Below are 115,343 nucleotides of genomic sequence, written 5' to 3'. Positions count from 1 at the left end.
AGCGGCTGTTCGGGCCGGTCAGGATCTCGATGGCGCCGATCGTGACGTCCTGGGCACGCGCCGGAGCGATCCACGCAGAAGCAAGGCCGAGCGCCGACACGGCCAAAGTGGCTAGAATTCGCGTATTCATGGTAATTTCCCGATCGAAAATGCGTTGCCGCCGTCTTTATATGTCGCGACCGCGTCTTCCAACGGTTTTATTTCACGATACCATGAAAGCTGGGCGGACCGGTTCCCGGCGATTACTCCATCACCGGCGCGGAATCGAGCTTCAGGGTCACGTTGCAGACATCGCGCTCGTTCGGATTGGATTTCACGTCGAAGCCGAGGCCGCGGCACATCGCCAGCATGGTGGTGTTTTCCCGCAGCACTTCGCCGGAGACGTGGGTCAGCCCCTCCGACCGCGCATATTCGATGATCATCTGCATCAGCGACCAGCCGAGCCCGCGGCCCTTGAGGTCCGAGCGCAGCAGCACCGCATATTCGCCATTGGCATAGAGCGAGTCGGAATGAAGCCGCACCACGCCGACCAATTCATGGGTGACCGCATCGAAGGCGACGAAGGCCATCGCGCGGGCGTAATCGAGCTGCGTCAGCCGCGCGATGAATTCATGGGTGAAATGTTTCATCGGCGCAAAGAAGCGCAGCCGGCGGTCCTCGTCGGTGACATGCGCCAGAAATTCGTGGATGCCGGGCTCGTCTTCGGGCCGGATCGGGCGAATGAAGATGCGCCAGCCATCTTTCAGTTCGATGGTACGCTGCCATTGCGAGGGATAGGGCCGCACCGCGAAATTGGCCGGGCCCTTGCCGCTGAATTTTCGCGGTACCGCGCCGATCACCACGCGGGCATCGAGCGCCAGCACACCATGCTCATCGACCAGCAGCGGGTTGATATCGAGTTCGCGGATCTCCGGCAGGTCGGCGGCCATCTGCGCCAGCCGCACCAGCGCCAGCGGCACCGCATCGGGCTGCACGGGCGGCACGTCGCGATAGCCGTTGAGCAGCCGCGACACCCGCGTGCGGCCGACCAGATCGCGCGCCAGCGGCAGGTCGAGCGGCGGCAGCGCCAGCGCCTTGTCGTTGATGATCTCGACCGCGGTGCCGCCACGGCCGAACACCACCACGGTGCCGAAGATCGGATCGTCGGTGAAGCCGAGAATCAGTTCGCGGGCCTTGGGCCGCACCATCATCGGCTGCACGATGACGCCGGAGATCCGCGCCCCCGGATTCAGTTCGCGGGCGCGGGCGAGAATGTCAGTCGCCGCCAGACGCACCGCCTCGACGGTGGTCAGATTGAGCACCACGCCGCCGACATCGGATTTATGCACGATGTCGCGTGACATGATCTTCAGCACCACGGTCGCGCCATCGGCCAGGATCGTCGCGGCATGGCGTACCGCTTCCTCGACATCCCCGGCGATGAAGGTCGCGATCATCGGAATCTCGTAGGCCTGCAGCAATTCGCGCACTTCGACCGGATCGAGCCAGCGCCGGTCGTCGCGAAGCGCGCCGGCCACGATCGCGCGCGCCGCGTCGATATCGGGCACGAAGGATTCCGGCATCGCCGGCGGCACCTGCGCCAGCGCATCGACCAGTTCGCGGTGCTGCACCAGATGCATGAAGCCGCGCACGGCGTCGCCGCCGGTCGGATAGTTTGGAATGCCGGAAGCGCTCAGCATCGCCAGAATTTTCGGCGCGGCGCCGACCCACACCGCGAGCACCGGCTTGGCAAAACCGCGATGGGCATCGACATAGGTCTTGACCACCCGTGTGACGGCGCCCGCAATGTCCTCGGCCGAGGCGATGGCGGTCTCCACATTCATCACCAAAATGGCGTCGTTGCCGGGATCGGCGAGCAGGATTTCCAATGCCGCGACATAGCGCTCGGCATTGGCGTCGCCGACGATGTTGACGGGCCCGGCGCCAGACCAGCTATGCGGCAGCACCGCATCGAGCTTGGCGTGGGCCTCCGGCGATATCACGGCAGGCGTGCCGCCGAGCTGGTTGAGCCGGTCGATCGCCAGGATGCCGATGCCGTCGCCATTGGTCAGCACCGCGAGGCGCTTGCCGGCGGGCGAGCTGATGCGGCCGAGCGTCTCGGCGCAGTCGAACAATTCGCGCAGGTCCGACACCCGCAACACGCCGGCGCGACGAAAGGCCGCGTCATAGACCGCGTCGGAGCCTGCCAGCGCGCCGGTATGGGTGGCCGCATCCACCACGCCCGACAGCAGCCGCCCCGACTTGACGACCATCACCGGCTTGATGCGTGCAGCACCCCGCGCCGCCGACATGAACTTGCGGGCATCCTGGATGGATTCGATGTAGAGCAGGATGGCGCGGGTCTTGCCGTCGAGCGCGAAGTAATCGAGCAGGTCGGCGATGTCGACGTCGAGCTGGTCGCCGATCGACACGATGCCGGAAAAGCCGACCGAGCGCTGCGCCGCCCAGCCGACCATGCCGGCGGCGATCGCGCCCGATTGCGAGATCAGCGCCAGATTTCCCGGGCGCGGCATATGGGCGGCGAAACTGGCGTTGAGCTTGGCGTTTGGCATCATGACGCCGATGCTTTGCGGCCCGATCAGCCGCATACCATAGCGGCGCGCCACGGCTTCGACTTTCTCCGCCAGCGCGCCATCGCCCGCGCCCAGGCCCGCCGAGATCATCAGCGCACCGGCCACCCCGAGCTGGCCGGCCTCCTCGATAATTCCGGGAATCGCGGCCACCGGCGCGGTGATGACCAGCAGCTCTGGCACAAATGGCAGATCCGCTAGGCTGCGGACGGTGGCAACGCCGGCGATTTCGCGGTGGTGCGGATTGACGACGCCCAATTTGCCGGCGAATTTCGCCTCCAGGATATTCCGAAGCACCACCTGCCCGACCGATCCCGGCCGCGGACTGCCGCCGACCAGCGCAACCGAATGCGGCGCCAGCAGATTGGTCAGATGATAGGTCGACATCCTTCAAGCCTCAATCATGCGAAGTTTGGCCTCGAAGCACTGCGCGCGGCATTCGCGCACAGTGCTGCTCCATGCGCAATATGACCCGGCGGCGTCTATTGATCTGCCTCAATTGCGCGACTCAGTGGCATGCAACGCTGAGGCGTCGGGCACCGTCATATCAGCGTCACCGCCATCACGGAACGTATGCCGCTATGGCGTATCATAGAGCAACGGTGCGCGTGTTTGTCCGACGTGAAAGGCCCCCCATGCTCGATGCTTCTCCTCCTTTTGCCACCCTGAGCAATCCGGAACTCGACCTGATCGATCGCTACTGGCGCGCCGCCAATTATCTGTCGGTCGGACAAATCTATCTGCTCGACAACGCCTTGCTGCGCCAGCCGCTGACACGCGACCATGTCAAGCCGCGGCTGCTCGGCCACTGGGGCACCACGCCCGGACTTAATTTCATCTACGCGCATCTGAACCGCGCGATTCGGGCCGACGATCTCAGCATCCTTTATGTGTGCGGACCCGGGCATGGCGGGCCGGGTATGGTGGCGAACACCTATCTCGAGGGCAGCTACAGCGAGATCTATCCCGACATCAGCCGCGACGCCGCGGGCATCCAGAAGCTGTGCCGGCAGTTCTCGTTTCCCGGTGGCATTCCCAGCCACGCCGCGCCGGAGACGCCGGGCTCGATCAGCGAGGGCGGCGAGCTCGGCTATGCGCTGGTCCATGCCTATGGCGCGGCGTTCGATAATCCCGACCTGATCGTCGCCTGCGTGATCGGCGACGGCGAGGCCGAGACCGGCGCGCTGGCCGCGTCGTGGCATTCCAACAAGTTCCTCAATCCCGTGCACGACGGCGCGGTGCTGCCGATCCTGCATCTCAACGGCTACAAGATCGCCAATCCGACCGTGCTGGCGCGGATGTCCGACGACGAATTGCGCAAACTGTTCGAGGGCTACGGTCACGAGCCGCTGTTCGTCGAGGGCAGCGATCCGGCCATCATGCATCAATTGATGGCCGCGACGCTGGACATCGCCTTCGCGCTCATCCGCGACATCCACAAGGCCGCCCGCGACGGCGGCAACACCGCGCGGCCGAAGTGGCCGATGATTGTGTTGCGCAGCCCGAAAGGCTGGACCGGACCGAAGGAAGTCGACGGTCTCAAGGTCGAAGGATTCTGGCGCGCCCACCAGGTGCCGATCGGCAATCCGCGCGGCAATCCCGAACATCTTCGGCTGCTGGAAGAATGGATGCGCAGCTACCACCCCGAAGACCTGTTCGACGAGGCCGGCCGGCTCGTCCCGGAACTGCAGGCGCTGGCGCCGGAGGGCGTCCGCCGGATGGGTGCCAACCCGCATGCCAATGGCGGCGCGCTGAAGCGTGAACTGATCCTGCCGGATTATCGCACCTACGCCATCGACGTGCCGACGCCCGGAGGCGTGCTCGGCGAAGCCACCCGCGAGATGGGCAAGTTCCTGCGCGACGTCATCGTCCTGAACGCCGAACGGCGCAACTTCCGCATCATGGGCCCCGACGAGACCGCATCGAACCGGCTCGACGCCGTGTTCGAGGCGACCGAACGACAATGGATGGAGGGCATCGAGCCCTATGACGTGCATCTGGCGCAGGATGGCCGGGTGATGGAAGTGCTCAGCGAGCATCTGTGCCAGGGCTGGCTGGAGGGCTATCTGCTGACCGGCCGCCACGGCCTGTTCTCGTGCTATGAGGCCTTCGTCCACATCGTCGATTCGATGTTCAACCAGCACGCCAAATGGCTGAAAGTGTCGCGCGGCCTGGCGTGGCGGCGGCCGATCGCCTCGTTCAACTATCTCCTGACCTCGCATGTCTGGCGGCAGGACCATAATGGCTTCAGCCATCAGGACCCCGGCTTCGTCGATCTGGTCGCCAACAAGAAAGCCGATATCGTTCGCGTCTATTTCCCGCCGGACGCCAACACGCTGCTGTGGATCACCGACCACGTGCTGCGCACCTATGACCGCATCAACGTCATCGTCGCCGGCAAGCAGCCCTCCCCGCAATGGCTGACGATGGACCAGGCCGCGATCCATTGCGACGCCGGCATCGGCATCTGGCCGTGGGCGGGCACCGAACGCGCCGCCAATGAGCCCGACGTGGTGATGGCGTGCTGCGGCGACGTGCCGACGCTGGAAACGCTGGCCGCCGTGGACCTGCTGCGGCAGGTGATCCCGGACCTGAACATCCGCGTCATCAACGTCGTCGACCTGATGACGCTACAGCCGGACACCGAACATCCGCATGGCCTCGGCGACCGCGAGTTCGACGACATGTTCACCCGCGACAAGCCTGTGATCTTCGCGTTCCACGGCTACCCGCATCTGATCCACCGGCTGACCTACAGCCGCAACAACCATGCGTGCATGCATGTGCACGGCTTCGAGGAGGAGGGCACCACGACGACGCCGTTCGACATGGTGGTGCTGAACCGGCTCGATCGCTATCACCTCGCCATCGACGTCCTCGAACGCGTGCCCGGCCTCGGCGTTACTTCCGCCGCGGTCAAGCAGCAATTCCGCGACAAGCTGATCCAGCACACCCGCTATGTCCGCGCCCACGGCGAGGACATGCCGGAGATCCGTGACTGGGGCTGGCCCTACGGCACGGCCGCCGAAGCCGGAGACTGACGCGGCATGTCCGATGCCATCCTGGTCCTGAACGCCGGTTCGAGCACCATCAAGTTCGGGCTGTTCGAGATCGCACCGGACGGTCCGCGACTATTGTGCAAAGGCCTGCTCGACGAACACGACGCCACGCCGCAACTGACCATCAAGGCCAGCGACGGCGAGGTGCTGTTCGACAAGCAACAGCCCGACCGCGGAGACGAGACCGGGCTGCTCGACGACATCTTGCGCTGGGTCGACGGCTATCTGGCTTGCGACGAGTTGATCGCGATCGGCCATCGCGTCGTGCATGGCGGGCCGCACTTCGTTGCGCCGGTGCTGATCGATGAAGATGTGCTGTCGGCGCTACATGCCCTGACCCCGCTGGCGCCGCTGCACCAGCCGCGCAGCTTGCAACCGATCAAGCCGCTGCTGGCGCTGCGACCGGAGCTGCCGCAGATCGCCTGTTTCGACACCGCGTTTCACCACGACCTCGGCCCGCTGGTGCGCCGCTTCGCAATTCCCCGCAAATACGACGCGATGGGAATCCGCCGCTACGGCTTCCACGGCCTGTCCTATCAGTTCATCGCCCATCGCCTCGCCGAGATTTCGCCGAAGCTAGCGGCCAAGCGCACCGTGGTCGCGCATCTCGGCAGTGGCTCCAGCCTGTGCGCGATGCGGGATGGCCGCAGTATCGATACCACGATGGGCCTCACCGCACTCGACGGGCTGGTGATGGGCACGCGCGGCGGCGCGATCGATCCCGGCGTGCTTTTGTATCTGCAACGCCAGCAGGGCATGTCGGCGGCCGAATTGGAGCGGATGCTGTACAACGAGTCCGGCCTGCTCGGCGTGTCCGGCCTGTCCGCCGACATGCGCGTGCTGGTCGCGAGCCCCGAGCCGCATGCGATCGAGGCGGTCGATCTGTTCGTCGAGCGCGCCGCCAAGGAAATCGCGGCGATGGCCGTCAGCCTCGGCGGGCTAGAGTGTCTGGTATTCACCGGCGGCATCGGCGAGCACAGCCGGGAAATCCGCGAACGCATCTGCGCAAGGCTTGGCTGGTTCGGGATCGAAATGGATCGTGCAGCCAATGATGCCGGTGCTGACGTCATTTCCGTTTCGAATAGCAAGATCGAGGTGCGCATCATCCCGACCAGCGAAGAGACGACGATCGCGCGCGACTGCGTGGCGCTGTTGGCGAGCCAGCAGCAGGCCGTCTGATAGGAGCCACAACCCTTACCCCGCCGGTCTCATCGCCTGCATGCTTTTGCCCAGCGTTTCCGCAAACATCGCCGCCGCCACCGACAGGCCACGGCCGCGCAACTGGCACAGCACGAGATCGGCGGCGGGCACGTCGCGGCTATCGACCGGGCGGCCGACCAGGCCAAGGCCGAGATCGCCACCTTGCAATCGAACACCACCTTCGGATGCTGCCTTTGAAACGCTGCGACCTGCGAGGCCAGAAGGTCGAACGCCAGCGCCTGGCTGCAGGCAATCTGGATCGGCCCGCGCCGCAGCCCGCGCAGATCCCCGACCTGCGATTTCATCCGCTCGGCGTCGGCAATCTGGCTGCGGATAGCGTACGAACATCTCGCGTCACCGGCTGGGCGGTGCGCAGTGACAATTTCGCGGCCGGCGGCTAGCCTGATCCCATGAAACAGATTCAGCCTTCACCCGACACGATCCACTGGGGCTACTTCGACGCAGCCCTGAAGCCCCTCGCCACCGTCGAGCCCGGCGAAACCTTCACGCTTAACAGCGTCAGCGGCGGCGTCGCCGAAGCGCCACGCGACGGCAGCCCGTATCACGTGCGCCCCGAACTGCGCGCCATCCAGGCGGCCGTGAAGCCGGAGCTGGGACCGCATATCCTGACCGGCCCCGTCGCCATCCGTGGCGCAATGCCCGGCGACGCGCTGCGCGTCGAGATCGTCGATGTGCAACTGGCCGACGACTGGGGCTTCAACATCATCAAGCCCGGCATGGGCGCGCTGCCTGAGGACTTCCCCTACGAGCGGCTGATTCATCTCGGCATCGACCGCGCGGCCGGCACGATCGCCACGCCGTGGGGCATGGTGCTGAAGGCTACCCCGTTCTTCGGCGTGATGGGCGTGGCGCCCGCGCCAGAGGTCGGCCGCGTCAGCTCGGTGATGCCGAGTTCGTTCGGCGGCAATCTCGACAACAAGGAACTCGGCGCCGGCGCGGTGCTGTATCTGCCGGTCGCCGTCGAAGGCGGACTGTTCTCGGCCGGCGACGGCCACGGCGCGCAGGGCGACGGCGAGGTCTGCCTGACTGCCGTCGAGACCGGGCTGACCGGCACCTTCAAGATCGACCTGGTCAAGAATGCCAATCTCGACGCGCCATGGGCGGAAACGCCGACGCATGCGATCACCATGGCGTTCGACGAGGATCTGGACATCGCGATGCAGGTCGCCTTGCAGCGGATGATCCGGCTGATTGTTGCGCGCACCGGCATTACCGCGGACGACGCCTACCGACTTTGCAGCCTTGCTGTCGATTTGCGCGTGACGCAGGTCGTCAACCGCAGCAAGGGCATCCATGCGATGATTTCGCGGGAATTGCTCGATCGGGTTGGCTGAGCTTTGGACGGTCACTGTCGAATTAAGCAATCAGGGCATGTGCTATCAGCTCCCTCCCCCTTGCGGGGGAGGGTCGGGGAGGGGGGTAGCCGCGGGCCGCGTTGCTTGTGGCACCCCCACCCCCGACCCCTCCCTGCAAGGGGGAGGGGAGCACTGGCAGCAGCGCCAGATCACGAAGGACTAATCCCATGCCCCTCCGCCAGATCAATTCCATCGCCGTGTTCTGCGGCTCCAACTTCGGCGGCTCCGAGGCTTACGCCGAGGGCGCGCGGCAGCTCGGCACCGCGCTGGCGCGGGAAAACATCACGCTGGTCTATGGCGGCACCACCAAGGGGCTGATGGGCATTGTCGCGGATACCGTGCTGAGCCATGGCGGCAGCGTGCATGGCGTGATCACCGAGCGGCTGCATGCGCGCGGTCATTCCCACGCCGGCCTGACGCGCAGCGAGAGGGTCGTATCCTTACGCAACCGCAAGGAGCGGATGACCGAGCTGGCCGACGCCTTCATCGCGATGCCGGGCGGCATCGGCACGATGGAGGAGATGATGGAGGTCTGGACGATGAACCAGCTCTCCGAGATCGACAAGCCGGTCGGCCTGCTCGATATCGACGGCTTCTTCGCGCCGTTCCTGACATTCATCGACCATATGGTCGAAACCAGATTCCTGCCGCCGGCGCACCGCCATTCGATCTGCGTGGATCCGAACGCTGCGCCCCTGCTCGACAGACTGCGGTCCTTCGAGCGCACCGAGGTGCCGAAATGGCTCTGACCGGTGAGGCCGTTTCGGCACCGCTGCATGCACTTCTTGGCGGTTGAACGCCGCACTGCGAAGACCCAAGCTGGCGACCGACAAGCCCGTGCATATGCAGACCTGCGAGCATGCGCCGACTTCTGAAGTCCTTCGCCCTGGCGAGTTGTCTGATCCTTCCGCTGGCCGCGGCTGCTTCGGCCGCCGAGCCGGTGACGATCAGATTTACCCTGGACTGGAAACTGCAGGGCCTGCACGACTGGTACTACTGGGCCAAGGCCAAGGGCTATTTCGCCGCGGAGAACCTCGACGTCACCATCGACCAGGGCGAAGGCTCGGCGGTCACCGTGACGCGCATCATGTCCGGCGCCTATGACGACGGCTTCGGCGACATCAACGCCATCATCCAGAACGCCGCGACCAAGCCCGCCGACGCGCCGGTGATGGTCTACATGATCAACAACAAGGCGCCGTTCGCGCTGGTGGTGAAGGCCGATGGCCCGATCAAGACGCTGAAGGACCTCGAAGGCGCCAGGCTTGGTACCCCGGCCGGAGGTGCGGCGGTCAAGCTGCTGCCGCTGCTCGCCAAGACCAACAGCGTCGATTACAGCAAGATCAACATCACCCAGGTGACGCCGGCGCTGCAGGAGCAGATCCTGCTACAGGGCCAGGTCGATGCCTCCGCGGTTTTCTCGACGACCAGCTATCTCAATTTCGTGGCGATGAAGCTCGACCCGGACAAGGATTTCCGCTGGCTGTATTATTCGGACCTCGGCCTCGATCTCTATTCCAACGGCGTGATGGTGTCGCAGAAGCTGGCGAAGGAACATCCCGAGGCGGTGAACGGCCTGTTGCGCGCGATCAACCGCGCGCTGAAGAAGACCGTGCAGAACCCCGACGCCGCGACCGACGTGCTGGCCGAGGTCGAGCCGCTGATCAAGAAGGACCTCGAGAAGCGCCGCCTGCTCTATGTCTACAAGAACCTGATCGACACGCCGGAGGTGCGTGAGCTCGGCCTCGGCGATCTCAGCGACAAGAAGCTGACCTCGTCGATCTCAACCATCGCGACCTCGTTCGAACTGCCGAACAAGCCCGACGTCGGCAAGATATTCGACCGCTCGTTCCTGCCGGCCAGGGCCGACCGCGTGCCTCCGACCATCGCGCCGTAATGGACGCGACCCGCACCATCCACTGCGCGCATGTCATCGGCCCCCACGGGCCGCTGGCCGGCGCGCAGACGATCCATATCGCGGCGGGCAAGATCGCGTCGATCGATCCCTCGGCTCAGGCAACGGTCGAGAAGCTGCTGGCGATGCCGGCGCTGGTCAATGCACATGACCACGGCCGCGCCATCCGCACCTCTTCGATCGGGGCCGATGCCAAGCCGCTGGAATCCTGGATCCACTATCTGGCGCTGTTCCCGGCTGTCGATCCCTATCTTGCGGCCTGCATGAGTTTCGCCAATGGCGCGCTGGGCGGCGCCGGCACCATCATGAACCATTACACGCGGGCGCAGGGCTTCACCGACCTGCCGACCGAGGCCGCGGGAGTGGCGCGCGCCGCGCGCGATGTCGGCATTCGCGCCGGCTTTGCGGTGTCGATGAAGGACCGCAACCCGCTGGTCTACGGCCCGTCGGAGCCGATCCTTGCCGCCCTGCCCGCAGCCATGCGAGCAGAGATCGAGGCGCGCTTCATCCGCCCGCCGCTGGCGCCGCAGGACTATATCAGACTGGTCGATGACGTCGCCGCGGCGTCCGCCGGTCCCGGCTTCGACGTGCAATATGGTCCGAACGGCGTGCAGTGGTGCAGCGACGCGCTGTTGCGCGCGGTCGCGGAAGCCTCCGGGCGCAACGGGCGGCGCATCCACATGCATCTCCTGGAAACCAAGTACCAGCGGCAATGGGCCGACGCCAACTATCCCGGCGGGGTCGTCACCATGCTCGACGAGATCGGCCTGCTGTCACCGCGGCTGACGCTGGCGCATTGTGTCTGGGCAAGGCCCGACGAACTCGAACTGCTGGCGGAGCGCGGCGTCACCATTTCGGTCAACACCAGCTCGAACCTGCATCTGCATTCCGGCATCGCGCCGGCGCAAAAGATGCGGGCGGCCGGCTGCAACGTGGCGCTGGGGATCGACAGCAAGGCGCTGGATGATGATGACGATGCCTTGCGTGAATTGCGGCTGTCTTACCTGATGTATGCCGGCACCGGCTTCGAACATGCCAGCCGGCACCGGGCGCTGGACGGCGCCGTCGCCAATGGCCGCTTTGCGGTGACCAATATCCGCGACAGCGGCGCCCTCACCGCCGGTGCTGCGGCCGACATGCTGCTGCTCGACTGGGCTGCGCTCGACGATGACGCGCTGCTGACCGAGCCCGATCCAGTCGATCTCTTGTTCTCGCGCGGCACGGCACGCCACATCGCGGAACTGATTGTCGGCGGCCGCAACGTGGTCAAAAACCATTGCGTCACCGGCATCGACCTTCCCGCGGCACGCCGCGAAGTGCTGGGGCAGATGCGCGCCGGCCTCTCCGCCAACAGGCAGCTGGCGCCGGCGCTCGACGCGCTGAACCGCGCCATCGCGCAGCACCACCTCGCCGATCCGCCCTGCTGCTGATATTTCTTCACCTCTCCCCAGCGGGGAGAGGTCGGCGCGCAGCGCCGGGTGAGGGGCCGCGGCGCCATCGACAGGTCCGAGCCCCCCTCACCCGCCCGGCTTCGCCGGTCGACCTCTCCCAGCGGGGAGAGGTGGTCCAGTTTCAGCTTCAAGGGCGGGCGCCAGAGCCTGGGCTAATGCGCCAGCAGCATCGGAATGGTCACCTTCTTCAGCAGCGAGCGGGTGACGCCGCCGAAAATGAATTCCCGGGTCCGGGCATGGCTGTAGGCACCGAGCACGATCAGGTCCGACCCATCCTCCACAGCGAACGTGCGCAACACCTCGGCCACCGGTGCGCCGTTGGACTGCCGCTGTTCGACGCGAACGTTGACCCCGTGCCGGCTCAGGTAATGCGCCACATCGGCGCCAGGCTGTTCGCCGTGCGCGGCGTTCTTTTGAGGATCGATCACGACGACGGCGACCGACTTCGCATGGCTCAGCAGCGGCAGCGAATCGGTGATCGCACGCCTCGCCTCGCGGCTGGCGTTCCAGGCGAACAGGATGTTAGTGGCAACCTCATTGCTCTGCCAGCCATCGGGAACCACCAGAAACGGAACCCCCGTGGCCATCAGCATCGCATCGACCGAATCCATCGCCGGCATGTCGCCCGGCGAGGGATGGCCGGAGACCACCAGATCGGTATGCAGCGAGTGCAGTTGCACCACTTCCTTGGCATCGGCTTCCTTGATCAGCCGGAATTCGTGGCTCAGTTGCTCGCGCCCGGCCAGCGTTTCGAAACTCTTCAGTGCGGCAGCCGCAGCGTCCGTCTCCTGGACATTGTGCCGCTCGACCATTTCCCGAATCGCGGCCGGCCCCCTGACGAAGCCATCGGCCGAATTGCGGCTCCAGGCGGTGGCGGAAATGAACACGCCGATCAGATGCGCGTCGTGCTGCACGGCAAGCTTGATCGCATAGCGCGCCCGCGCCTCGCCCTCGGGCGTGGGATCGACGAAGACAACCAGGGACTTCAGTGCCATTGCATTTCTCTTTCGGCGCCAGCGCGCCCGCTCCGGCCTCGCCCGCCCTCACGGTCCGGAGAGCGAACCGCAAGTTTCATCCCGACTCTATACACAATGGCTCACCCAACAATGGCGCGGAAGTGACGCACCCCGGCGGCGCGAACGCGTGCCTGCCACGCGGACACCACACAACAGCCACCGCCGTGATTGAGGATAAATCCTCGCGCAACACGCGACTTGATCCAGGACAAGTTTTCACCGGACGCAACCTCACGACCTTCGACCGGTCGTCCGCATCGTTTCTCCGGCTGCTGATCGGGATAAATGACCAAGCCACCATCGAAAACCACAAGACCGGAAGTTGCTGCTCTGGATGACATCACCTGTTGTCCGCGCTGCAGGTCCGCGCTCTTCAGCCGCGAAAGAGAGCACCGCTGCTCGAATCCCGAGTGTAAATACGCCTCCGCGGGATTCCCGGTCGTCGACGGGCAGAAGGTGCTGATCGACTTCGACGCCAGCATCTTCGAACGAAGCCTGTACGACGGCGATAGCAACTCGGTACTGGACCGCGACGTGCAAGGCGAGTCGATAGGATCGCGATTGCACCGCTTCACATTCGGAGAAAACCCGGTCGCGGCGGAGAACTGCAAAAAATTCGTTGCGCTGGCCGACGAGCAATCCGCCCGGCCACGCATTCTGGTGGTCGGCGGCGCCAAGATCGGCTCGGGCGCCGATGCTCTCTACGCCAATCCGTCGCTCGACGTCGTCGGCACCGACGTATTTTCATCGCCCAATACCGTGCTGGTCGCCGATGCGCACAAGCTGCCCTTCGTCGATGGCTCATTCGACGGCGTCTGGATCCAGGCGGTGCTGGAACACGTGCTCGAGCCGGCCGAGGTCGTGTCGGAAATCCACCGCGTGCTGCGCGAGGACGGCCTGGTCTATGCCGAAACGCCGTTCATGCAGCAGGTTCACGAACGCGCCTACGATTTCACGAGGTTCACGCAGAGCGGCCATCGCTGGCTGTTCCGGAATTTCTCGGAGATCAGCGCGGGCCCGGTGACGGGCGGCGGCGTCTCGCTGCTGTGGTCGATCCGCTACCTGTTCCGCACGCTCGGCGTCGGCGACGGCGCATCGCGCATTGCCGCCCTGCCCTTTTTCTGGCTGCGGTTTCTCGACGGCTTCAGCACGGGCCGCGCCAAGGCGGACGCCGCCAGCGGCCTGTTCTTCCTCGGCCGGCGCTCCAACGAGGCTTTGTCGCCGGGCTCGATGCCGCACTACTACAACAGTCAGACCTAGTCTTCAGGGCCTGGGTCGCCCTGCCACGACGCAGATAACGGGCAATACCCTGCCCGCTATTTGCGCCGTTCGGCGTCAATTTGTCATTGCGCCGCCAGCCAATAACTGTACAAAATATCCACTAATTATGCCCCGCGGCCGTGGATATTCGCATGACCTTGCCAATCGACTACGAGACCTTCGACGCCGGCGACGTGACGCTGCAGTCCGGCCAGGTCTTTCCCAGCATGCGGCTGGCGTACAAGACCTATGGCCGCCTCAATGCCGCGAAAGACAATGTCATCGTCTATCCGACGTCGTTCAGCGCGCAGCATTTTGACACCGAGTGGCTGGTGTCGCCCGGCGGCGCGCTGGACCCCGAGCGCTATTTCATCGTGATCCCGAACCTGTTCGGCAACGGGCTGTCGTCGTCGCCGTCCAACTTGCCCCAGCAGCCGTTCCCGACCGTCAGCTATTACGACGCAGTGTCGGTGCAGCACCGGCTGTTGACCGAGCAGTTCGGCATCTCGACGATCGCGCTGGTCTATGGCTGGTCGATGGGCGGCATGCAGGCCTATCACTGGGCTGCCGCCTATCCCGAGATGGTGCAGCGCGCCGCCGTGGTCTGCGGCAGCGCGAAATGCTCGCCGTTCAACCACGTCTTCCTGGAAGGTGTGAAAGCGGCCCTGACGGCAGATCCCGCGTTCGTCGATGGCCGCTTCATCGCGCAGCCGGTCGCGGGCATGCGCGCGATGGGCCGGGTCTATGCCGGCTGGGCGATGTCGCACGGATTCTACCGCGACGAGTTGTGGCGCGAACTCGGCTTCGCCTCGCTGGAGGATTTTCTGGCGCGGTCATGGGACGGCGCCTTTGCGCGGCGCGATGCCAACGACCTGCTGGCGCAGATCGGGATCTGGCAGCGCGGCGACATCAGCCACCATGCCTCGTTCGGCGGCGATCTTCCCAAGGCACTGGCGGCGATCACCACGCGCATGCTGCTGATGCCGGGCCAGACCGACTGCTATTTCCAGGTTCAGGACAACGCGGCCGAGCTGCCGCAGCTCGTCAATGCCCGCTCAGCCGAGCTGAAGCCGATCCCGTCACTGTACGGCCACCGCGCCGGCAACCCGGCGCTGATCCCGGCCGACCGCGCCTTTATCAACACGACCATCGCAGCCTTTCTGAACGACTGATCTCGGGAGCTTCGCCATGACCATGCATGCCCACGACATCCCGCAGGGACGCACCCTCACCCCGGCGCAACTCAAGGAACTGTCGATGAAGTCGAACCTGCCGGGCGCGGTGCGATCGCTGTCGCATTTCGGCGCGATCGCGCTCGCCGGCACGCTGCTGTGGATGGTGCTGAACCACTACGGCGTTCTGTTCACCATTCCGCTGATCCTGATCCAGGGCTACCTCGTCGCCTTTCTGTTCATGCCGGTCCATGAAGCCGCGCACAAGACCGTGTTCCGGACGCGCTGGCTGAACAGCGTGCTCGGTCACGCGGCGTCGCTGACCATCATGTATCCGCTGGAATACTACACGCTGTTTCACTGGGACCACCACCGCTTCACTCAGGATCCGGAACGCGATCCCGAGCTGATGTTCGCGACGGTGCCGACCTCCGACACCCAGCTGGCGATCGCCTATTCCGGCATCGTCTATCTGTTCAAGCGCGTCCGCCTGATGTTCCGCCACGCGCTCACAGGCCAGGTGGTGGTGCCGTGGATTCCCGAGAACAGGCGCGCGCTGGTGCTGCGCGAGGCGCGTCTCTATGCGCTGGTCTATGTGGTGCTGCTGGCCGGCTCGACCGCGCTGTCCTCGACGGTACTGCTGTGGGTCTGGCTGTTGCCGCTGGTGGTCGGCCAGTGGTTCCTGCGGCCTTATCTGTTCGCCGAACACACCGGCTGCGACCACACCAGAAGCGCCTTCGAGAACACGCGGACGACCTATACCGGGCGGCTGATGAAGTGGTTCACCTGGAACATGCCGTTCCATGTCGAGCACCATGCCTATCCCTCCGTCCCGTTCCATGCGCTGCCGAAGCTCAACGCGATCGTCGATAACCGCATCGAACATCGCGGCCGCGGCTATCTCGCGGTGACGCGCGAGACGCTGGCGTGGTTTCGCCGCGCCCGGCAGCCGGCGTCGTAACGGCAGCGATGATGCCGACGGTGGATGGCAAGCCCGCGCGTCGCGGCCGGCCTCGCTCGGCCGAGACCGAACACGTCATCCTCGAGAGCGCCTATCGCATCATGGCGTCGCAGGGCCTGGCCGCAGCCAGCATCGACGCCATCGCCCGCGATTGCGGCGTCTCGAAAATGACGATCTACAAATGGTGGCCGTCGCGCGAGGCGCTGCTGATCGATGCCTTTTTGCGGCAGGCCGCGTCGATGCTGCCGTTGCCCGAGACCGGCGATCCCCTCGCGCGGATGCGGAAACATGCAGCTGCTTACGTCAAGGCGCTGAACGGCGACTTCGGCAAGGTTCAGCTCGCGGTGATCGCCGAATGCATCGCCGGCACCGGCTCGGCGAAGATCTTTTCGGAACGGTATCTGGCGATCCGTCGCGACGTTGCGATCCAGATCATCAAAGCCGGGCAGCGGGATGACAGCATTGTGGCATCCGAATCCGCGGGCGACCTCTACGACCGGATCTACGGCACGCTGTTCTATCAATACGTGTTCGGATTCCGGGCGCTGACGAAGGGCTACGCCGAGCAGCTGGTGATGACGGTGCTAGCAAGGAAATAGCTTCTATCGTCCACCCGCCACGATCACGCGCGCGCCGGCGTCCGTGAGGCGCTGGCGCTGCTCGTCCGAAGCGCCGGCATCCGTCACCAGCGTCCATCGCGGCGGCAGCGGTGCCCAGGCGGATTGCTCGGCGCGGCCGAGCTTGCCCGCGTCGGCCAGCACGATGACGTCCTTGGCCTGCTCCATCATCAGCGACTTCAGCGCGACCTGTTCGAGGTCGGCCTCGCACAGGCCGCGGCCTGACACCACGCCGTCGGCGCTCATGATGGCGCGGTCCGCCGTCATGCGGCGCAGCGCGTCGTGCGCCAGCGGCCCCATCGTGCTCATGCTGGTGGTGCGCAGCGCGCCGCCCAACACCACGAGGTCGATCGAAGGCGCCTTGGCGAGAAAAGGCAGCAGCGCCAGATTATTGGTGATGACGCGCAGCCGGCGCTGCAGCAGCAGGCGGCCGAACGCCGCCACCGTCGAGCCGGCATCGAGGATCAGCGTGTCGCCATCCCGGATCAACTCCGCGGCGGCACATGCGATAGCCTGCTTCTGCTTGCCCTGCACGGCGAGGCGCTGCTCGAGCGTGGTCTCGGCCGCAGGCCCGGTGAGAATGGCGCCGCCATAGGTGCGGAGCACGGCGTTGTTGCGGGACAGATGCTGCAGGTCGCGCCGCACGGTGGAGGCGGAAACATCGAAGCGGCGCGCCAGATCGTCGACGTCGATCTCGCCGGCGTTCAGCGCTTCCAGCAGACGGGCGTGACGTTCCTTGCTGCGCATCGACATCGGACTCGCCCCTGCAACACTCGTCGTTCGGGGGCGCCGGCGCGCCTTCGCGTCGGCGAACCCGGAATCTCGATCTGGATAGAGCACAACGGGATTCCGGGTTCGCGCGCAAGAGCGCGCGCCCCGGAATGACAGTGAAAACTTACGCCGCCAGACCGGCTTTCGGCGCGAGATCCACGGCCTGGCGCAGCGCCTCGATCAGGCTGCGCTCGTCGGCGATGCCCTTGCCGGCGATGTCGAAGGCGGTGCCGTGATCGACCGAGGTGCGGATCATCGGCAGGCCGACGGTGATGTTGACGCCGGATTCCAGGCCCAGCACCTTGACCGGACCATGGCCCTGATCGTGATACATCGCGACCACCATGTCGTAGTCGCCCCGGCCGGCCAGGAAGAACAGCGTGTCGGCAGGCAGCGGACCTTGCACGTCCCAGCCCTTGGCCTTGCAGGCCTCGACGGCCGGCGTGATCTTCTCGGCTTCCTCGCCCTGCCCGAACAGACCGTTCTCGCCGGCATGGGGATTGATGGCGCAGACGCCGATCTTCGGATTGGCGATGCCCGCCTTGATCAGCACGTCATGGCCGCGTGTGATGACGCGCTCGACAAGACCCGGCTCGATCTTCCGGATCGCATCGATCAGGCCGATGTGGGTGGTGACGTGGATGACGCGAAGCTTCGGCGTAACCAGCATCATCGACACTTCCTTGGTGCCGGTGAGGTGCGCCAGAAGTTCAGTGTGGCCGGGATATTTGTGGCCGGCGGCATGCAGCGCTTCCTTGGAGAGCGGCGCAGTGCAGATCGCCTGCGCAAAACCCGACTGCACGACCTCGACGGCCTTCTCGATGTAGCGATAGGCGGCGTCGCCGGCGACCGGCGACATCTGGCCGAACGGCAGATCGTCCGGCACGTTCTTCAGATCGAGGCACTGCACGGCGGTGGCGCCGAAATTCGCATCCTCGGCTTTCGCCAGCGCGTCGACCTCCAGCGCGATGCCGACAGCCTTGGCCGCCTTGCGCAACCGGCCGGCGTCGCCCACCACCAGCGGATTGCAGATCTCGTTGGCGTAAGGCTGCGCCAGCGCCTTCATGATGACCTCGGGACCGATGCCGGCCGGGTCGCCCATGGTGATCGCAATGGTGGGACGGGTCATGAGAAGCTTCCTTTGGTTCGAACGGCGCGGAGCCGTTCGGCAATGCGGATCAGGCTGAGTTCATCACCAAACGCCCCCGCTTTGGTGGCAATCGGAACGGACAGGGCGCCGAGCGTCAGGCCGAGCGACACGCCGGGCTCGATCTCGTCGGCGAGGCGAATGCCGTTGACGCCGAAGCGCGACAGCAATGCTGCGGCAGTCTCGCCGCCGGTCGCGGCAAAGGCGCCGATCGAAGGCGCCACCGGTGCCAGCACGTCGGCGAGGCCCTGCGACAGCTGCGCGCCCAGCGACATGTCCGGCTTTTCGTCCATCGTGATCTCGACCAGCGCATCGCCGCCGGTCAACAGCCGCAGCTTCACGGCGGCCGCAAGCCGGTCGCGGTCAGCGCCTTCACCGAGCAAGGTATCCGGCGTGACCGGGAAATGCTCGACGGTGCCGGTCGCCGCCAGTTCGCGCGCCGCGGCGCGCGACGCGCCGGCCAGCGAGCCGACGACGATCAGCGTGCCAAGCTTGCTGGTCGGAATGCGCAGCGGTTCGACATCGGTGTCGGCATCGAGGCCAGCCAGCGCATGCGCCAAGCCGGCACTGCCGATGAAGAAGGTCGAGGGCGAGGCCTGCAGGCTGGCTTCCGCGATGAGATGCAGATCGTGGTCGGTCTCGGCGTCGCAGGCCGCAACGACGTCGCCTTCGGCGGCGAGTTTGGCAAAGGTGGCCCTGAGGTCGGGGCCGCGAATGGTCGCCAGCGAAACATGATCGCCGCGGATGCCGGCGGTGGCCAGCACCTCGACGAGGTGGGCGGACGGATAAGTGTGCTCGCGCACCCAGACTTCGGCTTCTTCGAGCGGGCGGCCCTTGACGTGAATCCGTCCGTCGATCGTGGTGCGACCGGTGGCCGGAAAGGCCGGCGCGAACACGCCGAAGGCGGGGCCGGACTGCGCCTTCAGATGCGTCAGCGCAGACACGATCTCTGCGGCCGGCTGCCCGCGCAGCGTCGAGTCGATCTTCTTGAACAGGATGCGACCGGGCTCGGCGAGGCGCGCCAACACGTCGGCGTGGCGGCGGGCCGCGGCCGGGGCCGACAGGCCCCGGCTCGCGGCGTCATAAGCGAGAACCGGCAACTGGTGATCCGACGCGTCGGCAACGTCTTCCCACATCACCGCCGCCGCGCGTCCCCGCCGCCCGAAGGCGATGGCGCAGTCAGCGGCACCGGTGAGGTCGTCCGCGAGGATCAGCCAGTCATGCGCCATCTCAGCGACCGACCGCCGGTGCGGGCGCTGCGATGACCGGATCGGCAGAGGCGATTTCCTCGGCGTCCGGCTCGACGTCGCGGCCGACCTTGCTGGCCACCCACGAGGTGAGGATCGGCGTCAGGATCGCAGTCACCACCACGCAGGCAGCGATCAGGATGGTCGCGGGACCCGCGGCGTCGGCATAGGCCGGATTGGCGGCAGCAACGATCGCCGGCACGGCGGCGGCGTTACCCGCAGTGGAGGCCGCCGCGACACCGGCAACGCCGTTACCGCCGGTCAGGCGATCCGCGAAGAACAGCGGGATGCCGGTGACGACGACGACGGCAACGCCCATCGCCAGACCGAGCAGACCGGCCTGCCAGACCTGCGACAGGTTGAGGCCGGTGCCGAGCGCGAAGGCGAAGAACGGGATCATCACGGGCACGGCCTTGCTGAGAAAGGCGCGCATCTCGCGGTCCAGATTGCCGATGATCATGCCGATCACCAGCGGCAGGATCGCGCCGACCAGCGCCGGCCACTGGAACGAGGACAGGCCGGCGACGCCGAGCGTGACCATGGTGAGGAAAGGACCGCTTTCCAGTGTCATGATGGTGTAGGCGCCGACGTCGCGCGGGCGGCCGTACTGACCCATCAGCGCCATATAGAGGCCGCCATTGGTGTCATTCATCGCGGCGACGATGGCCAGCGTGGAGACGCCTGCAAAAATGCCGGCCGTGATGGGGGCTTCGCCCAGGTAGCGACCGAAGATCAGGCCGAGGATCATGGCGACGCCGACCTTGACGATAAGAAGGGTGCCGCCCTTTTTCACGATGTAGGGTGTGGCCTTGAAGTCGATGCTGGCACCCATGCAGACGTAAAACACGGCAAGGATGGTCAGGGCGCCGCCGGAGAACAGTGCGCCGGTGAACGAGCCGAAGAATTTCGGAGTGCCCGGAAAGAAGAAGGCGATCAGCGCGCCGAGCAAGAGCGGAACCGTCATCATCCCGCCGGGAACTTTTTCGATCGCCCGCTTGATTGGAACCTGCATGGTGTATCCTTCCCGCGCTTTGCGCATATTGCTTATTTCGCGCAAAAATCTTTCCAGAATAGCGCAGCGTGAGTGACATATGCGCATAATGCGCATCTAACAACCATATTTGCGCGTTTTGCGCATATTTCATTGGATGTTGTTTACGCGGTTAATTGACAAAGGGTGCCGGTGGATCGCTTGCCCCGAATTTACGCGCAAACGATCCGTGCCTGAACATGCCGTCCCGCCGCCGGCGGCCAGGATGGCGCGGGCGCGTTTCCGGCGCTTCAGCCGTCAGCTCGATTGATGTTCAGGTTCGCCTGTCGCCCAAGGGCAGCCGCTTATGGCCGCCAGCGGGCTGTTGTTGTTGTTTCCGGGCCTTGCTGCGTTCGGCTCGGTAGCGTTGAGCGCCACCATGGTGGGAGCGGTCATCACCGATCTTTTCGTAATAGGCGGTAATCCGGCGCCGGCAATCGTCCTGCTCGGCATCACACTGGCAATTGCGTGGCTGCGTCGTCAGACGCTGCTGCAGTTCCTGAACGTTCAGTAAGCACGTTTAGCAGCACCAATTACGATCCTTGTTGGACCATCCGTGCGGTCGGAATGGACGAGTCGAGGATCATAGCGCGCGCGAGCGGCGAGCGCCTCTTAGAGAGCCGCCGCTGGCATTCATTCCAGTCTCAGGCAACCTTCAAGAATTCTACGGCAACGAATCTGCCAACGAAGCCTGCCATGAGGCCGGCGAGCGCAGACCAGATTCTATTCCGGTGCATCAGGAGCGATCGCGATAATCGGAGTTGGCCGCGATTTTCCATCTTTCAAGCGCATGACAGACGCTCCTTGGACGCGATTGGATTTGCCGCCGATCGTTCGTGTAGAGACCCATTCGACGGCTAAGTTTGATTCTCCGTCAAAAACGACGTTTGTCGCATACCAGCGCACGTCCGGAAATTTCGCAGCTAAGTCCGACAGAAATTTCGCAACCGCATCTCGCGAAAGTCGTGAACATACAAGAGCAAAACCAAGAGAAGAACTGTTATTCCCGTGCTCGCCGAGGAGCCGAGTTAACCCGGCTTGCCATTGCCTTGGCGCTGCGAAAATACGGAGCAATCGCTCAACAGTTTGCCGCTGCCGGTGGAAGAGGAAAAGCCCAGGGTGTCGATGCCCACATAAGTGTTACGTCCGACGGATTGACGCCGGCCGCATAGATTTCGACAACGACGTCACCGACGCTTCGGATGACGGGTAGATTTGCGGAAACGACCGGCGCGATCGAGGTCGCGTCAGCTCATTTGGCGTCGAGACGCACCGTGCGCGCCGCATGGTTCAGTTCCGACAACGGGCGCTCCAATCCAGCGACCGCAACGACCGCTTCCACGGCCTGACTTTTCGACCAGATTCAGACCGGTTGCAAGCCGAGCGCCTGCGCGCTTTCGATCCACACCGGCAGTTCGCGCTGGTAGAGGGCGTTGCTGTCCTTGAAACCGAGCGCCGGCTCCAGCACGAAGGTCGCGAGGACCTCCTTGACCTTGGGATCATCATTGGCGGCTACGAAGAGCTGCGACAGCCTGTCCACAATGGGTTGCGGCGTCGCCTTCGCAACGGCCCAGCCCGTGAAGCCGCTCACTGTGAAGAACCGAGAGGTGGCGCCCTGGTCGGGCAGCGTTTTGACACTCGGAATCGCATCGACCTTCTTCGAGTGCACGGCAAACGCCACGCCGCGGTTGCTTTGCAGCACCGATTGCGCGGCCGTGTAACTGCCCATCGCAACGTCTAGCGTGCCTTCCGCCAGACCGGTCCACATCGGCGCCTCACCGCGATAATGGATCGGTTCGATGTTGAGCCCGTACTGCCGGTTGAGCTCGTTTATCGTCATATGCGGTGACGAGCCCGCACTATATGTGCCGAAATTGACCTTGCCGCTCTTGCGCGCATAGTCGACGAATTCTGCCAGCGTGGTGACGCCGGACTTCGGGCTGGCCACCAGCGGCAGACCGGCGCCGGGGATCAGGCTGAGCAGTGTCAGATCCTTGTCCATGTCGTAGCCGGGGGCCTTCATCATGACCCGGTTCATCACATAGGTGGTCGAGATCGAGCACAGGATGGTGTGCCCATCGGGCTCGGCGCGGACGACTTCCGCCGCTCCGATCGCCCCCGATGCGCCCGCCTTGTTCTCGATCACGACGGTCTGGCCGACCTTCCGGGAAATGAAATCACCAAATGCGCGGCCGAGCAGATCGGTCTGCCCGCCGGCGGGATAGCTGACGATCATGCGGATTTGCCGAGACGGCCACGCGGCTTGCGCAAAACCATCGCGCGACAGCAGCGGCATTGCGGCGACTGCCGCTCCGGCCGCGATAAAACGACGGCGATCCATTTCGCTTGGCATGATTCACTCCCCCTATGTTTTTTTTGCGACAGTAGCACTGTCAGGGCGTCTGGCACTCCTGACAGGCGGGACAGATTGGCGCATGGCCGGCCGTTCAAGCGGGCGCCACACTTGCCCGCCTACTGAACCGCGGCTACAGCTAAATTGACTGCTGGACTGCGACGCTGCGCTGCAGCATCGGTCCGGGCAAATAAACATATTGGCGCCGAGCCGGTCGGCCCGACGCCAAAGATAGTTTGGGGACGAAATATAATGCCGCGTAATATCCTTATCCTCGGCGCTTCCTATGGCTCGCTGCTGGCCACCAAGCTGCTGATGGCCGGGCACAATGTGACCCTGGTCTGCCGTAGCAAGACCGCCGAACTGATCAACCGCGAAGGTACCGAGGTCCGCATCAAGCTGCGCGACGAGCCGAACCATCGTTCGATCTTCTCGCGCGACCTGCCGGGCAAACTGGATGCGACCTCTCCGGGCGACGTTGATCTCTCCCGCTACGATCTGGTCGGTCTGGCGATGCAAGAGCCGCAATACACCAACCACACCATCCGCGTGTTGATGATCAAGATCGCCGCCGCGGAACTGCCCTGCCTGTCGATCATGAACATGCCGCCGCTGCCCTATCTCAAGCGCATCCCGGGGCTTGCCGACATGGATCTGCAGGAGGCCTACACCAACGCCCAAGTGTGGGACCGCTTCAAGCCCGGCCTGGTCACGCTGTGCTCGCCCGATCCGCAGGCCTTCCGTCCCCCGGAAGAGGCGGCCAACGTGCTGCATGTCGGCCTGCCCACCAACTTCAAGGCCGCGATCTTCGCCGACGAGAAGCACAACCAATTGCTGCGCGAACTGGAGGCCGACATCGACGCCGTCCGGCTGGACGGCCACGATGTCCCGGTGAAGCTCAGGGTGTTCGACTCGCTGTTCGTGCCGCTGGCGAAATGGTCGATGCTGCTGACCGGCAACTACCGCTGCATCACGCCCGAGGAGCCGCAGTCGATCCGCGATGCCGTGCACGGCGACCTCAAGGTCTCGCAATCGATCTACGACCATGTCGACGCGGTGGCGCGGCGGCTCGGCGCCGATCCGCAGGACCAGGTGCCCTTCGCCAAATACGCCAAGGCGGCGGAGAGCCTGCTCAAGCCGTCCTCGGCCGCGCGCGCGGTCGCCAGCGGCGCGCCCTTCATCGAGCGGGTCGACCTCTTGGTGAAGCTGATCTCTCATCAGCTCGGCATGACCAATCCCGACATCGACCGCACCGTGAAGATCGTCGACCAGAAGCTCAACGAGCGGATCGAGGCGAGCAGCCTGTAGCCGCAGCGACCAGGCTTACGCTCGGCCGGCCGGCCTCAGCCGACGGAGCGGCATGCGGCAGTGCGTCAGGCAAAAGCCCCGGGCCGCTGAGTGCCCGGGAGGTGATCAATTATCGCACGGAGGACGTCGCCCGGAAGGTGCGGCAACTGGCGCCGTCCGGTGTCGATTCGATCATCGAAATGGATTTGTCGCGCAACGCCGCCTACTATCCCGACATCCTGAAGCCATATGCGAGCTGCGCTGTAGCGCGTCAATCTGGATGGGAAGCGCGACAATCAGGATGGCAATTTAGCGGTCGCGGCGTGGGGATGATTGTCGCGGCCTGACGATAACGCAAGTGATAATTGCGTGTCGTGGAGTTGATTGTCGTGGAGCGACAATCAGGATGACGCTTTGATTGTCGCGCGCGTTGGCGGCCTTCCGGCTCCGCGGGCTTTGTCGACAGCCTCTTTTCGGCGATAGCTGTCGACATTCATTTCGAGGATCGTGGCGTGGTGGACGAGGCGGTCGATCGCCGCCAGCGTCATGGCTTGGTCCGGGAAGATTTTTCCCCATTCACCGAATGGCTGATTGGCGGTGATGAGCATTGAGCGGCGTTCGTAGCGGGCGCTGATCAGTTCGAACAGAACGCTGGTCTCGGCTTGATCTTTGGTCACATAGGCGAGATCGTCGAGGATCAGCAGATGATATTTGTCGAGCTTGGCTATCGCGGCTTCGAGCGTGAGGTCGCGGCGCGCGATCTGGAGCTTTTGCACGAGATCGGTGGTTCTGGTGAACAACACGCGCCAACCCTTTTCGATCAGGGACATGCCGAGCGCCGCTGCCAGATGCGATTTGCCGCCGCCAGGCGGGCCAAAACACAACAGATTGGCGCCCCTGTCGAGCCACGCGTCACCGGCGGCGAGAGCCTGCACCTGCGCCTTTGAGATCATCGGCACTGCATCGAAGTCGAATGCAGCGAGGGTCTTGCCCGGCGGCAGGCGGGCTTCATCCAGATGACGTTCGAAGCGACGACGGTTTCGCTCCACCATCTCCTGTTCAGCCAGGGCCGCCAGGAAGCGGGCGGCGGGCCAGCCTTCCTTATCGGCGGTTTCCGCCAGGGCGGCCCAGATCAGCTTGATGCCGGGCAGACGCAGTTCGCTGAGCAGCAATTCGACACGGGCGGCGTCGATCTTGACGGTCGCGTTCATGCGGCTTCTCCCACAGCCGCGGCAATCTGGTCGTAGATAGCGAGCGAGGGCAGCGTGACGACGACGACCGGTAGTGCCATGCCCTTCGGTCGGAAGCGTTCGATCAGCGCCTTGAGATCCGGCAGGATGCCGTCGTCGAGCGTGGCTTGCAGCACGGCACCGAGTTCCGCTTCGCAGGCCCGTTCATGTGCGAGCGCCAGAAGCCCGACCATCGCACGGCAGGCTGGTCTTTCGCCAATGCCGGCGAGCAAGGCGTCGAACGCACGAGCGTAAACGCGGCGGGGGAACAACTGGTCTCGATAGACCAGATTGAGCAGCGCCATCGGTTTGCGGCGCAGCGAATGGATGACGTGACGATAGTCGATGACGTGGCCGTGTTTGCCGTTGGGCTGGCTTCGCCCGCGCCGCAGGGTGACGATGTGGGTGGCGCCCTGGAAGCATTCGAGCCGGTCGTCATAGAGACGCACCCGCAGCCGGTGACCGATCAAGCGGGAGGGGACCGAGTAAAACACCTTGCGCAACGTGAAGGCGCTTGATGTCGTTACATCGACGTTGACCTCCTCATAATCGGCGGTCTTGCGGACCGGCAGTTTCTGTAGCGCCGTCCGCTCCTGATCGATGCGCTTGGCATTGCGCGCGTTGCCGCGGCCAACGATCTCGTCGACAAAACCACGCCATGCCGGAAGATCGTCGAAGTCGCGAGAGGCACGCAGCAGCAGGGCATCGGCCAGCGCTCTCTTGAGATGGCCATGCGCACTTTCGATCGAGCCGTTCTCATGCGACACGCCGGGATTGTTGCGGGTCGGCGTCATGCCGTAATGACTGCAGAACGCCTCGTAGCGCGTCGTCAAATCCTCCTTGGCTTCAGCGCCGAGATTGCGGAACGCGGCTGACAGGCTGTCGCTGCGGTGCTGCTCCGGCACCCCGCCCAGCGACCACAGCGCGTTCTGCAAGCCTTCCGCCAGCGCGACAAAACTTTCGCCACCGAGTACGACATGGGCGTGTTCGAAGCCGGAGAAAGGCAGCCGGAAGTGATAGAGCCGGCAGTCCAGCAACTGGCCCGCAATGGTGACGCCGAGATCGGCGACCTCGGTGAAGTCCGACAACCCCATGCGACCCGGCGGATGTTCCTGACGGAAGATCACCTCCCGATCCGGCCCGTTCACCGCCCGCCATGCCCGAATGCGCCGCTCGAGCGTCCGCCGCGTTCCAGAACCCAGCTCCGGATGTCGGCGGCATAGTTCCTCGAACACGGCGATCGGCCGTAAGCCTGGGGCGGCGTTCAGCATCGGGAGGATGTCGTTCTCCCAAAGATCGGCAAATGGATCAGCGCGGCGGCGTTCGCGGGGCGACTTCTTCTGGGTGGGAAGTCGGGGATCCTTTTCGAACCGGTAGGCGGCGGAGGTGCTGAAACCAGCCTTTGCAGCGGCGACGGCTGGCGAATGGTTGCGACGCAAGCTCATGAAAAGCCTCATTTGTTGATCGGTGACATGCCGGCCGGCCAAAGAATTGGTCCTCTCAAAGGAGAAACCCGATCTTTGACCAGCCGCCGTTACCGCCAAATGAGGCCCGTTCGGGCGACACGCCGCTGCTGGGCTGCCTCCGGTCGGGCTACGCCCTCCCTTCGTCAACCCAGCAGCGGCGCATTCTCATCCTGATTGTCGCGGGATTCTCATCCTGATTGTCGCGCTACACTGCGCCGTCTACGGCATGTCAGCTCAGCAGAGTAGGCTTCCCAGCCTCGCGTTGATGAGCCTGAACATTCGTCTCTCGTTTGCGTTCATCTATGAGCTGACCGCAGCAGAGCGGGCCCCTGGTCTCGCCGAGATTGCTCGCCTGCTCACCGATGACAGCCTCATTCATACCGTCGCTCAACAACTACCTCTAGATCGGATCGTCGAAGCGCACGAGATGGTCGAGAACGGCACATTACAAGGGAACCTGGTTCTCAATATCGCCTAGCGTGTCCGCGATTTCATTCGATGCGTCGCGGAACTCGACGCGCAGCATCGTCACTCGTTGAGGCAAGGTCGTTACACATCTTGATGTATTGGAGCAGCTATGTTGGGTTCGGACAGCCTCAAGCTAACCTATGACGCTCGCGAAGGCCGTATCTCGAACGAAGGGGCGCAGCGGTGCGAGGCGCTACTCGTTGAATGGATGGAAGCGCTGAACCGCCACGATGCTTTCGGAATGGACGCGGTCATGCGCTTTCCGCATGTGAGAGCCGCCGCCAATGAGCTGTTCGTTTATGAAGCGCCGGGCAACAATCCCATGGATCTGTTCACCAAGCTGGGGGAGCAGCAAGGCTGGCACCACAGCGCATGGACCGAAATCAAGTTTCTTCAGTCGTCGCCGATCAAAGCGCACTATGCCGTTCAATATACGCGCTACCGCGAGGACGGATCGGTCATCGGGGTCTACGATTCCTTGTATGTCTTCACCGAGGATAACGGTGACTGGAAGCTGCAATTGCGATCTAGCTTCGGGCCTTGAGACGCAATCCAAATGAATTGACACTCTTAAGGTTAAATATGCTGCCGGACACTGATCCGGTTGCGCTTGGGGGACGCAACCGGATTCCTGTGCCTGACAAACCAATCAGGTCGCTGAGGCGCGCTATTTTATCGAAATAAGCAGTTCGTAGACTTTTTCCGGATTCGGAATCTCCACGTCATGGGGAACAGGGAGTTCAATGTACTTCCATCCGGCTTTCGTTCGGGCCCGCTGGCGGCTCGGTTCAATCGAGGCTAACGCCGGACTGGTGTAGGCCACGTAAGTGACCGGGAGGCCCGCACCTGCAGGCTTGGTCAGGCGAACCGCGCTCTCATAAGTACTGATGGGATGGGGACGCAGGCGCCGCATGAACCAGTCCTTGCGGGGGCCATCGGGGATTGGAAATCCTTCCGGTCCGGGCACCGGCAACGCAACGCCGCCGCCTTGTTCGACAGCGGTCTTTCTGCGTGCAGCTTCCGCACCGGCCGGAAGAATGCTGAAAGCATTCTCTCCGTTCTCCGGGATGAGAGCGTCAAGATAGACGATATGCCGAATGCGCTCCGGCATCCTATCCGCAACGCCAGTCACCGCCATGCCCCCGTAAGAGTGACCGACGAGGATGATGTCATTAAGTTCCTCGGTCTCGATCAGGTTGGCGACGTCCTCGATATGCGTGTTGACAGTGATTTGCCGCGAGATCAGATGCGCCCGCTCACCGAGGCCGGTCTGCGTAGGTGTGTAAACCTTATGTCCCTGCTTCCGGAGCCCCTCCGCTACATCCCGCCAAATCCACCCGCCGCCATATGCGCCATGAACCAGGACATAGGTTTTCGCACTTGTGCCGCTGTCAGATTGCGCCGCCGCAGGTTCGACAAGCGATGCTGCAGAAAGCGCTGCTGCGGCACCTAAAAGAACATCTCGTCTCATGATCATATAAGTCTCATCCTCGTTTCGACGATTATCACTCGCCTTGCAGTGCCTTGGATCGCGCTCTGAGCATGCACCAAACGCCCGAGCGAATATAACATATCTCGTTACCACACCTCTGAGAAGGGCCTGGGCTACCTGACGCCTGCGGCCTATGCCGCTAACCTCACCGCAACGTGCGATCGGCTCCGCAACTCCGACCAGCTCCGCCGACCGCACGTTGCTCACCCCGCGCCCAACGGCGTAACATCTGACGTGCCCCCACCAAATTAGGCCAGTTTGACCTGGAATTTTCCATTTATGATCCCCTGACGGGGACGAGGAGAGTTCCATGAAGGCATCGAAGTTTTCAGAAGCGCAGATCGTATTCGTTTTGAAGCAGGCGGAAGATGGCTCGGCAGTCGCGGAGGTCTGCCGCAAGGCCGGGATCAGCGAGGCTACTTTTTACAACTGGCGGAAGAAGTATGCAGGCCTGATGCCCTCGGAGATGAAGCGCTTGCGTCAGCTGGAGGAAGAGAATGGCAAGCTGAAGCGGATCGTAGCTGACCTGTCGCTGGACAAGGCCATGCTGCAGGATGTGCTCTCAAAAAAACTCTGAGGCCTGACCGCAAGCGCGAGCTTGTCGACAGGGTGTGCGGCGACTGGAAGGTCTCGATCAGGCGGGCCTGTTCGACGCTCCGGATCGATCGCGCACTTTACGGCTACAAGTCGAAGCGTGGCGACCAGGCCGCTCTCAAACACCGGATCAGGGAGATCTGCGAGACGCGGGTGAGATACGGCTATCGCCGGGTCCATGTCCTACTGCTGCGTGAGGGCTGGGACGTCAACGTCAAGCGTGTCTACCGTCTTTATAGGGAGTTGAGCCTGCAATTGCGCAACAAAACGCCGAAGCGTCGCGTGAAGGCCAAGCTGCGTGAGGATCGAACAGATGCTGTCCAGGTCAACGAGACCTGGGCAATGGACTTCGTGCACGACCAGCTCGCCACGGGCCGCAAGATCCGCGTGCTGACGATCGTCGATACCTTTAGCCGCTTCTCGCCAGCCGTCGATCCGCGTTTCAGTTATCGTGGCGAGGATGTCGTGGTCACCCTAGAGCGCATCTGCAAGACCGTTGGCTATCCGAAAACCATCCGTGTCGACCAGGGATCAGAGTTCATCTCTCGCGATCTCGATATCTGGGCTTATCAGAAGGGCGTCGTGCTGGACTTCTCGCGGCCAGGCAAGCCGACGGACAACAGCTTCATCGAATCCTTCAACGGCAAGTTCAGAAGCGAATGCCTGAACACGCACTGGTTACTGAGCCTTGACGACGCACGGCAGAAAATGGAGGATTGGCGTAGAGACTACAACGAAGTCCGGCCACATAGCGCGATCGGTAACAAGGCGCCGATATCGCTGTTGAATGGCTCATCGGCGCCCCCGCCGGCATGAGCCTAACCCCGGAAAATTCCAGCTCCGGCTGGCCTAGTTTTGGGGAGCACTTCAACATCCGCCGAGACTCTAATCGCGACTGGATGAAAGTTCGGGGGCAGGCCAGAACGAACCAAGGAAGGAAAACAGCCTTCCAAGGCGTCACAGGTGCGCATGTGTGGCAATTCGGTGAGCCCGGTGCTGGCTCAGGCCTTGGTCAAGGCAAGTCTGTCCGAAAGTGCTCTGTTCGAACAACCAGCGAACGATGATTTGGAAACAAGCGAGGCCGCATAGCAAAAGGCCCCGGGGAGACCGGGGCCTTAAACTGGTGGGGCGGCATCTTTCAGCTCGGTAACTTGCAATCCACTAGTGCCGGCCGTCTGCAGCTTTCAGCAATGCCGAACGTAGCCGATCCGTCGGCTCACCCGTGCATTCAGCTGGAAGTTCTTCGTTTTCGGCAAGACGGACCTTCATAAGAATAAACTTATCATGGCACCGTAGCTGTGTGAGAAATCGCACCAGCAAAAGCTAACTTTCTTGCTTATGTACTTTTCATAGTGCGGTACGTCGCATCAGGGGCGAGAGGCGTAATGTTCCGCTGCCATATCGATCTCTTCAGACGTCATCTGCCGAGCCACGTTGCGCATCTGCTCGCTAATGTCGTTGCGCCGTGCCCCGCTGGCAAAAGCTTGCAGCTGCGCCTTGATGTAGACCGCCGACTGGCCGCCGAGCCATGGCGCACCGGCCTTGGTGTCGATCCCCCCGTGGCACGAGCCGCACGGCGCGATGTTACGCATCGGCGCGCCATTGATGACGATCACGGGCGCTGGCAGCGGCGGTCCGGGATGGCTCAGCGGCACGCGCGGCAGGAAGGCGTAATAGGCTGCGAGGTCGAGCATGTCCTGCTGCGACATGTTGATCGCGAACGGGGTCATCGTGGCGTTGACGCGGGCGCCCGTCTTGAAGTCGTTCAGCTCCTTGAAAGTCACCGCGGCGAATTGCCCGGCAAGGTTCGGCGAATTGGCGTCGCTGACGCCCTGCGGCCCGTGACAGATCGCACAGCGCTGCGCCAGCGTGGCGCCGCGGCCGATCGAAATCGCATCCTGCCTGGTCAGCATCTCCGACGTCATTACCACCTTCGACGTCGTGAAATCGGGCTGGACGGCCACGCTGGCCGGTGCCGCGCGCGGCACACCGGCGGCGCTGCAGATCGCGTCCCAGATGCCGCCGAGTTTCAGGTCCGGCTGCAGCAGCGGCAAACCGACAAGACCGAGCAAGGCCGCGCCCACGGCCACCGAAACCACAAAACCGACGCTGGCGGCGAACCATGGATTGCGCCAGGAATACAACTGCTGGTCGCTCATTTCCCGGCTCCCATATAGACCACCGGCACCGATGTCTGCTTTAGCACCGCCAATTGGGCGATCGGATAGCCGTAGTTCACCAGCGTGAGCCCGACCATCAAGGCTATCCAAAGCCCGAAACTGTTCAGGGCGATTGGCAGCCGCACTGGCTGGTGCACTGCGACGGCGAATCGATAGGGCTCCTGCGTGAGCTTCGGCACGATCTGGCCGCGGATCAGCACGATAAAGAACAGCACGGTCGAGATTACCAGGATCAGCCCGCCGACCACCGACATCGTTACCGAGAAGGCCTGCGGCGACACCGCCGGATTGGCGTAGTCATAAAACGCCATACGGCGCGGCATGCCGAGAATGCCGACATAGTGCCAGGGGAAGGTGGTCACGATCATGCCGATGAACCACAGCCACAGCTGTGTCCGCATGATCCTGAAGCTTTGCAGCGGGCGGCCCGTGAGCTGCGGCCAGGTGTCATAAGCAATCGCCATGTACATGATGACGATGGCGCCACCGAAGATCAGGTGGAAATGGCCGGTGACCCACTGCGTATTATGGATCGAGCTGTCTAGCTGATAGCTCATGTTGACAAGGCCGCCGGCGCCACCGAAGCCCAGCATCACCAGCGACAGCGCCGTCGCCAGCATGATCGGATTGCTCCACGGCAGCGCCGAGACCCAGCCGAACGCGCCGCGGCCGCCGCGCATCCGGCTGGCGATTTCGGCTGAGGCGCAGATCGTGAACACTGTCAGGAGCGTCGGCAGCGCCACCAGTCCGGTGAACACCGACTGCATGAACTTGAAGCCGGCGCCGACCTGCGGATCAGTGAACAGATGGTGGACACCGATCGGCATCGAGACGACAAGGAACAGGATGAAGGAAATCCGCGCCATCGGGTCGCTGTAGATCCGCCCGCCGATCGCCCGCGGAAAGATAGTGTAATAGGCAATGTAAGTCGGCATCAGCCAGAAATACACGATGGCGTGCAGCGTCCACGAAAATAGCACCCGCGACAGGCCGGCATCGATCGTGGTGGTGAGGCCGAGCGCCGCGGGCAAGATCTGCAGCAGGATTTCCAGCGCCGCGCCGACCGCGGTCCAGCCCCACAGATAGGCACCGGCCGTATTGGCGAACATCGCCAGCGGAATTGGCTTGCCCGGATTGGCGCGCTTCCAAGCGTACAGGTTGATCGAGGTCAGCGCGACCCAGATCCATGAGCCCACCACAACCAGCACGACGCCGATGTAATAGAACGGATTGCCGATCAGCGGCGGGTAGAAGGTGTAGAGTACCGACGCCAGGCCCATCGATACCGGCACCAGCGCCACCACGGCGCCAATTGCAACCAGCAGGAACGACGCCCAGGCCCAACGCCGACCGATCATCGGCCGCTCCAGCGCTGTCTCCGTGATAAAGTAGCCGAAGCCCATCGCGATCAGCGTCGGGAATACATAGCCCATCGCGGAGCCATGCGCGGTCACCGAGCGATAATACAGCTCGGGATTGAAGTGCCAGATATTGAGCGGGCTGCGCACGAACATCTGCCAGGCGCCGAGCAGGATCGCCAGGCCGAACACCGTGAAGGCGAGCCAGAAATGCGCGAGTATGAGCCGCCGGTTAGTCAACACAGGTCAGTCTCCCGCGCGTCGATTTCAGATTCAAGAAAGCCGCCTTGTCGATCACCTTGACCCTGCCCCACATGCCTTGGTGGCCGATGCCGCAAAATTCCTGGCACGGCATCACATGCTCTTTCGGCTCCTTGAAGCTGGCCTTGAATTCGGAAATATAGCCCGGCACCAGCATCGAATTGATATTGGTGCCTTCGATCAGCAGACCGTGCACGACGTCGGCACTGGTCGTACGGAACGTGATCGGCGTGTTCGCAGGCACCAAAATGCATTGCGGCGTGAAGGAGAACTGCTGGCCGATGGCGCGCACCATCACCGAGCCGTCGGCCTCGACTGCGGTGCCGAGATTGCTTTCGATGAATTCGCCGGTCAGGTGCAGCGTCTTCGGATCGGCGGTCTCGACGCGGCCCTGCGGCATCGAGGCGTGCTGGATGCCGGTCACCGCGGCGATCCCGACCAGCACCACCACGATGGCCATCGACACCATCGCCCAGCGCCGCTCGATACGCGCGGCGACGTCGTGGGAGGCTTCGCTGTTCTCGGTCATGATCGGGCCATGCGGTGTTTATGCTGGTTTCATGGAACATATACGCGGGGCAGATAGACCAGCAGATAGAACGCGAACCACAATCCGACGACGATCGCCGTTGCGACACCGGCCACGGCGATTGCGCCTTGCGGGCCGGCGCGGACGATGACATGCACGGACTCGTCTTGCTTGGATCTGTCGGAGGATGGCAACGGTGAATTGATCATGGGATGTCTCAGTTCAGCGTCGCGGAACGAAGTTCGTTGGCCTGGCGTGCCGACACCGGTGCGCCGCGGTTGCCCCAAGAGGTGCGGATGTAGGTCACAACCGCCGCGATCTCGTCATCGGACAACACATGCGCGAAGGGCGGCATGCCATACGGCATCGGATTGCCCTTGGTGGCGGGCGGGAAGCCGCCGTTGAGCACCATGCGGATCGCATTCACCGACGACGACATCTGGATCGACTGGTTGCCGGCGAGTAGCGGATAATGTGGCGGCTTGCCGGCTCCTTCGGTGCCGTGGCAGCTGGCGCATTGCCTGTCGTAAATCGGCTTTCCCAAGCTGACGAGCAGGCTGGTCTCGGCAGTTGGCAATGGCGGCGATGGCCGGTCCGGCGAACTGCCTTGTGCCAGGCCCTTGAGATAGATCGCCATCGCGCGAACGTCGTCGTCGCTGAGATATTGAAGACTGTTATAGACAACATCGGCCATCGGGCCGTAGACCGCGCCGCGATGCGAAATGCCGTCGCGCAACAGCTCCGTGATGTCCTTGATGCCCCAGTCGCCGAGGCCGGCTTCCTTGTTCGACGTCAGCGACGGCGCGTACCAGTTCTGCATCGGGATCAGCCCGCCCTCGAAGGCCTGCGAGTCCGAGCTGCCGCCCAAAGCGTTGATCGCCGTGTGGCACATGCCGCAATGGCCGAGTCCCTCGACGAGATAGGCGCCCCGGTTCCATTCCGCGGACTTGGTCGGATCCGGCTTGTATTCGCCTTCGTTGAAGTACAGCGTGCGCCAGCCGATGATCAGCGAACGGTTGTTGTAGGGAAACCGTAGGTCGTGAGGGCGGTTGGCCTGCTTCACGGCCGGCACCGACATCAGGAACGCGAAAATCGCGTCGCTGTCGTCGCGCGTGACCTTGGTATAGGAGGCGAATGGCATTGCCGGATACAGCAGGCTACCGTCAATCGAGCGCCCGGTGTGCATCATAGTGTAGAACTGGTCGGCGGTCCATTTGCCTATTCCGGTTGTCGGATCGGGCGTGATATTTGACGTGAAGATGGTGCCGAACGGCGTCTTCATGGCGCGGCTTCCGGCGAAGGTTTGGCCCTCCGGCGCCGTGTGGCAGGCGATGCAATCACCGGCGCGCGCCAAGTATTCGCCGCGCGCGATGACTGAATCCGTCGGCACCTTGGCCGGCTGCGGGGCAGGCGCGGCCGACGGCGGTGTCACCGGCTGTTGCGCCGGCACAGCTGCGACCGACAGGCCGCTGATCAGCGCGGCGCCCAGGATCATTCCGGAAATGCGGGTGATCATCACGACGCCCTCAATTCGGTTCGCTGCCGCACGCCAGCGGCATCGGGATCGGCAGGCTGCCGCGCGGCGCCGGCGTGGTGTCGGCGGGAGCCTTGCGCGACGATAGCCACGCTGCCAGCGCCTTGACGTCGTCCTCGGTCAAATAGCCCGCCACGAGTTGCATGCAGTCCGGCAACGCCGCGGTACGGGTGCCGTAGCGCCACGCGCCGAGTTGCGCGCTGATATAGGAATGGCGCAGGCCCAGCAGCCCGGGTATCGCCGGCTCCATCCCGGTGAAGGACGGACCGTGACAGCCCGCGCAAGCCGGAATGTTGCGTTGCGGGTCGCCCTTCGTCGCCAGCAGCTCTCCCCTTGCGAGCAGATCGTTGCTGACAGTTGGAGTCGCCGGCGCCGGCAATGGCGGCCGCTGCTCGGCGAAATACTCCGCCATCTTCTGCAGATAGGCATCGTTCTGAAATTCGAGGAGGAAGTTCATCGGCGGATAGCGGCGCCGGCCCTCGCGAAACGCGATCAACTGATTGTAGAGATAGCCCGCCGGCTTGCCCGCCAGACGGGGGAAGTAATCGTCATTGGTTCCCTCGCCCTGCGCGCCGTGACAGGACGCGCATGCCTGCATCCGCGCTGCCATCGTGTCAGGCGGCGCCTCAGCAGCAAGAACCGAGCCTCCATCCAGTAGGCAGACTATCAGTAAGATTGCTCGCAATAGTTGCCCGCGAGGCGAAGCCCCTAGGTACCGCGGCTTAACGCCGGAAAAAACGTCGAGGTCGGCAACGAAAAGCCCGCTAGAAGGGCTCGCGAGCAAGCTCGATGCCTTCTGCTTCTTCGATCCGCGCTCCAGAAGAATTATCGACACGGATACACTCTCTGTCGGGGACGACCGGATCTTAAGCCGCTGGAGGAGCCGAGATCTCACCAGCAATGGCACTGTACACGCTATGTACGATAGAAGACAGAACTATAATAAAATTCTGGACGCTATTGAGATTACCGGAGAGTCGTCGCGCGACGAAGGCTGACCGTGATGAATAGTTCCATCCTGCGGCTTCATCACCGACATGGCAGCGACAAGGACTCGAAGCGTGCGCCGTTTCGGATCTTTGCAGGCCGTCGGGCGACGAGGATGCAGAGATTGACCTGCCATCATCGATTCATGACCGGCAAGTGCCGGCATCGCACCGGAAACCGATTTTATATCGGCGGACGGCAGGAGCAAGCAGACGGCCCTCTATTCGAAGCGGCGTTCGGCATTCACCGTCCGGTTCAGCCTGCGGCTTGCTAAAATGACGTCTTCTTTAGATGCTCGTCAGGACTGATCACTGTCGAAACCCAAATGGGTGTATCAGCCTTTGGTCAGCTGAACGTAGCTGCTTCTATTTTTTCTTCCCCTCGGCATCGAATTGCTTCAGGAACGCGACGAGATCGTTGGTCTTCTGCTCATCCTTGAGGCCGACGTAGATCATCTTGGTGCCCGGGACCTTGGCTTTCGGGTCCTTGATGTATTCACGGAAGGTGGCCTCGTCCCAGGTAATTCCGGAATCCTTGTTGGCGGCCGAATAGGAATAGCCCGCGACGGTGCCCGACTTGCGGCCGATGAGGCCGTTCAACTGCGGACCGACGGCGTTCTTCGCGGTTTCGCCGATCTGATGGCACATCTTGCAGACGCCAAACACCTTTTCGCCAGCGGCGGCGTCCTGGGCCTGAACTTGGCTTGAACCGGCGATCGCCAGCATGGCTGCGAAAATGAACTTGCGCATTTTGTTCTCCTGGTTGGGTTCGCCCATGCGGGTCGAGCGCTTTGCCTGTTGCACCAAATGATGCGACCCGTCCGGGGGGCCTGCTCGAACTTACGCGCCGTCGATAATTGTGGCTCCGCTCGCATCGACCAGCCTGACCTGCACGGCCGGTCGACGGGATATTATGTGGCGAATGCGAGCCAGCGGCATTGTGCTGAACGCAGTCGAAAGCGCGTCGGCTTCCGTCGCCGTCGGTGCGATCACGCTGACGGTCCGATAGAGCGCCGGACTGCGACCCGTCGCAGGATCGAACAGATGCGTGAACCGTCCGGGCCCGTCGAAATGAAATCCGGCGCCGGCAGTGGTGGCGACGGCGCGATCGACCAGATCGATGGTCTCGGTGAGCAGGCCGGGTCGATCCGGATCGGATATGCCCACACGCCACGGGGTCGCGTCGGGCCGGCCGCCGATCGCGCGGATCTCTCCCATGTCGACCAGTGTCGTCGATAGCCCGGCCTCGCGCAGGCTGTCGACGACACGGTCGGTGGCGTACCCTTGGGCAATGCCGTTCAGGGTCACAGCCGCGCCGCGCTTGACCAGCGCAATGCGATCGGGACCGACCAGCAGGCCGCGGTGCCCAACCTTTGCCAGCGCGTCGGCAAGCTTGCCCGTGGATGGGCCGGCTGGATCGGGCAGGTCGGCGGCAAAATGATCGGCGTAAAGCCGCCACAACGGCTGCACCGTCGGATCGAAGGCACCATCGGTCATTTCGGCAAAGGACAGAGACGTCTTGAGAAGCGCGACCATGTGGGCGTCCGGCGACACAAGCACGCCGGTGCGATTGAGGCTGCAGATCGCCGAGTCGGCGCGGTACAGGCTGAACTGCGCTTCCAGCCGCCGTACGGTCAGTATGCAATGCTGCACCAGCCGCTCTGCTTCGACGCGGTCCGGATGGTAAATTTCGATAGACACCTGCGCGCCGAGCGCAGAGCCCTGCCAGCGGATCGCCTCATGGGCCTGCGCGGGACGCCCCGTCAGCACCGTGGAGCAGGCCGCCATCGCCGTGATGGCAATCATGCGCCGGCGCGAGATATCCCGATTCAGCATGGATTGCTCCTCAATTTGTCTTCGTGTCGGAATGATCGCGCTCGCTTTGGTCGCCCACGTTGTCACTGCCCAGCACATAGGTCGGCGGAATCTCCGCAAACGTCACGACGCGCCCGCCATTCGTGGCGACGAAGCCATCGGCGGCGGCGCGATTGCCGAACGGGATAGCTTCCGCCGCGCCCATGCCGCCCTGCCGGCGACTCTCGATCACGTAGAAGGCCTTGCGCGCATCGATCCAGTTGGTGGCGCCGGGATCTTCCCAGTTCGGCGCTTTCGCCATATCCGAGACGTAGATCGCACGGATGTCGCGCGGCTGGTCCGGCATCAGGGTGAAGGCCACGGTATCCCGCACCGAGGTGAACCAGAACGGATCGATCCGACTGCCGGTGATGATCTGCCCCTTAGGGCCGGGATGTTCCAGCAGGTTCATGCCGCAGAACACGCCCATCGCGTCACTGTTCAACGCCACTGGCGGCGGCACGGTTGTGCCGGCGTCCTGATTGCACCCAGCCAGCACCACGGCTGCAATGAAGGCGCACACGATCCGCGAGATCATAATTCCCTCCGTGCAAAGAACAGCGTGGCCAGTCCAAGCGGTGCCACGATCCACAACGTCAAGCCCGCCAGGAGCGCACCCAGTCCCGTCGTTGCCGTGCCGGCCAGCCCGGCCATGCCGGAGAACTGACTGACGTTGAAGCCTGTAAGGTTGCTCAGGCGATAGAGATCGGTGGGATTGAGGAACAGCAGCCACTCCAGCACCTGCGCCGAGACGATCCGCCCCTGGTCGACGACGAGGATCCCGAGCAGCGCCATGTCGAACACCAGCACCATCAATAACCAGACGCCGACCGACAGACCGGCCGCGGTGCCACGGTCGCGCGCCATGCTGCTGATCAGATAGCCGATCGCCACGAACACGGCGCCGAGCATGACCGAGGTCCCCAGCATCGCGGCAAAGGCGTACCAGCTCGCCGCCAGCACCGACGCGCCGGTAATTGCGAGCGCCACTGCGGCCGCGCCGTAGCCGATGACGGTTGCGAAAGTGAGGATCAGCACATGACCGCAGAACTTTCCGAGAATGACCTGGTAGCGGCCGACTGGATAACTGAGCAGCAGGATCATGGTGCCGCGCTCCATTTCGCCGACCACCGCGTCGTGCGAGATCAGCAGCGCGATCAGTGGCAGCAGGAAAATGGTGAGGCTGGAGAGGCTGACGACGACTACGTCGAGGCGGCCGGCGCCGACATTGCCGGTCGGTGCGCTGCCGAGGAAGGTCAGCGACAGCGACAGCGCGCCGAGCAGCAAGGTGGTCGCGAGGACCCAGCGGTTGCGCAGGCCCTCCTGGATTTCCTTACGGGCGACGATGAGGATCGTTCTCACGCGGCGTTCTCCTGCGACCGGAGGAAGTGCGCATAGAGATCGTCGAGCGTCGGCGAAGCGATATCGATGTTAGTGACCCTCTGGTCGCCCGAGGCGGCCCGCAGCAGCGCCATCTTTTGTGCCTCGTCGCGGGCCAGCAGCACGCAGCCCCGCTCGACGGCCACGGAGTCGTTAGGGATCCACGACGGCCGCGTACCGTCAGCATCAGCCTGAAAATCGAGCGTCAGGCGGATCGGCAATTGCGAGATCGAGCGCAGTTCGGCCAGCGTGCCCTGCGCCACCAGGACGCCGCGGTTCATGATCAGGACATGTTCGGCGCGGTCTTCCAGCTCGTTGAGCGCATGCGACGAGATCAGCACCATGGCGCCGTCATCGCGCAGCTCTTGCAGGATCTCATAAAACGTCAGCCGCAGCGCCGGATCGAGTCCGGTAGTAGGCTCGTCCAACAACAGCACGCGCGGCCGGCCGAGCAGTGCCTGCGCCAGGCCAAGTCGCTGCCGCATGCCCTTGGAATAGGTACCGACCCGGCGGTCGGCCGCGTGGCCGAGACCCACCCGCTCGAGCAGTGGCCACCCAGACGCCGGTTCGATCCGCTTAAGCCGCGCATAGAACGCCAGCGTCTCACGGCCGGTCAGCGCCGCGTTGAACGCGACATTCTCTGGCAGATAACCTAGCTGCCGGCGTGCGGAGAATTCTCCCGCTGCCGGGTCCTGTCCGAGCACGCGGATCTCGCCGTGATCGGGATGGATCAGGCCGAGCAGCAGCTTGATCAGCGTCGTCTTGCCGGCGCCATTATGGCCGACCAGTGCGCACAGCCGCCCGGGGCTGAGCGTGAACGACACGTCGCGCAGGGCTTTCACCGCACCATAGCTTTTCGTCACGCCGCTGACGGAGACGGTCGAGTTCATTTCAGACTCCGGCTGGAAATCGGCTTCGGTGGCGGAGCAATCAGCGGACGGCTATCGATGACGCCGCCGGGATACAGCGCCGGGAACTGCGCCTGCGCCCAGCGCAGCACCTGTACGGCGGGACTGTTGATCAGCACCTTTGCCTGTGGTGCCGTCCACAATACGCGGTCGACCACATCGTTAGGTCGATAGGCGGTGTCGGCGATACCGTCGCCATTGAGGTCGAACGCCGGATTGTCGCTCCAGTAGTTGCCGCGGCCGCCCTTCGACCAGTCGAGGTCGCGGGTGCCGACATACTTCACCTGATTGCGGTTGCCGATGAAGGCATTGCCGGTAATTTCGTTGCCTTCCGAGCCGGCCGTGAAATGCACGCCGATCTCGCAGCGCTCAAACCAGTTGTTGCGAAACCTGTTCTTGTTGGCGTTGTAGATGAAGACGCATTTCTCCGGCCCGTTGCGCTGACCTTCCCGCGATTTTTCAACAGACGGCATGCCGGGCTCGGCGTCCGCGCTGTCGTCGCGCGTGGCCTCGATGTTGTCGATCCGTCCCCCTGTCACCCGGTTGCCGTCGATATCCGCATAGTTGGCGCTGTTCAACAGCATGCCATGGTCGCGGTCGCGATCGGAGACGTTGTCGCGGATCACCAGCCGGTTGGAGAACATGATGGCGTAGCCGACGTGATTGCCGATCGAGACGTTGCCGCTGACTTCGCTGTCGCTGGTGTACATGTAATGCACAGCAAACCGCACATGCTCGAAGCGGTTATTGATGAAACGGTCCTTGCGGCTCGAAATCGTGAAGATGCCGTCGCGTCCGTAGCGGAAGGTGTTTTCGCCGATGGTGACATCGGGTGCGTTCCACAGCGAGACGCCGTTTCCGGCTTCGCTGACGCGACCGTCACGCAGGCCTTCGATGGTGTTACGCAAGACGCGCGAGCCCTTGGCGCCATGTACATAAATGCCGAACAGGTTGCCTTCCAGCCGGTTGTCCTCGACCAGCGCCCGCTCCGCGGTCTTTTCGAGGAACACGCCGGAATCCATGGTTTGAAGGTTGCGGCCCGATCCCCTGATGGTGACACCACGGATGGTGACGTCCGGTGCGGTCACGGTGATGACGTTGCCGGACCCCGTGCCGGTGAGCACGACCCCGGGCCGTCCCGCCAGTACCAGCCGGCGTTCGATCCGGATGGCGCTCTTGTATTCCCCGACGCCGAGTTCGACGACGTCGCCGTCCTGCGCCCCGTCCAGCACGGCCTGAAGCGGCTGGTCCGGAACAGCTTTCAGCGTCTCCGCGCTGGCGGAGATCGACACTCCGGCGGCGAGGATCGCCGCCGGAACAAGGCGCAGGAGGAGGTTCACGTGTCGTTCCTGCCTCAGACCGTCTTCGGCTCGACGAACATGCGGCCTTTCATCTCCATGTGCATGGCATGGCAGAACCACGAACAATAGTACCAGTAGACGCCGGCACGATCCGCCGAGAACGTTACCGACGCCGTGGCCATGGGAGCGACTTCCATGTTGATACCGTAGTTCACGATGGAGAATCCGTGGGTCAGATCTTCCACCGAATCGATGTTGGTGACGTAGACGGTGACCTGGTCGCCCTGCTTGACCTGGAACTGCTCAAGACCGAACGCAGGTGCGGTAGACGTCATGTAGACGCGCACCTTGTTGCCGTCGCGAATGACCTTGGAGTCATCCTCGAGCTTGATGCCGTCTGCCTTGGCCTGCTTGACCGCATCGGCAAACATCGGGTCGGCGCGGTCCCAGATCGACACCGGATTGATCTTGGAGCGATGGACGATGGTGGCATCATGCGGTTCGGCGAAGCTCGGGCCGTCGTGGATCAGCACCATCTTGTCGCCGGAGATGTCGATCAGCTGGTCATTCTCGGGCTTCAGCGGGCCGACATTGAGGAACCGATCCTTGGAGAACTTGTTCAGCGAGATCAGCCATTTGCCGTCGGCCTCCTTGGTCTGGCCCATCGAGGTGTGGTTGTGGCCGGGCTGATAGTGGACATCGAGCTTCTGCAGTATCGGATCGACCTTCTCGCCCTTGAAGGCCCGCCTGGCGAGATCGATGTTCCACTTCACGATCTGGCTGTCGAGGAACAGCGTCGTGTAGGCATTGCCCTTGCCATCATAGGCGGTGTGCAACGGACCGAGACCGAGTTCGGGTTCGGCGACCACGACGTCGCGCGGCTTGATCTTGTCGTCAAACAGATCGTCGAACTTGCGCACGTCCATCACCGTCACCGTCGGCGACAACTTGCCGGCAGCGACGATATGGATGCCGTCGGGCGCGGTGTTCATGCCGTGCGGGCTGTTGGAAACTGGAACATAGCGCGTGTACTTCGAGCCCTTGCGGCCGTCGATGACCGGCACGCCCTTCATCTCCTTGAAGTCACCGTTCTTGACGGCCTCCTCAATGCGCTTGATATTGAAAATGACCACCCAGTCCTGCTCGTTGGCGGTCATCTCGGCAAGGGTGACGCCCTCTTCCGAATTGTAGCAGGTCGCGAAGGCATATTTGCCCTGGTAATCGGCATCGACGTTGTCAAGATTTCCGTCGACCATCACCTGCCAGGCGACCTTCATGGTGTCGCCGTCGATCGCGCTGAAAATCGCTCGATACTGTTTCTTGTCGTCGAGAATCTTGCCGTCGTTGGGCAACGGCACGCCGTCCTCGCCATTGGCAAAGACGTAGCCGGTGCGCGGAAATTTCTGCACGCGCAGGCCGTGCACGGTGTGCTGGTTTGGCAGTTCGATGATCTTGTCGCACTTCATGACGTCGAGCCGCACGCGCGCGACGCGGGTGTTGGCCTTGTCGTTCATGAACACGTAACGGCCGTCATAGGTACCGTCGGTGAAGGACAGATGCGGATGATGCAGGTCGCCGTTCATGTAGGTGCCGCCGCGGGTCTTCAGGAATTCGCGGGTCTCCGGCAGCAGGCCTTCGGTGAGGACCTTCAGGCTCTCATTGGTCTGGCCCCAGCCGGTGGCGCTGCAGCGGTTGAACACCGGCACGCGCATCAATTCGCGCATCGACGGCAAGCCAACGATACGCATCTCTCCGGACTGGCCGCTCGAGAAAAATGTGTAGTATTCGTCGAGTTCGCCTGGAAGCACTTCCGCCTTGTGCACGGCGGGACGCGCAGCGGTCGACTTCGGTGCGCCGGCCTTGGTCTGCGCATCGGCCGTCGTGGCCGACAGCCCAACGCCGCTCACCAGGCCGACGCCCGCGGCGACAGCCGCTGTTCCGAGCAGGGTTCGGCGGCTGACGCCGCTCCCGTTGTTGTTGCTGTTTTCGCTCATAATAAGCCTCCTGGGCTTTCGGTTGCTGATGGTGCGGCAGTGGCGGTAGACGATCCGATTGGGCGTCCTCCGGCGGTGATGACGGTGGCAGGCCCCTTGCCGGATCGCATCGACGGCGACGACAGGGCTTCGCGCTTCTCGCGCTTCAGCCGCACCTGGATCACGTGCGGGCAGCGGTGATCGTCGAAATACAATTCCTGGCAATGCATGCAGTAGATGCACTCATTGACGTTGATGTGCCCCTCGGGATGGATCGCCTGCACCGGGCACTCCTTGGCGCAGCGCTGGCAGGGCGTACCGCATTCCGGATAGCGGCGCAGCCATTCGAACATCCGGATACGGCCGGGAATGGCGAGCGCGGCGCCGAGCGGGCACATATAGCGGCAGAAAAAGCGCTCGACGAACAGCCCGGCCGACAGCAACGTCAGGGCATAAATGACGTAGGGCCATTCGCGCGCGAATTTCAGCACGATGGCCGTCTTGAACGGCTCCACCTCTGCAAGCTGTTCGGCAAAGCCAGTCGAGTATAGCGACATGCCGAACAGGCCGAGGAAGATGATATACTTGATCGGCCATAACCGCTCGTGCAGGCCCCATGGCACGCGGTATTGCGGAATCTTGATCGCCTGGGCGAAGACGTTGAGCAGTTCCTGCAATGCCCCGAACGGGCACAGCCAGCCGCAGAAGGGGCCCCTGCCCCAGAATAGCAGTCCTGCTGCGATCGCTCCCCACAGCAGGAAAATCAGCGGCGCCGACAGGAAATACTCCCAACTGAAGCCGGTTAGCAGCGAATTGGCGAAGGTCAGGACATTGACGACCGAGAGCTGGGCATTAGCGTACCAGCCCATCCAGACCAGGATGAAGACGAGATAGCTTCGGCGCACCCACACAAACAGTCGGGGCCGCGCGACCAGCGCATTCTGGAAGAAAAAGATCACCGTCAACGCACCGAGCGCGAAGATCGTCGTTGCGATCTTGACCGTGTTGCCGCGCCAGATTTTCATCCAAAGCGGCTCGTCCTCGGCCGTAGCAGGCGCGCGCGCAGCGCCTGCCGCTGCGACAGACGGCGGAGCCGAACTCGCAGATGGCGCAGGCGGGGCGAACGGCGCCACCGGTTCCCGCTTCAGATAGATGTCGGGAAGCGCGTAGCCGAGATCGAAGGTCAGCCAAGCCTTCTCCCGGGTGCTGATGACGCGCTGGACCAGCAATTGAAGAGCCCATGGCTCTGTCGGGTCGAGCGTGAACTCAGACGGCACCACGAACAGGCCAATCTCGGGGAACGCAGGAGCCCCGTCGGCTTCCAGACTTCCCAGCCGCGTGTGGTCACGGTCGCGAAACCGGATGCTGTTGGTGTCCTGGATCAGTTCGATGCGGTCGAAGATGCCGCCGCGCACATAGGCGGCACCCTTGAAGGAGTATCGCCCCTGACCTGCCACGACCAAGGCTTGCTGGCCCGGCTTCAACCGTCCGGACAGGCGGGCGAAGCCGTCGTTGCCCAGCAGGCTCCGGCCGATCGTCGGAACGGCAACATCAGCGACATAGAGATCGACGAAGACGTCGGCGGGGTCGCCCTCCTCTGGTCGCGCTGCCGCGGCGGCATTGCCCGCCTTCTCAAACGCGGCGTTGACATCGGCAACCGACATGACCAGGTGGCGGATAGAGCCGTCGCCGAGCAGACTCTCCCAGTCCCGAATATCGCCCTTTGCCGCGTCGATCGATTTCACCGCCTGCGGTGCAGCCGCGACTGGCGCGCCGCCAGGCGTGCCAAGCCGCCCGCTCTTGATCAGTTTGGTAGCCGAGCGAACGATGCTGTCGCCCATCACCAGCACGGTGACTGTCGCGCCGCTGACGATATCGACCTGCGGTGCCGGCGCTGCGCCGCGCACCACGCCGGCGATATCGGCGCCGATCAACTTGTTGACGGCCTCCATGATCCGTTTCTCGGGAATTCCCAGGAGAACGATGGGCTCTTTGTGATCGACCAGCTTGAGGCCGGTGATGACGCCCTTGGGGTCGATGCCGACCAATAACTGGATCGGCTTGCCTGAATAGCCGGTGGCGTTCGCGAAATCGGAATTCAGATAGACGAAGCCGAGGAGTTGCTCATCCTTATAGGCCGGCATGATCGCCTGATCGCCCTGCAGCGACCCGACACGATTGGCACCGGGAACGAGCTCACTGGGCACGGCCTTGCCCACGAAATCACTCAAGCGACCCGCGGCATACGCCTCAGCCGAAAACGCTCCGGCCAAAATAGCCAGAACGAATCCCAATAGTGCAGGAATGATGAAAAATTGTCGCAACGGTTCCGCTTCCAATTGTCAGCAGAACGCCGTTGTTCTGGATCGCGATATATGCGTCTAAGTCGATCTTATACTGATCGAAATCGGAGCCACTTTGCGCTAGAACAAACTTACTGTTCGATCGCCAACTTGTAGCCAGGGGTATCAACGATGCGCACGGAATTGCTGTTGACTAACGAACCGCGCGCCCCGGTCGAGACGACGGCGGAACTCTATGCAATTGCATTTGATCAAGCGGAAACGGCAGCGCGCCGATATGGAAGATATTCCGAAACTGATTGCGAGGAGTCTTTCGGACCCGTCCGATCTGTATTCGAAAAGATTCAACACAACGCGCTCCAACGCGCGCAGGCCGTCAGCCTAACCTGCGTCGCCGAGTTAAGCAAGCTACCGGACTTAACGCAACTGAACTGGGCGCCGACCGATCTTGTTCCCGCCGAAGAATTGCTTGAACTCGCAAGCTCATCTCTCACGACTCCCTACCTGGTATGGGCGCTTGCCGTTCGCCATCGCGAGCGCGGCTTCGTGTTCTGGACCTATGTCGCGGCACTCGCCGAAAACAGCGCTGTGCGCGCCGCCGGCGAGGATATGGCGCGCGAGGCGCTACATGATGCCAACGAACTGCGTCGCGAGCGCCGTCTCGCCTGGCGCAGCGAACGTCATGTTCACGGAGAGCAATCGCCGGACGGCAGCAGCGACATCCCGCTGGCAGCGCTGCTCGAAAGTCTGCTTCAGAAAGACATTATCGAATGGGCACGAGCCCTTCCGCTGGTCGTTCGCCGCCATCTGCTTGCCGCGACAGGAAATGACGTTGACGCGCCCATGCCCAGCAACGTCCAGGCCTCAGGCACGATTGAAGCGAGGCGTCGTGCTATTCGCCGTGCGGAACAGCTGTCGTCGATCTATCTCGACGAGGCCGATCATGCCGGCGACCAAGACCAGCTTGAGCTCACACAGAAGCTCGCTGCTCGGGCGATCACCAGGCTCGCCGATTTGCGAACAATCGCTGCGACCTTAGCCGAATAAGGCGGTACACCGGTATCGCATCTGCTTGTCGATCGTCGAGCATCCAGCGCGAATCAGTCACGCGCTCCTACCGCAGAGCAAACTGCGAAGACGCCGGCTTATCGTCGAACTGCTTGCTCCCGAACAAAGAGCGCCGCCGCCTCGAGGCGCATGGATGCATCCGGAACGGAGGCACGAATGCCCATTGGCTTTGGCACTATCGTCGGCGAGATGATGAGGGCCAGACCTGAGACTATCCGTGTGTTCCTGGATTTCAGGATGGAATGCATCGGTTGTCCTATTTCCGCGTTTCATTCGGTGGACGACGCATGCATGGAGCATGGCGTCGATCGCGACGCGTTCCTGACCGCGTTGCGCGCTGCGAGGGAAACCATCACCGCTTGAACGAGGGTGCTTCGTCCGGCTTTTCCTCTGCCAACATGAATAGCTTGTGCGGTTCGCGGACGACGATCTTCTGGCGGCTGCTCTCCACTAGGCCCTTGCTTTCCCAAGCACTCAGGGTGCGGCTTACCGTGTGAAGGGTGGTCCCGGTCATCTGCGCGATATCCTGTCGGCTGATCGGGAAGTCGATTTCAACGCCGTGGTCGACCTTGCGTCCGGATTGATTGACTAGCCGCAACAGCGCGTGCGCGATGCGCTTCTCAACTTGTTCGGTCGACATCTCGACGACGCGAGTATGGGTCTCCTGGAGACGCGCGCCGACGGTCTGCAAGGTATTGGCGGCGAGCGCCGGGAACTGCTCGACCAGCCGTGGCCAGATTTCTGACGACCAGGCGAGCACTACGCTGTCGACGACTGCGATCGCCGTCGCGGGATACCGTTGCAGGCCGATGGCCTTGGCAACCCCGAAAGTTTCTCCCGTCGCGACATAGCGCACCACGATCTGTTCACCCGCCGGTGTAGTCTTGCTGGCGCGGACGTGTCCGTGCAGCAGCACGAAGAAAGAGTGCGCTTCGTCGCCATGCTCGAACACCGCTGTGTTCTTTGCGATCCGCACAGAACGGGCCTCGCTCAGGATCGCGTCGAGGTCGGCAGTTGACAGGCCTGCGAACAGAGGCAGGTCGGCTACCAGCGAACTGTCGATTTTGGCCATCAGGATATCCTCGGTTCCAGAACCTAGACCGCCAATGGCTGCATCGATCAAGCCTGAACTTGCGCTGGCGCAACGAGGGTCATTCGAGAGCGAGCTAGACCCGTTGATAGCGCTTTGCAAAAAAGGCCTCAGCGTTAACAAACGCAAGCCCGTTGATCTTTTTCTCGTACTTTATTTTTGGTTTGTTTTCGAAGCTCTTCCTCGTGGAGTCCCGTCTACGATCCCGTCTAACGACAGTAAAACAAAACAGGGCGCACCTACGAAATCGCCGGTATTTCAGCTTGCTCGCTTAACTATGCAGCCTCTGCTTCTTCTGGCGGAGCAGCCTGCAAGGCGGAGTCGGTTGAAAGCAGTTCAGCTCGATCGAGCATTGTTAAGAATCGAGGGCTATCGGAAAATGACAGACGATCAGATTATCGATCGGTTGAGACAGGCGAAGGAAATGCAGGAAGCACCGGACCTGGAGCACTTCGCTCGCGAAATTGAGGACGGTCATTACCGATGAGGCACCCGAAGCGTGAGCCGGCGTCGACTTGGGGTCGACTTGCTTAGCAAGATGCGTGCTCGTCGATTGCTAAGCCCTTGTTATTATTGGCTGGGGCGGGAGGGTACGCAGCCTGATCGGCGCCATCTGTACGCCACTGAAATCACTCAAGAATCCGGAGCAACACTCGCCTCGTGTAGCACCTTAGTGCGTCATGCTGCAAGAGCGGTAGAACATGCGCAGGCGCTCAACGATGGCACGACGTACACCGGCTTGGGACAGTCGACCTCCGCGCCACTATGCCGCTCAGGTCACGGGCAGGCGCCGAAGCGGGAAGCCGGCCGGCGGCGGCAGCTTGCCCGATGCATTGAGATCTTTCGAAAACGCCGTCGAGGCGGGCCACTGGCCGCCCTCGGGCGACGTCACGACGGTCTCCACGTCGGAGGACAGCGGCTCCTGAGTGTATCCAAGGGGCCTGCCCGGGTCATCTCCGCACGGATAGCCTCCGGCTTCTCCAGACGCCCGCCGAACGTGCGGCGTAGATCAGCAATCTGCGCCTCCGTGACTTGACCGACCCACCCGCCCTCCCGTCCATTCCAGTGCAGGCCAGCAGCCACGAGCAGCTCGCGGTTCGAGGGCGACGCGTTCCGTCCGAACCGCACGAAGGCCGGGATGTTACCAGCAGCGGCCAGGCTTGTGGGCTGATGGACAGTGTCCGCGGTGACTTTCGAGAGAGACAACAACAGCGTACTTACCGGGACGTTGCTAAGATCCAACCGTTCGAAAGTGGTTGCCACAAGCATCATAATTTTCGCTTTATTGGCTGCCACGAGATCCGAGATCTCGTCGTCGATGCGCGCGCGATCCTGGCGACGCACTGCGATTTTGGCTTGGAGCGACTCAATTTCACGAACAAGCGTTGTCTGTCGTTGCATGCGATCGTCCTCTGTTTCACGACCGCAGAACATCATGGATGTGAGAAAACGCCAACTTCGAAAAACCCGCGGCTTGCGGCTTTCAAATCTCTCTGCGACGCTCAATATATTAAATGTGGAAAGGGCCCGTTGTTGGCAATCCCATTCGTACTGGCGCGACCAATCAAACTGGCCAAATATTCGAGTGCGACATGGGATTTTGCCTATGTCGGACGCGCCGTCATGGCAGATCCTCGGGCTGAAGTTCCACTGTTCGACTATTCCCATCTGCGCGACGACCTCGCTCACGTCGAGGTTCTTCTGCCGCCGAATGTGCCCCAATATTTTCTGGAACCCGCGGTTCTTGCCCATGCACTGGATGCGGTTGAACTTCGAAAGATCCGCACGCCGCTGTCCGCGCGGATCCGTAAGCCGCAAGTCGTAATGGCGGTGATTGTGGCGCTCCCTCCCGAGTTCGAAGTTTCGCTAAACGAAGCGCTGATCATTGCACGGAGGATCGTACGCTATCCGTGCGGATCGCATCCAATTCCGATCCACCTCGCGATCCACAACGCCTCGATCAATCGTCACGCACATGCGGACATCGGCCTTCGACCAATGAATCCCGACGGTTCGTTCGGCCTGAAGATTCAGAATCTCTTCGCCCGTTTTGGATCATACGGTGACGAAATCCGCGTAGCGGAGGGAACCGGCTGGCCGGATCTCAGCTGGGAAATCCAACAAACGTTCTTCACCGAACGCGGCATGGATCTCGTTGTCGATCCACCGGCGCCAGCGCCGGAGCGACATGTTCGCGCAAAAATTCCAGACGGTATCTCCACGCAGTGGATCAACATTCAGCGTCAGCAAAGGCGTCTCGCCAATCTTAACATGATCAAGGGAAGCCCGACGCATCTGATCGAAGGCCTGCTAAAAGGCCGCTCAGCGCTCCGCGTCGCCGAGTTGCATCGGCTCTGTGCTCGATTCATCGACAATGAGGATGACAGGCGCGCCCAGGTGGATCGTATTCTGGTGGATGAAAACGTCACCTCGCTGACCGATACGGCCGAACCGACGAAGCAACGTTACGTAACGACCCGTCGTATCGCACGCCTTATGGACCGAACCGCCAAGCTCATCGATCGGGCCGGCGACAAAATAGCCGCTGTGACCAGGGCTGATCATGATGCCGTCGCGGAACGGCTTTCCGAACTTTACGGAACGCACAAACAGGGCAAACCTCCGTTGATCCTCGGAAGCGCACTGTCCCACTGCGAAAGAGCCGCTCAGGCCCTGGCGGATTATCACCCGGTGTTGGGCACGCTCGACATGGTGATGGGCACGCCCGACCAGCGTGTAAGAGGACGTAAGAGGGGCGTTTACATAGAGCGCGGGCGTCTCATCATGGTTCCACGCGCCGAGCTGGTCGATGATCGGCGCTTGGCACGACTGACTATTTCAGCGAACGAAAGTGGATCCGCTCTGCTGCTCGGGCACGACCAAGGCCGTCAGACAGGTATCGTATGCCGGGGTCTTGCCGCTCATGTTGCCGACCGGCCCCAGTCCGACTTCTCCGTCGATCAAGACGAAGGCCGGATGCCGACCATCGAACGCCTGCTTCGATCGGGGCTGCTGCGTCGGGGCGTTGAAGCGATGGTCAACCTGGGTGTCATCAATTTCAGCACGCGCCCGGACGTTCGCATCGGCGACGCGCTACAGATCATGGTTCTCGACAATCCTGCGGCGGTGGAAGACGTCAACAACACGATCAAGACTGCCCGGCGGCTTGCGGGAGCTAATGAAGAACGACAGACTCTTGCGGGACCGCACGGCGAGATAACGCTTTCGATTGGCGCATGGATCGTAACCCTAGGACGAAGGGGGCTTCCCAGCTCGATGGATGCCCACCAGTTGGCGCAGGTTGTGGCCATCGACGCGGTTGCCGGTTGGATTGAGGTGGTCCGTCACGGCGAAGTGGCCAGGCTCCACTTCGTGAATGGTCCGGCGATCCGCTCAGCAGATGCCATCTCGATCAGAGATGCCTGGGACGCGCCGTCCAATACAAATCTTGTCATCAAACTCACCAATCCTCGGCAGGTATGGGCAGGGCTCTTGCTGGCGTCCACCCGGATCGGGAACGCACAAATTTACGTTGATCCAGCATTAGCTCAAACGCCCGCCGACCTGCTCGAGGCGGCACGCCGCTCAGTCCCCGGCGCTCTTCCGTCGCATTGGGTGGCAAAACCAGATGCTGACGCCGTGATCAGTAAAATGCTCGGCGATCTGGATCCCTTTCCGGAAATTAAGGTCGCAATTCCGGAGCCGCCCCCGCCTCCTTTGGGATTTGCCGAGGATGTGCGTCACCGGATCAGCAAAAACGCTGGTACGCAGCTGGCTTATAGACTGCTTCACGAACATTTGACGAAGCGACATCCCGATCACGAGGCAAATCTCAAGCGGTTATTGGACCTGTGCGGCAGCGAGCTTACGAAGTCAGTCATTTTGTTCATGGCAGAGCGGGATGAAATGCCGGATGTCGACGACGTCGACTTTCCTCTTGAGCTCGCCGAGCTTGAGCCTAGGCATTGGTCCGGTTGGGAGCTGTATAAATTCGAACTGGATCTTAATCTGATGACGATCCGTGCAGCCGGCTGGGGACTGTTACCGTCAGTTGGGCCGAAAACGGACCGACTTTCTACGCCACTTAATGCCCTAAACGATCCCTAGTTCTGACCCACGCCTCATCGTGCTAGGCGCAGCCTAAATTCCAGGCGCCACGGAGATTTAATGCCATCGGTATCTAATCACGGCATTTCCTGTATGCCGCAAACCACAATCGTATTGCACTCGGTCGTTGCACCTCTCCCGGCCGAAGCGAAACCTTGTTCGATTGCTTTTCCGATGATGATCGGCTCAGCACGGCGACGCCGAGGCGCCCCGACCATTCGTAAAACTCCGCCTCGATACCCTCTTCTACACCAAACTCAGATGAGCTCCGTCTTCCGGCTCGCCGCGTGCCTCGCAATCTAACTTGATAAAGTGGACTTCCCATATGCCCGCGCTACCTTATGCATCACCTGCGCCAAGAAATTGTGTCGACCGGCTGAAAGTGAATTGGATGGGTGATGTGCAGGGCGCCGATGGCCAATGGCGCTGACCGGATCGCAGCATCTGAATTCGTTTTGAAGGACTTGGCGATGCCAATGTGCGGACGCCAGCGAGATTGCCAAGAGCTGCTCTGTTCTCGCCGACGGATTGCTCACATCGGAATGAGCGATCCACCCATTGTCCGCTCTGCGCCATAGGCGGCCAGCCAGAAATCTGTTCGATCGGACTAAACCAGAAAGTCAGAATAGATTGGCTTGCTCGCGGTGAGCGATGCGGTGGGCGGGACGGCGGAGGCCTCCTCATGTCTGCACGTCTTACCGCTAAAACGCAGCAATCTTGGAACAAGGGATTGCTTGTCGGTCAGAAGAAGCCGCTCGAGCCAAAACACGTCTGGTCCATCCGCGTTCGCCTAGAACTCGCAGGATCGAAGCGCGATCTTGCAATCTTCAACCTGGCGATCGACAGCAAACTTCGAGCTTGCGACCTCGTCAAGCTGCGTCTGGACGACATTTTCTCGGGAGCTAAAGTACGAAACCGAGCGACGATCGTTCAAAAGAAGACAGGGCGACCAGTGCAATTCGAAATCACGGAGCAATCAAGAAATTCCATTGAAGCCTGCCTGCCGATGCTCCGAGCTAAGGGCACGCGATTTCTCTTTCCAAGTCGCCTTCATGCAAGTCTCCACATATCTACCCGCCAATATGCTCGACTGGTGCACAGGTGGGTGGAAAGCATAGGCCTAGACACGAAATTGTATGGCACGCACACGATGCGTCGGACCAAGGCAGCCCACCTCTACCGAAAGACCGGTAACCTACGAGCGGTTCAACTCCTGCTCGGTCACACGAAGTTGGAGAGCACGGTTCGATATTTAGGCATCGAGGTAGACGACGCTCTAAGCATGGCAGAACAGATCGAGCTCTAGACCATGGCCACCGGCCCCACGCCGGTGGCCACTTCGCGCCGATTGTGTTGAAAAACCCTGGTTGAAGCCGAACGCGATCGCTGATTCACTAACGGTATTGACGGAGGCTGAATCGATGATGGGTCCCCAGCAGATTGATCAGGCGGCTCTGTTCTACGAGTTCTCGCTTGAGCGGCATGTGCCGGCCTCTCATCTTCTGAGGTCTATCGACCGCTTCGTCGATCTGTCGGGTATTCGGAGCGAGTTGGCGCCTTTCTACAGCTCGACAGGCCGGCCTTCGATCGATCCTGAACTGCTCGTGCGGATGCTGCTGGTCGGCTACTGCTATGGCATTCGTTCCGAGCGGCGGTTGTGTGAAGAGGTTCACCTAAACCTCGCTTATCGCTGGTTCTGCCGGCTCGGCCTCGATGGCGAAGTGCCGGATCATTCGACTTTCTCCAAGAACAGGCATGGTCGCTTCCGCGATTGCGACTTGCTGCGCAAGCTGTTCGAGACTGTCGTTCGTCGCTGTATGTCTGAGGGATTGGTCGACGGTACCGCCTTTGCGGTCGACGCCAGTCTGATCGCCGCCGACGCCAACAAGCAACGCTCGGCTGCGAGCGCCGATCAGCAGGACTGGGAGGGCCTTGCCAGAACCCGCCGGTCGGTCAGGGAATATCTCGAAACGCTTGATGAAGCGGCCTGGGGCACAGCAAGTGAGACGGTGCCGAAGTTCGTCTCAAGATCGGATCCGGCCGCGCAATGGACCGGCGCTCACAAGGGCCATGCCTTCTTCGCCTATGCCGACAACTACCTAATCGATCTGAAGGTTGCGATTATCGTCGACGTCGAAGCGACCCGCGCGATCCGACAAGCCGAGGTCGGCGCAGCACGCACGATGATCGACCGCACGGAAGAACGCCTCGGACTGCGCCCCGAGCGTCTGGCTGCCGATAGCGCTTATGGATCAGCCGAGATGCTGGGTTGGCTGGTCGACGAGCGCGCTATCGAGCCGCACATTCCGGTGTTTGACAAGTCAGCCCGTAACGATGGGACGTTCGCGCGGGACGACTTCGCCTACGATGCAGAGACCGACATCTATCGCTGCCCGGCAGGCAAAGTGCTGGCTTCTACCGGGACCTTGGTCAATGACGGAGCGACACTTCTCTATCGTGCGAGCAAGTATGACTGCGATATCTGCAAGCTCAAGCCACGGTGCTGTCCGAAGATGCCTTCCCGGAAGGTGCCGCGTTCCGTCTACGAGAGCGCAAGAGATGTGGCGCGCGGCATCGCCAGGACCGAGGCCTATGTGACGTCGCGACGTGAGCGCAAGAAGATCGAGATGCTGTTCGCGCACCTGAAGCGCATTCTGCGCCTCGACCGGCTCCGGCTGAGAGGACCTTACGGCGCTCACGACGAGTTCCTGCTCGCCGCTACCGCCCAGAACCTCCGAAGACTGGCAAAGCTGGTCCCGTCGCCCGCCCCAATGCCTGCCTAAGCCGAGACGAACTGACGCGCGCCTTGCTCACAGAAACGTCGCGAACAGTTGCGACGGCGACTTTTTCAACAAAATCCGCCAAGAGCGGCCGCCACTGCCCGCGACTTGGTATGCCGGGCGCCCTCCAGCGCCCGGTTCCTCCAGCCCTATTTTACCAGCGAGCAGCCGCCCTGCTCAATCGGACGGAAGGCCTTCTCAGCGGGCACCGTTGAAAGCAGCTTGTAATAATCGTAAGGGTATTTTGATTCTGAAGGCTTCTTTATCTCGAACAGATAGATCGGATGGGTGACGCGGCCGTCAGCGCGGATTGTGATGTCTCCAAACAATTTGTCCTTGCCTTTGAACGTCTTCATCTGCGGCACGACCACACCGGCATCGTCGCTGCCCTTGGCCACTACCGCATTCAGATAGGCCAGCGTCGATGCGTAAACGCCAGCCTGGTTGCCGCTCGGCATCTTTCCGTTCATACCGGGGCGCTGCGCGAAACGCTTGGCGAAGGCGCGGGTGTCGTCGTCGAGATCCCAGTAGAATGACTCGGTCAGCAGCAGTCCCTGTGCGGCCTTGAGTCCCATGCCGTGGACGTCGTTGATGAAGATCAGGAACGCCACCAGTTTCTGAGGGCCGTCCTGCATGCCGAATTCGCCGGCCTGCTTGACCGCGTTGATGGTGTCGGCGCCGGCATTGGCGAGGCCAATGACCTTGGCCTTGGAGCCCTGCGCCTGCAGCAGCAGCGAAGCGAAATCCGAGGTGCCGAGCGGGTGCTTCGAGGAGCCAAGCACCTTGCCGCCATTCTTGGTGATGTAGTTGCTGGCCTCGGCCTCGATGCCCTGTCCGAGCGCGTAATTGACCGTGAGGAAGTACCAGTCGTCACCGCCACGCTGCATCATCGCCGCAGCCGTGGTGTTGCCGGTGGCCCAGGCGTCGTTGACCCACTGGATGGTGTTCGGCGAACAATCCTTGCCGGTCAGGTCGGAGGTGGCGGTGGATGACGCCAGGAAGGTCATCTTGGTGTTGCGCGCGATGTTGTTGATCGCCAGCCCGACCGATGAATTCGGCACGTCGACGATGGCATCGACCTTCTCAACATCGAGCCATTTGCGCGCAATGCCGGAGCCGACATCGGCCTTGTTCTGGTGGTCGGCGTAGACGATCTCGACCCTGATGTTTTTGCCGCCGCCGTTGAAATCCTCCGCGGCCATCCGCGCAGCTTCCACCGAGCCCATGCCATTGGTGTCTTGGAATACGCCGGAAATGTCGTTGAGCACGCCGACGCGCACGACATCGTCGGAAATCTGCGCCTGCGCGGCGCTGGCCATCAGGCACGATGCCGCCGCCGCCAGAACTGTCTTCACGTTCTTCATCTTATTCCCTCCCTGTTGTTTCGCGGGTCCGGACGTTGCCGGGCGCGTCGTTCTAAGAACTAGAATTGCCGGTCCGGCAATCGCAGCACGAGGCCATCGAGCGCATCGCTCATTTTTATCTGGCACGACAGCCGGCTGTTCGGGCTCCGCTCGGCCGCCACGCCTTCCAGCATCTCGTCTTCGTCGGCCGCGGCGGTTCCGACCCGCTCCATCCAGGAATCGTCGACATAGACGTGACAGGTGGCGCAGACCAGCCCGCCGCCGCACTCGCCGACGATGCCGTCGACGCCGCTCTGCATCGCCGTGATCATCGCGCTGTCGCCATCGCGGGCATCGACGGTCTCGGAGCGGCCGTCGGAATGGATATAGGTGACACTTGGCATGGAATCTCCTCAGGCGGCGGTGAGCTTGACCGGCAGGCTTTCCAGCCCCCGCAGCGTGTTGTTGAAGCGGCGCGTCGGCTCCCCGATAATCTCGATCGCCGCAACCTTGCGTGCCAGTGCGGAAAGCATCACTTCGCCCTCAAGCCGGGCCACCAGTTGGCCAACGCACATATGGATGCCGGATCCGAAGCCGACATGGCTGGAAGTCTTGCGCGTGATATCGTAGCGATCAGGCTCAGCCCAGCGCCGCGGATCGCGGTTGGCGGCCGCCAGGAACATCAGGACCTTCTCGCCTTCGCCGACATGATAGCCGCTGATCTCGACCTCCCGCGTCGTGGTGCGGAAGAAGGTCTGCACCGGGCTCTCATAGCGCACGGCTTCCTCGAAAGCGTTGCGGGCCAGCGACAGATCGGCGCGCAGCCGGGCAAATTCCTGCGGATATCGCGCCAGGCAATAGACCGCTGCGCCGATGCCGTTCACCGTGGTATCGAGCCCGGCCGACAGAAGCGAGCGTACCAGCAGCGGCGCTTCGGCCGCTGTGATGTCGCCGCTATCGACACGGGCGTGGATGCAGGCGCCGAATCCGCCGGGCGCGAGATTGTCGCGCTGGCACTGCTCCAGCACGTAAGCCTGATGCGGCGCCGAGCGCGCGATCGCGGCTTCGCGCAATTCGTTCGGCGGGCCGAAGGCGTTGAACACCAGGCCGGCATAGGGCAGCAGGTGCTCGCGTCCCTCCTGTTGCAACCCCATTGCATCGGGAAATACCGACAGCGGATAGGCCTCGGCGAGATCGCTGATGGCGTCGAAGCTGCCTTTTTGCAGCAGTTCATCGACCTTTGCATCTGCGGCTGCGGCAAAGCCGTCGCGCAACTGCTTCATCACCGCCGGCGACAACACCTTGCTCAGCACCGCTCGGGTCCGTGTATGTTCCGGCGGATCGGCTTCGAGGATCAGGCTCGGTGGCCGCCACGGCTTTTCCTTGGCAAAGTCGCTGAGCCCGGCGCCCCGACTGGAGCAGAACGTTTGCGGATCGTTGAGCACGGCATGGACTTCGGCGTAGCGCGCCACCGCAAACACGTTCCATTTGTCGAGGTAAACCACAGGCCCTGCCTCGCGCAACACTTCATGCGTCGGATGCGGATCGACAAAGAAATCCATCGCGAACGGATCGATATCCGAATGGGGAATCGATGGTGTCGAGCCGGCCCCCTGCGGGCTGCTGCCAAACGCCAGGATCGCGGTGTTGACGGCGGAGGGTGAAGCATCTGTTGCGACCATGAAAGCTCCTGCTTTTCTTCTTGGCAATTGCGGCTGGTTGTCTTTACGTCTGGGCGTAGTGACCCGGCCGGCCGCACCGGCCTGGCGGCAGAGAGAGTCGGATTGCATGGGCATGGGCATGAACGGGACGAGCAAGGCCGGCCGGAAGTCCGCCAAAACCGGGGCTGCTGCGGAGCATGCCCGACAATTGCTGGATCTCGAGCGCTACGTCCCGGCCTTCGTGACATTCATTGCCAATAAGCTGTCGCGCAGCGCGACGGCGTTTTACCAAAAGCGTTTCGGCGTCAATGTCACCGAGTGGCGGATCATGTCGCTGCTGGCGATCGAGCCCGGCATCCCGGCGTCGCGCATTTGCCACGTCATCGGCTTCGACAAGGGCCCGGTCAGCCGCACGCTTGCAGCGCTGCAGGGACGTGGATTGATCAAGATCGAAACCGATCGATTGGATGGCCGCAGCCATTCGATCGCGTTGACGGCGAAGGGGCGCGACAAGCATGACACCGTGATCGGCGCTGCGCTGGAACGCGAACGGAAGCTGTTGTCCTGCCTCGACGAACGGGAGCGTGAAGTGCTGATCGACCTGTTGCGCCGCATTCACCGCAATCTCGACGCCGTCAGCGAGCCCTCCGAATAGAAGTTCGCGCGCACGTGCGATTGCTGCACCACAGGCGTGGTCCACCATCGTTTCTCTCCCTCAGGCGCGGCGATTAATCGCTCTGCACTCATTGGAAAAGTTCTCACAGAATAGTTGCCTTGGCAACAGAAAGATGCAGTTCCATTGACCGCTTTGCGCCGATTGTGTTGAAAAACCCTGGTTGAAGCCGAACGCGATCGCTGATTCACTAACGGTATTGACGGAGGCTGAATCGATGATGGGTCCCCAGCAGATTGATCAGGCGGCTCTGTTCTACGAGTTCTCGCTTGAGCGGCATGTGCCGGCCTCTCATCTTCTGAGGTCTATCGACCGCTTCGTCGATCTGTCGGGTATTCGGAGCGAGTTGGCGCCTTTCTACAGCTCGACAGGCCGGCCTTCGATCGATCCTGAACTGCTCGTGCGGATGCTGCTGGTCGGCTACTGCTATGGCATTCGTTCCGAGCGGCGGTTGTGTGAAGAGGTTCACCTAAACCTCGCTTATCGCTGGTTCTGCCGGCTCGGCCTCGATGGCGAAGTGCCGGATCATTCGACTTTCTCCAAGAACAGGCATGGTCGCTTCCGCGATTGCGACTTGCTGCGCAAGCTGTTCGAGACTGTCGTTCGTCGCTGTATGTCTGAGAGTCTGACTCATAATGAATTCGTTTGATTTCAGGCTTTTGCAAGCCGTCTTATAAGGACGCGAATGTGAGCGACGAACGCCCAGGCAACGGCGCTGGCGATTGTGGTCTCGAAGTCCTTTGCCAATCTGCGGCAGCGACCGAGCCATCCGAACGTTCGTTCGACGACCCATCGGCGCGGTAGGATTTCGAAGCCCTGCTCCCTGTCGGATCGTTTTATGATTTCTATCGTCCAATTGCCGATGCGCTTCAAAGCTTGACGCAGCTTATCTCCGGCATAGCCACCATCGGCAAAAATATGGCGCAGCCACGGATAGCGATAACGTATCGAAGCAAGAACGCACGGGGCACCATCACGGTCCTGAATGCTGGCTTCGTGCACGACCAGCCCGACCAAGTTTCCTTGCGTGTCGGTGACGATGTGGCGCTTGCGGCCCTTGATTTTCTTACCTGCATCATAGCCCCGGGGGCCGCCGCTTTCCGTGGTTTTCACCGACTGGCTGTCAATCACTCCGGCCGTTGGGCTCGCCTCTCGGCCAGCCGCCTCGCGCGAGGCCATCACGAGCGTGTAGTTCAGCGACGCAAACAGTCCGCCGCGCGACCACGCGTAGAAATAGCCCTGCACCGTCGAGTAGGGCGGGAAATCCTTGGGCAACTGCCGCCATTGGCAGCCGGTCGACGCAATATACAGGATCGCATCCATCACCGTTCGCATATCTGTCGCACGCGGGCGACCGAGCGCCGAAGCAGGCGGCAGAAGCGGCTCCATCACAAACCACTCGGCATCCGTCGTATCGCTTTCATATCGCAAGCTCGCCCGCCTATAGTGTCGGCGGGTGATTTCAGTCCAGACCATCGTGCTCTCCCTCGAATCTTCGCAAATCCGAAGGAATCACAACTGGCTGAAATCACTCAGCTTCTTTTTCAGTCAGCCTCTGAGGGATTGGTCGACGGTACCGCCTTTGCGGTCGACGCCAGTCTGATCGCCGCCGACGCCAACAAGCAACGCTCGGCTGCGAGCGCCGATCAGCAGGACTGGGAGGGCCTTGCCAGAACCCGCCGGTCGGTCAGGGAATATCTCGAAACGCTTGATGAAGCGGCCTGGGGCACAGCAAGTGAGACGGTGCCGAAGTTCGTCTCAAGATCGGATCCGGCCGCGCAATGGACCGGCGCTCACAAGGGCCATGCCTTCTTCGCCTATGCCGACAACTACCTAATCGATCTGAAGGTTGCGATTATCGTCGACGTCGAAGCGACCCGCGCGATCCGACAAGCCGAGGTCGGCGCAGCACGCACGATGATCGACCGCACGGAAGAACGCCTCGGACTGCGCCCCGAGCGTCTGGCTGCCGATAGCGCTTATGGATCAGCCGAGATGCTGGGTTGGCTGGTCGACGAGCGCGCTATCGAGCCGCACATTCCGGTGTTTGACAAGTCAGCCCGTAACGATGGGACGTTCGCGCGGGACGACTTCGCCTACGATGCAGAGACCGACATCTATCGCTGCCCGGCAGGCAAAGTGCTGGCTTCTACCGGGACCTTGGTCAATGACGGAGCGACACTTCTCTATCGTGCGAGCAAGTATGACTGCGATATCTGCAAGCTCAAGCCACGGTGCTGTCCGAAGATGCCTTCCCGGAAGGTGCCGCGTTCCGTCTACGAGAGCGCAAGAGATGTGGCGCGCGGCATCGCCAGGACCGAGGCCTATGTGACGTCGCGACGTGAGCGCAAGAAGATCGAGATGCTGTTCGCGCACCTGAAGCGCATTCTGCGCCTCGACCGGCTCCGGCTGAGAGGACCTTACGGCGCTCACGACGAGTTCCTGCTCGCCGCTACCGCCCAGAACCTCCGAAGACTGGCAAAGCTGGTCCCGTCGCCCGCCCCAATGCCTGCCTAAGCCGAGACGAACTGACGCGCGCCTTGCTCACAGAAACGTCGCGAACAGTTGCGACGGCGACTTTTTCAACAAAATCCGCCAGAAGCTGACATACCTCTCAAGCTTCAAGAGCGCGTTCGCAGGCGAGAATTTTGATGATCCCGCCCCACGGTGAGCCAACTTGAAATAGACCAGCTCATGGAAGCGGCATCATCAACCTCATGATTCACGAAGCGCGACGTCGCGCCCCGCGAGTTTTGCCGACAGGCGGAAAGCTTCTGGCGATTTCGCCGAGCGTCACTCCTGCGAGCCTCTTCAACAGCAGTCGCTCAGCATCGTCAAAAACGTCCTTCAAGGTAGCGTTGACGGCCTGTTCGATGGAACATCCGGGCATATCGTTGGTTCGCACTGTCACGCCATCGATCGCAACATCAATCGTTCCGGAAAAGGGGCCGTCCCGACGATGTGCCCGCGTCTTGGATTGCCGCGGTGCCGCTGTGTCGCACGGCGCCGCATCGACGACAGCTGGAACGAACCGCAGGTCATCCCCGGACGCGGCCGCATCCGCTTCCCGAACCCGCCGGCGCCAGCCGAACAATTGCTCGGGCGACAATCCATGCTGGCGCGCAACGCTGGAAACAGAGTCGCCGCGGCGCTCGATCTCGGCGACTATGCGCGCCTTGTCCTCGTCGCTCCACGTCCGCCTGCGACCTGCACCGGTAAACACTTGCAGCCGGCGAACCGGCTTGGTGATAGCACTATCCACTGTGTCCATTCTAAGCCTAGCGGTTCGAGAGGACCGAAAGGTCGCAGGTCAGGACATCTACCGAAAGGTGGGGTCGGACGACGCTTACGCTCTAACGCAGCTGCCAGATAAAAAGGTCGGCTATGCGCGAGGCCTTTCCGGTCTAAGTGCCAAGCCCGGCAACCCCCTAGGAGCGCTCCTGCTGCCTGCTGCTTCCACTCCCGATAAAAGGACGAGGCGGTGCCTACGGCCGGCGTGAGCGTTCAGTGCCGCTGTTTCTTTCTGAGCCGGCGATGGTTTCGATTTGCTTCATCATGAAGATTGTACCGGGTTCAATCTTCGTTCGATCGCCCCCTTCGATCACGGTTTCGTGAGCCCGGTCAGAGTTCGGGTGCGGTCGGCCACAATTATCATTCCAAGCAACCAGGGCGGACTTTGCCTCATCTTGGCCGAAAAGAATTTGCTATCGTGTGATCCAAATTCGCGCGCCAGCCGTAAGAGCATTAATACGGTTATCAGGCAGTGCCCCCGCTACTGATGACCGCATTGTGCCCGGTCGTTGCCCCGCGACCGGGCACCACTTCTTTATCGATCAGGATCAAAACGCCAGCTTCCGGCCGACTGGTAAATAGGACAGTACCGTGACCGTACAAGGCAGCCGCTTCGCGGCGGACAAACAAAAGAAGCCCTCGCTTGAAGAAGTCGAAGCGGCTTTCCGGGCAATTATACGATGGTCAGGCGATGATCCGCTTCGCAAAGATCTTATCGAAACGCCTAGCAGGGCCGCCCGTGCGTTCAAGGAATACTTTGCCGGATACAATCAGGATCCAATCGAGATACTGAACAAAACCTTCGGTGAGACCGGCGGCTATGAGGAAATGGTCATTCTTCGCGGTATCGCATTGGAGAGTCATTGCGAGCACCATCTTACGCCGATCGTCGGCCAGGCATGGGTTGCCTATGTTCCAAATGGCCGCGTTGTTTGTCTTTTAAAGCTGGCGCGCGTTGTTGACGCCTATGCAAAGCGGTTGCAGATTCAGGAGCGACTGACGTCTGAGATAGCTTCAGCCGTCCAGCAGTCGTTACAGCCGCAAGGGGTAGGCGTCGTTCTCAAAGCGACACACCACTGCATGTCCAGTCGCGAGGTTCACAAGACAGGTGCTGAAATGGTGACAAGCTGCATGTTGGGCTGCTTTCGCGACAATCCTTCAACCCGTCAGGAATTTCTCGCGATCGCGAACCAACCATGATGATTTATGCCGTCCTTGCATTCGCGCCCGCGGCGCGGAGCGGCGGGACAACGGTCTCTTGCGCCGCATTGAAGCATGGTTGGATTTCGGCGATTTTGTGCAATGGTCGTCGCCAGTCGACCTCGAAGACAATCTCCAATCACCGCAGCGACCGGAGACAACCCGAGACGGGAATGATCGTAAAGTCACCAGTGGCGAGCGAAACAAATGCAGCGCGGGTTCTCTTTGCAGAATCGATGACCCGTGTTGCGCTGACCCGTGATCGCGCCGCCTTTGAGAACGTGTTCCGGCATTTTGCGCCGCGCGTCAAAACCTACTGTATGAAGCTTGGAGCTGACGCGTCTCTTGCCGAAGAGATCACTCAGGAGACGATGGTTTCGGTTTGGTCAAATGCCAATCAGTTTGATCTAGCAAAGGCAAACGTTTCAACATGGATCTTTACGATTGCAAGAAATCTGAGCATCGACCGGTTCCGAAAAAGTAGCCGGCCGCAATTTGACCCTCGTGACCCCGCCTTTGTACCCGACGATCCCCTAGGACCGTACGATCTTCTTGAGCGGGATGAGATGAACGATCGCGTTCAGGAAATTCTGAAAGACCTTTCGCCAAGCGAACGGGACGTTCTCATGCTCTCTTTTTATCAACATTTCTCGCACGGCATGATTGCAAAGCAGTTGAACGTACCTTTGGGGACCGTCAAATCCCGCATACGGCTCGCGTTCGGAAAGATTCGTTCGGCCATCAAAACGAACGAGGGGTCTGGCGGCCAATGATAAAGTTTCACATCAGTGACGACATTCTGACCAGCTATGCGGCCGGCGGCCTGGATGAAGCCTCAAGCCTTCTGGTCGCATCCCATCTGACGCTTTGTTCGCATTGTCGGTCACGCGCGACGGGGGCGGACATGCTTGGTGGCGACCTGCTCGATTCTCTTGAAGAGACAGCGGTATCCCCGACAATGATGGCTGATGTGATGTTGCATGCGCAAACGCCGAAGTCAGTGGATCCTTCTCCGCACCGACCGAGTCAGTCTTCGCATCCTCTCCTGCCCGCACCGCTTGGCGAGTACGTCGGGGGAGACGTGAGCCAGTTGCGCTGGAAGCGGCTCGCACCAAAGGTTCACCAGGTCGTAATCCAAACAGATGATACTCGCTCAATGGCGCGCCTATTACGGTTTGGGAGCGGGATGACGGTTCCTTCGCACGGCCACAACGGTCGCGAGCTGACGCTCGTCCTGAGTGGCAGCCTTTGTGATCGCGACATCATCTTGTATCGTGGTGACGTCGCCGAGACCGATGAACGAACCGAGCATCAGCCATACGCTGGAACCGGCGACGACTGCATCTGTCTGGCAGTTACCGATGCGCCGTTGAGGTTCAAAAGTATCTTTGCCCGATTGCTTCAGCCATTCTTTGGAATCTGAAGCAAACCCACACGAACTCGCGCGGTCATCAGGACGTCACATGGTAAAATATTTGACGGCCTATCTGGCAACAGCGAGAGTTTTTATGATCGCCATCTTGTCTGGCTGAGCAGAACTATCGGTCTCTACCGGAGCGCGATCGGCGAGATAATGCTAGAAACGCCGGGTTGGAAAGCGGCTATATCGTTCTACCTGATGTATATCGTGGGCATCGTCTACTTTGTCATCGCTCCGGCTCATCCAGCCGGATCTTGGACGTCTGTCATGCTTTCTGGCGCCCTCTTTGGATTATTGGCCTTCGCGACTTCCGACATGACCAATCTTGCGACGCTTAGACGGTGGTCCCTCCAGATGAGTCTGATCGATATGGCATGGAGATCGTTTGTCACCGCCTTATCGGGACTTTCCGGCTTCATTGTCTTGCAACTTGCGGGGCTTTGAAGAACATGACCCAGCAACAGCCGCTGAAACGAACCGCGGCGTCAGGCGCCGGAGCCATCGCAGGCCGCACTTGGCGATCCATCGATCGTCGCCTCGAAACACGAGACCGGCGAAATCAGCCCTCTTAATAAGGGTTGCCAGCGAGGACCCGCTGCGTTGGCCGAGCTCTATCGCCTGACTGGCGGAAAGCTCTTCAACGTCGCTCTGTTGATTCTGAAAAGCCGCGACCTTGCCGAAGAGACCGTGCAACTAACCTACGTCAGGATCTGGAGAGATGCGGCGCGCTTCGACGGCTCGCTAGATCTGCCAATCGACTAGATGATTGCGATTGTTCGCAACCTCGCAATCGGCCATCTGCGCAAAGCCGATATCGGCCTTATTTCGCAAGGTGATAGTCTTACGCATCCGGAATGGCTGGCTATCCAGCAACCTGCACAGTATTGCGTATGCCTGCGTGGCGAGCCCGAGCCACATGGGCGCCTTGTCCTCGCGACAGCCTATCTTCACGAAGAAACCCGCAAACAGCTGTCGCAGCGTTTCGGTCTTTCGGTCGAGGCGGTGAAGGCCTTGCTTCGCAAGGCCCTGCTCGAGCTAGATCGCGCCCCGGAATGAACAGCTCCTGGCGAACCTCAACGACTACCACGCGCACCGTGCCGCTTCACCAACCCACCGGTAATCCGTTGCAATCGCGCTGCATTAAGACCTAGACGTATCCCGTCCATAAATTTGTTGGCTCGCAGTGATCCAACGCCGTCTTAACGACGTAAGAACTGTTGCAGACTGGATGCACCGAGCTGGCCCGCTGCCCGGCCGTACTTATTTTGGAATCAGGATGATTGCTGAAGACGTGAAATTAGTTGGCTCCAGTCCTGATGCGACGGGACATTTTGGTCCGTTCGGCGGACGTTTCGTTCCTGAAACCTTGATGCCGCTCATCCTCGACCTCGAGATTGCTTATGATAGCGCGAGGAAGGACCCTGTCTTTCGGGGTGAGATCGACAGCTACATGAAAGACTATGTCGGACGGCCGAGCCCTCTCTATTTCGCCGAGCGACTAACGCGGCATCTCGGCGGCGCCAAGATCTACTTTAAGCGCGACGAATTGAATCACACCGGCGCGCACAAGATTAACAATGTCCTGGGGCAACTTCTGATCGCGGTTCGCATGGGAAAACAGCGCATCATTGCTGAAACAGGCGCTGGCATGCACGGCGTGGCGACGGCGACCTTGTGCGCGCGCCTCGGCCTCAAATGCGTCGTTTACATGGGATGCGTCGATGTGGAACGGCAAAGTGCGAACGTCCTTCGGATGCGTATCCTTGGCGCAGAAGTGCGGCCTGTTGCGTCGGGGTCCGGGACGCTGAAAGATGCAATGAACGAGGCGTTGCGCGACTGGGTGACGAATGTTGGCGATACGTTCTACTGCATCGGCACCGTCGCGGGGCCGCATCCATATCCTGTCATGGTGCGTGATTTTCAGTGCGTCATCGGCAGGGAAACTCGGGCGCAAATGCTTCTGGCAGAAGGCCGGTTACCCGACTCGTTGATCGCATGTGTCGGCGGCGGCTCTAACTCCATCGGTCTTTTTCATCCATTCCTGGACGACATGAATGTTAGCATGCATGCAGTGGAAGCAGCCGGGCATGGTTTGGACACCGCCTCGCATGCAGCTTCAATCAACAGAGGGAGGCCCGGCGTACTGCATGGAAATCGCACCTATCTTCTGATGGATGATGACGGACAAATCGCCGAAGGGCACTCAATATCGGCCGGGCTAGACTATCCCGGGATCGGTCCGGAACATGCGTGGTTGAATTCTGTTGGCCGGGTGATCTATAGCACCGCAACCGACCAGGAGGCGCTGTTCGCTTTGAGCCTGTGTTCCAGACTTGAGGGCATCATCCCAGCTCTTGAGCCAGCGCATGCGATTGCTAAGGCAATCGAGCTCGCCCCCTCCAATCCAGAAGATCACCTGATGGTGGTAAATCTCTGCGGGCGGGGCGACAAGGATTTGTCGACGATAGCAAAGTTTCTCAAGGGTACGTCAGGCGGCGATAGCAGCGAGTAGACTTTTTCCAAATGCGGCAGCGCAGATCAAAATAGAAATTTAGCTCACTCTGGTAATCAGATGTCCCGATCACCGTCTATCTCCCTAAATCAATCACGTGCAGCGTTGCTTGGCAGTCTCGGTGTACTTCTACTCTGGCTATGCGCCTTGTTGCCCAATAAAACTACGAATGAGCGCATAATGATCATCGTGCCTCCGAAGCAGTGAGCATATCGATAAATTGACCGACGGGGCGCGTGGAATGGCCAATGGTGAAAACGGAAATTCTATGCTGGACTGCTATGCTTTCGAATTTGTGTAGAACCACCTCGGCGTGCCTATCGACGCCGATCGGCGGAGCGAGCCCGCGGACTGCGTCACCGCAACACACCAATGACCGGGTCTCCCGCAGCTGTAAGGTTGGTTCTAGGAGCGATAATCGCAGTGATATCCGACAATCGCGTGCGCTGGCAACTAATCCGGCGCGCGAAGATGGAAGTATGACGCAATTAAGTCTTACAGTGGAGATAAAAATATCGTTCTGCTTGCCGATATGACTGATCCAATTCGTTACCTGGCGCGTAGAACCTCAGGCACAGACTATTTACGTATCGAAACCATCGCTCGCGAGATCGAGCACCTGTGCTACAGCTCAGCTGACAATTGATCTGTCGTGATCTACCCGGACCAGGGTGCGCCAAGAAAGCGTCTCCTGGTATCGGTATTATCAGTGGTTCGATTAATTAATCCAACAGGAGTTAAAACTCATGCACGATATCGTCGATACTGCGGTTGCCGCTGGCAAATTCGGAACACTCGTGGCTGCAGTCAAGGCCGCCGGCCTTGTGGAGACACTGAAGAGCGCAGGCCCGTTCACCGTATTCGCGCCCACCGATGACGCCTTCGCAAAGCTTCCGGCTGGCACCGTCGATGACCTTCTCAAGCCCGAGAACAAGGCAAAGCTGGTTAAGATCCTGACCTACCATGTGCTTCCAGGGAAGGTGATGGCCGCTGACATCGCCGGCAAGACAATGCACGTCAAGACCGTCGAAGGCAGCGAAGTTGCCGTCGACGCCACCTCGGGTGTAAAGGTAGATGGCGCGACCGTCGTGATTGCCGACGTTGCCGCCTCTAATGGCGTGATCCACGCGATCGATCAAGTCATCATGCCGAAGCACTAAGCACACCCAGTGGTCTAGACGGCATCCGCCAGCCGGATGCCGTCTGGCTCAGCCCCGCCCGAGAGCGAGAGTACCGCGGTCGAGATCGCGCTTGCGACTTGCACGATGGCTGCGGCAAACCCTATTGTCTTCCGATCGGGTCAGGGTCGCCGCAAGGACTACAAACAAGCATTCGGTTGTCTCGAGCCTCGCACTTTTTGATTTTATCGCCGCAACTTTATAGAGCGCATTGCGGACTCTACCGGACAACATCTCTGTTTAATCTGCTTTCTGTCCGCGATCTTCGCTAACGGTGTTACTTGGGATAATTGCGCGGTCAGCCCTGTAATAACAATGGATGCTCCAAGCTCAACTTGCTTTAAGCAAGACAAATCAACGCACCATGATGCGCCTGCACCAAAAGTGCGTCAAAGCCTCTTTTTATGCTGACAATGGGCCAGTCCAATGCCGATTGACAGAAGATATGCGTTTTCTTCTGGATACTGTGAATCTTTAGACTACATCTCGCAAGCTATAACCTATCAGGCCGTGACAGATAAATGCTAGATCTTACTGCCACTCGTGAGCACGGATTGATCCGGATGAAGGCCTTCACGCCGGCTATGGGGCAGCAATATGCGAATGGGCGCAGCTATGACATCGGGCCCAGGAATCGCGAGGCGGTGTCTGTGCTGTCGCCCTGGATCCGCCGCCGTCTGGTGACCGAGAGCGAGGTCATAGCCGCGGCGCTGGCGGCGCACGGGCTGACGACGGCTGGCAAATTCATCGAAGAGGTTATTTGGCGTAGTTATTTCAAGGGTTGGATGGAGCGCCGCCCGCAAGTCTGGGACAGCTACCGCAACGGGCTCCTCGACGATTTGGCTAAACTTGGACGTGACAGCCGATTGCGCCTTAACTTGTCCTGCGCCGAAGCTGGCGAGACGGGCTTGGACTGTTTCGACTCTTGGTCGCGGGAATTGGTCGAAACCGGCTATCTGCACAATCATGCGCGCATGTGGTTTGCATCGATATGGATCTTCACGCTGGGCCTGCCGTGGCGTCTGGGTGCAGATTTCTTCTATCGCCACCTCATCGATGGCGATCCGGCGTCGAACACGTTGGGCTGGCGGTGGGTTGCGGGCTTGCACACGCGCGGCAAACCCTATCGCGCGCAGGCATGGAACATCGCCACCTTTACCGGGCAGAGATTTACCCCAAGCGACAGCAACCTTGCTGAGGTCGTGGCAGGGCTGGAGGCGTACGAGCCCGATGGGCTACCCCCTTTGCTGCCGTTGCGGGCCGTCACGACGCCGCAGCGTTGCAGACCGACTGGCCTCCTCATCACGGAAGAAGACTGTGGGATCGAGGACTTTGCGCACGATAGCCTGGACATTCGAGCGGCTGCCACGCTGGCGGCCAGTCACCTGAGGTCGCCGCTCCCAGTAGCGGATGCGGTCGCGCAATTTGAAAATGTGGCGCTTGCCGATACCGTTTCGCGCACGAAGATTCCTGGGGCCGCCCTGCGAGCTGATCATTCCGAAGTGCTGGCGCGTTGGGCGGAAGGCGCGGATGTGACGCAGATCGTCACGCCTTATGTTCCACGCGGACCTCTGTATGACTGGTTAACCGAAGCTGTGCCGGTGCTGGCCGCGCGGGGGATCGTGCTCGCGGAATGGCGGCGCGACTGGGACAGTGCGATCTGGCCCGACGCGACGGCCGGGTTCTTCAAAGTCAAACAGCAAATCCCACGCATCTTGCATGAGATGGGGTTGGCATGATCCCTGTCGTGATCGTGGGCGCGGGCATCGCGGGGCTGGCTTGCGCGCAGCGGCTGATGCAGGCCGGTGTGCGCACGGTCCTATTTGAAAAGGGGCGCGGGATCGGCGGGCGGGTGGCGACCCGCCGGGCAGACGGGCTGCAATTCGACCATGGCGCGCAATACGTGACCGCGAAGGGCGTAGATTTTGCCGCGGTATTGCGGAAGCTCGTTGCCGCGGGCTCTGCTATTCCATGGCCCGATGGGTCGGGACGCGCCCGCGTGGTGGGCATGCCAGGTATGGCGACAATAGGAAAGGCGTTGGCGGCAGGGCTGGACATCCGCCAGGGAGTGCAGATCAACACTATTAGACCTAGCAAAGGCGGTTGGCAGGTATTGGCGGGGGATTCGTGTTACCCTGCCGCTCGCGTCGTCGTCACCGTTCCTGCACCGCAAGTGGAGGGTCTTCTGAGCGCGAACCATTCACTGGTGGCAATGATCGGCGAGGTGCGGATGGATCCTTGCTTGACGCTGATGGCTGGTATCCTGGCGCGCCCGCCCTTCGTGACCCGCGAGTCTCCGGATGAACCGCTTGCGTGGATCGCGCAAAACAGCGCGAAGCCGGGGCAACCTGCGATCAGTGTTTCGAACGGCGCTGTGGCCTGGGTGGCGCAGGCTAGTCCGACATTCAGCTCCGCACATCTGGAGGATGACCCAGCTACAATCGCCGCGCTCATGCTGCCGATGCTTTGCGACCGGCTTGGCGTGACGATTGACCGTGTGAGCCACGCCGCTGCGCACCGCTGGCGATACGCGCGCGTGACGGCTCCACTCGGCAAGCCGTTTCTGCGCGATGCCGGCGGGTCGCTCTACCTTGGCGGTGACTGGTGCATCGGTCCACGCGTCGAAGCTGCCTGGACAAGCGGTACGGCCATCGCCAACGATCTAGTGGCGCAGATGTCATGACCGCCGACCCCCGTATCGCCCGCCTGATCGCCCTGATCCGCGCGGCCTGGAGCCCGCCGCCAGGGGCAGGAAGGATCGCACTAGCAATAGCGCTTGGGCTGGTCTGCCATGCGGTCTTCGCCGCGGCCGTGCTTGCCATGATCGCCGCCATGCTATTCGGCCTGAGCGAGAGCCTTGGCCGCGTGCCCTGGCCCTGGGCACTGTTGGCGAACCTGGCGTTGATCCTGCAGTTTCCGCTTGCCCACTCGCTGCTCTTGACCGGCCCCGGTGGGCGGTGGCTCGCCCGCGTGATCCCAGGCCCGCATGGCGCGACGCTCGCCACCACCACCTACGCAATTATTGCATCGGCGCAGCTTTTGGCGCTATTCGCGCTTTGGACGCCATCGGGCATCGTCTGGTGGCGGGCTGAGGGCACGGCGTTCTGGGCTATTTGCGCTGTCTATGCTGCAAGCTGGCTGCTACTATTGAAAGCTAGCTTCGACGCGGGTGCTGAGGTTCAGTCGGGCGCACTCGGATGGATGTCTTTGATGGCGCGGATCCGCCCTGTGTTCCCCGACATGCCGACCGATGGTCTTTTCCGGGTGATCCGTCAGCCGATCTACGTGGCTTTTGCGCTGACGCTCTGGACGGTGCCGGTTTGGACGCCGGACCAGTTAGCGCTGGCTGTCTGCTACACCGCCTATTGCCTGCTGGCGCCCCGACTGAAAGAACGCCGCTTTGCCGCGCGCTATGGTGACCGGTTCCAACGCTACCGCGACACTATTCCCTACGCCGTGGCCCGCCGGTCGCGAGCCAAGGACCGTCCCCATGCGCAATGATCAGACGATCTACGATCGGGTGGCTGACCAGTGGTGGTCGGACGAGGTGCGGTGGGTACGCACACTGAAGAACCTCGTGCCAGGGCGACTGAAATGGTTCGACCGACATTTCGAGTGGTCAGGAAAGGACGTGCTCGATCTGGGATGTGCCGGTGGCTTCATGGCCGAGGCGATGGCAGAGCGGGGGGCCCGCGTGACCGGTATCGACCCGGCGGCTGAGGCGGTGGCGGCGGCCCGCTGCCATTCAAGCGCCATGGGCCTGACAATCCACTATGACGTGGGCGCTGGCGAGGCACTGCCCTATGCCGCCGCGAACTTCGATGCGGTAGTCTGCGTCGACGTACTGGAGCATGTGGCCAATCTAAGCCGCGTGCTGGCCGAGATTGCACGCGTGTTGCGCCCTGGCGGGGTGCTCCTATTCGACACGATCAACCGCAATCCGATCGCGCGCCTTGTTACGATCACCGTGGCCGAGGACGTACTGCGCCTGTTGCCGAAAGGCACACATGATCCAGCACTCTTCATCAAGCCGCGTGAGTTGCACCACGCGATACAGGGTGCGGGCCTGGTGCCCGGCCCCATCACAGGGCTTGGCCCGTGCGGCGTGAACCGGCGGCTGGACCTGAAATTTGGGCCGCTGCCAGTGACTGCAATTCTCTACATGGGGATCGCACGCAAACCGGAGACCTACAGATGCTAACCGCCGCACTTCTGATCACGGCGCTCCTTTTCGGAGGAATAACGCTTTATTCGTTCGGCTTTGCGGCCTTCCTCTTCAGCGCCTTACCTCCTGATGTGGCGGGGCCAACGATACGCCGCGCGTTTCCGCTGTTCTACCTTTTCGTCATGGGTACGGCTGCGGTAGCGACAGCGCTGGTCTGGCCTTTTGATCCTCTGTCGGCCGTGCTGCTGACGACCATCGCAGTAACTACGCTGCCCGTCCGTCAGATTCTGATGCCTGCAATTAACCGGGCTACGGACACAGGGGCGCGGGCACGATTCAATGCGCTGCACGGACTGTCAGTGGCGATCACACTGGCTCATATCGCGCTCGCCGGCGTTGTACTGGCGCGTTTTGTCGGTGGACTAGCCTAAAGATCGATCGAATTTTTCGATTTCTGCGGAAAGTATTGGATTAAATTCGGCTCGGCGTTATTAGCAAACACTAATCTGCTCTTCCGTAAACCTGGCTCGCTTCATCTCCGTCCTTCAGATGATCTGAGGCCGCCAAACTGGACCACTTATGGCTAGAGTTTTCCGCTAGACTTCCCGGGCTGGAAGGAGCGGAGAACAATGAAGGCATCGAAGTTTTCGGAGGCCCAGAAGTCGTTCATTTTGAAGCAAGGCGCTGATGGCATGCCGGTGGCGGACATCTGCCGGAAGGCGGGGATCAGCGCGGCGACCTATTTCAACTGGAAGAAGAAATACGACGGCTTGCTGCCGACCGAGATGCGGCGGTTGAAGCAACTCGAGGACGAGAACGCCAAGCTGAAGCGGATTGTGGCCGACCTTTCGCTGGACAAGGAGATGCTGCAGGACGTCATCCGCCGAAAAATTTGAGGCCTGTTCGTCAGCGCAAGCTCGTCGACGGGATCTGTGGTGAATGGGGCATCTCGATCCGGCGCGCCTGCCGGGTATTCGAGGTCGACACCTCAACCTATCACTACAAATCGCGGCGACCCGAACAGGCCAGTCTCGAGGCGAGAATCCGAGAGATCTGCCAGACCCGGGTACGCTTCGGCTACCGGCGTGTTCATGTGCTGCTGCGGCGTGAGGGATGGCAACTCGGCCAGAACAAGACACGGCGCATCTATCGCGAATTAGGCCTGCAATTGCGCAACAAAACGCCGAAACGAGGGATCAAGGCCAAGCTGCGGGACGATCGCAAAGCTGCCACCCAGCCGAACGAAACCTGGGCGATGGATTTTGTTCATGATCAGCTGGCCACCGGCAATAAAATTCGTGTGCTGACGATCGTCGATCTTTTCTCGCGCTATGTGCCGGCCCTTGATCCGCGCTTCAGTTACCGGGCCGAGAACGTCGTTCAGAAGCTGCAGGAAATCTGCTCAGTGGCCGGCTATCCAAAGACCATCCGTTGCGACCAGGGCTCGGAGTTTATCTCCCGTGACCTCGATCTGTGGGCCTACGTCAATGGCGTCACGCTGGACGTCAGCCGGCCTGGCAAGCCGACCGACAACGCGTTCATCGAAGCCTTCAACGGGCGCTTCCGCGCAGAGTGTCTGAACACTCATTGGTTCCTTACCCTTGACGACGCCCGGACAAAATTGGAGGATTGGCGCAGATACTACAACGAAGAACGCCCCCATGGGGCAATCGGGCAGAAGACCCCGATTTCGTTGCTCAATCGTGACGGCGCAACCAGCCCGCCATCATGACAAAGCCGGAAAACTCTAATTGCCGGTGGTCCAAACTTCGGTCTCAGAGCACAGAAAATCGGACTCTAACTTCAACTTAAGGAAATCGGCGGGGCAGGTCAGGATTCAAAAGTAGAGGCATGAGAGGCTGACTGAAAAAGAAGCTGAGTGGCGTGCCGATTAACAGCCGGGGACGCGCAGCACTCTGCACTGGTATCGGCGGCTTCCCTAGGACGACTTGAAGATCGTCTATCAGGTCTTGATGAGGCCGTGCTGATCTATGCCGAATTTGTCGGCCAGCCAGTCCAGCATGAGTTCCTGGCCCAGTGTCGGATTGTCGTGCTGGCAGTGCTCGGCGCCGGTCGTATCCGCCTCCACCAGAATGAAGGTCACATCGACGCCGACAGATTTGGCGTATTGATACCCCTCCTTGGCGGCTTCGACGCCCAGCACGTCGTGTCCACCGTGCAGGATCAGATAAGGACACTTCATGTTTTCGAACGCGCCGCGCAGGTCAAAATTGCGGGTCTTCTCCGCAACGCCTTTCATCGTGTCGGCGCCGAACACCCACTTCATGTGACCAGCGAGGCCGTGATCCTCGGCGCGGTCCTTGTAGCGATCATAGAGGCTGAGCACGCCGCCGTGCGAAATCGCCGCCGCCAGGCGGGGCTCCATGCAGCCGGCCCGTGCGGCGTGATAGCCACCGAACGACGACCCGGAGACTGCGATGCGGCCGGGATCGACGTCGTCCCGCAGCTCCAGCCAGTCGATACATTTGCCGACCGGCACCTCGTAGTCGTAACGCGTGACCAGCCCGTAGCGGCGCAGGGTTGCGCCCTGCCCCGGCCCGTCCATCAGCAACACCGAGATACCGCGCTGCAGGGCACCGCGGCCGGTCATGAACCACAGCTCATCCTTAAAGGAGTCGAGGCCGCCGAACGAAATCAGCACCGGCTGCTTGCCGTCACCGAACGGCGAACGAAAGAAATAGCCCGTCATCGGCATGCCGGGCTCGTAGGGAATCTCGACGATCTCGCCCTTTGGCACCGTCCAGTTCATGAAGCGATGAGTGGCGGCCTCACACTTATCGAACGTCGGTAGTCGGCGGGGATCGGCGGGATCGAGCCAGAATTCGGCCGAACGATACATATCGGCCGCGCGCAGATAGCAGTTCATCGCGGTCTGAATATGGCCATAGGCCTCGGCCTGTTCGCCACGCGCCATGCTGGCGTTGGCCACGATCATCCATTCATTGTGCCAGCTATCGTAGTTGCCAGGGATCATCCGGCTCGCCGCCAGAAAACTCTCCGAAACCGTTCCACCGCCCTCCTGCGTCTCGCCCAGCGAACGCCGGAACTGATAGGACGGCCAGGGATATTTCGGCCAGTGGTGCCAGCCATAAGGCTCGTAATGGGCGTGTTCGTCCACCACTTCGGAGTCGATCAGTTTCTTCTCGGCGGCGCTGGCGCTGGTCATGCAGATGCTCGAATCGTTGGATGGCAATGAAAGGTGAAACTTCGAGGCTAGGTCGTCTTCATGCCCCACTTCTCGATCGTCCGGCGCTCGACCCAGTCGAAGAACCAGTTCTCCGAGACCCAGCCGATCATCGCGATGGTGATCATGCCGGTGATCATGATGTCCGGCCGCAGCTGCCAGCGCGCGTCGTCGATCAGGAAGCCGAGCCCGGTGATGGACGAGATCATTTCCGCGCCGACGATGACGCGCCAGCCTACGCCGTAGGTGAGCCGCATGCCGGTGATGATGTAGGGCAGCGATCCCGGAATGAGGATGCGCCAGGTATATAACCTGCGCGACGCCAGATAGACGCGGGCGACGTCGGTGTACTGGCCGCTCAGCGTTTGCACCCCGGTCATGGTGTTGAACATGATCGACCAGACGCCGGAGAAGAAGATAACGAAAACCGTAGATTTGAAGCCGACCCCGAACCAGAGGATGGAGAGCGGAATCCAGGCGATACCCGGGATCGGATAAAGCAGCCGGCACAGCGGAAGAAACGCCGCGCGCGCGGTCGGTGATGCGCCCAGCGCCAGGCCGGCGGGAATGCCGACCAGCGCGGCCAGCAAGACGCCAGTGACCTGCCGGCCGACGCTGGCCGCGGTGTTGGTCAGCAGCTTGCCGTTGGCGATCAATTCCTGAAACGCGAGAACGACCTTCCAGGGCGATGGGAACGCCCACACCGGCATCAGACCGAGCCGGTAGACAATCTCCCATCCGGCGATGAAGACGACCATGGTGGAGATACCCAGCAGCCGGTCGCGGCCCGGCACCATCCGGCCCAGAATCCTAGACGCGGCAAGAGTGGCACCGGCCTCGCTGGCTTTGTTGTACGATAAATCAGCCATGGGATGCTCCGACCATCATGTCCCGTTGCTCGAGGACAGCCGCGCGCTCGATTTCCTCGTTGAGCACGGCGCGGACCTCGCGCTGCCGCTCGTTCATCGCCGTGCCGGTCATGTCGCGCGGCCGCGGTTCACTGATCGCGATGACTTCCTTGATGCGCCCCGGCCGTGCCGTCATGACCACGATACGGTCGGACAAGTAGATCGCCTCTTCGATAGAATGGGTCACGAAGATCACGGTCTTGCGGTATTCGCGCCAGATGCGCAGCAGTTCGTCCTGCAGCGTCTGGCGCGTCTGAGCGTCGAGCGCGCCGAACGGCTCGTCCATCAGCAACAGCGACGGATCAACGGCGAGCGCGCGCGCGATCGAGACCCGCTGTTTCATGCCGCCCGACAGATGGTGTGGATATCGATCTGCGAAATCGGCAAGGCCCACAACCCGCAGCAATTTGTCGGAAATCTTTCTTCGTTCGGCCGCCGCCATCCGGCGCGCTTCCAGCCCGAATTCGATGTTGTCGCGGACGCTCATCCAGGGAAACAGCGCGTAGTCCTGAAACACGACGGCCCGCTCGGGACCGGGGCCGTCGATCGCCTGGCCATTGATGGCCACCTCCCCGGATGTTGCGGGAATGAGGCCGGCGACGATCTTTAGCAAGGTCGACTTGCCGCAGCCGGAGGGACCGAGAAGGCAGACGAACTCGCCTTCCTGGATCTCCAGATTGATGTCGATCAGCGCGGCCATGTCCGCACCCTGCGACGTGTACTTCTTGCTCAGCGATTTGATGATCACCATGTCCGAGCGGCTCACTTGAGCTTTTCGTAGCCGGGATAACCCGGATATTTCTCGGCCAGCGACATATCGACGGCGTCCTGGTAGGTGACGGGCTTCTGCAGCAGGCCGTCCTCTTTCATCCAGCCGATCAACGCTTCGATCCAGGCTTTCGGCGGCTCGTTATATTGCCAGCCGCAACTGTCATACGACTTGTCGAGGAGCGAGATGTCGATGTTCGGCGTGTAATGCTTCAGGACCTCGAGACCCGTCTTCTTGTCGGTCTTCATCAAGTGCACGGCGTCGAGATGCGCCCACACAAGGCGTTTGGCGAGTTCAGGATGCTCCTTGATAAACTTGCGGGTCATGATCATGCCGTTTCGCAGCATGTCCGAATCCAGCTTGGTCTTGTCGATCAGGTCGTTCGGCGCCAGAAGCAGCTTGGCACCCTTCCCGAGCGCGTCGGTGCCGTAGGGCTCGAACGGGAACGCGGCGGCAATGTCGCCGGTAAGCAAAGCAGATGCGACCTCCGGTACCGGAACGAGCGCCAGTTGCACATCTTTTTCGGAGAGCCCGAAACGCGGCAGGATCTGCTTGGTCAGGGTCAGCGCCTGCACGTCGAACTTGGTGACGATGCCGACGCGCTTGCCCTTGACGTCGGCCCACGATTTGACGTTCGGTCCGGCAATCATCATCGCGCAATTGGCGGATGACGCGGCGACGATGACGCTATCGATGCCGGCGGAAAGATAGCGGATCGAGGATGCGTACTGGTTATAACCGACGTCGAAATCACCGATCGACATCTGCTGGTTGGAACGCTGATAATTCCCGCCCATGAACTCGACCTTGACGCCGTACTTATCCCACAGCTTGAGGTGTTCCGCGATGAACGGCTGGATGTGGTCGTATCCCGGGGCCCCGGCAACGACGCGGACCTTGTAATTGTCCTGCTGCGCCGCGGCGCTGCCGGCCAACGCGATGCAGGCGCAGAAGCCGAGTAATACACTCTTCAACGTCATCGTCATGATCCCCTGGCAATATGCATTGACGCTCACCGAGCGAATTACTAAATCCTTGCGAAGCAGCCGCCCGGCTACTCCGCCGCAACGTCCTGTCGCGACGGCGCATGTTCCGTAATCGTCTGCACCACCGGCCATGCTTTGGTCATGGATGCCAGCGCGGCCACCTCATGCGCTGCGATCCGTGACAGCACTTCACCGGCCTTGGCGAGGTCTGCCTCGTAGCGAAGCGTCTTGAACAACTCCGAAGATGCTTGCATTTCCTGTGCCGCAGCAAGCACGTCGGCATTCGCCAGGCCGCGCACGCCCAGTTCTGCGGCGACACGCCGGAGATAGCCGGCAGCGCCTGCCCGGCCAAGCACGCCGTGGTTCGGAATGTTGCCGCGCACGAACAGCGGGATCGTTGCGCCATTGGGCCCATTGGTATCCTTCACCGCGCCGCTGACGACCAGGGCCGCGAAGGCCGCCATGCCAGGCGCGCCGGTCTCGAAGCGCGGGATCTGCCACTGGTTGCCAAACAGCGCATAGGGCTTCGGATACTCCCCGGACAGGATCTTGAGGTTACGCCGGAACGAATGCCGGATCGATTGCGTGATGTCCCAGTGCGGATCACGCTCGGGCTCGACCCAGACCATCAGGTATGGGCCATAGCCGTCATGCAAACTCCACTCGCCGCCGAACGGGTGGTGATGTTCCCAGGGCTCGTAGCCCTTCGGCCCGCGCTGCATCGACTGCTCCCATGCGGCGCGAAACACGTCGATCGGCGCTTCGTAGCGCGAGTGCGGTAAGATATCGTTGGGTTCGAAGATCGTGACCGTGCCACGTTGCAAATCGTAACCGGCGACCACGACGTGGTGACCAAACCCGGTCTTGCCCATCGTCTCATGCTGGAATTTAAGCCGCGGCGACGTCTTGGCGCCATAAGGCAGCATCAGCGAATAATGCAGCCCGACCTGGACCGGAATGCCGCGATCGACCAGACCACAGAGCTTGGTGAAGGCCTCGTCGAAGCCCCCCTCATGGTCCTGCTCCCAGTGCCCGACGTAGCCGAGCGCCTTCGGCGTATATTCCCAGATTTCATGGAAGGCCCCTGCGCCGCCGTTGAACGCAGGCGCGCCCCATACCGGGCTCCAGCGAAACGAAAAGCCGTCGCCCGACGTGCCGTCCGCAAACAGCACGTCGCTCTCGCCGTGCAGCCGGAGCATTCCCAACATGCCGGTGAAATAACAGCGGCCCGAATTGCCGCCTTCGGGATACCCTTTCGGTCCCATCCAGGTCATCGAGTAGTAGGCGTCGCCATAGGACTTCACTTCGGACATCGCGATCTCCTTTCGAGGCGGTTTGGATCAAATCAAGGGATTGGTGGCTTTCTTGCGCAATTCGCGTTCGTCGATACCGAACACACCGGCGAGCCAGTCGGCCATCAGTTCCTGCCCGATGGTCGGGTTGTCGTGCTGGCAGTGGTCGGCACCGGTTTCCTCTTCGGTCACCAGACGCAAGGTCGCATTGACGCCCTTGGCCCTGGCATAATCGTAGACCCGCGAAGCCTGCGCCACGCCGAGCACGTCATGGCCGCCGTGAACGATCAGGTATGGGCATTTCATATTCTCGAGGTGGCCTTCGAGCGTGAACGGCCGGGCCTTTTCCAGCGCCTCCTTCATCGAAGACGCGCCGAACACGGTCTTGATGTGATCAGCAAGGCCATGCGTCTCGGTCGCATTGGCCCACAACTCCGAGATCGACCAGATCGCGCCGTGCGAAATCGCTGCCGCCAGGCGATGTTCGTAGGATCCGGCGCGCGCCGCGTAGAAGCCGCCGAGCGACGAACCGCACACCGCGATGCGCGCCGGGTCGACGTCGTCGCGGGTTAGCAGGTAATCGATGCACTTGCCGATCGGGACTTCGTAGTCGACGCGGGTCGGCAAGCCGTGCCGGCGTAACGTGCCGCCCTGCCCCGGGCCGTCGATCATCAGCACCGAGATGCCGCGCTGCAGGGCGCCGTGCGCCTGCATGAACCACATTTCGTCTTTGATCGAGTCAAGGCCCCCCATGCAGATCAGAGCCGGCTGCTTGCCGGTATCGAACGGCGCACGGACAAAATACGCAAACAGGGTTTTGTCGTTCTCGTAGGGTATCTGCAGGACTTCGCCCGCGGGATTGAGGTTCGAAATGAATTTTCGAGAACACTCCTCCATGTCGGTGAAGGCTTCGATTCGGCGCGGATCGGTGTATTTGAGCCAGAACTCGGTGTGACGATAATAATTGGCCGCGCGCAGCCAGCAATTCATCGCCGTGCGCACATGGCCTTTGCCGAACTCGGAATCACCGCGCTCCTGGTTGAAGTCGGCAATCCGCTTCCACTCGCGGTGCCAGCTCTCCTCGTCGCCCGGGATCATCCGGCTGGCGGCCAGGAAGCACTCCGACACCGCGCCACCGCCCTCCTGCGTCTCGCCGAGGGCGCGCCGGAACTGATAGCTCATCCAGGGAAACTGCGGCCAGTGGTGCCAGCCATAGGGCTGATACACACCGTGCGTTTCGTTGGTGACCTGATCGATGAGGAACTCTTCGGACATCCGCTTCCTTCCCAAGTACGGCTTGCAGCAATGCTCCGCTCCGGGAGCTGATCCGGAAAAGCTAACAGCGTGAAATTTTTAATTCAAGTCATTTGAATTCAGTTCCTTTTTGCTTTCTCATTGAGCAAGCCCGATTACTTTCTGAGCACGTGTGTGCCATGAAGCGCGGCGGGTGTTCGGGGTTGCGATATGATCGCAGTTGTCGTCAAAGTTTCAGTGATGGAACGTAGGCGCTCGCTTGGCTCACGATTTGGATTTTAGATGTTGAAGACGAAGAAGCGGCCCTCCTCGAAGCAGAAGCCGGCCGCCGTGCCCGCTGGAAACAACGAATATCTGGGGGTGCGTCTGCGCCACGGCCGGATGACCAAGGGGTTGCGCCTCAAGGACGTCGCCGAGGCCGCCGATTGTTCGGAAAGCATGATCTCCAAGATCGAGAACGGCCGCGCTGTGCCGTCGCTCAACGCGCTTTACCGGATCGCCGAGGTACTGGAACTGACGGTGGGCCAGCTATTCGAAAAACCGTCCGAGCCCGACGGGCTTCTGTCGAGGGCCGGCGAGCGGCCGATCGTCAAGACGGATCCGCTGCGCAGCGGACCGGGGCTGACGCTGGAGCGTTTGATCCCTTACGACAAGGCCCGCCTGTTGCAGGGCAGCATCCACAACCTCGCCCCCGGCGGCAGCGGCGGAGGGCTGGTGACGCACGAGGGCGAGGAAGTCGCCTATATCATCGAAGGGCAGGTCGAACTGATCATCGGTGACGCCAAGTACCTGCTCAACACCGGTGATTCGATCTGCTATCGCTCCGAGATTCCGCACGGCTACAAGAATTCGAGCGGCAAGCCGGCAAAGTTCATCGTCGTGAACACACCGCCGAGCTTCTGAGGTTGTTTGACATCCATTCAAGTTGCTTGAATACTGGTGCCCGATCCCGGGAGCCAAGCCATGCAGAGGCACGACGGTCTAAGTACATGTAAAATCCGTCGCACCGCGAACGGCGGACAGGTCCCGTCAAACTTCCGGCGGGCTGCCTTCGCGAACGACATTTCTGGAACGGGGTCCAACCATATCTCCGCAGGGAGAGCTTTATGATCGGCCGAAGGATGCTGGATGTCAGATGGGCTTGGCTGCTTGCTGTGACATTAGCCTTGCCTTGGGTGAACGGCGCCCGGGCGCAAGCGCAGCACACCCGGCCAATCAAAGTCATCGTTCCCTTTCCTGCGGGAGATCTTGTCGACATCATCGCGCGACTTCTCGCCGACGGTATGGCGAAAAGTCTTGGGCAGCCACTCGTCATCGAGAACCGGCCCGGCGGGTCCGGACTCACCGGACTGCAGGCGACCGCAACTGCCCAGCCGGATGGCCATACCCTGACGGTCGGCCAGCTCGGAAGCATGGTGATCACGCCCATCATGAACAAATGGCAGTTCGACGTGCGAGCAAGTCTCGAACCGGTGGCGCTTACCTATGTGAATTACATTGCGATACTCACGACGCCTGCCCTTCCGGTTACCTCCCTGCGAGGACTTATCGACTACTCCAGGGCAAATCCTGGAACCGTGAAGATTGCAACGGTCGGGCTTGGTAGCTTCCCGCATCTGATGTTCGAGATGCTGCGCAAGCAAGCGGGGCTCGACTACGTTCACGTCCCCTACAGGGGCGGCGTGCAGATCGTTCCCGACTTGGTCTCCGGACGGATCGAGGCCGGCTCGCTCAGCTTTGCCAACAGCCTGAGCTATACCACCGACGGTTCGTTGCGGGCACTTGCCGTCAGCGCCCGGACCCGCAACCCGGCGGCGCCGGATATGCCGACCATCAGCGAAACCGTTCCCGACTTCACGATGCTGGGCTGGTTCGGCTTCTTCGCGCCGAAGGGAACTCCGCCTGCCATGATCGAACGCATCAATGCCGCAGTGAACCGCGCCATTGCGGATCCGGACACGCAGAAGCACGTCAAGAGTCTGCATATCGACCCTTCTCCCGGCACGCCCGCAGATCTCGGCCGCCTCTGGCAAAGCGACTACAGCCGATTTACCGGCCTGATCAACGAACTCGGTATCGCCGCTCAATAGTCCGGCTTTGCCAAGCCGAAAGCCGACGCATCTCGACGAGGAAACGCAATGGCCGAAACCAGCAGGCAATCGACGATCGCGAGTGTTGATGTAGCAACGAACGGCGTCATGGAAGGTGGTGGAACGGTTCCCTTCCGCATGCCGGCCGGGGCGCTCACCTACCTCGACCGGAAACAGTATATATCCAATATGGAGGTCATCGCGCATTACCCCGAGATCGACATCATGATCTTCGGAGACGAGCACTCGTGCCTATGGGCGAAAAACAAGCGACGCCTGATTGCCTTCAAGGGCGGATGGGTCGATGTGACTGAACCTTTGAAGGCACAGGTGCTCGCAGACACGACGTCAGGTGTGTTCGCCAGCTGCGTTTATAACAAGACGCTTCGAAAATGGATACGCGTGGTCGCGCATCAAATGCCGCTGACGCCGGGCACCCCGCAGTATCCGCGAGGGAAACATCATCTTGAGTATGCCAAGAAGGCACTGAGCGATCCCGGCTTCCGCGGCATCAAGACGTACGATGTCACCAACCCGGAAAAGCCCGAACTGCTGAGCGAGTTCAATACCGGCGCCTCCGGCCACGGCGTGCATTTACCGTTCTACGACGGCGGTCAATACGCCTACCTAGCCTGCGGCTGGGACGACCAGCTCCGTATGGAGAGCACCGAGCGCGTTTACAGCAACGGCCTGATGATCGTTGACATGACCGATCCTGCCAACGTCAAGGAGGTGTCGCGATGGTGGGTACCGGGCCAGCGGCTCGACGAGGAGGAATTGTATCGCACGACCTACCCGTTTGCCGGCGATCAATCCTCGTGGACCAGCACCCGGACTCCTTGCATCGTCCCGGTCCGCGTCGAAGACGGCGGCACGGTCGGCTATGGCGGCTGGGGCCATTTCGGGTTGTACGTGCACGACCTGAGCGACATCCGGAATCCGAAAGTCTACGGCAAGGTCTCCCACCCGCTCGAGGCGATCGGCGGCATTCCCTTTCACCACGTCGTTCCTGTCAACGCCGAGCCTGCCCGGTTTCCGCAGTTGCAGAACCTCGTAATCGGCATCCCGGAGTCGCTCGAAGCCGATGCGCGCGAACCCTGGCACACGAGCTACGTGATCGACGTCAAAGACCCGGCGCGTCCCCGCATCATCGGCCTGTTTCCCCGGCCGATGCCGCACCCGGACGCGCCCTACAAGGATTTCGCGATGGCGCGAGGCCGCTTCAGCTCGCGCGTGATGCAACACTGGATCGCGCCAGGAAAGGCACGTCCGGACGTCGTCGCCTTGTCGTATCTGAACGCGGGCATCCGCCTCTTCGACATATCGGACCCCACCGAACCGAAGGAAGTCGCCTACTTCGTCCCGCCGCGCGACGGCGAGATCGACGATTACATGAGCTGGCGCCGCGGGACGACCGAAGCTGTCTTCATCGAGTGGGACCGCAACCTGATCTGGGTCTCGACCCATGCAGGGCTCTATTGCCTGTCGGCTCCCTTTCTCGGTCCGCCCAAGCTGGAGGCGATGGCGGTTACCGAATGGTCGGTGCCGCATGTGAACGCGGGATGTGAAGACTAAGGTCGAGTGGCTCAAGCTGCATCATCGTCGTCTGCACCATGACAGACGTCGAGGGCGAATTCTGCTACGCAATCAGCGGCAAGACGGCCTGTCGCCTTGCCGAGGTTGCAGGGCGAACCGCGTTTCGGCCGGAACCCTTTCGATCGAGATTTCGGCACTTGGAGTGGAATAGCAGATGCGTGCAGCCTTCTATCGAAGCCAGGGACGCGCGAGCGACGTCCTCGAACTTGGCGAACTCGAGACCCCCGTGCCGGGGCCCGGAGAAGTCCGCGTCAGGCTGATGACGAGCGGCGTCAACCCGTCCGACTGGAAAGCGCGAATTGGCGGGTTCCGCCCCATGCCGGCATCGCTCGTGGTGCCTCATAGCGACGGAGCCGGCATCATTGATGCCGTCGGTGACGGCGTCGCGCCGAGTCGGATCGGCGAGCGCGTCTGGATTTGGAACGGCCAGTGGAAGCGGGCCTTCGGGACGGCCGCTGAATACATATCCCTGCCCTCCGAGCAGGCCGTGCTCCTGCCGGACAACATCGGCTTCGACATCGGCGCCTGCCTCGGAATTCCGCTCTTCACCGCCATCCATGCCGTTCATCTGGCAGATCCACGTCCTGGCGACACGATTCTGATCGCCGGCGGCGCCGGATCGGTGGGACATTACGCGATCCAGCTGGCGAAGCGGCGTGGCGCGCGCGTGATGACGACCGTCAGTGGCGACAAGAAGGCCGCGCATGCTTTGTCTGCCGGCGCAGACGAGGTGATCAATTATCTCACGGAGGACGTCGCTCGGAAGGTGCGGCAACTGGCGCCGTCCGGTGTCGATTCCATCATCGAAATGGATTTGTCGCGGAACGCCGTGTACTATCCCGACATACTGAAGCCACATGCCACCTGCGCCGTCTACGGCATGTCAGCTCAGCAGAGCACGCTTCCCAGCCTTGCGTTGATGAGTTTGAACATCCGCCTTTCGTTTGCCTTTATCTATGAGTTGACCGTATCCGACCGGGCCAGTGGGCTTGCCGAGATCGGTCGGCTGCTCACCGAGAACAGCCTCGTTCACACCGTCGCTTACCAAATGCCCCTGGATCGAATTGTCGAGGCGCACGAGATGGTCGAGGGCGGCACCTTGCTGGGCAACCTGGTTCTCAATATCGCTTGACGGGTTTGCGGATGACGCGGGCCATCGTCACCCGTCGCGGACGCCCGATAAATCGAGCGCGATGCGTTCTTGGACGCCGTCAGTTAGGCCGGAGTCCGACCTCATCCATCAGTTTTTTCTGATAGTCGAAGTCCTGCTTGATATAGGCAGCAAACTCGTCGGGGGATGAGCCAACCACGTAAAGACCATTCTCTTCGATCAGCTTCCTGACTTCAGGCGTCTCGAGCGCTCTCATTGTTTCCCGGTAGATACGCTCGACCCGGTCGGCCGGGACGCCGGCCGGGAACAGAATGCCGAAATATCCCGTCAGATTGTAGTCCTTCATGCCCGCTTCCGCCATGGTCGGCGTATCGGGAAGCGCCGGCGACCGGCGGTCGCCAGTGATGGCCAGCGCCTTGATCTGCTTCTGCCCTACCATCGGAACAGCCGTGAACAGCGAGTTGAAGGTCATGCTGACGGTGCCGGTCATGACGTCGGAAAGCATGGCGGGCGTGTTGTAGGGTACCGCCGTGAGGTCGAGCCCGGTTCGCAACTCGAACAGCCGGCCCGCGATATGGGTCAGGTTGCCGGCGCCGGACGTCGCATAGGAGAGCGGCTTTGCCGCCTTCTTCGCATCAGAGACGAGTTCCGCCACCGAATTCGCCGGCAGGTTAGTGAGCAGAGCCAGTCCATAGGAACCGGCCAGTTGCGTGATCGGCTTGAACTCCTTGAAGACATCGTATGGCGGTTTGCTCGCGACCTGCGGATTCGCAGTGAAGGAGCCGGTCGTGAGCAGGATCGTGTAGCCGTCCGGCGGAGATTTTGCGACGGCTTGCGTGGCAATGATGCCATTGGCACCGGGCCGCGCCTCGACGATCACCGGCTGGCGCAGATACTCGCTGAGCTTCTGCGCCAGGCCACGGGCGAGGACGTCGGTCGAGCCTCCGGCGGCAAAAGGCTGCACGATTTTGAGCGAACGGTCAGGATAATCTTCGGCCGAGGCCGCCGATGCGCCCACGGTCAACGACGCACAGATCGTCAACAGGGTTCGAGACAAGCAGTTGCGATAGCGCGCGCCGAAAAAAACCATGATCGTTCTCCACTGGCTGGCCGTCGTAGGCGGGTTCGCTGACTTTCGCGTGCGGGCGCGAGCATCCGGCGCTTCGGTCAACTGACTGCTGCGCGGCGTCACGATGCGCTCGGAATCAGTGGCATCAGCAAATACGACGCCTGGTCGCCGCCGGTGCAGATCGTATTCGTGCTGGCCACGCCGGCAGGCCGGTCGACGGGGTGGTTATGCAGCAGTCGCCCGGGCGTTCCGGGAAATTCGAAATCTTTCCCCATCAGTGTCAGGGCAAGGCGATATCCTTTGGGGAAGACGATGCAGGTCGGCCAGAGTTCAACGTCGACCTCGTAGATCCGGCGGGGATCGAGCTTCTGAATTTCGTCATGGGCATGAAACGCCCGATAAGGGAGCGTGCGTTTGGGATCGAGTTTACGATGCGACGCACGCAGCCAGCCGCGGGTTACGGGAGTTGGCTCATGAGCGCCCGTGAAAACAACTTCCTGACTCCGCGGATCAAAGATGCGGATGGTGGCAAAAATGTCCATGTCATCGGTGGACGACGATAGGAAAAGGTGCGCGGTGACGAAACCGGTGAACTCGGTCTCTTCAGCAAAAGGCGGCGACAGCAGCGTGACGCCCTCGCCCCACGCTTCGTACTCCAGCGCGCTTGCGTGATCGGGTTTCACCGTCGACACTGCGGAAGACTGTGCATCGAGGTAAAACCTCGTCCACTGCGTTCGCGCGAGCGGAAATTCGTTCTCCATGCGGAACGCCGCGGTGTTCGGTCCGCGAATGGTGCTCTCGGGCCGACGGATTGCGAGTTGCACGCGCGGCTCCTGATCCCAGCCGTTATTCTCGCCCTTGAGAAAACGATTGAAGAAACGGCGCTGGATTGCAACGTATTCCGGCAGATAGAAGCTGTCCCAATGGGTGCCGATGTGCATCGACAGCCACTTGTCCGTCGAGGCGACGTTCAAGAAGCCTTCGACATTGCCGCGCATGTGAACGCCGGGGCCACCCCAGTTGCCCGCGGACAGCACCGGGATCGAGATCCGGCTGAGATCGGGCGTGCGTTCCTGATACCAGGCGTCATCCAATCTGTGGCGCAGCAGGTCCGCCGGATAATCGGTCCGGTTGGCCTCGAGCTGGTCAGGGCGCAGCGCGGGTCCGGTGCTTGGCTGGTTGGTGTCGCGGTCGAAATAGGTGGTGTCGCCGTTGCCGTGCTGGTTGACCAGCACCTGGCGCGGCCACCAGGCCGAGGTAAAAGCATTGGCATAGATGCCGCCGTGATGGCTGCCGTCGCGGTAGTAGTCCACGTAGCCTTCCCAGGGCATTATGGCGACGAGATGCGGCGGTTTCAGCGCGGCGACGGCCCACTGCGTGAAGGCGTAATAGGAAATTCCGGCAAGGCCCACCTTGCCGTTCGACCAGGGTTGCGTTCCCGCCCATTCGATCGAACAGCAGTAGTCCTGGATCTCGCGCGGCGAGCGGGGATCGAGATAGCCCGGCGATTTGCCGGTACCGCGCGCATCGACCTGAACGACCACGTAGCCGAACGGCACCCAGCGTTCGGGATCGACGGTCTCCCAGCGCAGATAGCGTCCCGTCGAACCGTTTTCGCAAAGGTCGGGATAGATCGCGAGCAGCTTGCCCCATTGCACGGAAAAGGCGTCCTCGAAATGGGCGTCCTTTCCGTAGACGCCCTGCGCCATGATCACAGGATAGCGACCTTCGGCCTTAGGACGGAACACGTTGCCGCGAAGGTGCAGGCCGTCGTCCATCTCGATGAGGACGTCCTTCTCGAAAATCATCCCAATGCCTTCGCCCATTTGCGTCCCCGCTTCCTCGTCACTTGTTTCCGAATTCGCTCGTAAGTGTCTTTCAGGATTCCTGCTTCGGCGGAACGATTGGAAGCAGCACATACGGCGCGTGCCGGCCGCCGATATGCAGCGTGGTCTTGCCGCCGAAGATGTCACTAGGACGATCCTCCGGATCGTCGTGGACGAACGGGCCGCAGCCCTTCATCGGGTTCTTCATGTTCGACAGCGTCGCCGCCGGTCCGGCGTATTCGTAGTCGGTGCCGCGGACGGTCAGCCCATAGCTGTAGCCGGCGGGGATCACGATCGATGTCGGCCAGATTTCGATGTCGAGTTCATAGATGTCGCCCGGCACCAGCGGTTGCGCGCTGGCATGGGCATGCCACGGCCGGTACGGCAGGGACCGGACAGGATCGAGTTCGCGGTGCGAGGCGCGGAGCCAGCCCTGCGCCACCGGCGTATGAGGGTCCAGAGCGCCCTGGAACACGACCTCGTCGCCCGCCCGGTCAAACACCCGAAAGATCAGGAACACGTCCGCGTCCACGGTGGACGACGACACGTACAGCTTTGCGGCGAGCGGACCGGTTATCTCGAGCGATTCCTTGAGCGGCGGCGCGCGGAAGGTCACACCCTCGCCGGTCGCGTCGAACGTCACCTGCGCCGCGCCACCTTGCGGAGCCTCAGCGACCAGCGTCTCGCCGTACAGATAGGCCCTGCTCCAGTTGGTACGGGCGATCGGCCACTCGCCTTCATGGCGGAGCACAAATTTCTCGCCGGGATAGCGGATCTGCAGTTGCACGGGGGGCTGCTTTTCCCACCCGTTCTGTTTTCCCTTGAGGAAGCGATCGAAGAAACGCTTCTGCAGATCAACGCCGTAATCGGTGTAGAACAGTGCCCAGTGCGAGCCGCCATGCATCTCGAGCCATTTCTGCTCCGAGGCTGCATGGACGAAGCCCTCGATATTGCCGCGCAGATGCAGGCCCTGACCGCCCCAATTGCCGCAGGACAGCAGCGGCACCTTGACCTTTGCCCAGTCGGCGGAGCGCACCCGATAGAAGTCGCCGTCGAACGCGTTATCGATGATCTCCGGCCACAGCTTCGAGCGGTTGTGCTCCATCTCCTGCTCGGACAGCGTCGACGGACCGCAGACGGTGTCGCCGGTCAACGGCGAGCGCGGACCGTTGTCGCCGCGTCCGTGCTGCACCGATTTGACCTGCATTTCCTGCCAGTTCTTCTGGAAGGTGCAGGCGATGCCGCCGTGATGCGTGGCGTCGCGGTAGCGGTCGGCATAGCCTTCCCAGACGCAGATCGCAGCAAGATGCGGCGGGGCCAGGCCGGCCACGCGCCATTGATTGGTGGCGTAATAGGAAATGCCATTGAGGCCGACCTTACCGTTCGACCACGGCTGCGCGCCTGCCCATTCGATGCAATCGTAGAAGTCCTGGGTCTCGCGCCGCGAATGATGGTCCAGATAGCCCGGCGACCGGCCGGCACCGCGACTGTCGACGCGCACCACCGCGTAACCATCGGGCACCCACTTCTCGGGATCGACCACTTCCCAATTGGCGTACTTGCTGGAGGTCCCCGCCACGGCGTCCGGGTGCTCGCACGCCATGATGTCCCAGGCCGTCTTGTAGCCGGTCTGGAACGGCAGGCCCTTGCCGTAAGGGCCGTAACTGATGATGACAGGATAATTGCCGGCCTCGACGGGCCGGAAGATGTCGGCCCGCAACACCACACCGTCATCCATCGCAATCGGAACGTCGATCTCGATGAGCATGTTGTCCTGCGTCAGCCGAACGCCGGCATCGCCCTTGTCCATTCGTCTTCTCCCCTGCGCGGTTCTTCTATGGAGAACCTTCGCGCCACTTCGATCGCCGTCGTCTCAGCTCTGTGTCTGCGGGATTACCGGCAACAGAACGAAGGGTGCGTTGTCCGGTGCGAAATGCAACGTGTTCTCGCCGCCGAAGACCTCGGCCGGGCGATCTTCGGGATCGTCATGCACGAACGGCCCGCAGCCGGTCATCGGCCGCTTCATGTTCGACAGGCTCGTCGCCGCGCCCGCCCAGACATAATCCTTGCCTCGCACGCAGAGGCCGAAGCGGTAACCGCGCGGGATCACGATACAGGTCGGCCAGATCTCCACGTCGAGTTCGGTGCTGACGCCGGGCGTCAGCGGTTGAAGCTCATCGTGGGCGTGGTAGGGACGATAGGGCTTGCTGCGCGACGAATCGAGCTTGCGATGCGACGCGCGCAGCCAGCCCTGCCCGATCGGCGTATGTGGATCGAGCGCTCCGTAGAACACGACTTCCGTGCCCTCGGGATCGAACACCTGCAGCACCAGGAACACGTCGGCGTCCGCGGTTGCCGAACTGAGGAACAGCTTTGCGGCGGACGGGCCGGTGATTTCCATCTCCTGCTCGAGCGGTGCGGACATGAAAGTGAGACCGTCGCCCATCGCGTCATAGGCGAGCGTCGTGCTGGATGTGGGGACGTCGGTGGTCAGCGCGCGTGTGTCCGGATCGAAGTAGAACTTCGTCCACTGCGTGCGCGCGAGCGGCCACTCGTTTTCCGCGCGCACCGGAAACTTGGTCAGGCCCGGCCGCCGGATCTGCAACTGCACCTTCGGCTGCTGCTCCCAGCCGGTCGCCTCGCCCTTCAGGAAATGACCGAAAAAGCACTTCTGCAGCGCCAACCCGTAATCGGTATAAAATTCGGCCCAGTGCGCGCCGCCATGCATCTCGAGCCACTTCTGCGTCGACGCCGCGTTGACGAAACCTTCGACGTTGCCGCGCAAATGCAGACCCTGGCCGCCCCAGTTGCCGGCGCTGAGCAAGGGCACCTCGATCTTCGCCATATCGCCGGCCTGCGACCAGTAATAATCTCCATCAAGATGATGGGTCAGCAATTCGCGCGGCATATCGGCGCGGTTAGCGGCCAGAACTTCCTCGGACAGCGTCTCCGGCCCGCAGACGAGTTCGCCAGTAACGACACTGCGCGCGCCTCGCTCGCCGACGCCGTGCTGCACGGTTTTCACCTGCATGTCCTGCCAGTTCTTGCGGAACACTGAGAGGATGCCGCCGTGATGCGTTGCATCGCGGTAGTTGTCTGCAAAGCCTTCCCAGATGCACAAGGCAGCCAGATGCTTCGGCCGCAACGAGGCGACCCGCCACTGGTTAGCGGCATAGTAGGAGATGCCGTTGAGGCCTACTTTGCCGCTGCACCACGGCTGCGACCCGATCCACTCGATACACGCCGCAAAATCCCGGGTTTCCTGCGGGCCATGCACCGCGAGAAACCCTTCCGACCGTCCGGCGCCGCGGCTGTCGATACGTACGCAGGCGTAGCCATCCGGGACCCACTTCTCGGGATCCGGAACTTCCCAGTTCTGGTATCTGTTCGACGTGCCCTCGAGCGCGTCGTTATAGTCGCGCTCCATGATTTCCCAGGCCGTCTTGTAGCCCTGCTGAAACGCCAGACCTTTGCCGTATGGACCGTAGGTGACGAGCGCGGGGCATGGCGCATCATTCAGCGGGCGGAAGATGTCGGCACGCAGGACGACGCCGTCTTCCATCGTGATCGGAACATCCCAATCGATCCGCATGCCGTCGCGGATCTCATTTTTGTTGGACATCGTGGCCCCAGTAATTTGTGAGGAAATCTTACTGCGCGACGTACAGCGGTCGCGGCGTGGTGCCGCAGGTTCGCCCGACTGACGACAGCCAAACGCTACAAGGCCACTTGATCATCTTCAAATATCATTATTAGATGCAGCCGATACAAAAACGGTATCGGCGGGACCAACTCGCCACGCAGGGGAAATGCTCGCGTGAACAGTAAGCAGCTCGAATATTTTTCGAAGATTGCCGAACTCGGCAGCTATCGTCGCGCCTCCGATTGCCTGCGGATCGCCCAGCCGGCGCTGACCCGCCAAATCAAGATGCTGGAGACCGAACTCGGCGTGGAGTTATTCCATCGGCACAGCGACGGAATCACGCCGACTGCGGCCGGAGCCCTGCTGCTAGAACGCGCGCGCTTCATTCTTCGGCAGACCGAACAGGCCCGCGCCGACGTGATGGCGGAGGGAACGATCCCACGCGGCACAGTCGCCTTCGGCGCACCGCCGTCGATTGCCAGCGTGCTGTTCTGCCGGTTGTCGAAACTCTATCTTTCGCTTTATCCCGACGTGCGGCTACGCTTCTACGAAGGCGTCGGCCATCTTGCCGACTGGCTCAACAGCAACGAGATCGACCTTGCCGTCCTTCCGAACGGGCGCCTGGCAGATGTGCGCAACTTCGACCTGCACAGCTTCGTTGGCGAAGCGGTCTATCTTGTCGGCCCGCCGGGCGAGTTCGCCGAGGGATCAAGCTGCAGCGTGGAGGACGTGGTCAGACGGCCGCTGGTGCTGACCACGCCGCCGAGTACGGTGCGCGGCTGGCTCGACAATTTCGTCGACCAGCACGGCGGACAGCTCAGGATCGTGGCCGAGACGGAAAGCATGCGGCTGCAGCACAGCTTCGTTCAGGCCGGACTCGGCTATGCGTTGCTTCCCTACAGTGCGGTATCGCCGAGCCATGTGACGAATACGGTTTCGCTGTGCCAGGTCGACGGGTGGAGTCTCACCCGCGTTCTGGCATGGCGAAACGATCGGCCGCTCACGCCGGCGGTACGCTGCATGATAGACCTGACCGAGCAGGAGATGCGCAAGCTGCTGGCGTCGGGCGCGTTCGGCGCCGACCATCACGTCCGGCGCGCGTCGTGACGAACGCCGTCAGGTGGTGCGGAAGTCCTCCGCCCGCCACAGGCCCGCAGCCAGGCCGCGCAGATACAGGTGGTTGGCATAAGCGACATCCTCGAAGGCGATGCCGAGTGATTTGAAGACGGTGACGTCATCGGCGGAGCGGCGTGTCCAGCAAACCGGGCTGCTCAGCAGGTCGCCAAGCTCGACCACATCATTCCAGGACATCTCGCCGGCTGCATGCAGATCCATCAGTTCGGCAGCCTCAACGCGGGCTTGCGCGCGATCGTCGGTCACCAGGACGGCCGCCCGCTTGAGCGTCGCCGGATCGATCTCGCGACGATCGGACGTGTTGGCGCCGGCCGCGTTCACGTGAGCACCCGGCTTCAGCCACGATGCCGCGATCACCGGCGTCGAGGAACGAGTGATCGTGCCGACAACGTCTGCATCTTCCACGGCGGCGCGTGCATCGGAGGCAACGACCACGTCGATCTGCAACAGTCGCCGAAGACGTTCGGCGAAGGCGGCAGCACGCGCCGGATCGCGGCCACTGACGTTGACCCTTTTGATCGGCCGCACGGCGCAGACGGCTTCCGCCTGCGCCGTCGCCTGACGTCCTGTCCCGATCAGTGCAAGCGTGGAAGCGTTCGGGCGCGCAAGGAGTTTTGTCGCGAGTCCACTGGCGGCGCCGGTGCGAACCTGGCTGAACAGCGAGGATTCCATCAGGACGAGCAGGCGGCCGTCCGCCACGGAATGCAGCGCGATGTGGAAGCGCACCGATGCCGCCGCGGCGAAATACGACTTGTAGCCGTACACCCCCGCAGGCCCGTCGACTGCGCCCATCAGATTGAGCACGCCGTGCGGCGGCCGCGCGCGGGACCGGACCATGTTGACGACCCCCGGATCGCGCCAGCGTTTGAACGCCTGTTCCAGACAATCGACGGCGTCGGCCATGTCGATCAATGGCGCGATGGCAGCCTCGTCGAGAAACAGCGGCATTGTCATCAACTGCTCAGCGTCTTGACCAGCGCCAGCACCTTGTCGCGGTCGAAATTGTTGACGTCGTCGAGGATGTCGGCGGTGAAGATCGGATCGACGCTGGGGACCGTGCCTTCGAGTCCGAGAAACTTGAGTTGGGCTCGCCACTCGTCGGCATTCATCGCTCCGAAGCGTTTGTCGGCCTGCCACGGCGCCGGCATCCACTTTTCGCGGCGGCTGTTCACCACCACACGTGCCTCGGCCATCGCTTCCTGGTCGGTCTTACCCTTGGGCTTGGTCTCCGGATAGAGGTCCCAGTGCAGCTTGATGGCCAGATCGGTGTCGGCATAAGCGAACACCGTCGACTTCGCCATGGCGCGAAAGAAGCGAACATAGACGTCACGATTCTTCTTGAAGTCCGAGCGGCGGACGCAATAGGCCTGCCCGAACAACTGCTGCATTCCCGGCGAGTTCGGCAGATAACGGAGCTTGAAGCCCGCGGTCTCCATGCGCGCGAAACCGCCGTCCCAGAACGCCATGGCGTCGACGCGACCGCGATACAGCGCATCGCCGGCCGGGCCGCCCTGATCGACCGAGATCCACTCGACGTCCTTGTCGGGGTCGATGCCGATTTCCTTCAGCATGCCGACGGCGCCGAAATAGCCGGTATCGCCCTTGTTGCGGATACCGATATTCTTGCCCTTGAGGTCCTGCAGAGATTTGATCGCACTGTCCGGCTTGACGGCAACGCCCCAATGCGGCGAACGCAGCCAGGCATAGACGTAGACCACGTCCACATTGGGATTTTTGGCAAAAACCGGAAGATAAGCGATCGGAGCGAGCGACGAGGTCTCCACATGGCCAGCGATGATCGCCTGCATGGTCTGGCCCGAGCCGCTCATGTTGATGATGTCGAGCGCGCAGCCTTCCTGTTTGTAATAGTCGATCTTGGGGTGCTGGCCCATCGTCATGAAGATGAGCTGGGGGTCGACGATTCCGGCGGCATTGCCGAGGCGGATGGTCGGCAGACTCTGACCGCGGCTCTGATGAACCGACAACATGGTAACACCGACCGAAGCCAGTGAAGCGGTAAAAGCACGTCTCGTCAGCATGGAATCCTCCGGCAGCTTTTGTGTTTCTTCTAGGATGCGCTTCGCGATCTGAAAAAATCCATGGGCGCCTTCTGCAGCGACCGCGCTCCGTCGCCGTCGACGCAAACGAGATTGCCGACCTGGACGCCGCAGGTCTCGTCACCTGAGACGATATGCGGCTGGATGACGAACAGCATGCCTTCCTCGACGGTGAACGGCAGGCACTCGCGCTTGATCATGGCGCAGGACAGATCAGCGCGCGGCGGCTCAATGGTGATACCCCAGCCGTGGATCAGGACGTCGAGCGTCTTGTAGCCCTGTCGCTCAACGAAGCGCGCCGCGTCCAGAATGTCGCGTTCCGATGCTCCCGGCTTCAAAGCCTCGAATATGCGCTGATAGCACTCGACGGCGGTGTCATGCAGGCGCTGGAAGGCGGCAGTCGGGGCCGCGTTCACGGTATAGGCGCGCTGCACCTGCCCGGCATATCCCCAATGGCCGACGCTGATCTCGGTCAGGAGAACATCGCCGGCGCGGGTCCGGCGCGTCGAGGGGTACTGCCAGGGAAAGATCAGCTCGGGCGCCGTCATCGGCGTTGCGCCGAGAAAATGAAACATCAGCGAGCCGCCATCGTCGAGGAACGATTCCTGGATGCGCGCCGAGAGCTCGAACTCCGGCATGTCCTCGCGCAGGCTGCCGTCAATGGCCATTACTGCTCGATCGGTATACTCCGCACCTTTCTCGAACCAGCCGATCTCCTCCGCGCTCTTGATCCGCCGCGCCTCCTGCATGACGTCCAGCGCGTCGACGAAGAGGGCGTTCGGCATCGCAGCCGTCAGATCGCGTTGATGCTCGAATGCCATCGACGCTCGTCCAACGTTACGGACGCCGGCTAGGCCAATCGTACCGCTCCCGAGACCAAGTTCAGTCAGGCGCTCGCCCATCGTCTTGCCGGGCGTATAGACGCCGTGGATCTCCGTCGCGACCGAGGCCCGCCGCGCCGTGTGCAGGTACAGCGGATTGGAAATCACCAGGATGGGATCCTGCTCCAGCGTGATTACCGCATAAGCGGCATAGGGATCGAGCCAATTGGTCAGCCATTGTACGTTGGCGTGGTTCGAAAACCGGAACGCCGAGTCGCCCGCGGCGATCACTGCATCGATGCCGCGCTTCGCCATCTCCGCTCGCACCGCCGCATAGCGACGGCGGTACTCGGCGTCGCTGAAGCGCGGAAAGATCGCGTCGGCGGTCATGTTCAGGTGCCCGGCCTGAGCACGTCGGTGACCCAGTCCCACATGGAGTAGACGCCCAGCGAGAGATCATCGACCTGGCAATGATGGTGGCCGCCCTCCTCGGCTTTGAACACCATCATGGTCTTGTTTTCCGACCCCACGGCGTCGAAGCATTTCTGAGCCAGCTCGAGCGGGATTTGCTGGTCGTGCGCACCGTGCAGCATCAGGAATGGGCACCGCATCTTCTGAACGATGCCGTCGAGCTTGAAGCCTTCCAGCTTCTGCATCGCCTCGTCGCGCGTCTGCGTGCCCATCACCCAGGCGAGATGCTCCGGCGGCACCGACAGCGACGGCAGCTTGCCGGAGTCGAGCAGTTCGAACCGGCGCTTCCAGGTGTCGTGATAATCCCACTGCGCGCCCCAGGCGATGCACGCGGCGTAGCGCGGTTCCAGCGAGGCTGCGCGCGGCGCGTAATAGCCACCCAGGCTGATCGCCATCACGCCGATCCGCTTGGCATCGAATTCCGGCCGGGCGGCCAGATACTCGTAGGCCGCCGTCCCGTAACGTTCGGTTTCGGCAATCAGCGGCAGGTCACGGAAACGCACGCTCTCGCCGTTGCCGGGGCCATCGACGATCAGACAGCCGACGCCTTGCGCCGCGAGATCGGCAACGCCGAAGAAATACTGCAACTCCTTGGTGACGTCGAAGCCGTCGAAGAACACCATCGCCGGTGCCGGCTTGCCCCGGGCCACGTCCTGATCCGGATGAACCAGGATCGCGGGCAGCGACTTGCCTTCATAGGGCACCTCGACGAATTCGATCCGTGGACGCGTCATCATGCCGGCCGCGTCGCGAAAAGCCTGCACCGACCGATGATAAATCTTGGAGCCGCGCTCCGACTTCGGATGCAGGAAACGCTCGCCGGTCTGGTAATAATGGCTGGCACGCAGCAGGCAAGAGATGGCTGTGACGGTCTTTCCGCGCGCCATGGCCGCCCGGCCGCGCGCCTCGACCTTCTCGCCCATCCTGGTCCATTCGTCGAACCAGGCCTGGTCGTCGCCAACCTTGTCGCGCAGGGCCGTGCCGACGCGATGGACTTCGTTGATCTCCGCGCCACCCCATGGCGCGCCACCGAGACAGAGCAACAGCCCGGTCGACCACCGATAACTCTCGGGAAAGAACAGAAAGGCCGGATCGTTTTGCAGCATGGACATTCCCTAGATTGTTTTCTTGTTGATTTTCCCGACGTCACGCGCCCGGCGTGACGTCCGTGGCTTCGGTCTCCGACCAGAACAGCACGCGCTTCTGGATCGCGCGCAGACCGGCATGCATGCCGATGCCGATCAGCGACAGAATGATGAAAACCGAGAAGGTACCCGACATGTCCATCTGCGCCGTCATCGACAGGATCAGCGTGCCCAAGCCCTGCTGAGCCCCGACGAACTCGCCGACCACGGCGCCGACGATGGAAAACACCGATGCCATCTCCAGGCCGGCGAAAATAAACGGAAGCGCGGACGGCACGCGAACTTTCCAGAAAATCATCCATGAGCCGGCGCCGAGGGCCCTCATCAGCTCAAGCCGCTCGCGGTCGACGGCGCGGAAACCGGCGAGGCTAGTGACCAGTAGCGGAAAGAAAGTCAGCAGGGCGATGATCACAACCTTCGACGTCACGCCAAAGCCGAACCACATCACCACAATCGGCGCCAAGGCGATCTTTGGTAGGCTTTGGATCGCGATCAGATAAACGCGCAGCGTCGCCTCGAGCAACCGGAACTGGCTGATGATGGTGCCAAGCAACAGCCCGGCGCCGCTGCCGAAGAAGAACCCGAGCAGCACCTGCGTCAGCGTCACCCGTGCGTGCAGCCAATATCCGCCGCGATCGTTCAGGCCATAATTCAGGCCCCGCACCAGCGCGGTCCAGATCTGGCTTGGCGGCGGCAGAATGTAGCTCGGCACGTCGAAGGCATTGACGCTCCACTCCCAGCCAAGCAGCAGCAGCACCAGTGATACCGGCGCAATGATTAATTCGGGGCGCTGGGCGGCCATCATCTTCGCGCGGGAGACGAGCCTGACCGGGGTGACGACGTGGGTCGGCAAGTCGGTGGCGGTCATGAGAGTCCTCCCGTCGTGGCGGACAGATCGACACCGCCTTCAAGGCCGTAAAGCAGTTGGCGGATGTCGCCGCAGATCCGGCCGAATTCCGGATCGCTGAGAACGGCCATGGCGCGAGGCCGTGGAATGTGGACATCGATGATCCGCGCGATGCGGCCTGGACGCGCGCTCAGCACGAGCACGCGATCGGCGAGGAAGACGGCCTCCGCAATCGAATGCGTGATGAGCACGACGGTCTTGCGACTCTCGCCCCAGATTCGCTGCAGTTCGAGATTCATCTGCTCGCGCGTCATCGCGTCGAGTGCGCCGAATGGTTCGTCCATCAACAGGGTGCGTGGATCGTTCAGCAGCGCTCGACTAATGGCGGCGCGCTGCTGCATGCCGCCCGACAGTTCCTTGGGATATTTATTCTCGAATTCGGCCAGGCCGACCATTTCCAGCAGCATCTTCGCCCGCACGCGCGCGGCCGTCATGTCCATCCCCTGCACTTCCGCCGGCAGCATGACGTTCTGGATTACACTGCGCCACGGAAACAGGATGGGGTTCTGGAACATGACGCCGATATCGCGGCGAGGCGATGTGACCGGCGAGCCGTCGATTTCGACCGCACCTGACGTCGCCGGTTGCAGTCCGGCCATGATCTTCAACAGCGTGCTCTTGCCGCAGCCGGACGGCCCTACGATGGTGATGAACTCACCCTCGGCAACGTCCATCGAGATATCGCTAAGCGCCGTGATCCGTTCGTTCGCGACCGTAGTGAATACCTTGTCGACATGATCGATGCGGATCATCGGACGGGCCGAAGGCTTGGTCCCGGTCGTCGGCATGGTGGATCCTTTGGCTCGCAAATGAAGGGTCACAGCGTGCTTCTTTCAACTATTTGAGCGCCGATGGCATGTCGCGATCGGCCGCTTAGATGGAACAGCGATACGCTGAAGCATGGCGTGAAGTCCGGCGGCCGGTGAGCTCATTGCCTCGACACTAGGAGCACGGCTCGACGCCAATCCAATACAATTATTGAAAGCAATCGATCTCAAAAAAGTATCGGCGGAATGAATCTGAAACATGCTAGCGGTGCAACTGCACTGCAGCGTGAACGCAAGTTCGCACATGCGTGATGCAGTGCAGCAGAAAACAAAACAGCGCTGGCGCCGCGACTGAAAAACGAGAGGAAACGAAATGCGCAAACGATCGGGTTGGATGACCGGCGTGTTGGGGCTTACGCTGATGCTTGGCGCGGGATCAGCTCCGGCGCAGGATTATCCGACGCGCCCGATCACCGTGATCTCGCCTTATGCAGCAGGCGGGCCGAGCGACATTGCCATTCGGTCGATCAGCGATCGCCTGTCGCAGTCGCTTGGCCAGACCATCGTCATCGAAAATGTCGCAGGGGCCGGCGGTCTTGCGGGAACCACACGCGCCGCCCGCGCTGCACCTGATGGCTACACATTGCTGATCAACCAGAACGGCCTGTTGATATCGGCACTGCTCAACCCCAGCGCATCGATCGACGTGCTGAAGGATCTCACGGCGATCGGTATGGTCAACGTGTCGTACTCGTTCCTCGTCGGCCGCCCGGACATCCCGGCCAAGACCGTCAGCGAGCTCGTGACGTGGATGAAGGGGCCGGGCAAGCCAGTGAAATTCGCGCATCCGGGGATCGGCAGCGTGGCGCATTTGCAGGCCGTGCTGTTTTCGAAGGCGGCCGGCGCCGACGCAACGCTCATCAGCTATCGCGGCGGCGGCCAGGCGATGAACGACATTGTCGGCGGACATGCCGACCTGGTCTGGGCCGCCCCGTCGACAGCGGCTCCTCTGATCGAGGCCGGCAAGATCCGGGCGTTCGGCTTCGGCGCACCGCGCCGCCATCCTCCGCAGCCGGACGTTCCGACCTTCGGCGAAGCCGGCTATCCGAAGCTCGAAATCCAGTTCTGGCAGGCATTGTTCGCGCCAGCCGGCACGCCGAAGCCGATCGTTGAGCGCCTCAATCGCGCGCTGCGCGAAACGCTGGCCGATCCGAAGGTGAAGGCCATCTATACCCAGAACGGTGTGGAGGCCTTTCCCGACGACCAGCTTTCGTCGGAGGCCGCGAATGTGTTGGTGAAAGCCGAGTTTGCCCGCTGGAAAGACGTGGTCGCGAGCGAGAAGCTCGCCACCAGCGGCAACTGATCTCCAGAACGAGCGAGGCGCCTGATGTCTGATCAAATTCGAATTGAAGGGACGTGCAATCCCGACTTCGCAGCGGTGCGCCGCGCCTTCGAAGACAATTTCGAGCACCGCGGCGAGATCGGCTCGTCGGTCTGCGTCTACAAGGATGGCGAAAAGGTCGTCGACCTGTGGGGCGGCTACGTCGACCGGCAGAAGCAGCTGCCGTGGGACAAGGATACGATCGTGATCATGAACTCCGTGTCGAAGAGCATGTCGGCGCTTTGCGTCCATATGCTGATTGACCGGGGCGTGATCGGCTTCGATGAACCGGTTGCCAACTACTGGCCGGAATTCGCGCAAGCTGGAAAGGAAGCCGTGCTGGTGCGTCATGTGCTGTCGCACACCGACGGCGTGATCTTTTCCGACGCTGCGCCCGCAGGTTCCTGGTTCGACTGGAATGCCCATGTCAAGGCGCTGGAGGTGCAGGAGCCGGCATGGCAGCCCGGCACCGGCGGCGCCTATAACTCCGTCAATATCGGATTCCTGCTCGGTGAGCTGGTCCGCCGCACCACGGGCAAAAGCATCGGCAAGTTCTGGCGCGAGGAGGTCACACGCCCACTCGGCGTTGATTATCAGATCGGCCTGCAACCTGACGAAATAGCGCGCGTCTCCGATATGCACGAGAACCCGAAGAACGGCTTCTTCCAGATTGCCGGAGATCCCACCACCCCGCTGTCGCGCGCGTTCAGATCGGGGCCGAAAGGCTACTTTCAAAACATCCGCGAGCTGCGCGAGATTGAAATGCCTTCGTTCGGCGGCCACGGCAATGCACGCGCCATCGCTCGGGTCTATGCCATGCTGGCCGGCGACGGCGAAATCGATGGCGTCCGGCTGCTCTCGGCCGAGGCCGTCGAGCGCGCGTCGCAACTGGTCTGGGACAACGATTGTATCATGACGCGGCGGCGGCTGCGCATGGGGTACGGCTTCATGCACAATGAGCCGGAGACGGCGCCAATGGGGTCTAATCCGAAAGCGTTTGGCCACACCGGCACCGGTGGCGCTTTCGCCTGGTGCGACCGCGACCGCAACATGTCCTTCGCCTATTGCACCAATCTTCAGCGCGAAGGCCCGGGCATCGGCCCCCGCGGCGCCTCCGTTTCGGTCGCCGCCGGTGGTGGACCTGCTCCAAGCTGGTTGTGAGGCCGCCGCGTAAGACCATTGCAAGTTGGCAACGGCCGCTTTGCGCCATAACCGGCCGATCGGAGACCGGCTGGCCATCGGTGATCAAACCGGCCCATTATTTCATCGGCGATTTGGCGAAAGAATGCTGCATGTCGCACGTAGCAGCGGCAACCAGACGCCGAATAAGTCGGCGTCGCAAAGACGACGTCGCCGGCCTGCTGGCATTGGAAGCGTCGGTAATCAGCGTGACTCCTTCTCTGGCGATCCTGCAGGCATCGCTGGTCACGGCGGCGGAACACCGTCCCGACCATCGCGACGGCGCCCCGCGATAATATAGGTCGCTAAGGACGCACATCGGCCTGCATCGTGAGGTCTGGCAGTTCCCGGGAAAGAGCCGACCGCGCGGCCGCAACGGCGTCAAACTTCCTCGACGTGGCTGTAACTAGGCTGCCGCCAGATCGAAGTCACTCCCGTGACGGCGTACGTTAATTGAACCCGCGGCGAAGCCTGACGCCTACGACGAAGTCGGCATCGCCGAATAGAAACTCGATCCCCTTGCCTTCAAGCGCTTCCCGGATTGCCTTGAGTACGTTTCGCCGCCGCTCATCCGGGCGTCCGGGTGCATCGGTTTCGATCTTGGAAATCGTACGTCGGGACAACTTGGGCAACAGACACTCGCCGAGAGCGGTCTGGGAGAGGTTCAACAGCCCCCGCGCAGCGCGGATCATGGCTGCCGAAATGAAGGTGTCTGGCGGTATCGAAGGTTCGTTCATGTGTCCGTTCTAAAGCGAAACGTTAAGGTTAGCAAAAATTATACTTCCCATTTTGAGAAGATTAAATTGACTGCCCGCCTACGAGAGGGCATGTTGATTCTCGACGAAAGGGACCAACATGACCTACCGCGAGTACATCCAGAGCAACGCTTGGCGGACCAATCCCGCCCGGCTCCGTGAATTCCAGGCTGCGCGGTTCGAGTGCCGCCTCTGCCCAGCGAAGGCCGACGAAGGTGCCACACTGGAATCGCATCACCGCGTCTACGACCGTCTCGGGTGCGAGCGTGACGGTGACCTGACGACGCTGTGCTCCGCCTGCCACCGCGAAGTGACGTCGTTCTTGCGAGCCCGCCACTACGCGCTGCTCGAGCCGCTGCGTGCCGATGTGAGGCCGATCCGCATCGACGCTCCGCTGGTCGATCCGACGCGCATGGAGGTGGCGTGATGAACGCCGAGAAGGTCCACATGCGTCTGACCGTCACCCGCCCGCTTCTGATGCACTCCTCCCGCCTAGCCGATCCGCTCGACCCGATCCGAGCGCGGCTCACGAAGATCACGTCCAAGCGCAGCAAGACCACCGCCGATCATCTTGAGATTTCGCGGATCGAATGGCACGGCGGCTTGTGGCTGTACGAAGGCCGCCCGTGCATTCCGGCGGAAGCTCTCCTGAAGACGTTCCAGTTGGCCGCGAGGGCCAGCAACAAGGGGCAAGAGGCCTCGGCAGGCATCCAGATCGAACGGCCGGCCTTCCTGGAATACGAAGGTCCGCGTGACCTCGACGAACTCGGCTGCGACGACCGCTTCGTGTTCCGGACGACGGTACGGGTGGGACGCGCCCGCACGATTCGGACGCGCGCCCGCTTCGATACCTGGGCCGTCGAGTTCGACGTGCTCTTGCTCCCGACGCTCCTGAACCGCGCCGAGGTTCTCGACACCTTCATGACGGCGGGCTTCACGAAAGGTCTCGGGGACTGGAGACCGACCTTCGGCACATATCTCGCCGAAGAACGCAAGGAATAGAAATTTGCAGCTCGGCGGGGCGTGGCCCGGCGAGGCAGGGCATTGGCCCGGCTTGGCGAGGCACGGGGAGCGCTTCTGAGTAAGCGCTCCCTCCACCAACCAAACTGAACAATACGGCCTGGAACGGACACAGCGCGCCCTTCGGCGCGAACGGAGAGCTATGACCATGCGTACCGACGAGAAAAAAGCGAAACCCGCCCGCGGTGTAGCGCGTCAATCTGGATGGGAAGCGCGACAATCAGGATGGCAATTTAGCGGTCGCGGCGTGGGGATGATTGTCGCGGCCTGACGATAACGCAAGCGATAATCGCGTGCTGTAGAGTTGATTGTCGTGGAGCGACAATCAGGATGACGCTTTGATTGTCGCGCGCGTTGGCGGTCGTCCGGCTCCACGAGCCTTGTCGAGAGCCTCTTTCCGGCGATAGCTGTCGACATTCATTTCGAGGATCGTGGCGTGATGGACGAGGCGGTCGATCGCCGCGAGGGTCATAGCTTGATCCGGGAAGATTTTTCCCCATTCACCGAATGGCTGATTGGCGGTGATCAGCATCGAGCGGCGTTCGTAGCGAGCGCTGATCAACTCGAACAGAACGCTGGTCTCCGCTTGATCCTTGGTCACATAGGCCAGATCGTCGAGGATCAGCAGGTGATATTTGTCGAGTTTGGCGATCGCCGCTTCAAGCGTGAGATCGCGGCGCGCGATCTGGAGCTTTTGCACGAGATCGGTGGTTCTGGTGAACAACACGCGCCAACCGTTTTCGATCAGGGCCATGCCGAGCGCCGCTGCCAGATGCGATTTGCCGCCGCCAGGGGGACCAAAACACAACAGATTGGCGCCCTTGTCGAGCCAGGCGTCACCGGCGGCGAGAGCCTGCACCTGCGCCTTTGAGATCATCGGCACGGCATCGAAGTCGAATGCAGCGAGGGTCTTGCCCGGCGGCAGGCGGGCTTCATCCAGATGACGCTCGAAGCGACGACGGTTTCGCTCCACCATCTCCTGTTCAGCCAGGGCCGCCAGGAAGCGGGCGGCGGGCCAGCCTTCCTTATCGGCGGTTTCCGCCAGGGCGGCCCAGATCAGCTTGATGCCGGGCAGACGCAGTTCGCTGAGCAGCAATTCGACACGGGCGGCGTCGATCTTGACGGTCGCGTTCATGCGGCTTCTCCCACAGCCGCGGCAATCTGGTCGTAGATAGCGAGCGAGGGCAGCGTGACGACGACGACCGGTAGTGCCATGCCCTTCGGTCGGAAGCGTTCGATCAGCGCCTTGAGATCCGGCAGGATGCCGTCGTCGAGCGTGGCTTGCAGCACGGCACCGAGCTCCGCCTCGCAGGCCCGTTCATGTGCGAGCGCCAGAAGCCCGACCATGGCACGGCAGGCTGGTCTTTCGCCAATGCCGGCGAGCAAGGCGTCGAACGCACGGGCGTAGACGCGGCGGGGGAACAACTGGTCGCGATAGACCAGATTGAGCAGCGCCATCGGTTTGCGGCGCAGCGAATGGATGACATGGCGATAGTCGATGACGTGGCCGTGTTTGCCGTTGGGCTGGGTTCGCCCGCGTCGCAAGGTGATGATGTGCGTGGCGCCCTGGAAGCATTCGAGCCGGTCGTCATAAAGACGTACGCGCAGCCGGTGACCGATCAGGCGGGATGGGACCGAGTAAAACACCTTGCGCAACGTGAAGGCGCTGGAGGTCGTGACGTCGACGTTGACCTCCTCATAATCGGCGGTCTTGCGCACCGGCAGTTTCTTCAGCGCCGTCCGCTCCTGATCGATACGCTTGGCATTGCGCGCGTTGCCGCGGCCAACGATCTCGTCGACAAAACCCCGCCAGGCCGCAAGATCGTCGAAGTCGCGTGAGGCACGCAGCAGCAGGGCATCGGCCAGCGCTCTCTTGAGATGGCCATGCGCACTTTCGATCGAGCCGTTCTCATGCGATACGCCGGGATTGTTGCGGGTCGGCGTCATGCCGTAATGGCCGCAGAACGCCTCATAGCGCGTCGTCAAATCCTCCTTGGCATCGGCTCCGAGATTGCGGAACGCGGCCGACAGGCTGTCGCTGCGGTGCTGCTCCGGAACCCCGCCCAGCGACCACAGCGCGTTCTGCAAGCCTTCCGCCAGCGCGACAAAGCTTTCGCCACCGAGCACGACGTGGGCGTGTTCGAAGCCGGAGAAAGGCAGCCGGAAGTGATAGAGCCGGCAGTCCAGCAACTGGCCCGCAATGGTGACGCCGAGATCGGCGACCTCGGTGAAGTCCGACAACCCCATGCGACCCGGCGGATGTTCCTGACGGAAGATCACCTCCCGATCCGGCCCGTTCACCGCCCGCCATGCCCGAATGCGCCGCTCGAGCGTCCGCCGCGTTCCAGAACCCAGCTCCGGATGTCGGCGGCATAGTTCCTCGAACACGGCGATCGGCCGTAAGCCTGGGGCGGCGTTCAGCATCGGGAGGATGTCGTTCTCCCAAAGATCGGCAAATGGATCGGCTCGACGGCGTGCGCGGCGCGCCTTCTTCTGGGTCGGAAGTCGGGGATCCTTCTCGTATCGGTAGGCGGCGGAGGTGCTGAAACCAGCCTTTGCAGCGGCGACGGCTGGCGAATGGTTGCGACGCAAGCTCATGAAAAGCCTCATTTGTTGATCGGTGACATGCCGGCCGGCCAAAGCACTGGTCCTCTCGAAGGAGAAGCCGATGCTTTACCAGCCGCCGTTACCGCCAATGAGGCCCCTTCGGGCCGACACGCCGCTGCTGGGGTGCCTCCGGTCGGGCTACGCCCTCCCTTCGTCACCCCAGCAGCGGCGCATTCTCATCCTGATTGTCGCGGGATTCTCATCCTGATTGTCGCGCTACACCGCGGCATCGCCCGCGCTCTGGAGATGTCCAAACCGCGTTCGATCGATGCGCACTTTCTCGGCGAGAAGCCGTCTGACTGGGAACACGCTCATCTGTTGTGGCGCTCCGTGCCTGCACACCGCTTCCATCGGGATCACCGCGCCGCCGTCAACGAGTGCATGCGCCGCACCTCGTCCACCATGGAGATCTGGCGCCTCGCGATCGCTGGAGACCCGGCCAGCGCCATCAATTTGGCGCTCAACATGGACATCCCGGACCAGATCACGATCCGTACCGACCTCACGATGACGGTGCTTCTGCACAACGTGCTGCGCGGAAGCTCCGGCGCCGCGCTGGTACTCTCCAATCTCATCAGGCGGATGCCGATCGACCGCGTAGACCGCCGCCGCTTCGCCACGTCGTGGCTCGCGCACAATTTCCGCGACGCCTGGCCGGAGCTCGACGAGCGCCTCAGGCGCAGCCACGGCGACGGTGAGAATCTGACGTGAGGGTCCAGGTCATGTCTGGTCTCCATGCCCAGTTCTACAGCACCGCGGCCATGCCCGAGCTACCCGCGCGATAGCACTAGCCTCCACCCCGCCTTCGTCATGGAGATCGCCGATGACTGAGCCCACGAACCGCCTCGCCATACTCCTCACGTTCCAAGTGCATCCACCCTAGCGGGCCGTCACCACCGACATGACTACCACAACCACCACCACCACCATGGAAAGACCGATGCCCCGACCCACGAAGCCCTTCGCCATAGCCCGGGATCCGCAGGTGCATCCGCCCTAGCGACCGCCATCAGACAGGACTGTCCCCGTGAATAACAAGCAACCGAAGACGAAGAAGAATAAGGGCAAGGCCGCGCGCGGCGGCGGGTCGCGTGGTGCCCCGGCCGAACAGACCGCCGCGATGGACTTAGTCGGCACGTGCCCGGTCATGGGACCCGTCGAAGCCGAGGTCCACCGCCGCGCGGTCGATGCTTCCCGGGCCTATCGCAAGAACATGGCCACTGCGAAGGCGCTGCGAGGCGAGCAGCTCGATGCTCCGGTCGCCGCTCCGCCGGTGAAGGGATTCAACGGGCTGGCAGCGCTGCGACGGCGTTCACATGAGGACGACGACGACAGCTTTGACGCCGGCAAGAACGACAAGATCGAAGCAGTGACGGCGGTCGACATCGCGGTCCGGCTCCTCCTTGCCAGGCAGATTGATCGCCGGGACGGGCTCGCGGGCGCCATCCGGACCGCAGCGCCGGTCGTGATCATCGACGTGCCCGATCCCGACGTGCTCGGGCGAATCGAGCGGGTGTGGAAGGACGTAGTCCTCCCGCCGGCCGCGATCTGCGCGAAGTTCAGCGGGGGCGGAACGCTTCGTCACGGTCAATACGATGCCGTTTTCGTCGTCGCCAAGATGCCTGCGAAGCCGAAAGATGCCGACGACATGCGACGGACGGCGTTGGACGCCCTGTCCATCGCCGTGCCGGTGTTCGCCTTCTCGCCGCGCGCCGAAGCCCATCTCCCGGCCGAGCTTCTGCTCGCCGCCACCGACAGGATCGCGATTCCCTCGCTTGACGCGACTGCGATCGTCCGGACGATCGAAGTGGTCACGGCGACGAAGTGCCGAAGGACTCCCGACGCGGCGACCGTCGCGCACACCGGATTGAGCGAACTGGCGATTGCCGTCCGCTTCGACCGCAAGCCGGCCGACTGCCTGCTACGCTTGACCGATCTGGCCGCCGGAAAAACAGCGCCGCGCAAGTCGCGCGACCTGCGGCTCGACCAGCTGCACGGCATGGACGCCGCCGTTACCTGGGCGCACGCGGCCATCGCCGACATCGCGGCATGGAGGCGAAACGAAATTTCCTGGAGTCTGGCGACCACGTCCGCGGCGCTGAACGGCCCGGCCGGGACGGGGAAGACCACATTCGCCCTGGTCTTCTCCCAAGCGGCGAAGTTGCCTATCGTCACAGCCAGCCTGTCAGGTTGGCAAGCCTCGGGGGAGGGACACTTAGGGCACCTTCTGAGAGCTATGAGACAGGACTTCGAAAAAGCGAGGAACCTTGCAGCTACACACGGAGGCTGCATTCTCTTCATCGACGAATTTGATTCTTTTCCCAATCGTGGAAAGTTGACGCACTCGCATGCGGACTATCAAATTGAGGTGGTCAATGCGATGCTCGAGCTCATCGATGGTCTGGGCGAAAAGGAAGGCCTCGTTTTCATCGCCGCCTGCAATGACATCCGTCGCTGCGACCCCGCCTTGGTGCGCGCCGGCCGTCTGAACCCCGTGATCGAGATCGGCCTTCCCGGCCTCTCCGACCTCGAGAAAATGTTTCGCGTGAGGCTCGGCGGCGATCTTGAAAACGCCGACCTGACCGAGATCTGTGAACTGTCACTTGGCGGCGTTGGGGCCGACGTCGAGCGCATCGTGGCCGATGCCCGCCGCGTGGCGCGCAACGACGGCGGCCGGCCGCTTTCACTGGGCGACCTAAGCGGCGTCGTCAAGGGCGCCGATGACAGGCCGGAGCTGCTTCGCCGCCGTGCTGCCGTCCACGAAGCCGGACACATCTTGCTCGACGTGCTCTTCAACGGGGCTGCCGGCATTCATGCGACCATCACGCCCTCACAAGGTACTGGCGGCAGGGTAACGAGGACCGAGCGTGCCGAAGTGGCAGGGACCTACGACGACTACTTCCGCCGTTTGCAGGTTCTTCTGGCCGGACGAACTGCAGAAGCCTTGCTGCTATCACAGGCTAGTCATGGCGCTGGTGGCGGGCCCGGATCCGACCTCGAAGTGGCCGGATCGGCCGCCGCCGCGATGGTTGGGTCGTTCGGATTGGCCGGGTCTCGCCCCCTGCTCTACTTGGCGTCGCGCGAGCGCACCGAGGAACTGCTGGCATACTCGGAGGTGCGGCTCGCGGCCAACGAGGTTCTGACAAAGGCGTCGGAGGCCTGCCACACTCTTCTCCGGAAACACCAGGACGCGCTGCAGGCGGTGTCGGAAGTCCTCCTTGTGAAAGGCAGGATCGGCGGTGCAGAAGTCGCGCGGCTGTTGGCGGAGTATGGACGGGCCGTCGACCGTGATGCTCGGACGTTGCCGCCGAGCAGCCTGCGATGAGACAGTATCCGTGCGACCGGATCTGCGGCCGGCTAGTGCCGTTCGGATGGAAGGGGCACACGAGCTGATGAGCCTCGTCACGACGGCCGCAGGATTTTAGCCGCCCGGCCGCTTACCACGGCGTCGCTACGAACGCCGGGACCGGCTGGCTCTCCCACCGTGTGGAGCTGGCTCCGAAGTGGGATAGAGGCTTGTCGGCTTCGTTACTGGACAATGACGAAGATTGATCTGGGGTCCCATCGCGCTAGGTGTGCATACTCCCCGTTCGGCAATCGCAGCCCGACTATTATCCGCTGGGAGCGCGGTTACCCCCGCGTCGTCGAGACCGACTATCACATCATCCATGGGATGGCCGTGGCCCTGCTGCTGAACCGCGACGCTGATCACAATGCCAGGCTGGCCTGCCGCGCGCTCGTGCCGAAGCAGATGCGCGAGGTAATAGGCGACGACCGTGTCTTCGTAGGTGAAGCCCGCACCGCCTGTCAGCTCGGTGGAGGCCGGTTTTTGTTTAAGTGTGTCGGTCAAGGCGCCCCGTCCCACGAATCGATTTTATGGATTGGTCATTGTGTGGCGCGAGCAAGATGGTGCGGGGGCTTTGAACGTGATGGCTGCGAAAACGGCGCAACCTCTTTTCTCACAATCCACGGCATCAGATTTATGGCCTGATGCTCGAGATGATCGGTGATCACGGGAAGCTTCATGATGAACTCGAATAGCGTATCGAGCTCATGGGCTTCGCAGTAGCGTTCGCTCGTTTCGCTGTTGCCACCGTGCCCCATCAGGTCTGCGCGATCCTCTTCCGTCAACATCTTCTTCTTTAGCTGAGCGTTGAAGAGGTGCCGCACGGCGTGAGCGCCCAACCCCTCTTCCGTGATACCGGCTGACGTGAGGATCGGTCTGAATTGCTTGTAAAAACGATTTCCCAGCGGAGAGCGGCTGCTGGGAGAAAATAAATCGGGGAACAGCAACTTATAGCCAAGCGCCTTGATCGTCCTGACGTAATCGAGGAAGCCCAATCGGACCAACTCAGGATGAAGGGGCAAGTGTCGTTCGGACTGGACATTCTTGATGCGTCGCTGGTCGTTGGCCGCGATGTAGATGTACGGACGGCATTCCTCACGATCAAGAATAACGTCGTCCACCATTGCGCCGCACAGCTCCTCTCGCCGAGCACCCAAGTAGTAGATCAGGATCGGAACGAAATACAACGCGCAGTGAAATATCTGGCTCGCGCCTGCTTCACCCGGCGCGTCGAGATCGTCCCAGCCGGCGCAATTGGTGAACGGTGGCGTGCGAAAAATCGCTCGTGCACTCTCAATCGGCAATTTGGCTCTGGCATTGCGGGCACGTTTTGCGTCCTTCTTTTGCGCTTTGCCACGAAGTTTTTTCAGATTGATCGAATCGAAGCTTTTGATGCCGCGCGCACTACCGTGGCCGAATATTTGATCAAGGAACGTCAGATGTCGGTTCAGCGTATCTGCCCCGATGCCGCGCTTTTCCTCTGCGACCGACTTTCCTTTGTCGCGAAGCTCCTGAATGGTCGCCCTCTCGTCGCGCACCGACTTGCCGTAATGGACATAGATGTCATGGCGCAGGAAGTCGACAAATGCACCGACATGCTTCTGGAGCAGCAAGTTCACGTCAAGAATGCGCTGATCCTGCACGATGAACTTGACGAACAGGTTCGAGATGCTTTTCGCCTGCCTCTGGGTCTTTTCGTCCCAATGACTGTCATTGGAGTTCTGCGCGATGACGCTCTCCGCAAATTGCGTGAAATCGCCGAAAGGAACAAATTGAGGAACAGTCGAGGCACGATCCTCGGAAAGAGGGTCGGCGAGACGATCCACCACCGGAGCTGCGGCCGCCCAAGGCGCCTTTGGTGGATCGTTTCGGGCCGCCATCATGCGATCCACCAAACCTTGATCCTCGACCCGTACTCCCCCGTAGCGGCGATCGATCTCGGCCAATGCCAACGCTATCCCGCGCAGGTACGTCCCTTGCGCGACATCAATGTTCATCGCAGTCGGCCGCGCCGCCACGGCTTGCAGCATCCGCTGCAGGATGTGGTGCTTGGTCGGGATCATTTCATTGATGCGCAGCAGGGCCAGATGGTCAATGACCGCCTCGATGTCGGCTTCGGAGAGACCGTCCGCGGACATCCGCAAGCGATCCTCGTCTCTGACGACGGCGGTAACGCCCTGGGCGTCCAGCAACGTGTAGGTCCAGAATGCCCTCTTGTCGTCGCGCTTCGACCGTTCCAGATCGAACCCCGGCCCACTTTTGTCGGCCAGCGCCACCCGTTCCAATTTGACCAGATGCGCATCGACGACGGCATGGAGCATGGCGTCGATTTGAGACCGTGACAGATGAATTTCAGCGGCGTCTGCGAGCATCGCGGCGTCTTCCAGGACGAGATCGAGCTGGACCGCCAAGCGACGGGCGGTGGCGCGGCTCGTGGTTTTCAGGCTTAGAAAAACATGCGGGCGAACCAGGCAATTGACAAGAACGGCAGCTGTCCGACGTCTCCAATAGTAGGTGGCTTGCCTCCGAAAGATGTGGAAACCCATTGAGCGCAACACCCGTGCAGCAGCGACGTGTCGCAGCGCTGTGCATCAGCGCCCCAGCCAGGCCGATTTCATCAATGATTTCATGTCAGCAGGGCGGCCTGGCTGGCGACGCAGTACTGATCGCACCCGTCTCCACTGAAATTCCCAGCTAACAGGGAATTTTACAGGGAAATTTGCGGTTCCGAGGCTCCAAGCGCCGAGTCTGGAGCACGAAACCACTGCGCCGCAGCGGATTCTCTCGCAATTCCCTACTCAAATTAACAGGCAACATATTTCAAAGAACAGGGAATTTCTATTCGATAACAGGGAATTTCATCTCCGAAAATGACTTATGCTCTAGCGGCAAATTTTCAGCCCTATCCAAGTACGATCCGCAGCCGATGGATCGCGCCGTCGTCAACTAAAGGTATCCCCTCCGGGCGCGGCTGTAAGGCGGCACCTTCAAGCTCCGCACGGACGACGCCCCGGCTGACGCCGGACGGATTTTCAATAAAAATGTCGTAGCGGGCGGTTCGGTATCGAAGCGTGATTTCAAACCGCGGCCAGATCTTCGGAATGCAAGGATCTAAGTGCAGCGAGGTCCCAATGATGCGCAAGCCAAGAATGCTCTCAATACCGGCACGCTGCATCCATCCCGCGGAGCCGGTGTACCATGTCCACCCGCCGCGCCCGACATGCGGCTCTACCGCGTAGACATCTGCTGCGACAACGTAGGGCTCGACCTTGTAGCGATGCGCAGCGGCTGGGGCGCGTGCGTGATTGATCGGATTGAGAAGCGAAAACAGACTCGCCGCCTTGTCGCCCTCGCCCAGTTTCGCCAAAGCCATGACGGACCAAAGCGCCGCGTGTGTGTATTGGCCGCCATTCTCGCGAATGCCCGGCGGATACCCCTTTATGTAACCCGGATCGAGCGAGGTCTTGTCAAACGGAGGCCTGAACAGCAGCGCGATGCCATCCCGCACACGGACCAACTCTCGCTCAACTGCCATCATCGCTCGCGCAGCACGTTCGGAATCGGCCGCGCCCGAGATGACTGCCCATGACTGGGCGATCGAATCGATCTGACATTCATCGCTCGCTGCCGATCCCAAAGGCGTGCCATCGTCGAACCAACCGCGCCGATACCAGTCGCCGTCCCATGCCTCACGTTCGAGCGATGACTGCAGGGCCATAGCATGGGCTCGCCAGACAGAGGCGCGGCCAGTTTCACCGCGGGCATCGGCCAAGGGAGCAAATGCATTCAACGTCGCATACAACAACCAGCCCAGCCAGACGCTCTCGCCCTTGCCTGCTTCACCGACGCGATTCATTCCGTCGTTCCAGTCGCCAGTTCCGATTAGCGGTAGGCCATGTCCACCCAGGGCAAGGCTCTGGTCGAGTGCACGGGCGCAGTGTTCAAAGACAGTGGCGACCTCATCCGAGACCGTTGGCAGAAAGAAGCTGTCGTGTTCACGTGCAGCGAGCGTCTGGCCTTCCAGGAAAGGCACCATCGCATCCAATACAGCGGTATCGCCGCTGCCTTCGACGTAGTGCGCGGTGATGTAAGCCAACCACGCACGGTCGTCGGAAATGCGGGTCCGCACGCCTTGGCCGGAATGGGGCAGCCACCAATGTTGGACGTCGCCTTCAACGAATTGTCGTGAGGCTGCGCGTAGTAAGTGTTCTCGCGTCATCGCAGGGCGTGCCGCGACGAGCGCGGTGCCATCCTGAAGCTGGTCACGAAACCCGTAAGCACCGCTGGATTGATAGAATGCCGATCGCGCCCAGATGCGGCAGGCAAGCGTTTGATAAAGAAGCCAGCCGTTCAGCATGATATCCATTGAGCGATCGGGCGTTTTGACTTGAACGGCGCCGAGGAAATCATCCCAATATTGGACAATTTCGGACTGCACGGCGTCCAGGTCGGCCACTCGGTAACGTTCGATCAGGGTTCGCGCATCCTCCGCACTCGCCGCCTGGCCGATAAAGGCGACGAGCTCGATACTTTCCCCCGGGGCAAGCTTGATCGTCGTGGTCAGCGCGCTGCACGGATCGAGCCCGGCTCCTGTGCTTTTGGACAATGGTGTTCCGACACGCAATCCAGCAGGATTAGCAAGCGTCCCGTTGCGACCGATGAATTCGTGGCGATCGCCGGTCCAGCCTGTCTGCCGGCCGCCCAAGTCAGCGAAGGCGATCCGCGATCCGAAAGCAGCGATCCAGGGATTTCGCGCGAACATTGCGCCGGTCGCAACATCGATCTCCGTTGCGACAAATGCCGCAGACGCCTGGCGCGAGGGGCCAAGAACTCATTCCACATAGGCCGCAACACAGAGGTCTCGCGCGCGGCCCGATTGATTGTGAAGCTTGAGGCGCGAGATCTTGATCGGATCGACCAACGGCACGAATTGCACCAGATCGACTGCGATGTCCCGGCCCGTATGTGTGAATCGACTGAATCCATGGCCATGACGTGCAACATATGTTACGCTCTCGGTCCGGATCGGCAACGCAGCGGCGCTCCAGAGTTCGCCGGTCTCGTTGTCGCGAAGATAAAACGCCTCGCCCGACCGATCGGTCACAGGATCGTTCGACCACGGCGTCAGCTGGTTTTCCCGGCTGTTGACCGACCAGGTACTGCCGCCACCTTCGGTTCCCACCTGGAATCCGAAGGTGGGATTGGCGATAACATTGATCCAGGGCGCCGGCGTCGATTGGCCCGGCGTAAGGATGGTGACATATTCCC

The 115,343-nt window shown here is 61.8% G+C and carries 104 protein-coding genes and 5 pseudogenes (2 of these 109 only partly in view); 54 read left to right on the top strand and 55 right to left on the bottom strand.

Annotation, left to right across the window (positions count from 1 at the left end):
- Both FNL56_RS08460 and FNL56_RS08455 read right to left on the bottom strand, forming a co-directional pair.
- Positions 1-130, bottom strand: partial view of an ABC transporter substrate-binding protein gene (locus FNL56_RS08460; RefSeq protein ID WP_143572383.1) — the 5' end (the start) only. The gene continues 1,001 nt to the left of window position 1, outside the view; 130 of the gene's 1,131 nt are visible here — the first part of the coding sequence; its start codon is at positions 128-130; the stop codon falls past the left edge of the window.
- Between the two features lie 112 nt (positions 131-242).
- Positions 243-2,957, bottom strand: coding sequence for a bifunctional acetate--CoA ligase family protein/GNAT family N-acetyltransferase (locus FNL56_RS08455; RefSeq protein ID WP_143572382.1), 2,715 nt, complete (start codon positions 2,955-2,957; stop codon positions 243-245).
- A 248-nt stretch (positions 2,958-3,205) separates the two neighbouring features.
- Here FNL56_RS08455 and FNL56_RS08450 point away from each other — a divergent pair, with 248 nt between their 5' ends.
- Both FNL56_RS08450 and FNL56_RS08445 read left to right on the top strand, forming a co-directional pair.
- A complete protein-coding gene (locus FNL56_RS08450; RefSeq protein WP_143572381.1) occupies positions 3,206-5,611 on the top strand; it encodes a phosphoketolase family protein in 2,406 nt (801 codons plus the stop codon).
- A gap of 6 nt (positions 5,612-5,617) precedes the next feature.
- On the top strand, positions 5,618-6,808 hold the full coding sequence (locus FNL56_RS08445) for an acetate/propionate family kinase (RefSeq protein ID WP_143581929.1): 1,191 nt from the start codon (positions 5,618-5,620) through the stop codon (positions 6,806-6,808).
- A 15-nt stretch (positions 6,809-6,823) separates the two neighbouring features.
- Here FNL56_RS08445 and FNL56_RS27635 read toward each other — a convergent pair whose 3' ends face one another.
- Complete coding sequence (locus FNL56_RS27635; RefSeq protein ID WP_168202883.1) at positions 6,824-6,997, bottom strand: hypothetical protein; 174 nt, start codon at positions 6,995-6,997, stop codon at positions 6,824-6,826.
- 26 nt (positions 6,998-7,023) lie between these two features.
- Here FNL56_RS27635 and FNL56_RS08440 point away from each other — a divergent pair, with 26 nt between their 5' ends.
- The 5 genes from FNL56_RS08440 to FNL56_RS08420 all read left to right on the top strand — a co-directional run bounded on the left by FNL56_RS08440 (position 7,024) and on the right by FNL56_RS08420 (position 11,550).
- Positions 7,024-7,230 carry a hypothetical protein gene (locus tag FNL56_RS08440; RefSeq protein ID WP_143577695.1) on the top strand — a complete coding sequence of 69 codons (207 nt, stop codon included), beginning with the start codon at positions 7,024-7,026 and terminating at the stop codon, positions 7,228-7,230.
- A gap of 9 nt (positions 7,231-7,239) precedes the next feature.
- Positions 7,240-8,184 carry an acetamidase/formamidase family protein gene (locus FNL56_RS08435; protein ID WP_143572378.1) on the top strand — a complete coding sequence of 315 codons (945 nt, stop codon included), beginning with the start codon at positions 7,240-7,242 and terminating at the stop codon, positions 8,182-8,184.
- A 188-nt stretch (positions 8,185-8,372) separates the two neighbouring features.
- Complete coding sequence (locus FNL56_RS08430; protein ID WP_143572377.1) at positions 8,373-8,954, top strand: TIGR00730 family Rossman fold protein; 582 nt, start codon at positions 8,373-8,375, stop codon at positions 8,952-8,954.
- A gap of 110 nt (positions 8,955-9,064) precedes the next feature.
- Positions 9,065-10,102 carry an ABC transporter substrate-binding protein gene (locus tag FNL56_RS08425; protein ID WP_143572376.1) on the top strand — a complete coding sequence of 346 codons (1,038 nt, stop codon included), beginning with the start codon at positions 9,065-9,067 and terminating at the stop codon, positions 10,100-10,102.
- Positions 10,102-11,550: an amidohydrolase family protein gene (locus FNL56_RS08420; protein WP_143572375.1), complete on the top strand. Its 1,449-nt coding sequence runs from the start codon at positions 10,102-10,104 to the stop codon at positions 11,548-11,550. Before FNL56_RS08425 ends, FNL56_RS08420 begins: the two co-directional genes overlap by 1 nt.
- 173 nt (positions 11,551-11,723) lie before the next feature.
- On the opposite strand, the gene FNL56_RS08415 is transcribed toward FNL56_RS08420, so the two are convergent.
- Positions 11,724-12,566, bottom strand: a complete 843-nt coding sequence (locus FNL56_RS08415; RefSeq protein ID WP_143572374.1) for a universal stress protein — start codon at positions 12,564-12,566, stop codon at positions 11,724-11,726.
- A gap of 477 nt (positions 12,567-13,043) precedes the next feature.
- On the opposite strand from FNL56_RS08415, the gene FNL56_RS08410 reads away from it, so the two are divergent.
- From FNL56_RS08410 to FNL56_RS08395, 4 genes are all read left to right on the top strand, one after another.
- Positions 13,044-13,847 (top strand): class I SAM-dependent methyltransferase, encoded by an 804-nt coding sequence (locus FNL56_RS08410; RefSeq protein ID WP_246661524.1) that lies wholly within the window; start codon positions 13,044-13,046, stop codon positions 13,845-13,847.
- 152 nt (positions 13,848-13,999) lie between these two features.
- On the top strand, positions 14,000-15,019 hold the full coding sequence (locus FNL56_RS08405) for an alpha/beta fold hydrolase (protein WP_143572372.1): 1,020 nt from the start codon (positions 14,000-14,002) through the stop codon (positions 15,017-15,019).
- 16 nt (positions 15,020-15,035) lie between these two features.
- Entirely contained in the window at positions 15,036-15,980 is a 945-nt protein-coding gene (locus tag FNL56_RS08400) for a fatty acid desaturase (RefSeq protein WP_143572371.1), read from the top strand.
- Between the two features lie 8 nt (positions 15,981-15,988).
- A complete protein-coding gene (locus FNL56_RS08395) occupies positions 15,989-16,579 on the top strand; it encodes a TetR/AcrR family transcriptional regulator (RefSeq protein ID WP_143576094.1) in 591 nt (196 codons plus the stop codon).
- Between the two features lie 3 nt (positions 16,580-16,582).
- On the opposite strand, the gene FNL56_RS08390 is transcribed toward FNL56_RS08395, so the two are convergent.
- The 4 genes from FNL56_RS08390 to FNL56_RS08375 all read right to left on the bottom strand — a co-directional run bounded on the left by FNL56_RS08390 (position 16,583) and on the right by FNL56_RS08375 (position 20,774).
- The gene (locus tag FNL56_RS08390) at positions 16,583-17,350 is read right to left on the bottom strand and encodes a DeoR/GlpR family DNA-binding transcription regulator (RefSeq protein WP_143572370.1); all 768 of its coding nucleotides are present in this window, start codon (positions 17,348-17,350) and stop codon (positions 16,583-16,585) included.
- 142 nt (positions 17,351-17,492) lie between these two features.
- On the bottom strand, positions 17,493-18,497 hold the full coding sequence (gene pdxA / locus FNL56_RS08385) for a 4-hydroxythreonine-4-phosphate dehydrogenase PdxA (protein ID WP_143572369.1): 1,005 nt from the start codon (positions 18,495-18,497) through the stop codon (positions 17,493-17,495).
- Entirely contained in the window at positions 18,494-19,744 is a 1,251-nt protein-coding gene (locus tag FNL56_RS08380; RefSeq protein WP_143572368.1) for a four-carbon acid sugar kinase family protein, read from the bottom strand. The genes pdxA and FNL56_RS08380 overlap by 4 nt, the downstream gene beginning before the upstream one ends.
- Before the next feature lies 1 nt (position 19,745).
- The gene (locus FNL56_RS08375; protein WP_143577692.1) at positions 19,746-20,774 is read right to left on the bottom strand and encodes a 2-keto-3-deoxygluconate permease; all 1,029 of its coding nucleotides are present in this window, start codon (positions 20,772-20,774) and stop codon (positions 19,746-19,748) included.
- A 325-nt stretch (positions 20,775-21,099) separates the two neighbouring features.
- Here FNL56_RS08375 and FNL56_RS08370 point away from each other — a divergent pair, with 325 nt between their 5' ends.
- Positions 21,100-21,306 carry a hypothetical protein gene (locus FNL56_RS08370; RefSeq protein ID WP_143572366.1) on the top strand — a complete coding sequence of 69 codons (207 nt, stop codon included), beginning with the start codon at positions 21,100-21,102 and terminating at the stop codon, positions 21,304-21,306.
- Between the two features lie 209 nt (positions 21,307-21,515).
- Here FNL56_RS08370 and FNL56_RS28790 read toward each other — a convergent pair whose 3' ends face one another.
- Both FNL56_RS28790 and FNL56_RS08360 read right to left on the bottom strand, forming a co-directional pair.
- Positions 21,516-21,866, bottom strand: coding sequence for a nuclear transport factor 2 family protein (locus tag FNL56_RS28790; protein WP_143572365.1), 351 nt, complete (start codon positions 21,864-21,866; stop codon positions 21,516-21,518).
- A 289-nt stretch (positions 21,867-22,155) separates the two neighbouring features.
- Positions 22,156-23,145: a Bug family tripartite tricarboxylate transporter substrate binding protein gene (locus FNL56_RS08360; RefSeq protein ID WP_143572364.1), complete on the bottom strand. Its 990-nt coding sequence runs from the start codon at positions 23,143-23,145 to the stop codon at positions 22,156-22,158.
- Positions 23,146-23,397: 252 nt separating this feature from the next.
- Here FNL56_RS08360 and FNL56_RS08355 point away from each other — a divergent pair, with 252 nt between their 5' ends.
- Positions 23,398-24,453 (top strand): ketopantoate reductase family protein, encoded by a 1,056-nt coding sequence (locus FNL56_RS08355; RefSeq protein ID WP_143572363.1) that lies wholly within the window; start codon positions 23,398-23,400, stop codon positions 24,451-24,453.
- A gap of 101 nt (positions 24,454-24,554) precedes the next feature.
- A complete protein-coding gene (locus tag FNL56_RS08350) occupies positions 24,555-24,779 on the top strand; it encodes a hypothetical protein (protein WP_143581928.1) in 225 nt (74 codons plus the stop codon).
- A 54-nt stretch (positions 24,780-24,833) separates the two neighbouring features.
- On the opposite strand, the gene istB (FNL56_RS08345) is transcribed toward FNL56_RS08350, so the two are convergent.
- Positions 24,834-25,643 (bottom strand): IS21-like element helper ATPase IstB, encoded by an 810-nt coding sequence (gene istB / locus FNL56_RS08345; protein WP_143581712.1) that lies wholly within the window; start codon positions 25,641-25,643, stop codon positions 24,834-24,836.
- Complete coding sequence (gene istA, locus FNL56_RS08340; protein ID WP_143581927.1) at positions 25,640-27,148, bottom strand: IS21 family transposase; 1,509 nt, start codon at positions 27,146-27,148, stop codon at positions 25,640-25,642. The genes istB (FNL56_RS08345) and istA (FNL56_RS08340) overlap by 4 nt, the downstream gene beginning before the upstream one ends.
- Before the next feature lie 205 nt (positions 27,149-27,353).
- On the opposite strand from istA (FNL56_RS08340), the gene FNL56_RS08335 reads away from it, so the two are divergent.
- Both FNL56_RS08335 and FNL56_RS08330 read left to right on the top strand, forming a co-directional pair.
- Positions 27,354-27,605, top strand: coding sequence for a zinc-binding dehydrogenase (locus FNL56_RS08335; RefSeq protein ID WP_143581926.1), 252 nt, complete (start codon positions 27,354-27,356; stop codon positions 27,603-27,605).
- Positions 27,606-27,704: 99 nt separating this feature from the next.
- A complete protein-coding gene (locus FNL56_RS08330) occupies positions 27,705-28,139 on the top strand; it encodes a hypothetical protein (protein ID WP_143581925.1) in 435 nt (144 codons plus the stop codon).
- A gap of 123 nt (positions 28,140-28,262) precedes the next feature.
- On the opposite strand, the gene FNL56_RS08325 is transcribed toward FNL56_RS08330, so the two are convergent.
- Complete coding sequence (locus FNL56_RS08325; protein WP_143572360.1) at positions 28,263-29,072, bottom strand: alpha/beta hydrolase; 810 nt, start codon at positions 29,070-29,072, stop codon at positions 28,263-28,265.
- Positions 29,073-29,153: 81 nt separating this feature from the next.
- Between FNL56_RS08325 and FNL56_RS27990 the strand changes: the two are divergent.
- Both FNL56_RS27990 and FNL56_RS08315 read left to right on the top strand, forming a co-directional pair.
- Positions 29,154-29,339, top strand: a pseudogene (locus FNL56_RS27990) (hypothetical protein); the annotation flags it as partial.
- A 58-nt stretch (positions 29,340-29,397) separates the two neighbouring features.
- Positions 29,398-30,497 (top strand): IS3 family transposase gene (locus FNL56_RS08315; RefSeq protein WP_441351275.1). Its coding sequence is split into 2 segments (ribosomal slippage): positions 29,398-29,662 and positions 29,662-30,497, totalling 1,101 coding nucleotides; the frame shifts between segments, so codons are not numbered across the junction.
- Positions 30,498-31,048: 551 nt separating this feature from the next.
- Here FNL56_RS08315 and FNL56_RS08310 read toward each other — a convergent pair.
- The 14 genes from FNL56_RS08310 to FNL56_RS08245 form a co-directional block, all read right to left on the bottom strand.
- Entirely contained in the window at positions 31,049-31,840 is a 792-nt protein-coding gene (locus FNL56_RS08310; RefSeq protein ID WP_143572359.1) for a c-type cytochrome, read from the bottom strand.
- Complete coding sequence (locus FNL56_RS08305) at positions 31,837-33,462, bottom strand: b(o/a)3-type cytochrome-c oxidase subunit 1 (RefSeq protein ID WP_143572358.1); 1,626 nt, start codon at positions 33,460-33,462, stop codon at positions 31,837-31,839. The genes FNL56_RS08310 and FNL56_RS08305 overlap by 4 nt, the downstream gene beginning before the upstream one ends.
- Positions 33,452-34,009, bottom strand: coding sequence for a cytochrome C oxidase subunit II (locus FNL56_RS08300; RefSeq protein WP_143572357.1), 558 nt, complete (start codon positions 34,007-34,009; stop codon positions 33,452-33,454). The genes FNL56_RS08305 and FNL56_RS08300 overlap by 11 nt, the downstream gene beginning before the upstream one ends.
- 29 nt (positions 34,010-34,038) lie before the next feature.
- Positions 34,039-34,218: a hypothetical protein gene (locus tag FNL56_RS08295; RefSeq protein WP_143572356.1), complete on the bottom strand. Its 180-nt coding sequence runs from the start codon at positions 34,216-34,218 to the stop codon at positions 34,039-34,041.
- An 8-nt stretch (positions 34,219-34,226) separates the two neighbouring features.
- Positions 34,227-35,525 (bottom strand): c-type cytochrome, encoded by a 1,299-nt coding sequence (locus FNL56_RS08290; protein WP_246660983.1) that lies wholly within the window; start codon positions 35,523-35,525, stop codon positions 34,227-34,229.
- Between the two features lie 10 nt (positions 35,526-35,535).
- Positions 35,536-36,228: a c-type cytochrome gene (locus tag FNL56_RS08285; RefSeq protein ID WP_441351295.1), complete on the bottom strand. Its 693-nt coding sequence runs from the start codon at positions 36,226-36,228 to the stop codon at positions 35,536-35,538.
- 667 nt (positions 36,229-36,895) lie between these two features.
- A complete protein-coding gene (locus tag FNL56_RS08280) occupies positions 36,896-37,279 on the bottom strand; it encodes a c-type cytochrome (protein ID WP_143572355.1) in 384 nt (127 codons plus the stop codon).
- A 90-nt stretch (positions 37,280-37,369) separates the two neighbouring features.
- Positions 37,370-38,365: an FAD:protein FMN transferase gene (locus tag FNL56_RS08275; protein ID WP_143582536.1), complete on the bottom strand. Its 996-nt coding sequence runs from the start codon at positions 38,363-38,365 to the stop codon at positions 37,370-37,372.
- Positions 38,366-38,375: 10 nt separating this feature from the next.
- Positions 38,376-38,921 carry a nitrous oxide reductase accessory protein NosL gene (locus tag FNL56_RS08270; RefSeq protein WP_143572354.1) on the bottom strand — a complete coding sequence of 182 codons (546 nt, stop codon included), beginning with the start codon at positions 38,919-38,921 and terminating at the stop codon, positions 38,376-38,378.
- The gene (locus tag FNL56_RS08265; protein WP_143572353.1) at positions 38,918-39,745 is read right to left on the bottom strand and encodes an ABC transporter permease subunit; all 828 of its coding nucleotides are present in this window, start codon (positions 39,743-39,745) and stop codon (positions 38,918-38,920) included. Before FNL56_RS08265 ends, FNL56_RS08270 begins: the two co-directional genes overlap by 4 nt.
- A complete protein-coding gene (locus FNL56_RS08260) occupies positions 39,742-40,653 on the bottom strand; it encodes an ABC transporter ATP-binding protein (RefSeq protein WP_143572352.1) in 912 nt (303 codons plus the stop codon). The genes FNL56_RS08265 and FNL56_RS08260 overlap by 4 nt, the downstream gene beginning before the upstream one ends.
- A complete protein-coding gene (locus FNL56_RS08255; RefSeq protein WP_143577689.1) occupies positions 40,650-42,011 on the bottom strand; it encodes a nitrous oxide reductase family maturation protein NosD in 1,362 nt (453 codons plus the stop codon). The genes FNL56_RS08260 and FNL56_RS08255 overlap by 4 nt, the downstream gene beginning before the upstream one ends.
- 14 nt (positions 42,012-42,025) lie before the next feature.
- Positions 42,026-43,966, bottom strand: coding sequence for a TAT-dependent nitrous-oxide reductase (gene nosZ / locus FNL56_RS08250; RefSeq protein WP_143572350.1), 1,941 nt, complete (start codon positions 43,964-43,966; stop codon positions 42,026-42,028).
- The gene (locus FNL56_RS08245) at positions 43,963-46,284 is read right to left on the bottom strand and encodes a 4Fe-4S binding protein (protein WP_441351274.1); all 2,322 of its coding nucleotides are present in this window, start codon (positions 46,282-46,284) and stop codon (positions 43,963-43,965) included. The genes nosZ and FNL56_RS08245 overlap by 4 nt, the downstream gene beginning before the upstream one ends.
- A gap of 135 nt (positions 46,285-46,419) precedes the next feature.
- Here FNL56_RS08245 and FNL56_RS08240 point away from each other — a divergent pair, with 135 nt between their 5' ends.
- Together FNL56_RS08240 and FNL56_RS08235 are read left to right on the top strand one after the other, a co-directional pair.
- Complete coding sequence (locus FNL56_RS08240; RefSeq protein WP_143572348.1) at positions 46,420-47,295, top strand: hypothetical protein; 876 nt, start codon at positions 46,420-46,422, stop codon at positions 47,293-47,295.
- Positions 47,296-47,472: 177 nt separating this feature from the next.
- The gene (locus FNL56_RS08235) at positions 47,473-47,679 is read left to right on the top strand and encodes a DUF1858 domain-containing protein (RefSeq protein WP_143581924.1); all 207 of its coding nucleotides are present in this window, start codon (positions 47,473-47,475) and stop codon (positions 47,677-47,679) included.
- Here the strand turns inward: FNL56_RS08235 and FNL56_RS08230 are convergent.
- Positions 47,669-48,388 (bottom strand): Crp/Fnr family transcriptional regulator, encoded by a 720-nt coding sequence (locus tag FNL56_RS08230; protein WP_143577688.1) that lies wholly within the window; start codon positions 48,386-48,388, stop codon positions 47,669-47,671. The two genes, FNL56_RS08235 and FNL56_RS08230, sit on opposite strands and share 11 nt — an antisense overlap.
- A 34-nt stretch (positions 48,389-48,422) precedes the next feature.
- Here FNL56_RS08230 and FNL56_RS08225 point away from each other — a divergent pair, with 34 nt between their 5' ends.
- The 4 genes from FNL56_RS08225 to FNL56_RS08210 all read left to right on the top strand — a co-directional run bounded on the left by FNL56_RS08225 (position 48,423) and on the right by FNL56_RS08210 (position 55,296).
- Positions 48,423-48,893, top strand: coding sequence for a hypothetical protein (locus tag FNL56_RS08225; RefSeq protein WP_143581923.1), 471 nt, complete (start codon positions 48,423-48,425; stop codon positions 48,891-48,893).
- Positions 48,894-49,576: 683 nt separating this feature from the next.
- Positions 49,577-52,513: a MobA/MobL family protein gene (locus tag FNL56_RS08220; protein ID WP_143577687.1), complete on the top strand. Its 2,937-nt coding sequence runs from the start codon at positions 49,577-49,579 to the stop codon at positions 52,511-52,513.
- Between the two features lie 682 nt (positions 52,514-53,195).
- On the top strand, positions 53,196-53,819 hold the full coding sequence (locus tag FNL56_RS08215; RefSeq protein ID WP_143572343.1) for a tyrosine-type recombinase/integrase: 624 nt from the start codon (positions 53,196-53,198) through the stop codon (positions 53,817-53,819).
- Positions 53,820-53,934: 115 nt separating this feature from the next.
- Complete coding sequence (locus FNL56_RS08210) at positions 53,935-55,296, top strand: IS1182 family transposase (RefSeq protein WP_143579312.1); 1,362 nt, start codon at positions 53,935-53,937, stop codon at positions 55,294-55,296.
- 146 nt (positions 55,297-55,442) lie between these two features.
- Here the strand turns inward: FNL56_RS08210 and FNL56_RS08205 are convergent, their stop codons facing one another.
- From FNL56_RS08205 to FNL56_RS08195, 3 genes are read right to left on the bottom strand one after another with little or no spacing between them, the layout of a single operon-like run.
- A complete protein-coding gene (locus FNL56_RS08205) occupies positions 55,443-56,657 on the bottom strand; it encodes an ABC transporter substrate-binding protein (RefSeq protein WP_143572342.1) in 1,215 nt (404 codons plus the stop codon).
- Positions 56,658-56,716: 59 nt separating this feature from the next.
- Positions 56,717-57,040 carry a 2Fe-2S iron-sulfur cluster-binding protein gene (locus tag FNL56_RS08200; RefSeq protein ID WP_143572341.1) on the bottom strand — a complete coding sequence of 108 codons (324 nt, stop codon included), beginning with the start codon at positions 57,038-57,040 and terminating at the stop codon, positions 56,717-56,719.
- A 9-nt stretch (positions 57,041-57,049) separates the two neighbouring features.
- Complete coding sequence (locus tag FNL56_RS08195) at positions 57,050-58,318, bottom strand: cytochrome P450 (RefSeq protein ID WP_143572340.1); 1,269 nt, start codon at positions 58,316-58,318, stop codon at positions 57,050-57,052.
- Positions 58,319-58,436: 118 nt separating this feature from the next.
- Here FNL56_RS08195 and FNL56_RS08190 point away from each other — a divergent pair, with 118 nt between their 5' ends.
- Positions 58,437-58,952, top strand: coding sequence for a MarR family winged helix-turn-helix transcriptional regulator (locus tag FNL56_RS08190; RefSeq protein ID WP_143576090.1), 516 nt, complete (start codon positions 58,437-58,439; stop codon positions 58,950-58,952).
- 235 nt (positions 58,953-59,187) lie between these two features.
- Positions 59,188-59,610: pseudogene (locus tag FNL56_RS08185) on the top strand (transposase); the annotation flags it as partial.
- Between the two features lie 11 nt (positions 59,611-59,621).
- Here FNL56_RS08185 and FNL56_RS08180 read toward each other — a convergent pair.
- On the bottom strand, positions 59,622-60,446 hold the full coding sequence (locus FNL56_RS08180; protein WP_143577461.1) for an IS5 family transposase: 825 nt from the start codon (positions 60,444-60,446) through the stop codon (positions 59,622-59,624).
- 81 nt (positions 60,447-60,527) lie between these two features.
- On the opposite strand from FNL56_RS08180, the pseudogene FNL56_RS08175 reads away from it, so the two are divergent.
- A pseudogene (locus tag FNL56_RS08175) lies at positions 60,528-61,487 on the top strand (transposase); the annotation flags it as partial.
- Positions 61,488-61,692: 205 nt separating this feature from the next.
- Here the strand turns inward: FNL56_RS08175 and tnpA are convergent.
- Entirely contained in the window at positions 61,693-62,241 is a 549-nt protein-coding gene (tnpA, locus tag FNL56_RS28310) for an IS66-like element accessory protein TnpA (RefSeq protein ID WP_246660908.1), read from the bottom strand.
- Between the two features lie 611 nt (positions 62,242-62,852).
- On the opposite strand from tnpA, the gene folE reads away from it, so the two are divergent.
- From folE to FNL56_RS08095, 15 genes and pseudogenes are all read left to right on the top strand, one after another.
- Positions 62,853-63,461 (top strand): GTP cyclohydrolase I FolE, encoded by a 609-nt coding sequence (gene folE, locus FNL56_RS08160; RefSeq protein ID WP_143572339.1) that lies wholly within the window; start codon positions 62,853-62,855, stop codon positions 63,459-63,461.
- Entirely contained in the window at positions 63,458-64,234 is a 777-nt protein-coding gene (locus FNL56_RS08155; protein WP_368039336.1) for a sigma-70 family RNA polymerase sigma factor, read from the top strand. The genes folE and FNL56_RS08155 overlap by 4 nt, the downstream gene beginning before the upstream one ends.
- The gene (locus FNL56_RS08150) at positions 64,231-64,884 is read left to right on the top strand and encodes a ChrR family anti-sigma-E factor (protein ID WP_143581922.1); all 654 of its coding nucleotides are present in this window, start codon (positions 64,231-64,233) and stop codon (positions 64,882-64,884) included. Before FNL56_RS08155 ends, FNL56_RS08150 begins: the two co-directional genes overlap by 4 nt.
- A 150-nt stretch (positions 64,885-65,034) precedes the next feature.
- Positions 65,035-65,325 carry a DUF2177 family protein gene (locus tag FNL56_RS08145; protein WP_246660907.1) on the top strand — a complete coding sequence of 97 codons (291 nt, stop codon included), beginning with the start codon at positions 65,035-65,037 and terminating at the stop codon, positions 65,323-65,325.
- A gap of 156 nt (positions 65,326-65,481) precedes the next feature.
- Positions 65,482-65,643 carry a sigma factor gene (locus FNL56_RS08140; protein WP_168202881.1) on the top strand — a complete coding sequence of 54 codons (162 nt, stop codon included), beginning with the start codon at positions 65,482-65,484 and terminating at the stop codon, positions 65,641-65,643.
- Positions 65,644-65,937 (top strand): sigma factor-like helix-turn-helix DNA-binding protein, encoded by a 294-nt coding sequence (locus FNL56_RS08135; RefSeq protein ID WP_143572336.1) that lies wholly within the window; start codon positions 65,644-65,646, stop codon positions 65,935-65,937.
- Positions 65,938-66,157: 220 nt separating this feature from the next.
- Complete coding sequence (gene trpB / locus FNL56_RS08130; RefSeq protein WP_143572335.1) at positions 66,158-67,393, top strand: tryptophan synthase subunit beta; 1,236 nt, start codon at positions 66,158-66,160, stop codon at positions 67,391-67,393.
- A gap of 746 nt (positions 67,394-68,139) precedes the next feature.
- Entirely contained in the window at positions 68,140-68,553 is a 414-nt protein-coding gene (locus FNL56_RS08125) for a fasciclin domain-containing protein (RefSeq protein ID WP_143572334.1), read from the top strand.
- A gap of 581 nt (positions 68,554-69,134) precedes the next feature.
- Entirely contained in the window at positions 69,135-70,310 is a 1,176-nt protein-coding gene (locus FNL56_RS08120) for an FAD-binding domain-containing protein (protein WP_246660906.1), read from the top strand.
- The gene (locus FNL56_RS08115; RefSeq protein WP_143572332.1) at positions 70,307-71,254 is read left to right on the top strand and encodes an NAD(P)/FAD-dependent oxidoreductase; all 948 of its coding nucleotides are present in this window, start codon (positions 70,307-70,309) and stop codon (positions 71,252-71,254) included. Before FNL56_RS08120 ends, FNL56_RS08115 begins: the two co-directional genes overlap by 4 nt.
- Entirely contained in the window at positions 71,251-72,072 is an 822-nt protein-coding gene (locus tag FNL56_RS08110; protein ID WP_143577686.1) for a methyltransferase family protein, read from the top strand. Before FNL56_RS08115 ends, FNL56_RS08110 begins: the two co-directional genes overlap by 4 nt.
- Positions 72,062-72,772 (top strand): bifunctional 2-polyprenyl-6-hydroxyphenol methylase/3-demethylubiquinol 3-O-methyltransferase UbiG, encoded by a 711-nt coding sequence (gene ubiG / locus FNL56_RS08105; RefSeq protein WP_143572330.1) that lies wholly within the window; start codon positions 72,062-72,064, stop codon positions 72,770-72,772. The genes FNL56_RS08110 and ubiG overlap by 11 nt, the downstream gene beginning before the upstream one ends.
- Entirely contained in the window at positions 72,766-73,167 is a 402-nt protein-coding gene (locus FNL56_RS08100; protein WP_143572329.1) for a DUF4149 domain-containing protein, read from the top strand. Before ubiG ends, FNL56_RS08100 begins: the two co-directional genes overlap by 7 nt.
- A gap of 198 nt (positions 73,168-73,365) precedes the next feature.
- A pseudogene (locus FNL56_RS28785) lies at positions 73,366-73,515 on the top strand (transposase); the annotation flags it as partial.
- Positions 73,446-74,468 carry an IS3 family transposase gene (locus FNL56_RS08095; RefSeq protein WP_368039351.1) on the top strand — a complete coding sequence of 341 codons (1,023 nt, stop codon included), beginning with the start codon at positions 73,446-73,448 and terminating at the stop codon, positions 74,466-74,468. The pseudogene FNL56_RS28785 and the gene FNL56_RS08095, both read left to right, overlap by 70 nt.
- 231 nt (positions 74,469-74,699) lie before the next feature.
- Here FNL56_RS08095 and FNL56_RS08090 read toward each other — a convergent pair whose 3' ends face one another.
- Genes FNL56_RS08090 through FNL56_RS08065 form a run of 6 tightly spaced genes read right to left on the bottom strand, consistent with a single transcriptional unit; the run spans position 74,700 to position 81,171 of the window.
- Positions 74,700-75,923, bottom strand: a complete 1,224-nt coding sequence (locus FNL56_RS08090; protein WP_143572327.1) for an alpha/beta hydrolase family protein — start codon at positions 75,921-75,923, stop codon at positions 74,700-74,702.
- A gap of 47 nt (positions 75,924-75,970) precedes the next feature.
- Positions 75,971-76,810 (bottom strand): ABC transporter permease, encoded by an 840-nt coding sequence (locus tag FNL56_RS08085; RefSeq protein WP_143572326.1) that lies wholly within the window; start codon positions 76,808-76,810, stop codon positions 75,971-75,973.
- Complete coding sequence (locus tag FNL56_RS08080; protein ID WP_246660905.1) at positions 76,803-77,615, bottom strand: ABC transporter ATP-binding protein; 813 nt, start codon at positions 77,613-77,615, stop codon at positions 76,803-76,805. The genes FNL56_RS08085 and FNL56_RS08080 overlap by 8 nt, the downstream gene beginning before the upstream one ends.
- Complete coding sequence (locus FNL56_RS08075; protein WP_143572325.1) at positions 77,612-78,736, bottom strand: ABC transporter substrate-binding protein; 1,125 nt, start codon at positions 78,734-78,736, stop codon at positions 77,612-77,614. Before FNL56_RS08075 ends, FNL56_RS08080 begins: the two co-directional genes overlap by 4 nt.
- A complete protein-coding gene (locus tag FNL56_RS08070) occupies positions 78,673-79,917 on the bottom strand; it encodes a hypothetical protein (protein ID WP_143577684.1) in 1,245 nt (414 codons plus the stop codon). The genes FNL56_RS08075 and FNL56_RS08070 overlap by 64 nt, the downstream gene beginning before the upstream one ends.
- A 27-nt stretch (positions 79,918-79,944) precedes the next feature.
- The gene (locus FNL56_RS08065) at positions 79,945-81,171 is read right to left on the bottom strand and encodes an alpha/beta hydrolase family protein (RefSeq protein ID WP_143572323.1); all 1,227 of its coding nucleotides are present in this window, start codon (positions 81,169-81,171) and stop codon (positions 79,945-79,947) included.
- A 261-nt stretch (positions 81,172-81,432) separates the two neighbouring features.
- Between FNL56_RS08065 and FNL56_RS08060 the strand changes: the two genes are divergently transcribed.
- The 4 genes from FNL56_RS08060 to FNL56_RS08045 all read left to right on the top strand — a co-directional run bounded on the left by FNL56_RS08060 (position 81,433) and on the right by FNL56_RS08045 (position 85,968).
- Complete coding sequence (locus tag FNL56_RS08060; RefSeq protein WP_143572322.1) at positions 81,433-82,053, top strand: cupin domain-containing protein; 621 nt, start codon at positions 81,433-81,435, stop codon at positions 82,051-82,053.
- Positions 82,054-82,256: 203 nt separating this feature from the next.
- On the top strand, positions 82,257-83,240 hold the full coding sequence (locus FNL56_RS08055) for a Bug family tripartite tricarboxylate transporter substrate binding protein (protein WP_143572321.1): 984 nt from the start codon (positions 82,257-82,259) through the stop codon (positions 83,238-83,240).
- Between the two features lie 48 nt (positions 83,241-83,288).
- Positions 83,289-84,815, top strand: coding sequence for an LVIVD repeat-containing protein (locus FNL56_RS08050; protein ID WP_143581920.1), 1,527 nt, complete (start codon positions 83,289-83,291; stop codon positions 84,813-84,815).
- A gap of 175 nt (positions 84,816-84,990) precedes the next feature.
- Positions 84,991-85,968, top strand: a complete 978-nt coding sequence (locus FNL56_RS08045) for an NADPH:quinone reductase (RefSeq protein WP_143572319.1) — start codon at positions 84,991-84,993, stop codon at positions 85,966-85,968.
- Positions 85,969-86,047: 79 nt separating this feature from the next.
- On the opposite strand, the gene FNL56_RS08040 is transcribed toward FNL56_RS08045, so the two are convergent.
- The 4 genes from FNL56_RS08040 to FNL56_RS08025 all read right to left on the bottom strand — a co-directional run bounded on the left by FNL56_RS08040 (position 86,048) and on the right by FNL56_RS08025 (position 92,464).
- Complete coding sequence (locus tag FNL56_RS08040; RefSeq protein ID WP_143581919.1) at positions 86,048-87,139, bottom strand: Bug family tripartite tricarboxylate transporter substrate binding protein; 1,092 nt, start codon at positions 87,137-87,139, stop codon at positions 86,048-86,050.
- Entirely contained in the window at positions 87,136-88,794 is a 1,659-nt protein-coding gene (locus FNL56_RS08035) for a CocE/NonD family hydrolase (RefSeq protein WP_246660904.1), read from the bottom strand. Before FNL56_RS08035 ends, FNL56_RS08040 begins: the two co-directional genes overlap by 4 nt.
- Positions 88,795-88,894: 100 nt before the next feature.
- Positions 88,895-90,652: a CocE/NonD family hydrolase gene (locus tag FNL56_RS08030; protein WP_246661635.1), complete on the bottom strand. Its 1,758-nt coding sequence runs from the start codon at positions 90,650-90,652 to the stop codon at positions 88,895-88,897.
- A gap of 63 nt (positions 90,653-90,715) precedes the next feature.
- Positions 90,716-92,464, bottom strand: coding sequence for a CocE/NonD family hydrolase (locus FNL56_RS08025; RefSeq protein WP_143577682.1), 1,749 nt, complete (start codon positions 92,462-92,464; stop codon positions 90,716-90,718).
- Positions 92,465-92,659: 195 nt separating this feature from the next.
- Here FNL56_RS08025 and FNL56_RS08020 point away from each other — a divergent pair, with 195 nt between their 5' ends.
- Entirely contained in the window at positions 92,660-93,592 is a 933-nt protein-coding gene (locus FNL56_RS08020) for a LysR family transcriptional regulator (protein ID WP_143572316.1), read from the top strand.
- Positions 93,593-93,601: 9 nt separating this feature from the next.
- Here the strand turns inward: FNL56_RS08020 and FNL56_RS08015 are convergent, their stop codons facing one another.
- The 6 genes from FNL56_RS08015 to FNL56_RS07990 all read right to left on the bottom strand — a co-directional run bounded on the left by FNL56_RS08015 (position 93,602) and on the right by FNL56_RS07990 (position 99,772).
- On the bottom strand, positions 93,602-94,573 hold the full coding sequence (locus tag FNL56_RS08015; protein ID WP_143572315.1) for an ornithine cyclodeaminase family protein: 972 nt from the start codon (positions 94,571-94,573) through the stop codon (positions 93,602-93,604).
- Entirely contained in the window at positions 94,573-95,607 is a 1,035-nt protein-coding gene (locus tag FNL56_RS08010) for an ABC transporter substrate-binding protein (RefSeq protein WP_168202880.1), read from the bottom strand. Before FNL56_RS08010 ends, FNL56_RS08015 begins: the two co-directional genes overlap by 1 nt.
- 80 nt (positions 95,608-95,687) lie before the next feature.
- A complete protein-coding gene (locus tag FNL56_RS08005; protein ID WP_143572313.1) occupies positions 95,688-96,887 on the bottom strand; it encodes a M24 family metallopeptidase in 1,200 nt (399 codons plus the stop codon).
- 2 nt (positions 96,888-96,889) lie between these two features.
- Positions 96,890-98,074, bottom strand: coding sequence for an alpha/beta hydrolase family protein (locus FNL56_RS08000; RefSeq protein ID WP_168202879.1), 1,185 nt, complete (start codon positions 98,072-98,074; stop codon positions 96,890-96,892).
- A gap of 40 nt (positions 98,075-98,114) precedes the next feature.
- Positions 98,115-98,981, bottom strand: coding sequence for an ABC transporter permease (locus FNL56_RS07995; protein WP_143572311.1), 867 nt, complete (start codon positions 98,979-98,981; stop codon positions 98,115-98,117).
- Positions 98,978-99,772 (bottom strand): ABC transporter ATP-binding protein, encoded by a 795-nt coding sequence (locus tag FNL56_RS07990; RefSeq protein WP_246660902.1) that lies wholly within the window; start codon positions 99,770-99,772, stop codon positions 98,978-98,980. Before FNL56_RS07990 ends, FNL56_RS07995 begins: the two co-directional genes overlap by 4 nt.
- Positions 99,773-100,160: 388 nt before the next feature.
- Between FNL56_RS07990 and FNL56_RS07985 the strand changes: the two genes are divergently transcribed.
- The 3 genes from FNL56_RS07985 (at position 100,161) to FNL56_RS07975 (ending at position 102,643) form a co-directional block, all read left to right on the top strand.
- Positions 100,161-101,150: a Bug family tripartite tricarboxylate transporter substrate binding protein gene (locus FNL56_RS07985; RefSeq protein ID WP_143572309.1), complete on the top strand. Its 990-nt coding sequence runs from the start codon at positions 100,161-100,163 to the stop codon at positions 101,148-101,150.
- A 24-nt stretch (positions 101,151-101,174) separates the two neighbouring features.
- Positions 101,175-102,329 (top strand): serine hydrolase domain-containing protein, encoded by a 1,155-nt coding sequence (locus FNL56_RS07980; protein ID WP_143572308.1) that lies wholly within the window; start codon positions 101,175-101,177, stop codon positions 102,327-102,329.
- 80 nt (positions 102,330-102,409) lie between these two features.
- Positions 102,410-102,643, top strand: a complete 234-nt coding sequence (locus FNL56_RS07975; protein WP_143572307.1) for a hypothetical protein — start codon at positions 102,410-102,412, stop codon at positions 102,641-102,643.
- A 153-nt stretch (positions 102,644-102,796) separates the two neighbouring features.
- Here the strand turns inward: FNL56_RS07975 and FNL56_RS07970 are convergent, their stop codons facing one another.
- On the bottom strand, positions 102,797-103,084 hold the full coding sequence (locus FNL56_RS07970) for a transcriptional regulator (RefSeq protein ID WP_143578844.1): 288 nt from the start codon (positions 103,082-103,084) through the stop codon (positions 102,797-102,799).
- Between the two features lie 118 nt (positions 103,085-103,202).
- Here FNL56_RS07970 and FNL56_RS07965 point away from each other — a divergent pair, with 118 nt between their 5' ends.
- Positions 103,203-103,529, top strand: coding sequence for a hypothetical protein (locus FNL56_RS07965; protein WP_143572305.1), 327 nt, complete (start codon positions 103,203-103,205; stop codon positions 103,527-103,529).
- Positions 103,529-104,104 carry a hypothetical protein gene (locus tag FNL56_RS07960; protein WP_143577679.1) on the top strand — a complete coding sequence of 192 codons (576 nt, stop codon included), beginning with the start codon at positions 103,529-103,531 and terminating at the stop codon, positions 104,102-104,104. The genes FNL56_RS07965 and FNL56_RS07960 overlap by 1 nt, the downstream gene beginning before the upstream one ends.
- A gap of 343 nt (positions 104,105-104,447) precedes the next feature.
- On the opposite strand, the gene istB (FNL56_RS07955) is transcribed toward FNL56_RS07960, so the two are convergent.
- Both istB (FNL56_RS07955) and istA (FNL56_RS07950) read right to left on the bottom strand, forming a co-directional pair.
- On the bottom strand, positions 104,448-105,257 hold the full coding sequence (gene istB, locus FNL56_RS07955) for an IS21-like element helper ATPase IstB (RefSeq protein WP_143581761.1): 810 nt from the start codon (positions 105,255-105,257) through the stop codon (positions 104,448-104,450).
- Entirely contained in the window at positions 105,254-106,762 is a 1,509-nt protein-coding gene (istA, locus tag FNL56_RS07950) for an IS21 family transposase (RefSeq protein WP_143581918.1), read from the bottom strand. The genes istB (FNL56_RS07955) and istA (FNL56_RS07950) overlap by 4 nt, the downstream gene beginning before the upstream one ends.
- On the opposite strand from istA (FNL56_RS07950), the gene FNL56_RS07945 reads away from it, so the two are divergent.
- Positions 106,700-107,440, top strand: a complete 741-nt coding sequence (locus FNL56_RS07945) for a hypothetical protein (RefSeq protein WP_168204647.1) — start codon at positions 106,700-106,702, stop codon at positions 107,438-107,440. The two genes, istA (FNL56_RS07950) and FNL56_RS07945, sit on opposite strands and share 63 nt — an antisense overlap.
- Before the next feature lie 316 nt (positions 107,441-107,756).
- Entirely contained in the window at positions 107,757-110,054 is a 2,298-nt protein-coding gene (locus tag FNL56_RS07940; protein WP_143572302.1) for an AAA family ATPase, read from the top strand.
- Between the two features lie 560 nt (positions 110,055-110,614).
- On the opposite strand, the gene FNL56_RS07935 is transcribed toward FNL56_RS07940, so the two are convergent.
- From FNL56_RS07935 to FNL56_RS28775, 3 genes and pseudogenes are all read right to left on the bottom strand, one after another.
- Positions 110,615-112,621 carry a DUF6538 domain-containing protein gene (locus FNL56_RS07935; RefSeq protein WP_143581916.1) on the bottom strand — a complete coding sequence of 669 codons (2,007 nt, stop codon included), beginning with the start codon at positions 112,619-112,621 and terminating at the stop codon, positions 110,615-110,617.
- A gap of 356 nt (positions 112,622-112,977) precedes the next feature.
- On the bottom strand, positions 112,978-114,513 hold the full coding sequence (locus FNL56_RS28780; RefSeq protein WP_368039350.1) for a GH36-type glycosyl hydrolase domain-containing protein: 1,536 nt from the start codon (positions 114,511-114,513) through the stop codon (positions 112,978-112,980).
- A 78-nt stretch (positions 114,514-114,591) separates the two neighbouring features.
- Positions 114,592-115,343 (bottom strand): annotated as a pseudogene (locus tag FNL56_RS28775) (hypothetical protein) (its annotated part continues 79 nt past the right edge of the window); the annotation flags it as partial.

It is taken from the genome of Tardiphaga sp. vice304, from assembly GCF_007018905.1.
Classification (GTDB): domain Bacteria; phylum Pseudomonadota; class Alphaproteobacteria; order Rhizobiales; family Xanthobacteraceae; genus Tardiphaga.
This window is presented reverse-complemented; position numbering and strand designations above follow the sequence as displayed.

Excerpts from the sequence above, each read along its gene's own strand:
- FNL56_RS08455 (WP_143572382.1), bottom strand. The coding sequence starts at position 2,957 with ATGTCGACCTATCATCTGACCAATCTGCTGGCGCCGCATTCGGTTGCG.
- FNL56_RS08450 (WP_143572381.1), top strand. The coding sequence starts at position 3,206 with ATGCTCGATGCTTCTCCTCCTTTTGCCACCCTGAGCAATCCGGAACTC.
- FNL56_RS08445 (WP_143581929.1), top strand. The coding sequence starts at position 5,618 with ATGTCCGATGCCATCCTGGTCCTGAACGCCGGTTCGAGCACCATCAAG.
- FNL56_RS08435 (WP_143572378.1), top strand. The coding sequence starts at position 7,240 with ATGAAACAGATTCAGCCTTCACCCGACACGATCCACTGGGGCTACTTC.
- FNL56_RS08430 (WP_143572377.1), top strand. The coding sequence starts at position 8,373 with ATGCCCCTCCGCCAGATCAATTCCATCGCCGTGTTCTGCGGCTCCAAC.
- FNL56_RS08425 (WP_143572376.1), top strand. The coding sequence starts at position 9,065 with ATGCGCCGACTTCTGAAGTCCTTCGCCCTGGCGAGTTGTCTGATCCTT.
- FNL56_RS08420 (WP_143572375.1), top strand. The coding sequence starts at position 10,102 with ATGGACGCGACCCGCACCATCCACTGCGCGCATGTCATCGGCCCCCAC.
- FNL56_RS08415 (WP_143572374.1), bottom strand. The coding sequence starts at position 12,566 with ATGGCACTGAAGTCCCTGGTTGTCTTCGTCGATCCCACGCCCGAGGGC.
- FNL56_RS08405 (WP_143572372.1), top strand. The coding sequence starts at position 14,000 with ATGACCTTGCCAATCGACTACGAGACCTTCGACGCCGGCGACGTGACG.
- FNL56_RS08400 (WP_143572371.1), top strand. The coding sequence starts at position 15,036 with ATGACCATGCATGCCCACGACATCCCGCAGGGACGCACCCTCACCCCG.
- FNL56_RS08395 (WP_143576094.1), top strand. The coding sequence starts at position 15,989 with ATGATGCCGACGGTGGATGGCAAGCCCGCGCGTCGCGGCCGGCCTCGC.
- FNL56_RS08390 (WP_143572370.1), bottom strand. The coding sequence starts at position 17,350 with ATGTCGATGCGCAGCAAGGAACGTCACGCCCGTCTGCTGGAAGCGCTG.
- pdxA (WP_143572369.1), bottom strand. The coding sequence starts at position 18,497 with ATGACCCGTCCCACCATTGCGATCACCATGGGCGACCCGGCCGGCATC.
- FNL56_RS08380 (WP_143572368.1), bottom strand. The coding sequence starts at position 19,744 with ATGGCGCATGACTGGCTGATCCTCGCGGACGACCTCACCGGTGCCGCT.
- FNL56_RS08375 (WP_143577692.1), bottom strand. The coding sequence starts at position 20,774 with ATGCAGGTTCCAATCAAGCGGGCGATCGAAAAAGTTCCCGGCGGGATG.
- FNL56_RS08370 (WP_143572366.1), top strand. The coding sequence starts at position 21,100 with ATGGCCGCCAGCGGGCTGTTGTTGTTGTTTCCGGGCCTTGCTGCGTTC.
- FNL56_RS08360 (WP_143572364.1), bottom strand. The coding sequence starts at position 23,145 with ATGCCAAGCGAAATGGATCGCCGTCGTTTTATCGCGGCCGGAGCGGCA.
- FNL56_RS08355 (WP_143572363.1), top strand. The coding sequence starts at position 23,398 with ATGCCGCGTAATATCCTTATCCTCGGCGCTTCCTATGGCTCGCTGCTG.
- istB (WP_143581712.1), bottom strand. The coding sequence starts at position 25,643 with ATGAACGCGACCGTCAAGATCGACGCCGCCCGTGTCGAATTGCTGCTC.
- FNL56_RS08335 (WP_143581926.1), top strand. The coding sequence starts at position 27,354 with ATGTCAGCTCAGCAGAGTAGGCTTCCCAGCCTCGCGTTGATGAGCCTG.
- FNL56_RS08330 (WP_143581925.1), top strand. The coding sequence starts at position 27,705 with ATGTTGGGTTCGGACAGCCTCAAGCTAACCTATGACGCTCGCGAAGGC.
- FNL56_RS08325 (WP_143572360.1), bottom strand. The coding sequence starts at position 29,072 with ATGATCATGAGACGAGATGTTCTTTTAGGTGCCGCAGCAGCGCTTTCT.
- FNL56_RS08310 (WP_143572359.1), bottom strand. The coding sequence starts at position 31,840 with ATGAGCGACCAGCAGTTGTATTCCTGGCGCAATCCATGGTTCGCCGCC.
- FNL56_RS08300 (WP_143572357.1), bottom strand. The coding sequence starts at position 34,009 with ATGACCGAGAACAGCGAAGCCTCCCACGACGTCGCCGCGCGTATCGAG.
- FNL56_RS08295 (WP_143572356.1), bottom strand. The coding sequence starts at position 34,218 with ATGATCAATTCACCGTTGCCATCCTCCGACAGATCCAAGCAAGACGAG.
- FNL56_RS08290 (WP_246660983.1), bottom strand. The coding sequence starts at position 35,525 with ATGATCACCCGCATTTCCGGAATGATCCTGGGCGCCGCGCTGATCAGC.
- FNL56_RS08280 (WP_143572355.1), bottom strand. The coding sequence starts at position 37,279 with ATGCGCAAGTTCATTTTCGCAGCCATGCTGGCGATCGCCGGTTCAAGC.
- FNL56_RS08275 (WP_143582536.1), bottom strand. The coding sequence starts at position 38,365 with ATGCTGAATCGGGATATCTCGCGCCGGCGCATGATTGCCATCACGGCG.
- FNL56_RS08270 (WP_143572354.1), bottom strand. The coding sequence starts at position 38,921 with ATGATCTCGCGGATCGTGTGCGCCTTCATTGCAGCCGTGGTGCTGGCT.
- FNL56_RS08260 (WP_143572352.1), bottom strand. The coding sequence starts at position 40,653 with ATGAACTCGACCGTCTCCGTCAGCGGCGTGACGAAAAGCTATGGTGCG.
- nosZ (WP_143572350.1), bottom strand. The coding sequence starts at position 43,966 with ATGAGCGAAAACAGCAACAACAACGGGAGCGGCGTCAGCCGCCGAACC.
- FNL56_RS08240 (WP_143572348.1), top strand. The coding sequence starts at position 46,420 with ATGCGCACGGAATTGCTGTTGACTAACGAACCGCGCGCCCCGGTCGAG.
- FNL56_RS08235 (WP_143581924.1), top strand. The coding sequence starts at position 47,473 with ATGCCCATTGGCTTTGGCACTATCGTCGGCGAGATGATGAGGGCCAGA.
- FNL56_RS08230 (WP_143577688.1), bottom strand. The coding sequence starts at position 48,388 with ATGGCCAAAATCGACAGTTCGCTGGTAGCCGACCTGCCTCTGTTCGCA.
- FNL56_RS08225 (WP_143581923.1), top strand. The coding sequence starts at position 48,423 with ATGGCTGCATCGATCAAGCCTGAACTTGCGCTGGCGCAACGAGGGTCA.
- FNL56_RS08220 (WP_143577687.1), top strand. The coding sequence starts at position 49,577 with ATGGACAGTGTCCGCGGTGACTTTCGAGAGAGACAACAACAGCGTACT.
- FNL56_RS08215 (WP_143572343.1), top strand. The coding sequence starts at position 53,196 with ATGTCTGCACGTCTTACCGCTAAAACGCAGCAATCTTGGAACAAGGGA.
- FNL56_RS08210 (WP_143579312.1), top strand. The coding sequence starts at position 53,935 with ATGATGGGTCCCCAGCAGATTGATCAGGCGGCTCTGTTCTACGAGTTC.
- FNL56_RS08205 (WP_143572342.1), bottom strand. The coding sequence starts at position 56,657 with ATGAAGAACGTGAAGACAGTTCTGGCGGCGGCGGCATCGTGCCTGATG.
- FNL56_RS08200 (WP_143572341.1), bottom strand. The coding sequence starts at position 57,040 with ATGCCAAGTGTCACCTATATCCATTCCGACGGCCGCTCCGAGACCGTC.
- FNL56_RS08195 (WP_143572340.1), bottom strand. The coding sequence starts at position 58,318 with ATGGTCGCAACAGATGCTTCACCCTCCGCCGTCAACACCGCGATCCTG.
- FNL56_RS08190 (WP_143576090.1), top strand. The coding sequence starts at position 58,437 with ATGAACGGGACGAGCAAGGCCGGCCGGAAGTCCGCCAAAACCGGGGCT.
- FNL56_RS08180 (WP_143577461.1), bottom strand. The coding sequence starts at position 60,446 with ATGGTCTGGACTGAAATCACCCGCCGACACTATAGGCGGGCGAGCTTG.
- tnpA (WP_246660908.1), bottom strand. The coding sequence starts at position 62,241 with ATGGACACAGTGGATAGTGCTATCACCAAGCCGGTTCGCCGGCTGCAA.
- FNL56_RS08155 (WP_368039336.1), top strand. The coding sequence starts at position 63,458 with ATGATGATTTATGCCGTCCTTGCATTCGCGCCCGCGGCGCGGAGCGGC.
- FNL56_RS08150 (WP_143581922.1), top strand. The coding sequence starts at position 64,231 with ATGATAAAGTTTCACATCAGTGACGACATTCTGACCAGCTATGCGGCC.
- FNL56_RS08145 (WP_246660907.1), top strand. The coding sequence starts at position 65,035 with ATGCTAGAAACGCCGGGTTGGAAAGCGGCTATATCGTTCTACCTGATG.
- FNL56_RS08135 (WP_143572336.1), top strand. The coding sequence starts at position 65,644 with ATGATTGCGATTGTTCGCAACCTCGCAATCGGCCATCTGCGCAAAGCC.
- trpB (WP_143572335.1), top strand. The coding sequence starts at position 66,158 with ATGATTGCTGAAGACGTGAAATTAGTTGGCTCCAGTCCTGATGCGACG.
- FNL56_RS08125 (WP_143572334.1), top strand. The coding sequence starts at position 68,140 with ATGCACGATATCGTCGATACTGCGGTTGCCGCTGGCAAATTCGGAACA.
- FNL56_RS08120 (WP_246660906.1), top strand. The coding sequence starts at position 69,135 with ATGAAGGCCTTCACGCCGGCTATGGGGCAGCAATATGCGAATGGGCGC.
- FNL56_RS08115 (WP_143572332.1), top strand. The coding sequence starts at position 70,307 with ATGATCCCTGTCGTGATCGTGGGCGCGGGCATCGCGGGGCTGGCTTGC.
- FNL56_RS08110 (WP_143577686.1), top strand. The coding sequence starts at position 71,251 with ATGACCGCCGACCCCCGTATCGCCCGCCTGATCGCCCTGATCCGCGCG.
- ubiG (WP_143572330.1), top strand. The coding sequence starts at position 72,062 with ATGCGCAATGATCAGACGATCTACGATCGGGTGGCTGACCAGTGGTGG.
- FNL56_RS08100 (WP_143572329.1), top strand. The coding sequence starts at position 72,766 with ATGCTAACCGCCGCACTTCTGATCACGGCGCTCCTTTTCGGAGGAATA.
- FNL56_RS08090 (WP_143572327.1), bottom strand. The coding sequence starts at position 75,923 with ATGACCAGCGCCAGCGCCGCCGAGAAGAAACTGATCGACTCCGAAGTG.
- FNL56_RS08085 (WP_143572326.1), bottom strand. The coding sequence starts at position 76,810 with ATGGCTGATTTATCGTACAACAAAGCCAGCGAGGCCGGTGCCACTCTT.
- FNL56_RS08075 (WP_143572325.1), bottom strand. The coding sequence starts at position 78,736 with ATGGCCGGTGGTGCAGACGATTACGGAACATGCGCCGTCGCGACAGGA.
- FNL56_RS08070 (WP_143577684.1), bottom strand. The coding sequence starts at position 79,917 with ATGTCCGAAGTGAAGTCCTATGGCGACGCCTACTACTCGATGACCTGG.
- FNL56_RS08065 (WP_143572323.1), bottom strand. The coding sequence starts at position 81,171 with ATGTCCGAAGAGTTCCTCATCGATCAGGTCACCAACGAAACGCACGGT.
- FNL56_RS08060 (WP_143572322.1), top strand. The coding sequence starts at position 81,433 with ATGTTGAAGACGAAGAAGCGGCCCTCCTCGAAGCAGAAGCCGGCCGCC.
- FNL56_RS08055 (WP_143572321.1), top strand. The coding sequence starts at position 82,257 with ATGATCGGCCGAAGGATGCTGGATGTCAGATGGGCTTGGCTGCTTGCT.
- FNL56_RS08050 (WP_143581920.1), top strand. The coding sequence starts at position 83,289 with ATGGCCGAAACCAGCAGGCAATCGACGATCGCGAGTGTTGATGTAGCA.
- FNL56_RS08045 (WP_143572319.1), top strand. The coding sequence starts at position 84,991 with ATGCGTGCAGCCTTCTATCGAAGCCAGGGACGCGCGAGCGACGTCCTC.
- FNL56_RS08035 (WP_246660904.1), bottom strand. The coding sequence starts at position 88,794 with ATGGACGACGGCCTGCACCTTCGCGGCAACGTGTTCCGTCCTAAGGCC.
- FNL56_RS08030 (WP_246661635.1), bottom strand. The coding sequence starts at position 90,652 with ATGGACAAGGGCGATGCCGGCGTTCGGCTGACGCAGGACAACATGCTC.
- FNL56_RS08025 (WP_143577682.1), bottom strand. The coding sequence starts at position 92,464 with ATGTCCAACAAAAATGAGATCCGCGACGGCATGCGGATCGATTGGGAT.
- FNL56_RS08015 (WP_143572315.1), bottom strand. The coding sequence starts at position 94,573 with ATGACAATGCCGCTGTTTCTCGACGAGGCTGCCATCGCGCCATTGATC.
- FNL56_RS08010 (WP_168202880.1), bottom strand. The coding sequence starts at position 95,607 with ATGTTGTCGGTTCATCAGAGCCGCGGTCAGAGTCTGCCGACCATCCGC.
- FNL56_RS08005 (WP_143572313.1), bottom strand. The coding sequence starts at position 96,887 with ATGACCGCCGACGCGATCTTTCCGCGCTTCAGCGACGCCGAGTACCGC.
- FNL56_RS08000 (WP_168202879.1), bottom strand. The coding sequence starts at position 98,074 with ATGCTGCAAAACGATCCGGCCTTTCTGTTCTTTCCCGAGAGTTATCGG.
- FNL56_RS07995 (WP_143572311.1), bottom strand. The coding sequence starts at position 98,981 with ATGACCGCCACCGACTTGCCGACCCACGTCGTCACCCCGGTCAGGCTC.
- FNL56_RS07990 (WP_246660902.1), bottom strand. The coding sequence starts at position 99,772 with ATGATCCGCATCGATCATGTCGACAAGGTATTCACTACGGTCGCGAAC.
- FNL56_RS07985 (WP_143572309.1), top strand. The coding sequence starts at position 100,161 with ATGCGCAAACGATCGGGTTGGATGACCGGCGTGTTGGGGCTTACGCTG.
- FNL56_RS07980 (WP_143572308.1), top strand. The coding sequence starts at position 101,175 with ATGTCTGATCAAATTCGAATTGAAGGGACGTGCAATCCCGACTTCGCA.
- FNL56_RS07970 (WP_143578844.1), bottom strand. The coding sequence starts at position 103,084 with ATGAACGAACCTTCGATACCGCCAGACACCTTCATTTCGGCAGCCATG.
- FNL56_RS07965 (WP_143572305.1), top strand. The coding sequence starts at position 103,203 with ATGACCTACCGCGAGTACATCCAGAGCAACGCTTGGCGGACCAATCCC.
- FNL56_RS07960 (WP_143577679.1), top strand. The coding sequence starts at position 103,529 with ATGAACGCCGAGAAGGTCCACATGCGTCTGACCGTCACCCGCCCGCTT.
- istB (WP_143581761.1), bottom strand. The coding sequence starts at position 105,257 with ATGAACGCGACCGTCAAGATCGACGCCGCCCGTGTCGAATTGCTGCTC.
- FNL56_RS07945 (WP_168204647.1), top strand. The coding sequence starts at position 106,700 with ATGGTTGCGACGCAAGCTCATGAAAAGCCTCATTTGTTGATCGGTGAC.
- FNL56_RS07935 (WP_143581916.1), bottom strand. The coding sequence starts at position 112,621 with ATGGGTTTCCACATCTTTCGGAGGCAAGCCACCTACTATTGGAGACGT.